Source organism: Paraburkholderia sediminicola, from assembly GCF_902859805.1.
Lineage (GTDB): Bacteria > Pseudomonadota > Gammaproteobacteria > Burkholderiales > Burkholderiaceae > Paraburkholderia > Paraburkholderia sediminicola.
The window spans coordinates 1,835,127-1,939,019 of record NZ_CADIKC010000001.1; the positions used below are offsets into that span (position 1 = coordinate 1,835,127).

Consider the following 103,893-nt stretch of genomic DNA (forward strand, 5'->3'; position numbering starts at 1 on the left):
GGCAGGCGACGCCGGCGCTGCGACTCGCCGCGGGTTACGACTACACGCAGGGCAGTTCTATCAAGGGCGAGTCGGCGCCGAAGTACAACCAGTTCAACCTCGCTTCGTATTACTTCCTGTCCAAGCGCACGGCACTTTACGGACTCGTCGGCTATCAGAAGGCTAGCGGCAAGACGCTCGACGCATTCGGCAATACGGTCAGCGCGACCGCTTCGGTTGGCGACGTGGGGAACGGAATTTCGTCGGCAAGCAACGTGCAAACACTCGTTCGAGTGGGTATCCGGCAAACGTTCTAAGTGTTCGGCGGCGCACGTCGCCGCCTCACTAACCGGCGTCACCTGAACCGGCTGCCCGGCACGCGTTTCACGCTGGGTCGCGGCGCTGCCGCGACTCGCTGTGCCGGCCGCAACCGGACCCCAGGATTAGCACTCCCTGTAATTTCCCCCGCCTCTCCGCTATAAATCATCGTAGGGGAGGGCTGCGTATTGTCGTACCGTCGCGGTCGATGCATTCATGTATCGACCGGCCTGTGATCGCGCGCCTATTCCTGGCATCACGACCGCCATGGAGGTGCATTGTGTTTGCCCCGACTCTCGCGCGCACGTTGCTCAACGCTGCTCTGATAGCGGCGTTTTTCTCCGGTTATCTGTGTCTGCCTCCGGCGGCGAATGCCGCGGCCGTCGCTCCACCGCCTGTGAAGGAGAAGCGGGTTTCGCCAGCCAGTGCGCCAGCATCGGTCGACTTCCCTACCATCGTGGAGCGATACGGGCCCGCCGTGGTGAATATCAGCGCGACGGCTTCTGAGCAGTCATCGTCGGTACCCGTTCCCGCAGTGATCGATGCTGACGATCCCATTCTTGCTCTCGTCAAGCATGTGGCGCCGAAATCGCAGGCGTCTCAGGACGGGGCGGCACGCGCCGTCACCGGCACGGGCTCCGGTTTTATCGTGAGTCCCGACGGCCTCATTCTGACCACCGCCCACGTGGTGGATCAGGCCGACGAAGTGACGGTCAAACTCACCGATCGACGCGAGTTCAAGGCGAAGGTTCTGGCGGTCGACGCCCAGAGCGATGTCGCATTGATTCAGATCGACGCCACGAAGCTGCCGACCGTCAAACTTGGCGACTCGTCGCGGGTGCGTATCGGTGAATCGGTCCTCGCGATCGGCTCGCCCGACAGCTTCGCCAATACCGTTGCCGCCGGCATTGTCAGTGCCACGTCTCGCACGCTCCAGGACGGGAGCAGTTTTCCCTTCTTTCAAACCGATATCGTGGCCAATCCGGACAATTCGGGCGGCCCGCTGTTCAACCGTGCGGGTGAGGTGGTCGGCATCGACGTGCAGATTTACGCGGACTCGGACAGGTCCCCCAGCCTGGCCTTTGCCATTCCGATCAACATGGCGGCCAAGGTGCGATCGCAGGTGCAAGCCGCGCAAGCAACCTCTCCTGGCGGTCTTGGCGTGGAGGTGCAGGACGTCGGCCCCGGTCTCGCCGTGGCCTTTGGCCTGCCGCGACCGGCAGGCGCACTGGTCAATTCCGTTGCACCCGGCACAACGGCCGCCGCGAGCGGCCTCAAACCAGGCGACGTGATCGTCCGGATCGGCGACAAGCCGATCGATCGCTCGACCGAACTTGGCGAGGATGCGGCCGCCTTGCCGCCTGGGACGAAGACCACCCTCAAGCTGATCCGCAATCGAAGGCCGATAACACTCACGGTCATGGTCGGCGTGTCCGCGGAAAGCGCTAAAGCTCGGCCGGCCGAAGGCGGTTCAGGGGATCGCCTGGGCTTGAGCATGCATCCGCTGAATGAGGACGAACGGCGCGCGAACGATCTGGCGGTGGGTCTGATGGTGGACGGCGTTGATGGGGCGGCGGCAAGCGCGGGCATCCAGCCCGGCGATATCGTCCTGTCGCTCAATGACACGCTGGTTGAAACGCAGGCGGACGTGAGCGCGCTGGAAGCAAAAGCTGGGAAACAGGTCGCCGTGTTGATCCAGCGAGGTCACGCGCGCAGTTTTGTTTCGGTCGCGGTTAGATGACCAGCATGCGTGCACCAGTACGCATTCCGACCAGGGTTAACCCATTCGAAACGAGGCGGCAAAGCACATACAGTTCTGACATACCAGCTGGCTTCAGACGCGGGTAGATCTCCGCCGGGTTGTGTCCGGCGGTGTTTCCTTGGTTCCACAAGATCAAAGGAGATGACAGATGGAAATCCGCGATCCTTCCCCCGGCCTCTACAACGAAGATCTCGCGCCCGCCAGACAGCGCAACTGGGGTGCTTTCAGCATCTTCAACGTCTGGACCTCGGACGTGCACAGCCTCTGGGGCTACTACCTCGCCGCCAGCCTGTTCCTGCTGTGCGGCAGCTTTATCAACTTCGTGCTGGCGATCGGGCTCGGCTCGCTGGTGATCTTCGCGCTCATGAACCTGATTGGCTACGCCGGCGAGAAGACTGGCGTGCCTTATCCGGTGCTGGCGCGCGCCTCTTTTGGCGTGTGGGGCGCCAATCTGGCGGCCATGGTGCGCGCCGTGGTGGCCTGCTTCTGGTACGGCGCGCAGACGGCCGCCGCGTCGGGCGCGATGGTCGCGTTGCTGATCCGCAGCGACAGCCTGATGGCGTTCCACAAGGGCACGCAGGTACTCGGCCATTCAGGGCTGGAGGTGATCTGCTACGTGGTCATCTGGGCGCTGCAGTTGCTCATCATCCAGAAGGGCATGGAAACGGTGCGCAAGTTCCAGGACTGGGCCGGCCCGGCGGTGTGGGTCGCGATGCTGATTCTGGCGATCGGCCTATGTGTGAAAGCCGGCGGCTTCTCGTTCACCCATGGCATTCCGATGAACGTGCTGCTTCAGAAAACCGGCGACGCCGGCGTCAGCGGTGAGCCGGGCTCGTTCTGGGCGCTGATGGCCGTGGGCGCGACCTGGATCACTTATTTCGCGGCGCTCTACCTGAATTTTTGCGACTTCTCGCGCTACGCGAAAAATCGCGACGCGGTGAAGAAAGGAAATTTGTGGGGCCTGCCGGTCAACCTGATCGCGTTCTCGCTGGTCGCGGGCGTGACCACCATCGCCGCCTTCAAGGTGTACGGCGAAGTGCTGCTTCACCCCGAACAGATTTCCGCCAAGTTCGACAGCTGGGTGCTAGCGCTCATCGCGGCCCTGACCTTCGCGGTCGCCACGCTGGGCATTAACGTGGTGGCCAATTTCGTCTCAGCCGCGTTCGACATCTCCAACACGTTCCCTAAGCAGATCAGTTTCAAGAAGGGCGGCTACATCGCCGCGGCCATCGCGCTGGTGCTCTATCCGTTCGCGCCGTGGGAAGGCAACGCCGCGCATTTCGTCAACGCCATCGGCGCCACGATGGGCCCGCTGCTGGGGATCATTCTGGTGGACTACTACCTGGTGGCCAAAGGCAATATCAATGTTGCAGCGCTCTATCAGGAGCACGGCGAGTACCGTTACGAAGGCGGCTGGAATGTCAACGCGCTGGTCTCCGCTGCGGTCGGCAGCGTGTTTTCAACTTTCCTGCCTAACTTCACCAATCTGCTGCCCGTCTGGTGGAATACCTATGGGTGGTTTTTCGGCGTGGTGATCGGCGGCGGCATGTACCTGATCATGGCTACGCTGCGGCCGCGTACGGCGATCGCGCCGACCCGTGCCTGAAGGTTTTCCTGACGCGCCGGCAGGGGCGGCTCCCGGCCTCCGGCGCGCGGAACAGGCACGGCAACAATGCTTATGGTTGGCCGCCGCCCGTCATGCTAGGATTTCCCAAACAACTCCGGAGACTGCTATGCCGTTCATCTGCGAAAACGTTGAATGTCGCGCCGTGCTGGCCCGCGGGCAGGTTAGATCCATTCACGAGGACGCGGGGTGGTGCTTCTACTGCCCAGACTGCAAAGCGAGGAACGCGTTAAAGGATATCGGTGAGCCGGGTGGTCACGTTGAGTTGGTTCAACCGGAGAGATCCAGTCTGCCGCACAAGGTGATTGCAACGGCTCGACCTCTGGAGGACGGCAAATACGCGGCGCAATTGCGCGTACAAAGGGCGCTCGGTATGAAAGGGACTTACGCGGTCGAAGAACACTGGGAACAGCTCGGTGTATTCCCGGACCCGAACCAGGCTGTCGCGCATGCGAAGTCTATTGCGGCAGACTTGCTGGACCGAAAGGCCTAGTCCCAAGCGCAACGTTGGATTCAGCCGCGCACGCCGTGCGCGGCTCCCGACGGCTGACCTATGACCGTAGATCGGCGCGGTGCGACAACCGGGTGCTGGTCAGCGTCAGCGTCGGTGCCGGCGCCGGCGCCGTTAAGGCCGATATCACTCTCACTCACGGCGCATCGGCGGGAGCGAGCTTGATAAATAGTTTCGCTGCTTCGTTACCGTGCGACAACGCGCGCAGTGCAAGGGCGAGCGCTAGCTGCGCGTCATGAGCGACCGCACTCCGGTCCTGATCGAAGAGCTTGACGGCGTGGCGCATATGCTGCGCCGCCTGATCGTGAAGGTCAGCCGCCATTGCGTGCTGTTTTGCTGCGTTTGCGTTGTCTGCGCCAGAGCCGGTCGATGCAGACGCGACCGGCGGCGCGTTCGCGCTGTGTGCGCCGGCGTCGTGTGCCTGATCGATCGCGTGCAAGGTGTGACCATGAGCCATCATTGCCTGATGCGCGGCGTGGGCATAGTCTTTACCCGCCTCGAAATGCCGTGACGCCCCGCGGTGAAATCGCGAGGCCTGCTCATGATGTGATGCCGCGGCTTCAAGATGTTCTTTTTTGTTGTGCTTCGTGCTCATACCGGCTCCTCCAAGGTCTATAAGACCAACGCCGATGGCGACCGATTCGAAGACCAGTAGCGGGTCGAAAACCACTGGATTCGAATTTACACGCACTTGCACGCCCGGTGACGTTTTCGTCGCGCGGAATACTTCGACAATCGACCGCGTTCAGCCGGATCTGGCCAGGTGAGGGTCGAATACGAATGACCACGGCCAACGTGGCAGTGGTCATTCGCTACCTTTCCCGGGCCCTCAGAACGAGAACGTTGTATTGAGCATCACCAGACGCGCCTCGCCGACCGCAATGATCAGATTGCTGTTGCTTGACGGGTAATACGTCTTGTCGAAGACGTTCTTCACGTTGAGTTGCACGCGCGTTGGAATCTTGCCGATCTTCGTTTCGTAGGCGGCGAATAGATCGGCGACGACATAGCCCGGCAGCGTAAAGCTGTTTGCCGTATCACCCGGGCGCTTTCCGACCAGTCGCGCACCGCCGCCGAAACGCCATTGCCCCGGCAGATAGGGCAGCATCGTGTCGTACACGGCAAACACGCTGCCGCTATGGCGCGGGGCATTCACGAGACGCGTGTTGTCTTCGCGGTCGACGGCGTCCGTGTAGGCATAACTCGCAATCACGCTGACATGCCGTGTCAGCTGACCGGCGACATCGAGTTCGATCCCGCGTGAACGTGCGCTGCCGATTGTCGACGTCGTATCGCCGACGGTGACCGCGACATTCTGCTTGTCGATCTGATAGACCGCGAGCGTGCCTGTAATGCCGGGCTTCGCTTCGAATTTCAAACCGGCTTCGTAGACCCGGCCGCGCTCGGGTGCGAGGGGCTCGCTGACCTCCGTGGCGACGTTCGGCACGAACGACTTGCTGAAGTTCGCATAGGCAGACAACGCGGGCGTGAGCTTGTACACCAACCCGAACTGCGGCAGCCACACTTGCCCGTGCGAGTGATCGGCGATGACGAATGGGCGCCCCACGCCGGAAAGTTGCTGCCAGTTTTCCCAGCGCACACCGCCGACGGCAATCAGACGGTCGGTCAGGTGGACCGTGTCCTGCGTAAGCAGCGAGTACGTATGGACCTTCGAGAGGCTGTCGCTTTGCGACGCGCTCGCTGTGCCGCCCGTCGAGAGCGTTCCATAGACCGGGTCGAAGAGGTCGAATCCGGACACTGCCTTGCCGCGGATGGTGTCGCCGCGGAAGGAGCGCTGGCGTTCGTATTCGCCGCCTACGTAGACTTCGTGACGCATGCCCGCGAAGTTCAGGTCGCCGACCGCGCCGATCGTGGCGATTTCATCGGAATCGTTGCGGCCAAGGTTCGCATCCGATGAGCGGCTCATGATGCCGGTCTTGCTGTTGAACGCGGTTGCACGGGTCAGGTACTGATCGTAGCGATCGCGGCTCCAACCGTAGGTGGCGCGCATGCGCCACTGATCGGAGAACCGGTGTTCGATCTTGGCCCGCAGCGTTTCCTGCTTGCCGGTACTTTGCGCCCATGCTTCTTCGTAACGGGTGTAGCGCAACGCGTCGTCCAGATGACCGTTCACGAGAACTGTCCCACGGTCGAAGGGCGTCGTGTAATCGACGTACTGGTAACTCAGATCGATCGAGGTGTTGGCATCGTGCCACGACAGTGACGGCGCGATTAGCGCGTCGCGCTGCCGTCCGAAGCTGCGCCAGTAACGCGCGGTGTTGTATTCACCGGTCAGCCGGAAGGCCAGTGTTCCTCCCGCCACCTGACCCGGTTGTCCGATCGGGCCGGTGAGGTCGAAGCTGGTTCCGCTGCCACGGTGGCTGGTGTACGTCGCCGATACCGAGCCGTGCAGTTCGTCCTCCGGTTTGCGCGTGATCATGTTGATCACACCGCCCGGTTGCTGAATGCCGTACAGCAGCGAAGCCGGCCCCTTCAATACTTCGACACGATCGATCGTGGCCAGATAGCTGTGCAGGATCGGCGATCGAATGCCGTCGACAAGGATCGAGCCGTCGTTGTTCGAGCCGAAGCCACGCTTGATGAACGCATCGCGTGTTCCGCCGAGCGTGTTGGTCTGGGTGACGCCGCTGACGTTGCCAAGCACATCGTCGAGACTCCGCGCCTGCTGATCCTGCATCACGCTCGAACTGACTACCGCGACAGACTGCGGAATCTCGCTGATTTTCCGTTCGCCACCGCCGGATATCTGGCTGGTGAGCGGGCGATAGCCGATCGTCGGTTCGAGGTCCGGTGCGGCGTGCACCGAAACCGCCGGCAACTCTTTCTCTGCGGGCGTTTGATCGCTGGTGACGTCGGCCGAGGCGCCGATGGCGGGATGCGTCGAAGCTGCGTACATCAGGAAAGCTATGTGCAGACCGAAGCCGAAACGGCGGTGACGCCCCGGGAGCCCGGAAATTCGCAGAAGACGCATGTGTCAGGAGACCGCCTGCCGACCCACGCGAGAACGCGGAAAGGTAGTTGTAGCGGTGGGTCAAGGGTTATGAAAGAGATCGGATGTTAATGCAAATGGGAATCGTTATCAATAACGACCAAAAAAATAAGGCGGTGAGCAGGCGTTGCCAGTCCGATCGGGTTGTCGATCGACGTCTTCGAGGAGGTTCAGTCGAGGTGTTCGTTACGTGATGGGTCTGGCTTTAGGGTGCACGTTTCGTCTGCACATGTAGAGCCGGTTCCTAGTCCGATCCATCTGGAAACGCTCATGCGATTGCGGGCGAACATGCGGTATAGAAGCCGGAAGGTGGGGCGCATGACCGGTACGCGCAACGGTGCAACCATCCATCCTCTGCCGGCCAGCGTATAGGCGGCGACTATGCTGTCTATCCCCACGAGGCACCGTCCCTCAGCCGTCCGGGCGTGCAACTGCCGATTGAGCGCAGCCAGGTCGACGCCGAGCGGCGCCGGATCGAAGCCCGGCTGCGCGATATCGATGAACGCAAGCTTGCTATGCCGATCCCACGCGCGCAGTCGCTTCATTTCGGCAACGCATAGCGGGCACTTTACGTCGATGTACAACGTCAGTGAAGCGATCTTCATGGCAAATTCTCCTTGCTGTTCGTTCAGTTGTTTCTGTCAAGAGAGAAATTAAGTCGACCTGAGCCCACCGTCAAGCGTTATTTCTCTCTTGACAGAAATAACTGAAAAAAATAAAGTCACTGACATGGAACTCACACCAATTACCGAACGATTCATTCTCCACTGGGGCGAAATGGGCTCGCGCTGGGGCGTCAACCGCACCGTCGCGCAGATTCATGCGTTGCTGTATCTGCTCGGCCGCCCTATCGCGGCGGACGAGATCGCGGACACGCTCGGTGTTGCCCGCTCCAATGTGAGCACGAGTCTGAAGGAGCTCCAATCGTGGCGCCTCGCGAAGGTGGTGCATGTGATGGGAGATCGTCGCGACCACTTTGAAACGTCCACGGATATCTGGGAACTGTTCAAGCTGATCGTGGAAGGGCGCCGGCAACGCGAGATCGATCCGACGCTGACCATGTTGCGGGATAGCCTGACCAGTCCGGAGATGGGGCAAGAGAGTCACGACACGGAACAACGCATTCGCGACACGTTGAAGTTTCTCGAAACGCTCACGACCTGGTCCGATGAGATGCTGCGTATGAAGCCCGAAACGCTGATGAAGACGCTTGGCGTAGGCGCGAAGATCAGTCGTACGGTACGGCGCACCAAGAGCTAGCAGAATGAGATGGACGACAGGATCGTCCATTTTTTTGACCTGTTATTTCTGTTTATACAGAAATAACAGTAACTAAGGGAATTGAAATGAGACTGTGTTCAGCGAGTGTGCCCTGTGCTGCATCTGTCGTGGAGTCCACGGTATGAACATCCTGGTCTGCGGTGCGGAAGGTTTCATCGGCCGGGCGCTGTGCGACGCACTCGCACGGGAAGGGCACCGGGTGTGCAGAGGCGTGAGACACGCCACGCGCGAAGATGAAGTCGGAATCGACTACACAAGCGATGTTGCGCCGACCGATTGGCTGTCGAGATTGCACGCTATCGATGTCGTGATCAACGCGGTCGGCATCCTGATCGAGCGGGGCGATCAGACGTTCGACCTGATCCACCGCCGTGCGCCGATCGCGCTGTTCGAGGCGGCGTCTCGTGCGGGCGTTCGGCGCATCGTTCAGGTATCTGCGCTCGGCGCGCAGACCGGCGATACGGACTACTTCGCCAGCAAGCGGGCCGCCGACGAATATCTGCAATCCTTGCCCGTCACCCACTACATCCTCCGGCCCGCTCTGGTCTATGGGACGACAGGTTCTTCGTCACGTTTCTTTCGTGCCATAGCGAGCCTGCCGGTTCATCCGTTGCCTGCCGGCGGTCATCAACTGGTGCGGCCGATTCACATCGATGAACTCGCCGAAATCGTCGCGCGACTCGTGAAGACCGACACCGCCGATCAGCCGGTTCTTGATCTGGTAGGCGGCACGCAACTCGAGTATGGGCAAATGCTGGCGGCCTATCGCGCATCTATGGCGCTGCCTCCTGCATGGCGCGTTGGCATTCCGGCTTTCCTGGTCGATGCAGGCGCAGCGCTATTCGACCGCGTCCCCAATTCAATGCTGACACGTGACACCTGGCGAATGCTCCAGATGGGAAGCACCGGGAACGTCGCGTCGACAACGAAGCTGTTGGGGCGTCCGCCAGCAGGTCTCGAATCGTTTGTCGCGCCAGTCGACGCGATTCCGTTACGTCATGCCGCGCTGGCAGTATGGCGACCCGCCTTGCTGCGTGCCGCACTGGCGATCATGTGGATCTGGACGGCGGTCTGCAGCGCCTTTATCTATCCGCAGGCGGCGAGTCTGGCACTGCTCGCGCGCGTGCATCTGCAGGGCGGCGCGGCGCTTGCCGTCCTCTATCTGGCGGCGGCTTTGGATTTCGCCTTTGGCATTGCCACACTCGTTCGTCCGGGACGGCGTCTCTGGGCGATGCAGATAGGGCTCGTCACTGCGTATTCGATCGTAATAGCTGTGGCGTTGCCCGAATTCCTGTGGCATCCGTTCGGTCCGATCCTGAAGAACGTGCCGATCCTGGCTTTGCTGCTCGTTCTCTTTAGTGAAGAAACACGGTCATGAATCTCTATCTCGCGATCAAGACTCTGCACATCATTTCGTCGATGCTGCTGGTGGGAACCGGATTTGGCACGGCGTTCTATCTCTACTTTGCAAACCGCACGCGTTGCGTACCCGCGATTGCAACCGTTTCGCAACTGGTGGTGCGGGCCGATCTCTGGTTCACTACGCCAGCCGTCATTTTTCAACCGCTGTCCGGTTTGTGGCTCGCGCACGCCGCAGGCTGGTCGTGGAGTACGCCGTGGATTGTCGCGGCGATCGGGCTCTATCTGGTTGCGGGCGCATGTTGGTTGCCGGTCGTCTGGCTCCAGTTGGGCATGGCGAGAATGGCCGCGACCGCGAATGCAAGTGGCATGGCTGCACTACCGCCGCAGTATTGGCGATATGCCATGCACTGGGAATGGTTGGGGTATCCGGCATTCGCGGCGATGCTGGCAGTGTATTACCTGATGGTGTTCAAGCCGGCTCTGTAGCTGATCTTAGATGCACTTCTGTTTGCGGCTGGTCTGTCTCTCCTCTTGCTGGACGGCCGCAAGTCGCATTACTTCGCGATACGACGCTGTTGTTTTTCCAGGTCCAACCTGACTATGCGTGCCGCTGACGCCAGGTAAAGCGGCGATGGATTGCGACGCTCTTCGCAAAGACACGTGTACGTCAGCTTGATCACGTGATCGTCGTTTGACGCCAAGGCCATCCGGCACACGTCGTCCCAGTCAACGACGGCGTCAGGCGAATCTGTTTCAACCTTCGCGGGACTGCGGACCGTTGCATACGCCGCGCACAGCGCAATCCACAAGCCGGGCAGCAATTGTTCCGCCAACGCGTCAGGCAACTCTGCCAGGAGGATCCGAGCCGCGTGCGTCGCCGTAACCGTGTGAAGCACCGTGAAGTCTGGCGAGCGCCAGTAGGCACTAATCGTCGCCCGCGCCAGATCGTCGAGTAAGGACACAGTGGCCGGAGGCGCAAGGACGGCCTGCCTGAATCGCACATCGCTTGCAACGGCGCGCAAGCGTGAGGTGATTGAGTTGCCCTGTACGACACTGTCGTCTATTGCACGCACGACCTTGTCAAACCCGGCTTCGACATTGTCTGCCGTGCGGGCCTTGTCGAAACGGGCTTCGATCGGCAGATGCGACGAGATTAACGCGGCCAGGCCGGAGGCGATCTCGCCGGCATGCGCCGCCTCGATGCCGTATGCCAAGCGGATAAGCGCGTGAAAGGCCTGCGTTGCTGGTGCGAACGGCACCTCTTTCAGCACTGCCGCGATGACCGGGACGGCGCCCGCTTCGGCGATCCAGTCCAGAAAACACAGGCGCAACGCGCCGAACGCGGCGGCATTGCCGAGTTGCCGCGACCATTCGTGACGGCTGACGATTGTGTCGACAGGCGGCGCGCTCAATGCATATTCGCGCTCCCACATATCGAAGAATTCCTGCAGTCGAGCGGGCGATGCTCCCATCCCGGCCAACGCGACAAGCGCCATCGGACAATGGTTGGTCGTGCCTCTGGCCATCAGGTCGAAGCGAGCGTTTGCATCCAGGAGCTCGTTCAATTTGAGCTTAACGGGGTCCTTGCGCATAGTGCCGTCTCTCGATCAAAGGAACGAATCCATTGTGAAAGTTCAAGTAGACTTGAAGTCAAGAGAGAATTCGTGGAAACGTGATGAACGAGACGACGATTACAATTGGTGAACTGGCCAGGCGCTCGGGCGTCGCGGCGAGTGCGATTCGTTTTTATGAGGAACAGGGGCTGATCAACAGTACCCGAACAGAAGGTGGTCATCGGCAGTATCGAAGGGAAGTCCTTCGCCGCGTCGGGTTTATCCGCGCCGCGCAGGCTGTCGGCCTGAACCTTTCGGAGATTCGTTCTGCCCTTGAGACGTTGCCCGGGCAACGCACGCCGACCAGGCAGGATTGGCAACGTCTCTCGCGCGCCTGGCAGCCTTTGCTGCAGGAGCGTATAGACGGTCTTATTGCATTGCGCGATCAGCTCGCGTCCTGTGTCGGCTGCGGATGCCTTTCGCTGAAGTCCTGTTCTCTCTACAATCCCGGCGATGTTGCCCGGCGACGGGGAAGCGGTGCGCGATATCTGCTGGGCGACACCTCGCGCGCGGTGTTGGCGGACGATATCGCGGATAAGCAGAAGACGTGATGCGGCGAAGTGATAACTCGCCAATGAAGCGCTTACGCTTGCCTCCTTTGTCGCAGACGTCGCTGAACCTGAAAGGAAGCATGAAACGACTATTCCTCGCTGCGCTCGCAGCCACCTCTTTCGCGACTTGTGTTCATGCGCAAAGCAACGAATCCGGACCGCTCGTCACGCCCGCGGGCAAGCTGCAGTTCGAACGCGGCGACCGCGATTTCGTGGGGACGCTCGACAACGAAGTTTTCGATCGTTTCGGTGCGAACACACTTGCGCACTTCGACGACATCGACAACGCAAATGACACCGTCACGCGCATGCTCGTGCAAACGGATTCCGGCCCGGTGCTGTACGACTTTCGCCACCGTCCGCCACTTGTGCAACGCCTGGGTGAGCGCATGACGGTCAAGCGCGTGTTCTGGCAAAGCGATGAAGTCGTGATGCAAAGCGCGCAAGGCTGGTTCCGGTTCAAACGCGGCGTGCTGACGAAGCTGCAGTCGTCTACGACGACGTACCATTGATTACGCGCGCACTTCGAACATTCGAACGGAAGCCCGCCAGCGACGATATACATCGCCTTGCTCGCGCCTGAACTACTGAACGACTTCCGAACGCGCCTCAGTACTACGTGAATTCGGAGGTCGATTTCGGCTGGTCATTACGTCGAGAACATCGAAATGCGATGGTACGATTAATCGCCTTCATCTCTGCGTCTCGTCCAGAATCCATGCGCAACCTCGCCTATCTGCTTCTCTCGATCACGCTCGCTTCGCCGCTCCCGGCCCAGGCGTTCGGCATGAACAATCCAGACTACGATCAATGCATCTTGCAATCGCTGAGGAACAGCCAGAGCAGCGTGGCGGCAGACGCGATCAGACGCTCGTGCGACGCGCTTTACAGAAACGGCGAGTTGCTCTTACCTCGCGAAAAATCGTATCACGTGTGTGTCCTGCAGAATTTGCAGAACGTGAGGGACGAATTCGCGGTTCAACAGATTCTGAGAGCATGCCAACGCCAGAATCAGATGTGAACTATTTCGGGTTGCTGATGCTGTTGCTACCCAACATTGTCCGCGACCGAGATCAGCGCAAGCGCCGCCGGCACGAGCGGTTGCGCGGCCTCCTTGTTCGCCAACTGCCCGTAGACGTAGGCACCGTCGATAAGAAGTGCGATCTGGTTAGCCAGATTGTCCGGCCGCGCAACGCCGATTTGCTTCGCTAGCGTACCGAGACGGCGGCGCAACTCGACCTTATGCCTGAGGGCCACCACCCGCGCGGGATGATCCGGCGCCGGAAACTCCGTTGCCACGTTGAGAAAAGGGCAGCCGCGGTATTTCGGTGCGGCGATGTCGCGAGCGATCCAGTTGAGGTGAGCCGTGAGTTCATCTTTCGGGGCGTTCCGGTGGCGCGTCGCGGTCTTGTCCCAGTCGGCCCAATAATTCGCATCGTCCCGTTCGAGCACCGCAGCGACAAGATCGTCCTTGGTCGTGAAGTGCCGATAGAGACTGGTCTTCGCAACCCCTGAGCGTTCGACGACGAGATCGACGCCGACGGCTCGGACACCCTCCTGGTAAAACAACTCCGCCGCCGTATCGAGTATGCGTTCCCGGACGCTGGTGGAACTGGCGGTTACGGCTTCTTTTGCTGTGGTAGCTGTGCCTCTGCTCATGGCAAGTCCTCTTGAGAGACGGAAACTTTATGCATGCCGGTTACTGTACAAGGATATCTCTTGACACGCTACAGATCTGTACTCTACTCTCTGTCAAACGCTACAGATCTGTAGCGTTACTGGTTCACCGATCTGCTATCCCGCCATTCGAAGAAACACCATAACAACTGGAGGTCTGCAATGACGTCGAATCAAACCGTGGCCGTCTTTGGCGCCTATGGCCATACCGGCCGCTTCGTGGTGTCTGAACTGGTCAGGCGTGGCTGGAGACCCATCATTTCCGGACGCGATGCCAGCAAGCTGAACGCCCTCGGCGCCGCTTACCCCGGGCTGGACATTCGGCCCGCGTCGGTAGACGACCCGGATTCTCTCGACCGGGCGCTTGCGGGTGCGGCCGCTGTGATCAATTGCGCCGGCCCCTTCGCCAGTACGTCCGCGCCGGTGATCGAAGCCGCGTTGCGCGCACGGATTCCGTATCTGGACGTCGCCGCGGAGTTAGAGGCCAATCTGGATACGTTCAAGCATTACGCTGAGCGGGCGCGCGAGGCGGGCGTCGTGATCGTGCCGGGGATGGCATTCTTCGGCGGCTTGGGCGATCTTCTTGCCACGGCGGCAATGGGCGATTGGACGGCAGCGGACGAAATCAGCATCGCCTATGGGCTCAGCAGCTGGAAGCCGACGCTCGGCACAAGGGCGGCGGGTCAGGTTTCGCGGCAGCGTAGAGAGGGGCGGCGCCTTGTCTTTACGAAAGGGCAGATGGTGTTCCGCACGGACGCAGCGCCGGTTGGCGAATGGCAGTTTCCTGCACCGCTCGGCACGCAACCGGTCATTGGAGAGTTCACGATGGCGGATACGGTGACGATCGCGCGCCATCTGAAGACACCCGAGATTCGCTCGTATATGACGGCGGTGGCGGTTAAAGATCTGCTGGAGCCGGATGCGTCGCCGCCTGTCGCGGTCGACGAAAACGGACGCTCCGCGCAAACCTTCCTGGTCGACGTTGTCGTGCGGTCGGGAGGCAATGAACGCCGCGTATCGGCAAGCGGTCAGGATATCTACGCAATCAGCGCGCCTCTGGTGGTAGAAGCGGTCAGTCGTGTCGTCAATGGGCTGGTCCACGGGACAGGCGTCTTCACCGCCGGCGAAGCTTTCGACGCGCGTGATTTTCTCGAGTCGCTGCGTCATCAGGAGCATCTGGCATTGGAGACGCCGTGAATAGTGGTCCTGTTTTCAGGCGCTCACTGCGACGCGGCCCGACTGTCCGGATGCCGCGGATCATGCAGCTGGTCTACCGACCAGCCGCCGCCCAGATCGCCAAATAGCGAGGCCGAGTCCAGCAGGCGCGTCTCCTGAACATTCAGCGCGGTCTGCTGAGTGCTCAGTTGTGTGGCCTGCGCGGTCGCCACGGTCGTGTAGTCCACCGTACCGGCCTGGTACTCGTTGAAAGCGATCTCGGCGCCACGCGTTGCATCCTGTACAGCGGTATCCAGAACGACCGATTGCTCGGCGAGGATTCGCAACCCGCTCAAGTCGTCTTCAACGTTCTGGAACGCCGTCAACACTGTGCCCCGGTAGTTGGCGACGGCCGAGTCGTAGGCCGCCTTCGCCGCGTCGACATCGGCGCTGCGCAGGCCGCCGTCAAAAAGCGTTTCGGTGGCGCTGCCGCCCAGCGACCAGACGTAGTTGGCCACGTTGAACAGACCGGACAACGGCGACTGCGTGAGACCGGCCAGCCCGGAAAGGGAAATATCCGGGTAGTAAGCCGACACAGCCACGCCGATTGCCGCGTTTTGCGCCGCCATCTTGCGTTCGGCGGCGGCGATATCGGGCCGGCGTTCGAGCAGCGTCGACGGCACGCCGACGGGCACACCCGGCAGCGTCGGCATCGTGGTGCTGTGCGTAATCGAGAGCTCTTCCGGATTCTTGCCCACCAGCACGGCGATTGCGTGTGCGTCTTGAGCGCGCGCCACGCCGAGCGCAATCAGGTTGGACTGCGCCGTCTCGAGCTGGGTGCGGGCGGAGATCAAGTCGGACGGCGGGATGGTGCCCGCGTGATCCTGGTCGGACACCACGTCCAGAAAGTGCTGGTAGGCCACGACCGTCTTCTGCAGAAGGTCGATATTGGCGTCGCTGGTGCGCAGCTGGATGATCGCCGTGGCCAGCGCCACCTGCTCGGAGAGCGTCGCATTGGCGAACGTCGCTTCGCTCGATTGCGCCGTCGCGGCGTTTTCTTCGATCGTGCGCCGCACCTGGCCCCACAGGTCAGGCGCCCAGCTGACATTGCCTTCCAGTGAGGCCGAGTTGACCACTCGGGCGGCATTGCCGACCGAGCTGCGCGCCTTGGTGCCCGAACCGGTTACGCCGATGGTCGGAAACAGGCCGGCACGCGCCACCCGCACCTCTGCCAGCGCTTCCTGATAGTTTGCGTAGTCCGCGCGCACGGTCTGGTTCGACACCGACACCAGCGGTTCGAGCTGGTCCATCAGCGGATCGTTGAAGGCCGTCCACCAGTCGCCCTTCGGCTTGTCCGCCGCGGGCTCGGCTTGCGTCCAGCCCGGCAACTCGGAGTAGGTGGCGGCCACGTTGACTTGCGGCCGGTGGTAGTCCGGGCCGACCATGCAGCCGCTGACCAGCAGGGCCAGCGTCGCGACGGCCAGCGGCCGAAGGTGGCCAAAGCGGCCAGGGCGGCCAAAGCGGTTACGGGAAATCTTCATCGTCATGCCCTCGTATCCGGTTGTCCGGGTTGCTGCGCGTCGCGATTCCATGGCAGGTTGGCGGACCATCTGACCAGCTTGAAACGCAAGCGGTCGAGATAGAGGTAGATCACCGGCGTCGTGTACAAGGTAAAGACCTGACTCAGGATCAGGCCACCCATCACCGTGATACCGAGCGGTTGCCGCAGCGACGCGCCCTGGCCAATGCCGATGGCGAGCGGCACCGCGCCGAGCACGGCCGCGAAGGTGGTCATCATGATCGGCCGCAGACGCACCACGGCGGCCGAGTGAATCGCGTCCCTTGCCGGCATGCCTTCGGTACGCTGCAAATGGATCGCGACGTCGACCATCATGATGCCGTTCTTCTTGACGATACCGATCAGCAGGATGATGCCGATCAACGCGATCACCGAGAACGGTGTGCCGAAAATCAGCAAGGCCAGCGTCGCACCAATACCCGCGGACGGCAGTGTCGACAGGATGGTCAGCGGGTGGATCGAGCTTTCGTACAGCACGCCGAGCACGATATACACCACGCCGAGCGCCGCCAGGATCAGCAGCGGCACCGTCCCCATAGACTGCGAGTAGGCCGCCGCCGCGCCGGCGAACGAGCCGTGGATGCTGGCGGGCATGCCGATCTCGCGGATCGTGTTGTTGATCGCCACGCCCGCCTTGCTCAACGAACCGCCCGCCGGCAGGTTGAACGAAATCGTCGCGGCCACGAGGCCGCTTTGGTGGTTCACCTGCGTTGACGTATGACTGTTCGAGAACGAAGCCAGCGCCGCCAGCGGCACCATGGTTTCCGCCGACGTGCTGTCCGCGCTGCCGGTCGAACTGCCGCCCTTGCTGTTGGCAATGCTGTTGGTGGTCGCGTTGGCTTGTGCGTTCGAGTTGAGTGCGTTCGTGGTCGTGGTCGTACCGGCTTCGGTTGCCACGGTCACGCCCGACACCGTGGCGCCCGGCATCTGCGTGGCCGCCGTGCCGGTGGCGTTGCCCGACGCCCTGCTCAGGTAAATCTGGTTGAGCGCTTGCGGGTATTGCCAGTAATCCGGCGCCACCTCCATCACCACGAAATACTGGTTGAGCGGGTTGTAGATGGTCGACACCGTGCGCTGGCCGAACGCGTCATACAGCACGTTGTCGACCTGGTTCGGCGCGAAGCCGTAACGCGCTGCCGTCGAACGATTGATGGTGACGTAGGTTTGCAGGCCGTTTTGCTGCAAGTCCGAATTCACGTCGAGCAACTGCGCGTGCTCCTTGGCGAGCGCGGCGACGAGCAGCGGTGTCCACTTGAATAGCGCGGCGGAATCGTCGCTGGTGAGCGTGTACTGATACTCGGCGGCGGATTGCCGTCCGCCGATTCGCAGATCCTGCTGCGCCTGGATAAAGAGCCGGGCGCCTGAGACCGCATTGAGCTTGGGCCGCAGGCGGTTCACGACCTCGGTGGCCGAGGCGTGGCGTTGCGCCAGCGGCTTGAGTTCGATGAACACGTTCGCGGTATTGAGCGCGCGGCCACCCGTAAAGCCCGCGACCGAGGCCACCGCCGGATCCTTCTGCACGATCTCCTGCAATTGCGTGAGCTTCTTTTGCATTGCCGGAAAGGAGATGCTCTGGTCGGCGATGATCTGTCCGATCAGGATGCCCGTGTCCTGTTCGGGAAAGAAGGTGGCCGGCACCAGTTTGAACAGGAACACGTTGCCCACGAGCAGACCAATCAACAGCAGGATGACCAGCAGTGCATGGTCCAGCACCGCCGTAAGCGAGCGCGCGTAGGCATTCTTGAAGCGATCGAACTGCTTTTCGACCCATATCGCCCAACGCGCTTTCGAATGCCCGGCGTTGTCGCGGCTCAGCACGTAGGCGCACATGGCCGGCGTGACCGTCAGCGAAATCACCAGCGAGATCAGGATGGCGATGGACAGCGTGACCGCGAACTCATGGAACAGCAGGCCGACCACGCCCGGCATCAGCATGATCGGGAGGAACACCGCGATCAGCGAGAGGCTCATCGAGATAACCGTGAAACCCACTTCGCCGCTGCCTTTCAAGGCCGCCTCTTTCGGACTGAGCCCCAACTCCATGTGACGCACGATGTTTTCCAGCACCACCACCGCATCGTCCACCACGAAGCCGGTACCGATGGTCAGCGCCATCAGCGAGAGATTGTCGATGCTATAGCCGAGCAGATACATCGGCCCGAAGGTGCCCACGATCGACAGCGGCAGCGCGACGGCGGGCACCAGCGTGGCGCGCGGCGACTGCAGGAAAATGAACACAACACCCACTACCAGCAGCACGGCGATGAACAACGTGCGCTCGGTGTCGCCCACCGACGCTCTGACCGATTCCGAGCGGTCGATCGCGATGCCCACGTGCACACTGCTCGGCAGCGTCGCTTCGATTGAAGGCAGGACTTTGCGAATCTGCGCGACGGTGCTCACGACATTGCTGCCCGGCATCGGATACACGATCACGAGGATGGCCGACTTGCCGTTGAAGAGCCCGGCGTTGCGGATATTTTCGTTCGAATCCCTGACCTGGGCCACGTCGCGCAACTGGACCGGCGCGCCGTTGCGGTAGGCGACCACCAGGTCGCGATACGGCGCGGCATGCGTGATCTGGTCGTTGGACGTGACCACGTAGCGCTGGTCGCCCTCATCGAGATGGCCCTTCGCGCTGTCGGCATTGGCGGCGCTGATCGCCGCGCGCACATCTTCCAGACCGATGCCGTAGCTGTTCAGTTTGCCCGGCTGCAATTCCACGCGTACCGAGGGCAACGCGCCGCCGCCAAGCGTGATCTGGCCCACCCCCTGGACTTGCGAGAGTTGTTGCTGGATCACCGAATCCGCGGAGTCGTAGAGCTGTGCCTTGGTGAGCGTGTCCGACGTCAGCGAGAGCACCATGATCGGCGCATCCGCCGGGTTGTACTGACGATAGCTCGGGTTGCTGCGCAGCGTGGTCGGCAGGTCGGCGCGCGCCGCCTGGATGGCTGCTTCGACGTCGCGCGCGGCGCCGTTGATGTCGCGCTTCAGGCCGAACTCGACCACGATCAGCGACGAGCCGACGGAGCTGATCGAAGTCAGTTCTTCAACGTCGGCAATCGTGGCGAGCCGCCGCTCGAGCGGCTCGGCCACCGTGGTCCCCATGATGTCCGGGCTCGCGCCCGCCATGTTCGCCTGCACCACGATGACCGGAAAGGCAATGTTCGGCAACGGCGCAACCGGCAGCCGGAAGTAGGCGAGCGCCCCGGAGATCAGGATCGCGACGGCCAGAAGCGTGGTCGCGACAGGCCGCCGGATAAATAACGCCGAGATGTTCACGGCGTTTCCTCCGCGCCGCCAGGCGGCGAACTCTCCGGCTTATTGCGGTTGCGCCAGCGCCGCGTACGCTCGGCCATTCTGTCGAAGAACAGATAGATCACAGGCGTGGTGAAGAGCGTCAGTACCTGGCTCAGCGTCAGACCGCCGATGATCGCGAGACCCAGCGGCCGGCGCAGCTCCGAACCCGTGCCGCTGCCGAGCAGCATCGGCAGCGCGCCGAGCATGGCGGCGAGCGTGGTCATCAGGATCGGGCGGAAACGCAGCAGCGAAGCCTCGAAGATCGCCTCGCGCGGCGGCTTGCCGTGATTGCGTTCAGCGTCCAGCGCGAAGTCCACCATCATGATGGCGTTCTTCTTGACGATACCAATGAGCAGCACGATGCCGATGATGCCGATCACATCCAGGTCGCTGCCGGCGATCATCAGTGCGAGCAGCGCGCCGATACCCGCCGAGGGCAGCGTGGACAGAATCGTGACCGGATGGATGAAGCTCTCATAGAGCACGCCGAGCACGATATACACCGCCACCAGCGCCGCGATCAGCAGATAGACTTCGCTCGATAGCGAATCCTCGAAGGCCTGCGCCGCGCCCTGCAGCGACGAGGTGATCGACGGCGGCAGATTCACCGACTGCTCGGCCTGATGGATAGCCTTGACGGCGGTGCTCAACGAGGCATCTTTCGCAAGGTTGAACGAGATGGTGACCGATGGGAACTGCGCCAGATGGCTGATCACGAGCGGCGACTTCGTGATCTGGATCTTCGCGATGCCCGACAGCGGCACCTGGCCCGTGCTGCTGGTCTGACTCGGCAGATACAGGTTGCCGATCGACTGCACGTTCGGCAACGACTCCGGTTTGGCGACAAGAATCACGCGGTACTGGTTCGACTGCTCGAAGATGGTCGAGACGATCCGCTGGCCGAGCGCGTCGTAGAGCGCGTTGTCGATCGTCGCGGGCGTAATGCCGAAGCGCGCCGCCAACTGCCGGTTGACTTCGACGTTCACGCTGAGGCCGTCGGTATTCATGTCGCTTTGCACGTCGGCAAGCGACGGGATCTGCTTCATGCGCGCGATGAGTTCCGGCACGTACTTCTGGAACGCCTGCTGGCTCGGTCCGCGCAGCACGAAGCTGTACTGGTTCGGCGAGACGGTGGTATCGAGCGTCAGATCCTGCTCGGGCTGCATGTAGAGCTTGACGCCCGGCACATTGGCGACTTCCTGCTGCAGGCGCCGGGCCACTTCCTGCGCCGTGTCGGAACGCTTGTCTCGCTCGCGAAGATTGATCAGGAAGCGGCCATTGTTCAGCGTGGAGTTCGTGCCGTCGATACCTACGTAGGAGGTCAGCGAGACGACATCCGGGTCTTTCAGGATCGCATCGGCGAGCGCGCCCTGGCGGTTCACCATCGCCGCGTACGACACCGAGTTGTCGGCCACGCTAATACCCTCGATCACGCCGACGTCCTGCACCGGAAAGAGACCCTTCGGAATCACCACGTACAGGATGCCGGTCAGCACGACCGTGCCGACGGCCACCACGAGCGTCAGCACCTGGTGATCCAGCACCCAGCGCAGCCCGCGCTCATAGGCGCCGAGCGTCTTGTCGAACAGGCCCTCGCTAACGCGCTCAAAGCGGCTCGGATGACGGTCGGCCTGCGCGCGCAACATGCGCGCGCAGAGCATCGGCACCACGGTCAGCGACACGATCGCGGAGATCACGATGGTGACGGCCAGCGTCACTGCGAATTCGCTGAACAGACGCCCGATCACGCCGCCCATGAAGAGCAGCGGAATCAGCACGGCAATCAGCGAGATGGTCAGCGACAGAATCGTGAAGCCGATCTGGCCCGCGCCTTCCAGCGCGGCCTCGAGCGGCGTCTTGCCTTCCTCCAGATAACGCACGATGTTCTCGATCATCACGATCGAGTCGTCGACCACGAAGCCGGTGGCGATAATGAGCGCCATCAGCGAGAGGTTGTCGATCGAGTAATTCAACTGGTACATCACAGCCAGCGTGCCGATCAGCGACACCGGCACCGATATGCTCGGAATGAGCGTGGCGGGCACGTTGCGCAGGAATACGAAGATCACCGCGACCACCAGCACGATGGCGAGAATCAGTTCGAACGCCGCGTCGGAGACCGACGAGCGGATCACGCCCGTGGTGTCCGACACCACGGTCACCTTCATGCCGGCCGGCAGCGTGGACTCGAGCTGCGGCAACTGCTTCATGATCTGGTTGACGGTCGCGATCACGTTCGCGCCCGGTTGCCGCTGCACGTTGAGCACGATGGCCGGCGAGCCGTTGTACCAGGCGCCGCGCTCGACGTCCTGAGCAGCCTGACTGACCCGCGCGACGTCGCGCATGAACACCGGGGCGCCGTTCTGGTAGGCGATTACCGTGTCCAGATAGTCCTTCGGATCGGTGATCTGATCGTTGCCGTTGATCGTGTAATCGAGTTCCGGGCCGTCGAAATTACCCTTCGGCTGGCTGACGTTGACATAGCTGAGCAGCGTGCGCAGATCGTCGATGTTCAGGCCGTAGGCGGCCAGCTTGTGCGGGTCCGCTTCCACGCGGATCGCGGGTACGTTGCCGCCGCTCGTTGTGACCACACCCACGCCGGACACTTCGGAAATCTTGGTGCCGAGACGGTTGTTGGCGACGTCTTCGAGCTGGGTCAGCGACATCGATTTCGACGTGACCGCGAGCGTCAGGATCGGCTGGTCGGCCGGATTGACCTTGGCATACGTCGGCGGCGCGGGCAGGCCGGAGGGCAGGTAGCTGTTGGAGGCGTTGATGGCCTGCTGGACGTTCTGCTCGGCGATGTCGAGGTTCAGCGACAGATCGAACTGCAGCGTGATGACCGACGCGCCGTCCGAACTATACGACGTCATCTGTTGCAGGCCGGGGATCTCGCCCAACTGCACTTCGAGCGGCGCCGTGACGGTGGTGGCCATCACGTCCGGGCTCGCGCCCGGATAGAACGTCTGCACCTGGATGGTCGGATAGTCGACGTTGGGCAGCGACGAAACCGGCAGCACGCGCATTGCGACGAGGCCCACCAGCACGAGGGCGATCATCAGCAGTAGCGTGGCTACCGGTCGAAGAATAAACAGGCGGGAGATGTTCATCGGCGCGTGAGCCTGCTACGACGAAGCAGCATTGGCCGACGCCGGTGCTGGCGCGGACCCGGCAGCGGGTTCGGAGGCGGCAGGTTCGGCGGCGCCACTTGCTGCGCCGCTGTCCGGCGCGCCGGCGGCGGTAGTGCCGGAGGTGCCCGCCGCGGGTTTCGGCTTGGCCGGCTGGATCTTGGCGCCGTCGTTCAGGCGGTCCGTGCCGTCCGTGACCACCTGGTTGCCCTGGGATAGGCCAGACAGGATGACCGTGTTCTTGCCGTCGCTCGGGCCGAGCTTGACCTTGTGTACGGAGACGGTGTTGTTCGCATTCACCAGATAGACGAAGTCGCCAGGTGCGCCGGTTTGCACGGCGGGCGTCGGCACCAGCACGGCATTCTGCATCGTATCGACCAGCAACTTGACGTTGACGAACTCGTTGGGGAACAGCGCTTCGTCCTCGTTGGCGAAAGTGGCGCGTAAGGTGACAGTGCCGGTCGACGTGGCCATCTGGTTGCTGACGGCGTAGAGCGCGCCCGTGGCAACCTCGCGCGCGTTGTCGCTGGAATAGGCGGTGACCGGCAACCTGGCGCCGCTATTCAGGCGCTGCACGACGGAGGCCAGCGCGTCTTGCGGCACCGTGAACTGCACGGTGGTCGGCTTGATGGTGGTGATGACGACAATCCCCGTCGACGATGACGCGGTCACATAGTTGCCCGGGTCGACGAGGCGCAGGCCGACCTTACCGGCGACCGGCGCGGTGATACGGCAATAGGTCAGGTCGAGGTCGAACTGGGCGATGTTGGCGAGATCGGCCTTGACTGCGGCCTCGTCCTGCTGCACGAGGAATTGCTGATCCTCGAAGGTCTGCTGGGCGATCGACTTGCGCTCGTTCAACTGCGTGAAACGGGCAAGATCGGCACGCGCCTGGGCCAGCGACGCGCGGTCTTTGGCGAGTGTCGCCTGAGCCTGCTGCTTGCTGATCTGATACTGGCGCGGATCGATCTGGGCAAGGAACTGGCCTTTCTGGACTTCCTGGCCTTCGTGATAACCGACTTCCGTGAGGTAGCCGCTTAACTGCGGCAGCACGGTCACGGTCGCGGTCGGCGTGACAGTGCCGAGTTCGCTCAACGTGACCGGCATCGAACCGAGTGTGGCGCTCGCCACGGTGACGACGATCGGTGCGACGTCGCGCGTGGGTTTCTTCTGGGTCAACAGATGGACAACGACAAGCGCGACTAGCGCCAGCACGACAACCGCAAACAGAATGAGCCCGCGTCGGGAGCGCTTGGGTTGCCTGGACACGGCTTCACTCATAGATATCTCCGAAAACAGATGCTGCCGTTGATAGTCGGACGGGGAGTCATTCTCTGCCGGGATGTTGGGAACATGCCATGGTTCTCGTGCGTTGTCACAACCCAACGACTGTTTGGACTACTGTTAGCTAATTGCAAGCAAGGCGGACTGCGCAAAAGGCATACGGTCGTGACCGGCGCAGGGCGATGTTATGGCCTGGTGACTGGATCCGTGACGATGAACGCGCTTCGTAACTGGCGGTAACGTTTTATCAAGTTGGCCTCGCGAAATAGCGCGTGCGGCGAAACGCCGACGGCCGCGAGGGCCTTGCTGACAGACCGTTTAGTGCTCATGTTCGCCTTGGTGGAAGCGGGTGGATAACCAGTGAGACCAAGCATGGCATCAATGTACCCGGGGCGCGCAAGGCTTGAGTTACCGCGGTGATACATGTTGGGGTCTGAAAGAGTCCGGCGCGTGTCTTTCGGCCCGCAGCTGGTGCTAACGGACGGTTGATCGTGGCGGTTTTCTTTGGGCGATGATCGCGGTGAGTGGGAATACGTGCTGAAAGCCTGGTGAAATTATTCGAGTCGCGATGAGGGAACCGTTTCGCGCATTGAAGAAGGAAGCGCGCCGCCGGCCGGTGCGACGGCAAGACGAAGTTCCCGGTAGGCGGTCACTAGCGCGTCGAGGCTGAATGTCCGGTTCAGTCCGCTAGGATTGGGCAACACCCATGCGCGGGCGCCGCCGAACGTTGCCGGTTGTAAGCCCCAGTGGATGTCGCGCGTGCCCGACATGGCGGAGAGCGCCATCTTCCCGAGGAAGGCAACACATTGCGGCGCATAGCGTTCAATCTTCTGCTCGAATTCCGTCGCCGCCGCTTTGAATTCCCCGGGAGATAGTTCGTCCGCTCGCGCGGTTGGACGCGAGACCACGGTTGTCAGGCCACAACCATGCTGCAGGAATGTGTGATCGTCGTCAGGAGAAATCTGTTCTGGAGTGAAGCCCGCCAGATGAACGACGCGCCAGAACCGATTGCCTCTGCCGGCAAAATGGCGGCCGGTCGATGCTGCAAGGACGCCTGGATTGATTCCGCAAAACACCACCGACAAACCGGGTTCAAGAATGTCAGGAAGACTTTGAAGTGGATCGGAGTGAGTCACGGACGGCGTCATCCTTCATTGCGTGGAAGCTTCCACGAGAGCAGCAGTTTGGGCCACACCGTGACGGCGGACAAGCTACAAGAGGGTCGATTTGAGGCCAAACGCGGGCCCCTGGGTTAGACGTCGGGTGCACGGACTTGAGCTGGGATGGGTAGCGCTATACTTTGCCGACGTCCGCCAGCACGTGCCATTCTGAATTTTTCTCCATCACCTGTCCGTTAGCATGCCGCCCGAGCGTCATTGTCATGGCGGCCCGATATGTTCACCCGCCTTAACCCCATGACGGAGGCTCATATGCAATACCTATTGATGATCTACTCGGAAGAAAACGGCTGGAACAAGATGACCGACAGCGAGCGGCAGCAAGGCGTCGCCGCGTATCACGCGTACACCGAGTCGCTGAAGAAAGCGGAGGTGCTGGTGGGCGCCAACCGGCTGCAGAACACGAACTCGGCCACCACGGTGCGGCTCGTCGACGGCAAGCCGCAGGTGCTCGACGGACCGTATTCCGATTCGAAAGAGCAGCTCGCCGGCTACTACCTGATCGACGTGCCCAACCTGGACGCGGCGATCGCGTGGGCGTCGCGTTGTCCCGGCGCGGCGCACGGCCTCATGGAAGTGCGGCCGGTCTGGACTGCCCCCTACGACGCACCATCTGCTGTATGAGTCCGCGCGGCGGCGGCCGTGAAGCTGACGGCGCCGCGCGTTCGATTGCCGAGGCCGTCGCCCGCCGTAGTTACGGCAAGCTCGTCGCGCTGCTGGCGATGCGCACGCGTGACGTCGCCGCCGCCGAGGACGCGCTCGCCGACGCGTTTGCGGCCGCGCTCGCGGACTGGCCCGAGCGCGGCTGCCCCGCGAATCCCGAAGCGTGGCTGATGACGGTTGCGCGCCGCCGGGCAATCGATGGCGCACGCCATCGGCATGTCGGCGACGAAGTGGTGAACCAGCTCACAATTCTCGCCGACGAAATCGACGAACATGAAGCAGGCGTGTTGCCCGACCGGCGGCTTGCGCTGCTGTTCGCGTGCACGCACCCTGCGCTCGAGGCCGCGATTCGCACGCCGCTAATGCTGCAGGTGGTGCTGGGGCTCGAAGCGAAGACGATTGCGTCTGCGTTCCTGATGTCGCCCGCCGCGATGAGCAAGCGCCTCGCGCGAGCGAAGAACAAGATTCGCGAAGCGGGCATTCCGTTCAGCGTGCCCGAGCGCGAGGAGTTGCCCGGCCGGCTTGCTGCCGTGCTGGAAGCGGTCTATGCGGCGTACGCGGAAGGGTGGACCGATCCGGTTGGCGGCGACACCGAGCGGCGCGATCTCGTCGGCGAGGCGCTGTTTCTTGCACAACTGCTCATTGAGCTGCTGCCCGAGGAGCCAGAGGCGCTGGGTCTGCTCGCGCTCATGCTGTATGCGCAGGCGCGGCGCGATGCGCGACGCGATGCAGCCGGCGACTACGTGCCGCTGTCGGCGCAGGATCCGGCGACATGGAACACGCCGATGATCGACGCAGCCAACGCACTGCTGCGACGCGCGAGTACCTTCAACGCAATCGGACGCTTTCAGCTCGAAGCCGCGCTGCAGTCGGCGCACATTTACCGCTGTCAGACGCATCGGCCGAACTGGGGCGAGATCGTGCAACTCTACGATGCGCTGCTCGCGATTGCGGGGTCGCCCGTAGTTGCGGTGAACCGTGCGCTCGCGCTGGCGGAACGGGACGGCCCGCAGGCGGCGCTCGACGCGCTCGCACCGTATGCGGACGATCCACGATTGGCTGACTATCAGCCGTACTGGGCCGCGCGCGCCGATCTGCTCGCGCGCGTTGGCGCGACGGCCGAAGCGCTCGGCGCGTACGATCTCGCGATCGGACTCGAGCGCGATCCGGCCGTGCGCCGGTTCCTGCAGCGCAGGCGTACCGAGCTGTCATCGACGAGAAGTGAGTGAACCATTCGGCAATGCGTCGTGCATCGGTAACAATCAAATGGTTAGTACACCGCCCAAAATCTACCAAGCCTGACTGACAGCGATCTGCAAGGCATCAGCTTGGGACGCAGTCGTCATGTTCAGTTGAAAAATCGCTTAACTCGCACCGCGCACCGCCGTTAACTCAGACGATATCCCTGACCGATTCGACGCATCACGTTGCACGCTTCGCGACGCACGTGCTGAAATCGTCAGGGTTCGGACTCCAAGTTTGCCAGGGTTGGCAACACCGGGTTATGGACGCCTGTACTGCACGGCGTGCGATCGAAGAAACTTCCCTCATGGTTTTCAAAGGACTCTGTACCGCGTTCGTCGCGGTAGTGCTGAGCGCAGCGGCTGCGTCCGTTTGCGAAGCACAATACTCAACTGGGTGGATAGCCAACACACATGGCACGGCCACGACTCGAGTGGGCAATGTGGCCCGCTCGATGTGGGTGGCGCCGGAAGGGGTGATCTATACCGCGTCGATGTGGGACGAAGGTGAAGGTGGCATCGCGATCTATCAGAACGGACAGAACATCGGTTCGATCGGGGCGCACGCCGAATTTCAGGGAGGCGCGATCACCGGCAACTCGACCTCGCTGTTCGCTGCGCTGCAGTTCAACGCTACGTATGGAAGCGGCAAGGTTGGCCGATACGACCGGACAAGCCGCGCGCGCGACCTGCTTATCACGGTCAGCGCGACGACCACCGAACGTCTCGCGGATGTCGTCACCGGACTCGCCACGTCCGGATCGCTGCTCTACGCGAGCGATTTTCCAGGCAACCGCGTGCGCGTGTTCACGACCTCCGGTGTCTGGCTGCGCGATATCAGCGTGGCCGGGCCGGGCGCACTCGCGGTGGACGCGGGCGGCAATATCTGGGTCGCGCAACACACCATGGGCGCTGTGATCCAGTTCAGCCCGACCGGCGAGCAGCGCAACGCCATCCAGTTGCCGGCCAAAGCGCAACCCTCTTCGCTGTATTTTGACTCGTCCACCGGGCAGTTATGGATCGGTGACGAGGGCCCGGATATGAACATCAAGATCTATGACGTGTCCGGCGCACCTTATGGTGTGGGCGCGTTCGGTGTTCAAGGCGGCTTCCTCAATACGGTCACCGGCATTAAGGGGCAGGTGGGCGACAGGCGCTTTACGCGCGTCACCGGCATCGGCAGGGATTCCGCGCGCAACCTTTATGTCCTGAACAACCCTTGGGGCGGCTCATGGGACTTGGGCCGCAACGGCGGCACCGACATCCACGCGTACGACGGAGCCGGGGTCCTGCGCTGGCAGCTCCAGTCGGTGAACTTTGAGGGCAACGCGGCACCGGACCCCGCCACCGACGGCGCGATCTTCTACGGCGGAATGAACATCTATTCGGGCACCGTGGGCGGCACCTTCATTGCCAACACAATCGATCCGATTACCTATCCGTCCGATCCGCGGATCAATCTCGCCGATCACGAACGCGGCGAACAGTTCGCTCAGGTCGCCAGCGTGGGCGGCCACCGGATACTCGTCGCTGCGAGCCAGAATCCCGATACCTTCTACTTTTTCCACTTCAGCCCGGGGAGCGGATACATTGCGATTCCGGATAGCACGTTGCCGGGAACGTCCTTCGGAACGATGGCGAAAGTTCGCAATGGTTTTTGCCTCGACAGCAAGGGCGGTATCTGGGCGGGTCTCGACAAAACCAACGTCATTTCTCACTATCCGCTAACCGGTTTCGATGCGAGCGGCAAACCGGTCTGGGGCGCCGCGGTGACGATGCCGATCCCTCGCACAATCACGCAACTGACGCGGATCATCTATCTGGCTGACAGCGACACGATGATTCTCACGCAAGGGCCAAGCGGCAGTACGGACTGGACCGCGGTCGGATCGCGCGCCGAGGTCTATCACGGCTGGCTGGCCGGCAACAGGAGCACGCCGAACCCCGTGATCAATATCACTGGCGCGAATGCGAAATCCATTGCGGCCACCGGCAATTATCTGTTTGTGGGCTACGTGCATACCGTGCCGAATATCGATGCCTTCAACCTCACGACGGGACAGCTCGACATCACGTTCACCAATAGCAACCCAAACAAAGTCGACGTCGGCAACGATGTGGACTCGATGTACGGACTTCGGGCCTATCGGCGTTCGACCGGCGAATATGAGGTGACGAAAGACAACTACAACGACTCGAGCATTGTGGTGTATCGCTGGACACCGCCTGCATCGACCGCGACCGGCGTGAGTGCGGCGAAGACGACGGTGGTGTCGCCGTTCAGTGTGAATTGACGATGCGCCTGAGCCGCCGCAATTGGGGCGGTGGCTCAGGGTATCCGTTCACGACTGCGCAGAGTTCGGGCAAGCGCGACTCACCCAACGCTGCCCGCAAACCTCTCAGCCAACCGCTCCCGCTCGAACGCCTCAACAACAAAATCGACAAACACCCGCGTTTTTGCCGGCAGCAGCGCTCGCGTCGCGTAATAGATCGAGATCGCCCCGGCGTCCGCGTACCAGCGTGGTAGCAATCGCACGAGTTTCCCCTGTTCAATCGACGACAGCACGTCCGACACGGCCAGCAGCGTCACGCCCAATCCGAGAATCGCTGCTTCGCGCATTGCTCCCGGGTCGTTGACCATGATTGTCTCGGCAAGCTGTGCGGGCATCTCATCGCCCACCGCGTTACGCATGGTCCGATGACGCACGCGGCCCGTGCGGCTCGAGCGCATCACGATGCCGTCGAGGCGCGCAAGATCGCCCGGATCGGTGGGTGTTAAGCGGCCTGCCATGTAAGCCGGAGACGCGACCGCTACGAGATGCGCAGGCGCCAATGCGCGCGACACGACGCCCGGCGCGAGATCGAAGCCACCACCCAGCGCAGCATCGTATCCCTCTTCAATCAGGTCGACCGGCCGGTTCTCGAAGTGCCAATCCGGACGAATCTTTGGATAGCGCGCGAGGAACGCCGGCAGCAGCGGCATGACGTGCGTGATGCCGAACGTCGGCGCCATGCTGACCTTCAGCACGCCGGCCGGCTCGCTGCGATCGTTCGAGACGGACGCGATTGCCGTCTGCAGCGCATCCAGATTGCCGCCGATTTCCACGAGAAAGTGCTCGCCTGCTTCGGTCAGCGTGAGCTTGCGTGTCGAGCGTTGGAAGAGCCGCACGCCGAGATTGCGTTCGAGCAGCGCAACGTTCCGGCTGACCGCGGCGGGCGTCAGCGCAAGACGCCGCGCGGCCGCGGAGAAGCTCCCCGTTTCGGCGCTGCGGACAAACGACTCGAGGTTGGCGAGGGTTTCCATACGGCGATCTTAAAGCATTACTTGAAAATAATTCAAGCGATTACCAGCTAATCGTCGAGCAATAAAGGCGGCAAGATTCAGTCACCTAGCCCCGGGAGCGAATCTCAGAAGTCCTTCTCCTTGCCGGCTTACCACTTGATTTATCACTTTTCACCAGGAGCATCGTTATGAGCACCATCGGTATCATCGGAGCAGGCGCCATCGGATCCGCGTTCGCGAGAGCGCTGGCGGGTAAAGGCCTCAAGGCCGTCATTGCGAACAGCCGGGGCCCGGCCTCACTCGCCGAGCTCGCGCGCGAGCTTGGCCCCTCGATCACGCCGGGAACGCGCGAACAGGCGGCCGCGCAGGACATCGTTCTTGTCGCGGTCAACTGGACGAACCTGCCGACCGCCCTGGCCGGGCTGCCGGACTTCGGCGGACGCATCGTGATCGACGCGAACAATCCGATCGAGCCGCCACTGTTCAAACCGGCCGAATTGCATGGCCGGACGTCGAGCGGAATCTTCGCGGAACTCGTGCCGGGCGCACGCGTTGTGAAGGCGTTCAACCATCTTCCGGCACATCTCCTCTCGAAGGATCCGCAGGCTGAAGGCGGACGCCGCGTGTTGTTCCTCGCGGGAGACGATGCGCAGGCGAAGGCGGCAGTGAGCGGGTTGATCGAGCAGCTCGGTTTCTTCGGCATCGACCTGGGTTCGCTCGAAGCCGGGGGGCAGCTCGTTCAAATCCCGGGGGGCCCGCTGCCGGTGCACAATTTCGCCAAGTTTGGATAACCAGACAAAGGCGCGGAATGCCGCGCCTTTCATCTGACTTTAGGCGAATTCCTTTCGCTAGAATCGTGCTGCCGGCGCGGCACAAAAAGATGGCGCCGGCTTTTTCGAAGGCCTCCCAAAGGGTTGAGGCGAATATCTTGTTGCAGTCGTCAAGGTGTATCGTGGCAACGATGCTGTCAGTTGTAAGCATTGCTGAGCGCACAGATGTCGCCGTGTCCCGTGCATGTCATGCGTACCGGCGCAGATGAGCCAAAGGAACAGGGCGCGCGCCCTCTTGAGCCATGACGGGCGAAGCTCGAACACCAGCCACAACAGATGGACGCCACACACGGATTCGACCCAGGTAGCAGCGTCCAGATTCTTTGGGAGGATGGCGAGCGCGTCTTCTGTCGGTGGCAACCACGAGACAGTAGCGATAGCGTGCTTGTCGCGCGCATCGCCGCCGAACATCCCTCGCCCGCCAGTCTCGCGCGCCTCGCCCATGAGTTCGCGCTGAGGGATCAACTCGGCAGCGCGTGGGCGGTGCGTCCCAAGGAACTGCTGCGGGCAGACGGCCGTACGATGCTAATGCTCGAAGATCCTGGCGGCGAGCCGCTCGAGCGGTTGGTCGGTGCGCCGATGGAGGCGGGCAGTGTTCTACGCCTTGCCGGGGGAATCGCGGTAGCGTTGGGCAAGCTCCATCAGCACGGCCTCGTCCACAAGGACCTCAAGCCGGCTCATATCCTGGTGAACTGCGCGGACGGTCAGGTGCGGCTGACCGGCTTCGGCATTGCCTCGCGGCTCCCACGCGAGCGGCAACCGCCCGAGCCGCCCGAAACCATCGCCGGGACGCTCGCCTACATGGCACCCGAGCAGACCGGACGGATGAATCGCTCGATCGATTCGCGCAGCGACCTCTACGCGTTCGGCGTCGCGCTCTACCAGATGCTCACCGGCACGCTGCCGTTCAGCGCTGCCGACCCGATGGAATGGGTGCACTGCCACGTTGCCCGCACGCCGATGTCACCCAGCGCGCGGGTCACGATGGTTCCGTCCGGCGTCTCCGCCGTGGTCATGAAGCTGCTCGCGAAGACACCCGAGGAGCGCTACCAGACCGCGGCCGGCGTCGAGTGGGATTTGCGGCATTGCCTTGCCGAATGGGAGCAGCGGCATTGCGTCGACGCCTTCTGGCTGGGCGCGCACGACACGCCCGACCGGCTGCTCATCCCCGAGAAGCTCTATGGACGGGAGCGCGAAGTTGGAGCGCTGGTGGCCGCTTTCCAGCGCGTCGTCAGCAGCGGCGCGCCGGAGCTGGTGCTGGTTTCCGGCTATTCCGGCATCGGTAAATCCGCGGTCGTCAATGAACTACACAAGGTGCTGGTCCCGTCGAGGGGGCTCTTTGCCTCTGGCAAGTTCGACCAGTACAAGCGCGACATACCTTATTCGACGCTGGTGCAAGCTTTCAGGGGGCTCGTGCGGCCCCTGCTAGGCAAACGCGAAGTAGAACTGGCGATCTGGCGCGACGACTTGACGGAGGCACTCGGGTCTAACGCACGGCTCATGACGGATCTCATCCCCGAACTTAAGCTCATCATCGGAGATCCGCCGCCTGTTCCGGAACTCGAGCCGCATCATGCGCAACGTCGTTTTCAGCTTGTTTTCCGGCGCTTCATAGGCGTCTTTGCCCGGCCCGAGCATCCGCTGGCTCTGTTTCTCGACGATCTGCAATGGCTCGACGCCGCGACGCTCGATCTGTTGGAGGACCTGCTTACGCGGTCGGACCTGCGCCATTTGATGTTGATCGGCGCCTATCGCAGCAACGAGGTCGACGCCACACATCCGCTGATGCGTACGCTTCAGGCCGTCAGAAACGCGGGCGCGAAGTTCGATGAAGTCGCCCTGGCGCCGCTGGCCAGCGAGCACGTCGAGCAATTGATCGCTGAGGCGCTGCACGACGCACCGGAACACGCCGTACCGCTCGCGCAGCTCGTCCACGAGAGGACCGCCGGCAACCCGTTTTTCGTCATTCAGTTTCTACACGCGCTCGTCGACGAAGGCTTACTCGGCTTCGATCACGACGCGGCCCGCTGGCTCTGGGATCTGCCGAACATTCATGGCAAGGGCTATACGGACAACGTAGCGGATCTAATGGTTGCGAAGCTGGCCCGCTTGCCCGCCGAAACGCAGCAGGCGTTGCAGCAGTTTGCCTGCCTTGGCAACACTGCCACGATTGCGATGCTGTCGAACGTTCTTGAAAATTCGCGGCAGGAGATCCGGGCGTTGTTGCGACCGGCAGTGGAACAGGAGCTGATCGAGCAACTTGAGGAATCTTTCCGGTTTGCGCATGACCGGGTGCAGGAGGGCGCCTACTCGATGATCCCGGAGGCCGCGCTCGAGGAGGCCCATCTGCGCATAGGGCGGCTGCTTGCGGCGCAGACGCTGCCCGAGAATCGGAAAGAAGCCATCTTCGAGATTGTCAATCAACTCAACCGTGGCGTAGCCCTTGTTGCGCTAAAGGACGAGCGGGAGCAACTGGCTGAGTTCAATCTGACTGCCGGACAGCGCGCGAAGGCCTCGTCAGCCTATGAATCGGCGCGCGCCTATCTGACCACAGGCGCTGAACTCCTCACGGACGACTGCTGGGCGCGCAGGCATGAACTGATCTTCGCGCTGGAGTTGAACCGGGCCGAATGCGAATTTTTGACCGGGTGGTTACCGGTCGCGGAAAAACGGTTGAACGTGCTCTCACGCCGTGCCGCGACTGTGCCTGAGCGCGCCAATGTGGCGTGTTTGCGCATCGACCTGTACATGACGCTCGATCAGGCCAGCCGCGCCGTCGCGGTCGCACTCGACTATCTGAAACATCTGGGGATCGACTGGTCGCCGCATACCAGAGAAGAGAAAGCGCGCAAGGAATACGAGCGAGTCTGGTCCCAGCTTGGAAACCTTCCGATCGAAAGACTCATCGATCTGCCGCTGATGACCGACCCGGAATCGCTGGCGACAATGGACGTCCTGGTCAAAGTCATGCCCGCGGCGTTGTTTACCGACGCTCATCTGTGGTCGCTGGTCGTCTCCACGGCAGTTAATCTGAGCCTCGAACGCGGCAATCGCGACGGATCTTCCTCCGCCTATGTCCGGCTCGGCATGATTGCCGGTGCGCGTTTTGGCCACTACAAGGTCGGATTTCAATTCGGGCAGCTTGGTTACGACCTCGTCGAACGGCGCGGGTTGATGCGCTTTCGCGCAAGAACCTACATGCACTTTGGCAATGTCATTTTGCCTATGGCCAGACATCTGCGAGGTGGCCGGGAACTGATGCGCCGCGGGGTCGAGGCGGCAAAGAATACGGGCGATCTGGTTTGTGAGGCCTACTGCTACACCCATATGACAACCAATCTGCTCTTCGCGGGAGATTCGCTCGCGGACGTGCAGCGCGAAGCCGAAGCCAGTCTGACGTTCGCGCAAAAATCACATTTCGGATTCGCCATCGATGTCAGCTCCAGTCAGCTCGGCCTGATACGAACGCTGCGAGGCCTGACGCCCGCCTTCGGCTGTTTTGACGACGGACAGTTTGACGAAATGCAGATCGAGCGTCACTTCGCGGAAAATCCAGACCTCGTGATTGCCCATTGCTGGTATTGGACCCGCAAGTTGCAGGCGCGCTTCTTTGCAGGCGATTACGCAGCGGCTGCAGAGGCCTCATTGAGGGCACAACGTCTCTTGTGGACATCGGCCTCTTATCTGGAAGAAGCCGAATATCATTTTTACAGCGCTCTATCCATGGCCGCCTGCCGCGGTCCTATATCCGACCGCAAGCGGCGCGAGTCCCTCGAAGCCATAACGGCTCACAACAGACAGTTGCAATTGCGGGCGGAGACTTGCCCCGAAAACTTCGAGAACCGCGCGGTGTTGGTCAGTGCCGAGTTAGCCCGCCTGGAGGATCGCGACGTCGACGCGATGCGTTTCTATGAAGAGGCTATCCGGTCGTCACGCGCAAACGGTTTTGTGCACAACGAAGCGCTTGCAGGCGAACTCGCGTCCCGCTTCTACGCGGCGCGCGGGTTCGAGAAGATCGCGCGCATGTATCTGCAGGACGCCCGGCAAGCTTATCAACGCTGGGGCGCAGACGGCAAGGTACGGCAACTCGACGAGATGCACCGCTATCTCAGGGAGGCCGAGCCGGCACCGCGACCAACCAGCACAATCGGAACGCCGGTCGAACACCTCGACCTCGCGACCGTGATCAAGGTGTCGCAAGCGGTCTCAGGAGAGATTGTTCTCGACAAGCTGATCGACACGGTTATGCGCACCGCGATCGAACAGGCTGGCGCCGAGCGAGGCCTCCTGATTCTCCCCGAGGGCGATGAGCAACGGATCGCGGCGGAGGTCACGACCGACGGCGACACGCCGCGCGTACAACTACGCGATGTCCCGGTGAGCTCGGCGATGCTGCCCGAGTCCGTGCTCTACCATGTGCTGCGCACGCAGGAGAGCGTGATTCTCGACGATGCCGCGGGCGAGCCCACGTTCGCCACGGATCCGTACATCCGCCAGCACCAGACCCGTTCGATGCTCTGCCTGCCCCTGATGAATCGGGCCAAGCTCATCGGCGCGCTGTACCTCGAGAACAATCTGATCACCCGCGTGTTCGCGCCGGCACGGATTGCCGGACTTAGGCTTCTCGCCTCCCAGGCCGCGACATCGCTCGAAAATACCCGCCTTTACCGTGATCTTGCAGAGCGCGAATCCAGAATCCGGCGGCTGGTCGACGCCAACATCATCGGCATCATCGTATGGCGAGTGGATGGCGACATTCTCGAGGCCAATGACGCATTTTTGCGCATGGTGGGATATGAGCGCGAGGATCTCGTCTCGGGTCGCGTGCGCTGGACGGATCTGACGCCGCCGGAATGGCGGGAAAGCACCGAACATGCTTTGGTAGAGCTCAGCAGGGTTGGGCGCTTGCAGCCGGAGGAAAAGGAGTACCTCAGGAAAGACGGCAGCCGCGTGCCCGTCATGATCGGCCGGGTCGCTTTCGAGGCAGGCGGAAAGGAGGGCGTCGCCTTCGTGATCGATCTGACCGACCGCAAGGAGGCAGAACACCGCCTGAGGGAGTCATACGATATGTTGCGGGAACTCACATCGCGCCGCGAGACGGCACGCGAGGAGGAGCGCAAACATATCGCACGGGAAATGCACGACGAGCTAGGGCAGTATCTCACCGCGCTTCGCATGCGTGCGTCGGCATTGCGCATGCAATTCGGCAACGATCGCCCGGGGTTGTTCGACGGGACCCGGGCGCTGATTGCCCTGGTGGACGAGACCATGCAGGTTGTGCGCGGCGTCATCACGTCGCTGCGTCCGCCGGCACTGGACGCCGGCATCGTGGCAGCGCTCGAGTGGCTCGTTGCCGAGTTCGACCGCAATGGTCGTACGGTGTGCCGCCTCTGCGTGCAGGACGAGACCATCGTGATGAGCGAGGACCGCGCTATCGTGCTGTTTCGCCTCGTCCAGGAGGCATTGACGAACGTCGCTCGTCATGCGGCGGCCAACGAAGTGATCATCACGCTCGAACGAACATCCGACGCCTGTGTGCTCGAGATCCGTGACGACGGCCAGGGGTTCGACGCGCAGGCAATCAGAAAGACATCGTTCGGCCTTGCGGGAATGGAGGAGCGGGTCTTGATGCTGGGCGGCCGGATCGAGGTGGTCAGTGCGCCGGGAGCCGGCACCGCGATCAAGGTCAGTCTTCCGGATCATCCGGCGGAGCCGGCCTAGTTTGGGGCGAGTTTGGCGAATCGCCGGACGCTAGCTCAGGTTCCGCCGTGCCTATTCATGGTTAGGCGATCTGTCCGAGACCGAGACCTTCCATCAACTGGGCCTGGACCGACACAGCTTGAGCGTTGATGACGTCAGCGCCGAATGACTGCCCAACTACCAGACGCGCAGGACGCGTGCCGTTTGCCTGCTCAACGACCGTCGCAATTGCTTCGGCTACGTCGTGCGGGTTCGGCGCGTTCTCGCTCGCGAACAGGTCCATCAAGGTTCCAACCATCTTGTCCGGAATCGCGCTGATTTCACCGTAACCAGGGCCGCGTGAGGCGTCGGCAGGCCGCTGGGCGCTGGCGAAAATATTCGTCGGATAGTTGCTCGGTTGGACGAGCACCACGTCGATGCCCAACTTCGACAACTCATAGCGGTAGCTGTCACTCAATGCCTCGATCGCGAACTTCGACGCCCCATAGAGACCGAAAAAAGGAAAGGTCACCCGGCCGAGGATCGAGCCGATATTCACCACCAGGCCTTCACCCTGTTTCCTGAAGATCGGCAACACGGCTCTCAGCGTTCGTTGGACACCGAATACGTTCACGTCGAAGAGCGCGCGCATCTGTTCAGTCGTAAACGCTTCGGAAATGCCCGCTGAGCCGATACCCGCGTTGTTGATGAGGACGTCGAGGCGTCCGGACTGATCGAGCACGGAAGCCACGCCGCGCTCGACGGACGCATCGTCCGTCACGTCGAGCTCGATAACATGGATGCCCCGGGCTTGCAGGGCATTGGCATGCGGCCGGTTACGGTCGGCGGTGTTGCGCATGGACGCGAACACCTGGTGCCCGGCGCGTGCGAGCGTCTCGGCAGTGTCGCGGCCGAAGCCACTGCTGGCCCCGGTTATCAGGATATTTTTAGACATAGTGAGTTTGTTTTCGCCAGATGGGTTTAAAGAACCGCAGTCGAATCCGGATCAGCATGTCCGATGCGGTTGAGATGAAACGTGCGACGCAATTGGAAGCCCAGACGTTCATACAACTGAATCGCGGAAAGGTTGTCGCTGAACACGTGCAGAAACGGCGTCTCCCCCCGTTGTTCAATGTCTTTACGCAAGAGTTTCATGAGCCGCCCGGCAAGGCCCTTTCCGCGATGGTCTTCATCCACGCAAACGGCGCTAATCTCAACGTATCCGTCGAGGCGCATCCGTTCACCGGCCATCGCAATGAGACGCCCCCGGTCGCGAATCCCGATGTAATGGCCCATCTCGCCAGTCCGCTTGCCGAAAGGTCCGGGCTTGGTCTTCTGGACCAGATCGAGCATATCGCTCGCATCCGCGTGGCCCAGCCGCATTACGTCCTGGTCGTCCGTACTGCCTGTTTCGCGGTGCGGGGCGACCATTTGATGGATCACGCCCAGGTACGTCGCTTGTAGTCCGTCGACCGGACCAATCCGCTCCGCGGATAGCAAAGCGACCTGCTCGTGAGGCCGCAAAAGCTGATGGAGCGCCTGGTATGCAGCGGGCGTTTCGGAGGCTAGCGCGGCAAACGGCGCCACGTCGGGATGGTATCGACGGGCAAGGCCGTCGCCTTGCCCAAGGTGCGCCTGCTTCGTTGTGAGGGCCGTCCAGATCGGACGGTCGAGGTCAGCCTGGTTCGAACTGCTCATGCTCTCTCCTTTTTGCCAGACAGCGCATATCTTCGCCGCATTGCTACGCAGTCTAGGCCTTCGGGGGGAACTGGGCTATAGTCGCAAATGACATTAATCGAGGTATTTACGACATGAGATTGGTCATCTTCGCGCTTGACGGTCTGTTCGACACCGGGCTTACAGTGCTGCTGGATACCTTCGCGACGGCGAACGAACTGGCCATTGCTCAGGGGTTTGCCGCGCCGCCCTTCGACGTAAGGGTGGTTGGCGTGCGCAGACGCATTCGTACCGCGCATGGATTGTCGATGCTGGTAGAACCGGCAAGCACCGTTCGTCGCCCGGATTGGGTGGTGGTGCCGGCGCCGAATGTCAGACAGCCGGAGCGCCTTATCGAGGCGTTCGAGCGCCGGGACGTGCGCGACGCGATGGCGTACCTTCGTACCTGGCACGCTGACGGCGTCGGCGTCGCGGCCGCTTGTATCGGTACTTTTCTGCTGGCCGAAGCCGGCCTTCTGGATAATCGCGAGGCAACCACCACCTGGTCCCTGGCGCCGTTCTTTCGTCAACGGTATCCGGCTGTCGATCTGGACGATTCACGCATGGTCGTCGCCTCGGATCGCGTAGTCACAGCGGGTTCGGCAATGGGCCACCTCGACCTTGCGCTATGGTTGCTGCGTCAGGCAAGTCCCGAACTTGCGACGCTCGTTGCCCGCTTCATGCTCATTGACAAGCGTTCATCGCAGGCCGAGTACATCATCCCCGATCATCTCGCCCACGCCGATCCCCTGGTCGCGCGATTCGAGCGCTGGGCTCGCGAGAATCTTTCCTTGGGGTTTTCGCTTCAGGCGGCGGCAGGTGCGTTGTCCGTTGGACCACGCACCTTGCAGCGCCGTACCGAGGCAGTGCTTGGCAAGTCGCCTTTAGCGTTCTTCCAGGACTTGCGAATCGAACGCGCGCAGAACCTCGTCTCGATCGGCTACGACCTCGACACCATCGCAAGCGAGGTTGGCTACGCCGACACGGCGACATTGCGGACCTTACTGCGCCGGAGGCTCGGCCGTGGGGTGCGCGAACTTCGCGCCGAAATGCGGTAGCGTGCTGACGACGAATTTAAGTTTCTTCGCGGAATGCCTCTGAGCTTGCTGCGGTCAATCCGTCTGTACGTGGCCAGCAGGCGAGCGCCGCTGGTAGACCTGCGAGATCGCGAGCAACGCAATAATCAAGAAAATCGGCAAGCAGCTAAACAACACGATTCGCTGTGGCGAAAACCCCAGCGTGAGCAGAATGCCGCCGATTGCCGGCCCGACTACTGCGCCGACGCGGCCCGCTGCGGCAGCGCAACCAACCCCGGTGGGGCGTAGCGCCGGCGGATACGCCATGACAGCGAGTGTGGCTTGCCCGACGCAGGCACTGGTTGTGCCAGCACCCGCCCCGGCAATGAGCAACAGCACGGTACTTTGGTCCACGCTCAGGACTCCGAGGCACACAATGCATCCTATCGCGAGGCATGCAGTGAGGATAAGCGAGCGCTGCACACCGTATCGCCCAACAAATAGCAACAAGACCATATTCCCTGCAATACCGCCGATTGCGCCAGCCGTGGAGCCCAGCGCTGCGCTCGCTGGCGAAAATCCGTACGACACGAGCAAGGTCGGTATCCAGAACATGAATTGATAGGTCACCAGAAAGGCGAGGAACGCGATGGACCAGATGAGGACCGTTCCCAGCGCTAGCCGGTGCCGAAACAAAGCGGCGATGCCCGATGACTGCGGCGCATTGGGCGTGTCCTTGCATATTGCCGAGATGTCCGCCTTCTGATTGTCTGTCCCGCCGAGTGCGATCCAGACGAAGGGCAGCAACATAAGCGGCAGGGCGCCACCTGCAATGAAAACCGACTGCCAGCCATGATGCGCAATCAACAGCGATGCCAGCACGCCGCCCAACGCGGCACCGGCTGATAAGCCCGTTGTGGCCGCAATGGTTGCGGCGGCGCGGGATTGCTCGCCGGCATGGTCGGCGGTACAGGAGATCGCAGCGGGCACAACCCAGCCGAGGCACACCGCAGTGACCAATCGCATGACCGATATGCTGATGATGGAGCCGGCAAGCGCGGTGCCGAGCGACAGCAGCGCGAACGCCACCGTGGCGAGCACCATGAGACGGCGCCGCCCCATGCGCGCCACGAGCGCTCCACTCGATACATAGCCGATGACCGCACCGATACTGGTGGCGAGAAAGGCAGGCGTCAGCGCCGCGTGTGATATGTGCCATTCGCGAGCGAGTGTCGGCGCAACGTAGGCAATCGACGCGGTGTCGAAGCCATCCACCGCCATCACGCAGAAGCAGACAAGGCCGATGATCCACAACTTCGCGTCGACCGCCGATGGCGGCGAGGCGATTTGCGCAGGTGACGCAGGTTTCATGATGTCGCTCTTTTTGTATGGTGTGGAAGGTAATGCACGCTGCGGCTACGCGGCTTCTTAGTCGAACGACATCAGGAATGGCGCCGTGTCGGAAAACGCATGCCACTCGCCGAGACCCGGTTTGCCGGTGCGAACGAAATTCGTGACGCTGGCGCTAAAGCGTGACGCGAGCGGCTGCAACTCATCGCGGCTGAAACCTTCGAGCATCGGCGCATCGAACCAGTCGGCGAGATTACCGAAGAAGAACGGCAGTTCGAGACAGTGCGGCGCATACAGATTAGGCTGCCGGGTCTGCAAATCGAAGCGATAGGCGAATGCCTGCCCATGCCCCGCGTAGCTGCTCGCTATCTCCATCGCGGGCAACCCGAATATCTCTTCCGATAAAGCGTCGACCCACTGGGTATAAGGCGTCGCGCCCGTCCTGTGCAAAGCCGCTTGGCGGTATCGCAGCGTGGCGTCGGCGCCATGTGTATTCCGATACCAGGCGAGGACGGAGTCGGGTGCGTGATTGATTGACTCCGCCTGTTGCCAGAGGAACGAAGTGAATTCTTCGCGCGTGAAACCAACCATGATTTCATTGCAGTGCGCGTGCCCGGCAGCTGTATCCAGATCGTCCATCCAATCGTGCAGCAGCACACCGTCCGCGTAGGGGCGAAAGATCGGCGCCACTGAGCCCGGCACGGTGCGCTCACGGGTCGCCGTCGTGACGGCTTCGAGGATGCGGGCAGAGGGTTCCCGTGCCAGCGCGGCGACATCGGACACACCGAGAATCTGCATGACGTGGCGTGTTGCGTCGCCGATGTCGTCCGACGCCGCACCCAGACGCCCTGGGCAACTCAGCATGATCGCGCGCTTGAACAGGCCCTTCGCCTCGGTGCACAAGGTGAGCAAACGGGTCAGCAAGGCCCCGGCAGACTGGCCCGACAGCGTAACGTTGGCCGCGTCGCCGCCAAATGCACTGATGTTCGAGGCGACCCAGCGCAACGCGGCCAGCACGTCGCGCACAGTATTGTTCGAGGGCGCGTCTGGTGCGTACAGGTTGCCCCAGATGCCGAGCCGGTAGTTGACGGTCACGACGACGATGTTGCCGTCGCGCGCCAACGTACTACCGTCGTACCAGCGCGTGCCGCCGCCTGAACTGAAGCCGCCGCCGTGCACGAACACCAGCACCGGGAGTCCTTGCGCATTGGGCGGAACGAAAACGTTGACGGTGAAGGCCTGATCGGATTGCGGATATGCATCGATGGCCGGGCCCATGACGGCCGCGAGTCGGCTTTGCGGTTGCGTGAACACGGCCGGCAAGCTGCCGCAGTCGAGCGTGCCGTCCCACGCGGGCGCCGTGCCGACCTCGGCGAACGGACCGAGTTCACCGGTGGCCGCGCCGTAAGGCACGCCAAGCCAGATTTCGACGCCGTCGCTTACCTGGCCGCGGACCTTGCCCGAGCGGGTTTCAACAACGGGTGCGGCCTGACTGGAGAGATGTTCCATGGTTATTGATCTGTTTGATTGTCAGAGAAAGTGGGAAAGAAGCAGAAGCGATCGGTCGCCTAAAATACTGTCTGGATACCTAATGAGGTAATGACCTGGTTACCGGAGCTCGATGCACCCGGTGTGCCGTTGATCTGTGCTCTGGCACCGGGACCCGTAGCGCGTTGCGCGATGACTTCCACATAAACCGTGGTGCGCCGGGAGAAGTTGTAATTGAGAGTGCCCGCGAGGCTCTGCGCATGTTTGTTCTGCAGTACCTCGTTGCCGTCCATGTAGGTGTAAGTCAGGCTCGCGCCGACCGCGGGGGTGAAGTCGAAGCCGACCGTTGCGTCGTAGGCGGCGATCTGCCCACCTGTTGCCGTATTTTTGGTCCAGGTTGCGAGCGCTGCCAGCTTCCACGGCGCGGGGCGGATATTGGCGCCGATGCCGATATTGCGGATACCGTCGTTGCCATTGTTCAGTTGCGTGTATTTGGCCATCGTGTAGGCGGCGCCCACCCCGAATAACGCATTGGAGTAATTCGCGCCAAAACTGCTCGACGAGTCCGCACCGAACCGGCCTGCCAGACCGCCGAAACCGTACATCGCGCCAAACGTCAGGCCGTTGAAGTTGGCCGAGGTGAACTTCACGCTGTTATTGAGCGCTTCACCATTGATGCGGTCGAAGTCCATGTCGCCACCGCCGCCGTACGGCACGCCGAAGCCGGCAAACGGTCCCTGATGGGCGCCGACGATACCCGCGTAATAAGCGCCGCTGTAGCCGTCAACGGACAGGTCGAACATGAAGTCGCGGTGTGAACCCGCCGTGAGCGTGCCCCACTGGTCCGACAAACCGACGTAGGACTCGCGAGAAAACAGCGAACCGCTACCGCCGACGTTGGTGCCGTTCGCAATGTTGAACATTGTCGAGAGCAAAAAAACCGACTTCAGGTCGCCGCCGAGGTCCTCGGTGCCGCGCAGAAAGAACACGTTCGGCCGCAACACGCCGGCGGGGCTCATATAGGTCGATGCACTGCCTCCGACATTGGTCGCGTAGTTCAGACCGGCGCCAACCAGACCGCCAAGTTGCACGCTGCTTTGCGCGCCGGCGTGGGTTGCGCCCAAGGCGAATGCGACGGCCATTGCCGTGGAGCATTTGCCGAATGTCCGTTGTTTTTCCACTGATTCCCCGCTCGAAAAAGGTTGATTCGGCCACCGCACGCTTGCCGATATAATCGGTTCGATGTTCTGCTCCCGGCGGAACTGGGCGCGGCTTGAACTCAAGTCTGCTGGCACTTGGCACGCCAAAAAAACGAATTAACCGGCAAGGGACATGAAGAAACGTCATGCCCGGGAAAACACCGAATGGAAGACACCAGAAAACGTGTGGGGCGTCTGAAAATGCGGCACCTTTCGGTGATCTACGAGATCGGGCGCACCGGGAGTCTGCAAAAAGCGAGTGAGCAACTGGCGCTTAGCCAGTCCGCGATTTCAAAGGCGCTGACCGAGGCGGAAACGCTGATGGGCACGCAATTGTTCGAACGCACACCGTTTGGCTCGCGCGCCACTTTGCAGGGTGAAGTGTTGATGCGCTACAGCGCCAAGGTGATGGCCGACCTGGATCGTGCGGAAGACGAGTGCGACGCCTTGGCCAGAGGCGAGTCGGGCAAGCTGACGATCGGCGTGTTTACGCCGGTGGGCTGGTGGGAAGCGCTGTCCCGCTGTGTCGACGTGTTCGGGAAAGTGGCGCCGCGCGTGGGGCTGACGCTGCGGCAGGCGTCGATGGAGCAATTGCTGTCTGAACTCGACGCGGGTGACGTGGACCTGGTGATCGGTCGATGGAACGACCTCAACCGCCCCGGTCTCCGAACCGAACCGTTGGTCCACGATGGCGGTCCCGCATTCGTTGGACGTGTGCATCATCCGCTCGCCGGCAAGACCGTCACGCTCGAGGAAATGGCTGCATTCCCGTGGTTTCTGCCGGAAGGACCGAGCGTGCTACTGAACAATTTGCGTGGCGCGCTGGACGCCGCACGAGTACCGTTGCCGCATCGCGTGATTTACTCGCATGTCTACACGATCAATCTCGCGATCTGCGCGCAAACGGATGCGATTGCGGTATTACCGGGATTTGCGGTCGACGAAGTCGGCGCCATGTATGGATTGCGTAAGATCGGTTACGCCCCCCCGTTTGGAACGCTCCCGCTCTCAGCCATCTGGCGGGAGGATCGCCCGGGGCGGGAGGTAGCCGAAAAGTTCGTCACCCAGCTCAAGGTGATTTGCGAGGAAGGCGCAAGCTAGGTGCTGACGGCAGCGAAACCTGAAAGCAGCACCAGCGCGACCTACGCTTTAAACTCCACCGAAACAAAAATCTTCTTACACGGCTCAACCACTTCCCACGTCCCCTTAAACCCCGCCGGAATCAAAAACCGGTCCCCGGCCCGCACAGTCTTGCTGGTCCCATCCGCATCCCGAATCACGGACACGCCCTCGAGAATCTCGCAATACTCACTCTCGGTGAAATTCACCGTCCATTGTCCGCAAGCTCCTTCCCAAACGCCCGCCGCGAGCTGCCCGCATGGGCTGGCAAAATGTGTGTGAACAAGCTGCGAAGGATTGCCGGCAAGCACCGCTTCCGCCTTCGGCATGTACTCAACGCTTTCTTTGGCAGGCTGCGCAAAATCTACAATATTCAGAATGCTCATAGTGGCTCGATGCAAACAGAGTTAAAAATCAAAGCTTCAAAAAGGGCGTAGCGCACACACCCACTGCATGCGCCACGCTCAAAAGGTGACACCTACCGTCAGCAGACTACACGAGCTAAACCGAACTCAACTCCCCGACTTCAACTGCGCCCACAGACGGTTTTCAAGCCGCATGATCGGCGCAGGCTGCGGCCGCATCAACGTCATCTTGTTCAGCACAGCTTCAGGCGGATACACATTCGCATCCTGCTCGATCGCCGGCGTCACGAACTGTCTCGCAGCGCGATTCGCAGTCGGGTAGAACACTTCGTTCGTAATTGCCGCGCTCACCTTTGGATCTTCGATGTAGTTCATCCACTTCATCGCCGCTTCCGGATGCGGGGCGTCTTTCGGAATCACCATCACGTCCATCCAGAGCAGGCCGGCATCCTTGATGTTCGAGAAGCGCACGTCATACGAACGCTTCGCTTCCGACGCACGTCGCCGCGCAATTCCCACATCGCCCGAATAGCCCAACGCCACGCAGATATCGTTGTTCGCCAGATCGTTGATGTAGCCGGACGAATTGAACTGCGTGATATACGGCCGCACTTTCTTCAGCACTTCGTATGCGGCTTGGTAGTCACCGGGATTCGTGCTGTTCGGGTCCTTATGCATGTACTGCAGCACGGCCGGGAACACATCCGCCGCCGCGTCGAGGAAAGACACACCACAGCTCTTCAGCTTCGAAAGATTCTGCGGGTCGAACAACAGCGACCAGCTATCAACCGGCGCATCGGCGCCGAGCGCCTTTTTCACGGCCTGAACGTTATAGCCGACGCCGTCCGTGCCCCACGCCCAGGGCACGCCGTACTGATTGCCAGGGTCCGCATCGGCAATCAGTTTCATCAAACCCGGATCGAGATTCGCGAGGTTCGGCATCTTCGATTTGTCGATCTTCTGATACACGCCGGCTTCGATCTGGCGCGCCATATAACTCGATGTGGGCACAACGATGTCATACCCGGAGCTGCCTGCCAGCAGTTTCGCCTGTAGCGTGTCGTCGCTATCGTAGCTGTCGTATTTCACCGTGATGCCGGATTGCTTTTCGAAGCCGGCAATCGTGTCTTTGGCGATGTAGTCCGACCAGTTGTAGACGTTGATCGTTGTATCCGCTGCGTGCGCAGCGTTCATCGGAGTTAAAGCGGTCAACGAGCACAGCATCGTGCCGGTGAGCGAGAGAAGCTTGGCATGACGGATCTTCATTCGACTATCTCCTTGGTTTCGATCTTCAGTTTTCGCCGTAGCGCAGGCGCCGATGCACGAGCGTGACGACCCACACGTCCCTGCGTTCTGCACGAATGCGGACGCATAAAGGACGCATAAAGGACGCGACGCCGCCTGCCGCAGCGCAAGCGCACAGCAGAGCTAAATGGGACGCAGAGAGGCGAGCGATATAAGCCGGCCAACGCCAGCAAGACAGCTTGCAAAGCGCGGACAGCCAAACGCATTGCTCACGTTCAGCCGCTAGTTAAAGCGGCGTGATCGCATGCAACACTTGCTCGCGAAAAGAGAAGGGGGACTAAGGCAGAAGCGACGCGATTTCGTCGGTACGCACCCCGATAGCGGCGGGTGCTGCAATGACGTTGTGTCGACGGACGGAGCGACGCGACAACACGGTATCGATGGACAGGGGGCGGGATGGCGAAGCGCAGTTGCTCCCCTGATGAGCGATCGAACAGCCGGACAGGAAAGTTCTTTCCCGACCAGGCTGATATCTCACCAATGGACCACGGACTTTCACGATGGAACCCGAAGCGATGTTGAGTAGAAGTCCTCGCTGATGCGGATCGACCGCGCGGCGAGAACCACCAAACTGCCGCCCTAGGATATATGAGCCATTATTTTCGTCAAAGGATTTTCTGACACTGCGCTGTCATGGTCATGCGCAATGGAACGCGTTCATGCGAGCGCATGCTTCAACAAGCATGCGCTCGCATCGAACTATGCAGCGATAGACAGCATTGGCGTTTTATTGACCTGCGGGCGCAGCGGGCATCGGTGTGCCGGTTTGCGATGAGCCGTTTGCCGAAGAGCCATAACCCGTGGCGTCATGCTGTGCGGCTACGCGTGCTTCGGCTGCCTGAATGTCAGCGGGGTAGGTTGAGTCGGTCGCAGTGGCGGGGTTGTACCCAGCCTGTTCAATCTGGATCAGTTGCGCCTTGACCTCCGCGCGGGTCAGCGGCTGCTCGGACTGTGCGAACGAAGCGACCGGGGCTGCGAGAACAACGACCACTGCGACTGCTTTGATCAGCGATTTCATGATGCGTCCCTCCGAGGATGTTTTATTCGGCGCCGCAACATGTGTTCGGCAGCCTATGGAGGGATTCTAGGAAGTGGGTGATCTAGGGCAAACCCCTAAACCCGTAATTCAGTCTTGCAGCAAATGATAAGTCGGCGTTATGTAATGCTCTTCCTAACATATGAGGAATTGTTTCAGACTCCAGAACGTACACCTACGCGGTACGCCGTCACCTGCCGATAGGTGCTGCCGGGCCGCACAATGACCTGCTCCTGCTCAGCCATATTGACTTCGTTCGGAAAGCCGCCCGCTTCGAGGCACAGTCCCGAGTATGCCTGGTAGGCGATGCCGCCGCGTCCCGTGGCGCCCTTCAGGAAATTGCCGGTGTAGAACTGTAAGCCGCGCTGGTCGGTCGAGACGGTGAGTTCGCGTCCGCTGGCGGGGTCATAGGCGCATGCAACCGGGCGTACTTGCGATTCGCGTCCGGCAACCGTGGCATCCGCCGCGTCATGCAGCACATAGCAGTGATCGAAGCCACCGGCCCTCGCAAGCTGAGCATGCGGCCAATCGAGCCGGGCGCCGATCGGGGCGCTCTGCCTGAAGTCGAACGCATTGCCTGCCACTTCGGCAAGCTCGCAAGGAATCATCGACGCATTGACTTCGAAGAACCGGTCGGCATCGATCGACAACACATGTCCACGAATGTCAGCTTCCCGCCGGCCCGTCAGGTTGAAGTAGGGATGGCTCGTCAGGTTGAGCGGCGTTGGGGCGTCTGTGATCGCTTCGTATGCGATCGTCAACGTGCCGTCGTCGTCGAGCGTATAACGCACTTGCACCGTGACGTTGCCCGGAAAGCCGGCGTCGCCCTCGGGCGATTCCAGACGCATAACCAGCGCACCGTTGTCTTCGCTTACGTCCCACAGCGCGCGATGAAAACCCTGCGTGCCGCCATGCAGCAGATTCGCGCCTTCGTTGCGGTCGAGCGTGTACTCGATGCCGTCGAGTGTGAAACGCGCATCGGCAATACGGTTCGCCCAACGGCCGATCAATCCGCCCATGTAGGTTGTGGCCGCAACGTATTCGGCGGGCGTGTCGTGTCCGAGCAGAATGTCGCCGAGACGACCCGCGCGGTCCGGCGCATGCCACGAGACCAGCGTCGCGCCCAGGTCGCTGATGGCGACTTTCATGCCGTGCGCATTGCGCAGCGTGAAGAGCCGTACAGGATCGCCGCCGGGCAGCGTGCCCCACGGCTCAGAAGAAAGTGGCGCGATGCTGATCATGTCGTCGGTGGAAAGAGAAGGTGAAGGGCATGCTCAGCCTGGCGTCGCGGTCGAATTCACGCGGTCCTGGTATTCGCGCGGCGTACAGCCGAGTTCGCGGCGAAACACCGCGTACATGTATTGCAGCGACGTGAAGCCGCAACGGATCGCCACCTCGGCACTCGACGCATCGCGCTTTGCCAGCAGGGCTTTCGCGACATCGAGTTTATGACGCAGGATTTCCTGATGCACGGTGCACTGCCGTTCGCGCCGGAAGTACTCTTCGAGCGACGATCTCGACACGCCCACGTAATCGGCAACCTGTTCCGTGCGAATGCCCTGGCACGCGTACTGGCGGATGAAGTGCCGTGCGCGCATCACATACGGACTTGCGAGCGGCTGGTGCTTCGTCGATTCGAGCACATTGATGCCGACCGGTGGCACGAGAATGCGCCGCCCCGGAAAACGCGCTCCGTGCAGCATTTGATGCAACAGGTGAGCGGCGGTGCGGCCCATTTCCTCGGTGCCTTGAATCACGGAGGAAAGCGGAATGCGGGTCAGCGTACGCGTAAGCGGATCGTTGTCGATGCCAATGATCGCCACCTCTTCGGGCACAGGAATACCCGCGATCAAACAGGCCTGTAGCAGATGCCGCGCGCGGGCGTCGGTGACGGCGATGATGCCGACCGGCTTCGGCAACTGGGCGAGCCAGGCGGTGAGCTGCTCGGTTGCCTGATTCCACGACGGCGCGCTGGTCGACAGGCCACGATAGATCTCGGTGCCGATCTGCTCGGCGCTATGGCCGTCGGTGCTGCGCAGGTGAGCGAATGCCAACTCACGTTGCTGCGCCCAGCGATTCTCCTGCGCTTGCGGCAGGCTATACAAAGCGAAGTGTTCGAGTCCCGCGCCGATCAGATGCGTATAGGCAAGCGAAACGAGCTTGGCGTTATCCGTTGCGATATAGGGTAAATCCGGGGGGTAGTGCGCCGGATCTTCGAACGATGAACCGACCGCCACCACCGGCAACGGACAATCTCGCAGCGCCTCACCCACAGCGGGATCGTCGAAATCCGCGATGATGCCGTCGCCGTCGAAACGCTCGATACCCGTCAACCGGCAGCGGAAATCTTCTTCAAGGAAGAGATCCCACGCTACACGCGTCGACAGCAGGTAATTGCCGATGCCGGTGATGATCTCGCGGTCATACACCTTGTTCGCGTTGAACAGCAGCGCGATCCGATGGGTCGTCTGTGGCGTTTGCGGACGGGTCATAGCAGTCGGCGGCGTGCGGATCGTCAAGATTCGCAGCGCCATTCGTCTCCTGTCGGTTGGGTGTGCTCTGAAGGCCGCACCGTTTTTAAGCGTCTGGTTATTCTAGGCCGCGAACATCGCGCCGGTGTGAAACAAACGCATGGGCGGTAAGAAACATCAAGCACGCTGCGCAATTTCGCAATTGCCGATGCAACTTGCAAGCGGCAGCATGGCGTCACCTTGTCGACCGGCGCGGCGATGCCGCACGGGTTGCAGTGCAGCATAAAACAGGAGACGCTGATGTCCTACTTCGAACACATTCCCGAGATCCGCTACGAGGGCCCGCAATCGGATAACCCGCTTGCGTATCGCCATTACGACAAGAGTAAGCGGGTGCTCGGCAAGACACTCGAAGAACATCTCCGCATCGCTGTGTGCTACTGGCATACGTTTGTCTGGCCGGGCGTCGATATCTTCGGGCAAGGGACGTTTCGGCGTCCATGGCAGCAAGCCGGCGACGCAATGGAGCGGGCGCAGCAAAAGGCGGATTCCGCGTTTGAATTCTTCTCGAAGCTCGGCACGCCGTATTACACCTTTCACGATACCGACGTTGCACCGGAAGGCGACAGCCTGAAGACCTATAGCGAGAACTTCACTCGCATCGCCGACTATCTGGCGCGCAAGCAGCAGGATACCGGCGTCAAACTGCTGTGGGGCACGGCCAATCTGTTCTCGCATCCGCGTTACGCAGCAGGTGCGGCGACCAGTCCTGATCCCGAGATTTTCGCGTTTGCTGCGACGCAGGTTCGCCACGCGCTCGACGCGACCCAAATGCTGGGTGGCGAAAATTATGTGCTGTGGGGCGGCCGCGAAGGCTACGACACATTGCTCAACACCGATCTCGTACGCGAACGTGATCAGCTTGCCCGTTTCCTGCATATGGTGGTCGAGCACAAGCACAAGATCGGCTTCAAAGGCGCATTGCTGATCGAGCCGAAACCGCAGGAGCCGACCAAGCATCAATTCGACTATGACGTGGCGACCGTACACGGTTTCCTGCTGCAATACGGGTTGGAGAAAGAGATTCGCGTGAACATCGAAGCCAATCACGCGACGCTTGCCGGTCACTCGTTCCATCACGAGATCGCCACCGCCTACGCGCTAGGTATTTTCGGCAGCGTCGATGCGAATCGCGGCGATCAACAGAACGGCTGGGACACGGACCAGTTTCCGAACAGCGTCGAAGAACTGACGCTGGCTTTCTACGAAATCCTCAAGCACGGCGGCTTCACCACCGGCGGCATGAACTTCGACGCAAAGGTGCGGCGGCAGAGCGTCGATGCGGAAGATCTGTTCTTTGGCCACATCGGTGCAATCGATAACCTGGCGCTCGCCGTTGAACGTGCAGCGACACTGATCGAAAACGACCGGCTCGAAGCGTTCAGGCGTCAGCGTTACGCGGGCTGGGAATCAGAGTTCGGCCGCAAGATTCTGAAAGGCGACTATTCGCTTTCGACACTGGCAACGGATGCATTGACGCGCGGCCTGAATCCGCAGCACGCGAGCGGCAGACAGGAGCAACTGGAAAACGTTGTGAATCAGGCGATTTACAGCCGGCGCTAAAAAGGCAGTCATGAAGTAACCGCTCGAAAAAGGGCATGCAGTAAGACATAAAAACCGCGCGGCCACGTTGACCGCGCGAATAAAAGAAGCTTTGGGTTGTCGCTTGTCCGGTTCTGCGGCTCGCAGCGCAGACCGTCCAATCCGGTATTCCGGCTATCAGAACAAGGAGTGAGACATGAAATTCGCAACGCGTCGTACCGTACTGAGTTCGCTCGTGTGTGGAGCGATGCTCGCCAGCCTGTCGCTTGTCGCGCCGCTCGCGCACGCAAGCAAGGACCACCCGGAAATTGGCTTCTGTATCGACGATCTGCGTGTCGAACGCTGGTCGCGCGATCGTGACTATTTCGTTGCAGCGGCAGAAAAACTCGGCGCCAAAGTATCGGTGCAATCCGCCGATGCAAGCGAAGAGCGACAGATCTCGCAGATTGAAAACCTGATCTCGCGTGGCGTCGACGTGATCGTGATCGTGCCGTTCAATTCGAAGACACTCGGCAATGTGGTCGCCGAAGCCAAGAAGGCAGGCATCAAGGTCGTCTCGTATGACCGCCTGATTCTCGACGCCGATGTGGATGCCTATATCTCGTTCGACAACGAGAAGGTTGGCGAGCTGCAAGCGCAAGGTGTCTTCAACGCGCAGCCGAAGGGCAACTACTTCATGCTCGGCGGCGCGCCGACCGACAACAATGCCAAGATGCTGCGTGAAGGCCAGCTCAAAGTGTTGAAACCCGCAATCGACAAGGGCGACATCAAGATCGTCGGTCAGCAATGGGTGCCGGAATGGAGCGCGTCGACGGCGCTGCGTATCGTTGAAGATGCGCTTACGGCGAACAACAATAAGATCGACGCAATCGTCGCTTCGAACGACGGCACGGCAGGCGGTGCGATCCAGGCGCTCGCCGCACAGCACATGGCGGGCAAGGTGCCGGTGTCGGGACAGGACGCTGATCTGGCTGCTGTGAAGCGCGTGATCGCCGGCACGCAGACCATGACCGTGTACAAACCGCTGAAACTGATCGCAGGCGAAGCGGCGAAACTCTCCGTCGCGCTTGCGAAGGGTGAGAAGCCGGCCTTTAATGCACAGTACGACAACGGCAAGAAAAAGGTCGACACGGTGCTTCTGCAACCTACGTTGCTCACCAAGAGCAATGTTGACGTGGTCGTCAAGGACGGCTTCTACACCCAGGCCCAGCTCGCGAGCCAATGAGCGTAACGTGTGCGTAGTTCAAGCCGATGTGCCTGACATGCGTCAGGCACATCGGCGCGAGCGCGCGCCCTGTAGCGAGGCATAGCGAATGAGTGAACCATTATTGACGATGCGTGGCATCGTCAAAGCGTTTTCCGGCGTGAAGGCGCTCGACGGCATCGACCTGACGGTGGCGCCCGGCGAGTGCGTGGGCTTGTGCGGCGAGAACGGCGCGGGCAAATCGACGCTGATGAAAGTGCTGTCCGGCGTCTATCCCCACGGTACGTGGGACGGTGAAATCATCTGGGAAGGCGAGCCGCTGAAGGCCGCGAGCATAAGGGACACGGAACGCGCGGGCATCATCATCATCCACCAGGAGTTGATGCTGGTGCCGGAGCTCTCGGTCGCGGAGAACATCTTTCTCGGCAATGAAATCACGCTGCCCGGCGGCAGAATGAATTACGCCGCGATGTATCAGCGTGCCGATGAATTGCTACGCGAACTCGGCATAAGCGGAATCAACTCGGCGCAACCGGTGATGAATTACGGTGGCGGCCACCAGCAGTTGATCGAAATCGCGAAGGCGCTGAACAAGCGCGCGAAACTGTTGATTCTCGATGAACCGTCGTCGTCGCTGACCGCTACGGAGATACACATCCTGCTGGATATCGTGCGCGATCTGAAGCGGCGCGGGGTTGCCTGCGTCTACATCTCGCACAAGCTCGACGAAGTAGCGGCCGTGTGCGACACGATCAGCGTGATTCGCGATGGCCGTCATGTCGCAACCGAGCCCATGCGCGCGTTGACCACCGACCGCATCATCTCCCTGATGGTGGGCCGCGAAATCAAGAACCTGTTTCCGCGTGAACCGCATCCTATCGGCGACGTAATCTTCGAGGCGCGTCACGTGAGCTGTTTCGATGTCAACAATCCGCGCCGAAAGCGCGTGAACGATGTGTCGTTTACGCTGCGGCGCGGCGAGATTCTCGGCGTTGCCGGTTTGGTCGGCGCGGGACGTACGGAACTGATGCAGGCGATCTTCGGCGCGTATCCCGGTGTGAGCGAGGCGACGGTGGTGATGGACGGCAAGCCGTTAAAAATTCGCGCCCCTGTCGATGCGATTCGCGCCGGTATCGGTATGGTGCCGGAAGACCGAAAGCGCCACGGCATCGTGCCGGGTCTGAGTGTCGGCCACAACATTACGCTCGCGGTGTTGCAACGTTTCGCGAAAGGCGGCCGCATTGATTCCGCCGCCGAACTCGACACGATTCACACGGAGATGAAGCGGCTTTCGGTGCGCGCGGCGCATCCAATGCTCTCGATTGCGAGTCTGTCGGGCGGCAATCAGCAAAAGGCCGTGCTGACGCGCATGCTGCTGACCGACCCGAAAGTGCTGATCCTCGACGAACCGACGCGAGGTGTCGACGTCGGTGCGAAGTTCGAAATCTACAAACTGATTTTTCAACTGGCACAGCGCGGTATGTCGATCGTGATGGTGTCGTCCGAATTGCCTGAAGTGCTCGGTATCAGCGATCGCGTGCTGGTTATCGGCGAAGGCGAATTGCGCGGCGATTTCGTCAACGACGGCCTCACGCAAGAGGACATTCTCAGCGCCGCAATCCGTCCTGTGCAGCGATCCCTCAACCCGACCGCATCAACCGAAGCGAGTGCCGCATGACTCCCGACGTCACTTCCCAACCCGCCGACGGTGCTGCGTCGCGAGGCACATTCGGTGGCTCGCAGCGCATTCAGCAACTGTTCGCGCGTTACAAGATTCTCGCGTTGCTGATCGCCGTGGCCGTGATCTGGCTTTTCTTCTCCTTCCTGACGCATGGCGCGTTCGTGACGCCGCGCAATCTGTCGAATCTGCTGCGGCAGATGTCGATTACCGGCATGCTTGCGTGCGGCATGGTGTTCGTGATCATCGCGGGCGAGATTGATCTGTCGGTCGGGTCGTTGCTGGGTTTGCTCGGCGGTGTCGCGGCGATTCTCGACGTGAACCGGCACTGGCCGATCGGCGTCACGGTGCCTGTGGTGATGCTGCTTGGCGTGCTCGTCGGCATGTTCAACGGATGGTGGTCGACCTACCGGCGTGTGCCTTCGTTTATTGTCGGCCTGGGTGGCATGCTGGCGTATCGCGGCATTCTGCTCGGCGTCACCGGCGGTTCGACGATTGCGCCGGTATCGGACAGTTTCGTGTTCGTTGGCCAAGGTTATCTGCCGCGCCTCGTGGGCGATACGCTGGCGGTCGTGCTGTTCGTGGTGCTGGCGTTTCTGACGATAAGGCAGCGAAGCAACCGTGAGCGTTATAAGTTGCGCGTGGTGCCGATCTGGCAGGACGTGATGAAGGTGGTCGGCGCGGGTGCGATTCTGGCCGCGTTTGTCGCGACGCTCGATCGTTACGGCGGGATTCCGGTGCCGGTTCTGCTGCTGCTCGCGCTGCTGGGGATTTTCACGTGGATAGCGACACAAACCGTTTTCGGTCGGCGCATCTATGCAGTGGGCTCCAACCTGGAAGCGACGCGGCTTTCCGGTGTGAATACCAACCGTGTGAAGCTGGCCATCTTCGCGCTGATGGGGCTGATGTGCGCGTTCGCGGGGATCGTCAATACGGCGCGGCTCGCGGCAGGCTCACCGTCGGCGGGATCGATGGGCGAACTCGATGCGATTGCCGCGTGCTTTATCGGCGGGACGTCGATGCGAGGCGGCTCCGGAACGGTCTACGGTGCGTTGATCGGCGCACTGGTGATGGCGAGTCTGGACAACGGCATGTCGATGCTCGACGTCGACGCGTACTGGCAGATGATCGTGAAGGGCAGCATTCTTGTGCTGGCTGTGTGGATCGATGTCGTGTCGGGATCGAACCGGCGGTGAAACAGCGGGCGGTGCGTCATGTAAATGCTGACGCACCGCCTTGCTGAGCGATCAGACGCTTTAGTTCACGCCGAGCAACGATTTCGGCTCCATAAACGCTTCCAGGCCGAACGTGCCATATTCCCGCCCGATGCCCGATTGCTTGAAGCCGCCGAACGGTGCGGCCGGTTCATGTGCCAACGTGTTGATCATGACGCGTCCGGCGTCGATGCGATTGGCGACTGCGCGAGCTCGCGCCGCATCGGCTGAGACTACGTAGGCTTGCAGCCCGTAGCTCGTGTCGTTGGCGATCGCGATCGCTTCCTCGGTATCGCGATATGCAATGATCGACAGCACCGGCCCAAAGATCTCCTCGCGGGCAATCGTCATGTCGTTGCTGACGCCGCTAAATACGGTCGGACGCACGAACCAGCCGCGCTCCACGCCTTCCGGCCGGCCCTCGCCACCGGCAATCAATCGCGCGCCTTCGCCGATGCCGATACCGATGTAGCGCTGCACGCGCTCCCACTGCTTGCGGCTGACCATCGGACCGATCTGCGTAGCCGGATCGCGCGGATCACCGGCTTGCGTGCCGGCGACTGCAACGCGCATCTTCTCTTCGAATTCCGCAAGGCGACTCTGCGGCACGAGAATCCGCGTGCCGGCGATACACGCCTGACCGCTGTTCATGAACCCTGCCTGGAGCGCCAAGGGCACCGCTTCCGCGAAATCGGCGTCGTCGAGTATGACCATCGGCGATTTGCCGCCCAACTCCAACGTGACGCGTTTCAATGTCTCCGCGCCGGTGCGCAGGATCGTCTTGCCGACAGCCGTCGATCCGGTGAAGGAAATCTTCGCCACGTCCGGATGCGCGCTGATTTCCGCCCCCACGGTGTCGCCCCGTCCCGTGACGATATTGAACACGCCCGCGGGCAAGCCGGCTTCGTGCAGCGCCTCGGTAATGATGCGTGTCTGGATCGCGCTCATTTCACTCGGCTTGATGACGGCCGTGCAACCCGCTGCAATCGCCGCAGCCAGTTTCCCGCAGATAAAGCCGCCGTTGCTATTCCACGGCGTAATCAGACCGGCGACGCCGAGCGGTTGCATGACGACGTCGGCCGTGCCGGCGCGGCGCGTGAATTCATAGGTCCGCAAGACCTTGACGACTTCCGCCAGCACGTCCGCCGGGTATTTCGCCATCCAGCGCGCGCGTGATATTGGCGCACCATATTCCTCGACGATTGCGTCGAACAGCTCGTCTTCTCTCGCCTGAACCGCGGCGTGCATGCGCTCGAGCAGCACGATCCGCTCTTCCTTGCTGGTGCGGGAGAACGCCGGGAAGGCGCGTTTCGCGGCTGCGATCGCGCGGCGGGCGTCTTCTGCGTCGGCCAGACGCACCTTGCCGATCACCGTTTCCTTAGCCGGGTCGTGGAGATCGAACCACTCTTCGCCGTGCGGCGTGACGAACGCGCCGTCGATATAAACCTTGTCGATTTGCTGCATGGAAGCTCCCACTCAGAAAGTTGTTGCCTCAAAGATAGGCTCAATGGATTAAGCCGACTAGCCATATAATCAAGGATGATTCGTTGAGCAGGATGGGATAATGAAGACGCCCGGTTTGAGCGAACTGGAAGGCGTGCTTGCGGTGGCGCGCCATCGCAGCTTCCGCGCGGCGGCCACGGAGCTTGGCGTGTCGACATCGGCGCTGAGTCATGCGATTGCGGCGTTGGAGGCGCGCATCGGTGTGCGGCTCTTTAATCGGACCACGCGCAGCGTTTCGTTATCTGAAGCGGGTGCGCAATTCGTCGACAGTGTGGCGCCGGCCTTGTCGACCATCCGCGTGGCTATCGAGCAGGCCGGCAGTTTTCGCGACACGCCCGCTGGCACACTGCGCATCAACACATCGACGGGCGCCGCGCGCCAGGTGATGCCCTTGCTGCTGGAATACCTGCGGCGTTATCCGGAGATGAAGCTGGATCTCGTCACCGAGGGGCGCATGATCGACATCGTGGTGGAGGGTTTTGATGCCGGCATTCGCCTGGCTGAGATTGTGCCGCAGGAGATGATCGCCGTGCCGTTCAACCGGCCGCAGCGTTTTGCGGTCGTTGGGAGTCCAGCCTATTTCGCCGAAAATCCGAAGCCGCGCAAGCCGGACGATCTGCGTGCACACCACTGTATTCGCATGCGTATGCCGAGCGGGCGTATTTATCACTGGGAGTTCGAGCGACGCGGTGAGGCAATCAGCGTGGATGTGCAGGGCATGCTGACGCTCGATGAGCCGTTGCTCATCATGGAGGCGGCCCGCGAGGGCTTCGGGCTGGCGTATATGACCGAATGGAATGTGGCGGCGGATCTGGAAGCGGGCGCGCTGCAGCGTGTGCTGGAAGATTGGACGCCGGCGTTTGACGGGCTATGTCTTTATTATCCTGGGCGACGTCATGTGCCGGCGGGGTTGCGGGCGCTGATTGAGATGATTCGGGAGGGCGGGTGAAAGTAGAAATCCGCCACTTCTCGCATTTTTCCGCCGTTCAAGCCAGTTGCGCTGCAGCGTGTTACCACGCGATGAATAACATTTAATAAACTGACACACGGCTTGCATGCGCCCGTTCCTCGAGGGGCATCCGCCAGCACTGTACAGCTCGGCTGAAACGCTTTGGCTTTCAGTCCCCCATCCACTCTTCCGTCTTACTACTGTTCCGACGAAACAAATTCCCGCGCCAGCCCGCGCTTTCACAGCGTCCCCGCCACCGTGCAAGCTGATCGAGCCATACGATGTTAAAGCGCAGAACCTTCCTGCTAGGCGGCGCCGGCGCGCTCGGCGTGCTGCTGGTCGGCTGGTCGGTGCTGCCGCCGGGCCAACGCCTGACACCCTCCACACCGTTGCCGGCTGAAGGCAACCAGGTCGCGCTCAACGGCTGGGTCAAAATCGCCGCGGACAATACCGTGACGATCGTGGTGTGCAAAGCGGAAATGGGGCAAGGCATCCACACCGGCCTTGCGATGCTGCTGGCCGAAGAACTCGACGCCGACTGGTCGCAGGTTCGAGTGGAGAATTCGCCGATCGACAAGATCTACAACAGCGTGCAGAACATCGTCGACGATCTGCCGTTTCGCCCGGACGACGACAGCATCGTCAAGCGCGCCACGGTCTGGATGACCCGCAAGCTGGTGCGCGACGCCGGCACGATGATGACGGGCGGTTCCTCGAGCATGAACGATCTATGGACGCCGATGCGTGAAGCCGGTGCTTCGGCGCGCGCGATGCTGATCGGCGCGGCGGCCGCGCAATGGAAAGTGGCGCCCGGCGAATGTTGGACGGAAAACGGCTACGTACTGCACGCGGCAGGCCACAAGGCGAGCTTCGGCGAACTGTCCGCCATGGCCGCGCAGCAACCGCTGCCACGCAAGGTCGCGCTGAAAGATCCCGCCGAGTTCAAACTGATCGGCAAACCGATGCGCCGTATCGAAGCCGCGTCGAAAATCAACGGCACGGCGCGCTTCGGCATTGACGCGCTACCCGATGGTCTTATCTACGCAAGCGTGGTGATGTGTCCCACTTTAGGCGGCACGGTGGCGCATTTCGACGCCTCGCCAGCCAGGACCATGCCTGGCTTCATCAAGGCGTTTTCGCTGAGGCCCTACGCGGGTGGCAGCGGCGGCGTCGCGGTCATCGCCGATAACCCGTTCCGGGCAATGAACGCGGTCAGCGCCATCAACGTGGTATGGAACGACGGCGCTGCGGCCAATCTGTCGAGCGCAAACGTGGACACTCAACTCGCGCAAGCGCTGGACGACAGCGACGGTCACGCCTACTTCCACCGCGGTGACGTCGACGCTGCATTGAGCGGCGCGGCGCGCACGATCAGCGCCGAGTACCACGCACCGTATCTCGCACATGGTGCGGTCGAACCGGTGAATTGCACGGTGCAGGTTGCCGACGGCGCGGCAACCGTTTGGGTCTCGACGCAAATGCCGGCGCTCGCGCGGCAGCACGTCGCGAAAGTGCTGGACATCGACGCCGACAAGGTCGACGTGCAAACGCAACTGCTCGGCGGCGCTTTCGGGCGCCGTCTCGAACTCGATTTCATCGCGCAAGCCGCGGCGATTGCGCGCGAAGGCGGCGGTCGTCCGGTGCAAACAATCTGGTCGCGGGCGCAGGATTTCACTCACGATTTCTATCGTCCGGCGTGCGTGTCGCGCCTAAAGGCCGGTCTCGACAAAGATGGCAAGCTCGTCGCGTGGCATGCCACTTCGGCGAGTCAGGCGATCGTGCCCGAGTCGCTCGCACGTTATTACGGCGTGCCGCGCATTCCACTCGACAAGACCACGTGTGAGGGCGCATTTGATCAGCCCTACGAATGGCCCACTGCGCGCGTGGCGCACAAGATCGTCGAATTGCCCATTCCGATTGGATTCTGGCGCTCGGTCGGTCATTCGCATCAGGCGTTCTTCACTGAGGGCTTTACCGACGAACTCGCCGTCGCCGCCGGTCAGGATCCGATTGCGTTTCGCGCGGCGCTGCTCGCGCAGCATCCGCGCCATCTGGCGGTGTTAAAGCGCGTTGCAGTCTTATCGGACTGGGGACATCCCATGACACGTGCCGCCGACGGCACAAAGCGGGCACGTGGCGTCGCGCTGCATGAAGCGTTCGGCAGCGTCGTCGCGCAGGTGGCGGAGGTGTCGGTCGGCGCGAACAAGCAGATTCGCGTGCATCGGGTGGTCTGCGTGATCGACTGTGGACTGCCGGTGAACCCAAACCTGATTCGTCAGCAGATGGAGGGTGGCATCGTATTCGGCCTCTCGACTGCGTTGCAGGACGAAATCACCATCGTCGGCGGTCAGGTGGCGCAGAAGAACTTCGTCGATTTCCCGGTGGTGCGGATGAACGACTGTCCGGTGATCGAAGTGGATATCATGCCCAGCCAGATGCACCCGCAGGGCGTCGGCGAACCGGGCGTGCCGCCGGTTGCGCCGGCGGTGGCCAACGCGGTATTCGCGCTGACCGGTCAGCGCTTACGCGCGTTGCCGTTGAGGGTTGCGTGAAACGCTTCAGATTGACGGAGAAAACATGGGATCGCTAAACATCAACGGCCGCGCGGTTGCTGTGCAAGCTGAACCGGACATGCCGCTTCTGTGGGTGCTGCGCTGCGACCTGGGCATGACCGGCACCAAGTTCGGCTGCGGCGTGGGCATTTGCGGTGCGTGCACGATTCACCTGGACGGCAAGGCGGGCCTTGCCTGCCAGACGCCGATGTCGAGCTTGCACTCGCAGAAGATCGTGACGATAGAAGGCGTGCAGGGCGCCGAAGCGCAGGCGCTAAAAGCGGCGTGGATCGATCTGGACGTGGTGCAGTGCGGTTATTGCCAGAGCGCGCAGCTGATGGCGGCCTGTGCGCTGCTCAAGCAGAAGCCCAATCCCACTGACGCGGACATCGACGCGGCGATGTCCAACATCGTGTGCCGTTGCGGCACGTATCCACGGGTAAGGGCGGCGATTCACCAGGCGGCTGCAAAACGGCGGCCCGTTTGATGCCGACATCACCGCAGACAGAGACGCCTGGGTGAGCCGATCAAGATCAAGAGCCCGGCGAGCTCAGTTCGCCAGCATCTCCACGACCGCCACGACTACCGTGAAAACGCCGATACAACCGCCCAGTGTGGCTGCGCCTTGCATGAATTGCGACATACGTGACCCCGTAACGTGTGGTGTTGAGGCTCGTATTTAACCCGAATTGAAAGGTAAAAGAAAGCTTGTCAATAATAGTGATTTACCCGGATGAGGGGAGGTGGGAGGGTTAGGGCGCCTTGGTAGCCGCCGTCGGCATGGCGACCTTAGCCGATGCCGCAGCAGCAGGAGTCGCAGCGTTAGAAACCGCAGCCCCCGGCGCCGCCTGCGCATCAGTCTCCCACCCGCCACCCAGCGCGAGGAACAGATTGACCTGATCAATCGCCACCTGTCCCTCCGCGGCCGCCACCTGAGACTTTGTGGAAGTCAGCGTGCGTGTTGCATCCAGATCCGAAATGAACGACTCGCGTCCGGCACGATACAGGCGATGCGTTTCATCCGCCGACGCGGTGGCCGACTTCAAAGCAGCGCGCAAGGCGTCGGCGCGAGCATAGTCGGACGCGTAGGTCGCGAGGCTGGTTTCAGTTTCGCGCAACGCGGTCAGCACCACGCCGTCGAACTTCGCCAAGGCAACATTGCTTGACGCTTGCGCTTCACGCACGCGGCCCCGTGCGCCATTCGTGGGGAAGGTCCAGCTGATCAGCGGACCGAAGGCCCAGCGTGCCGTCGGCGAGGTGCCGAGGTCCTCGAGAACCCCTGTCAAACCCGCCGACGCACCGATGCTCACCGTCGGATACAACGCGCCCGTCGCGACGCCAATGCGCGCTGTCGACGCTGCCAGTTGACGCTCGGCTTCGCGCACATCCGGGCGGCGCTTGAGCAGCGCGGCGCCGTCACCGACCGGAATCGGCTGACGGATCTGCGGCAACGTGCTGCAGGCCAGCACGGCCGGCGGCAAATCGGACGGTGCGCGTGCGAGCAGTGCCGCGAGCCGGTATTGCGCAATCTGGCGGCGCGCCGTATAGCGCGGAATATCCGCGGCCAACGTATCGACCTGGGTTTGCCCGCGCGTCACATCGGGCTGATTGCCGCGACCCGCGTCACGCAGCCGGCGCGACACGTCCACACGCTCCTTCTGCAAGGCCAGCGATTGCTGCGCGATCCTGAGTTCCTCGGCGGCCGAGCATTGATCGACATACGAGCGCACCACATCCGCGACCACCGTGATTCGCGCGAGATCGCCAGCCGCCTGCACGGATTCCGTATCCGCCGCCGCCGCTTCGACGCCACGCCGCAGCTTGCCGAACAGATCGATTTCGTACGAGATGCTGATACCGATGTCGCCTTCGTTGACGACCGGCAGCTTCTCGGTAAGCAGGTATTGCTCGGCCGATTCCTGCGCGCGTTCGAGCAGCACCGAACTCTTGCCGGAGAAGCCACCTTGGGCTTGCGCGACACCCAGCGCTTCGCGTGAACGCGCGAGGTTGGCCGCCGCGACGCGCAAGTCGGTATTCGACTGCAGCGCTTCGTCGACGAGGTTGTTCAGCACCGGATCGTCATAGAGCTTCCACCAGATCACAGGCACGTTCTGCCGTGTGGTCAGTTTGGTATCGGCACCTTCGATCGGCGCATTGGCGAGTGGCGCGTTGACCAGCGCCTGCTTCGGCAGCGCGTAATCGGGGCCGACATTCACACAGCCGTTGAGCGCGACGCTCAGCGGCAATAGTGGCAGCAGTGGCAATAAGGGAAAGGCGCGCGCGAGCTTCATTGCGATGCGCCCGACACGACAGCAGCAGATGCCGGTTGCGCACCAGAAGCAGCGGAGGCAGCCGAAACAGCAGACGTAGCCGAAGCCGAAGCCGCCGATGCATCCACCGTACCCGAAGCGCCCGTAGCCGGGCGCTGCTTGCCGGTCGGCGACAGATCGCGCACCGACACCGTCGCGGTGCGTCCAGCGATCATGCGGAAGTCGGCAGGCACCTCGTCGAGCGCAACGCGCACCGGAATCCGTTGCGCGAGCCGCACCCAGCTAAATGCCGGATTCACGTTAGGCAGGAGATTCGACCCTTGCGTGCGGTCGCGGTCTTCAATCCCCGCGACAATGCTTTGCACGTGGCCGCGCAGCACGTTCGGCTCGCCCATCACCTGGATATCGACGCGCTGGCCGATGTCGATACCGCGCAGCTTGGTCTCTTCAAAGTAACCGTCGACGCGGAACGAATGCATATCCACCACCGCCAGCACGGCGCGGCCCGCCGAGACGAATTCGCCGGTACGTGGCGCGCGATCGTTCAGATAACCGTCGACCGGACTCACGATCGTGGTGCGTTGCAGATTGAGCTTGGCGGTATCGATCGCGACGTTCGCATCGGCGAGTGCGGCTTCCGCCGTTTCGACTCGCGAGCGGCTTTCTTCAGCGACTTCTGCCGCAACCAGGTTGCCGAGCTGGCGATTACGCACGTCTTCGCGGCGCGCCTGATCGAGGGTGGCGCGGCGTTGCTGCGCGGTGGCCTGCGCCTGACGCAAGGCGAGCGCATAGCGGGCCTGATCGATCACGAACAGCACCTGGCCTTGTTTGACCTGCTGGTTGTCCACCACCTCGACCGATGAAATCAGCCCCGAGATATCCGGCGCAACCTGGATCACGTCGGCGCGCACATGGCCGTCGCGAGTCCACGGCGCGAACATGTAGTAGGCGACCAGTTTCCACAGCACGAAGGCTGCAACCACGACGACGATCAGGGTCAGCAGAATTTGACCGACGGAGAACCAGGTTTTTTTCACGTTATTAGTCTGTGCGAAACGACGACGACAAGGCCCAGCACCAGCACATAGATGCCGAGATCGAAGATGGAGCGATGCCAGACGAAGCGGTAAAAGCCGACGCGTTCGAACACCGTGCGAATGGCCAGGTTGATCAGATAGGCGACCAACATCAGCACCAGCACGGCCGGCACGAACACGCCGAAGATATCGATTTCACCGATCATCGCGGGAGCGGGCAAAGGAGAGGATGGGGTTGCGGAACGGGCGCATCAGGCAGCGGCCTCCGGTTCGGGCGGCGTGGGTGTGATTAGCGTGGCCGGAAACAGCGAAAGACGCAAGCCGACCAGCGCGTGCAGCGCCTCGCGCAATCTGCGCGCCGAGGTTTGCGCGGTCGGGCCCGGCGCACCGGCATTGGCGAGGCCTTGTGCGGTGACGCGCGCCACGGCTGCATCGATTGACGACATCAGACGCTCGGGCACCGGCTGGCGCACGCGCTGGTCGATGCACCATTCGAAGTATTCGCGCACGTCTTCGAGGACCTGATCGATCGCAGCCGGCGCTTCGCCGCCGAGCCTGCCGGTCAGGCGGCGCAGATCGAGCGCGTTGAAGGCGATGCGCAGATCGCGGAAACTTTCGATCGACGGATGACGATGGTCGTCCGTGGCGGCGAGACGCGGAATCAGCTGCATCAGGCGGTCGAGCATGCGCGCGGCGAGATTGCGCGGGTCTTCGATCGTCCGGGTGGACGCAGTCAGCACCACGTCGGCCCAGCTCGAGCGCAACAGCCGCGAGGCCGCGAGTTCGGCGCCGAACGGCCGCGTCGCGCGGGTCCACAGATACGCATACAGCAAGCCGGCGAGGCCCGCGAGATTGCTGTTCAGGAAGATCAGGAAGTCGGCCGAGTAGGCATCCTGAATGCTGATGAAGGTGGCGGTATTGACGGCCACGAGCACCGTCACCATGTTGAACTGCGGACGCGGGATCAGCGTGCCGACAAGGATGAACGGCCCGGCGAACAGGATGACCAGCATCGGGAAATCGTGCACGTGAGGCAGTACGGCGAACAGGTAGATACCGGCGGCCACCACGGCGATCGCCGTGGCGACGAAGAACTTGAACACCATGGGCGCGGGTTCGTCGAGCGCGGCGAAGAAGCAGCACGCAATGGCGGCCAGCGTTACCGCGCTGGCGCCGTCCGCCCAACCTGAGCCGATCCACAGGCTGCACGCAATGATCACCGCGGCGCCTGCTGAAACCGTCGAAAACAGCATGATGCCGCGGTCGAAGAACCGCTCGGTGCCGCCCAGCCGCCAGTGACGAAAACGTGGCCGCCACGAACCTTCTTCGCGCGTGATGATGATGCGCAGCGAGCGGCAGTCCTGCCAGAGATCGATCACCTGTTTCATGCGCCACAGCGCGTTCGAAAGCAGTGCGTTGTCCCAGGTCGCCAGCGCGGCCGGCAGCGGCTGCATCGCGGCGATGCGCTCGCGCAACGCGTTGGCTTCCGGGTCTGGGTGATAGCCCCCGCTGGCTGCGGGAAGCGGCGCATTGAACCACTTGATGACGTCGTTGAGCAATGCTTCGAGGCCTTCCGGCCACGTCTGGCGGCCGCTGTTGTAGAGCGCGATCAGCGGATCGGCCAGCGCCGACATCATCGGCAGCAGCAACTGCATGCGTCCGCGCAACTCGTGGGCGCGTGTCAGGATGTCCGGCCGGGTGTGGTCGTAGGCCAGCTGGCTCAGCAGCAGTTCCAGCCCGTTGATCGTGCTCGCAATGCGCTGGCGGGCTCCCGAGATCGCCGAGCCCGCAATGCGTCCGGACAACGTTTCGGTCGCATAGAACGCGGCGTCGCGAAACCACGCGTCGGTGCGCTCGATGATGGTGGGTGCGAGCCGGCTAGGAAACAGCGAGCTGCCGACAATGCTCGCGCACACAATGCCGAGCAGGATCTCCTCGGTGCGGCTGATTGCCAGATCGAACACGCCGCCTGGACTGGTCACCGAAGGCAGCGCGATGATCGGCATGGTGTAGGCCGCCAGCATGAAGACATAGCTGCGCGCGGTGCGATCGGACACCGCCAGATACAGCAGCGTGCCGGTCCACAACGCGACGATCACGCTGAACAGATACGGCGATTCGACGAACGGCGGCACCAGCAGCACGGCAGCCGACGCGCCCAGCATGGTGCCGAGCGCACGATAAAGCGCCTTGGAGCGGGTCGCGCCGACAAACGGATTCGACACGATGTAGACGGTGGCCATCGCCCAGTACGGCCGCGGCAATTCAAGCGCGAGACCGATGTAAAGCGCGATCATCGCCGCGGCAAACGTCTTGACGGAGAAGAGCCAGTCGCGGATGGAGGGATAGACCATGGCCCGTTACCCGGCGTCCCGGGGATTGGGAGGCGCAGGTGCGTCGGCCGTGAACGCAGCCAGCACCCGTAAGGTCGCTTCGAGATCGCTACGCGAGATACCTTTCAAAGCTTGCGCCCGCAGCGTATTCAGCTCTTCTTCCATTTTTGCGGTGACGGCGCGGCCCTCGTCGGTGAGCGCCACGGTCTTGGCGCGCCGGTCTTCAGGATCTTCGTCGCGGCGCATCAGGCCGGCCGCGCACAGTTGATCGAGCAGCCGTACGAGCGAGGGCCCTTCAATGCCGATGTGATCGGCGAGCGTGACTTGCCTCACCGCCTCGCCGAGCCGGCTGGCGGTCAGGAGCGGCGTGGCGCACGCTTCGGAGACGTTAAAGGCCGCGAGCACGCCATGGCTCGTACGCCGCCATTTTCTGGCAGCGACGACCAGGGTGCTGCTAACGGTGCGGCGCAAGCTATCGAGATTCGACATGGCCGCTATTGTATTTCCTAAAAATTCGTTAGCAAACTATTGAATTGGATTTTTGTGGAGAAATACTCTGCAGGAGTCTGCAGTCGTAATGTGACAATCAATTGTGGCTTCTTCTCAGGCCGCGAGGCCGAGCCGGACGGTACGCGCCAGATCGTCGAGCTGGAATGGTTTGCGCAAGATCGTGCAGCGCTTGACGGCGAGGCCCGAAATATCCACGTCCGCATAACCGGTCGCGAGGATCACCGGCAGGTCCTCGCGCATCTTGCGCGCCGCAGCGATGACGTCGATGCCGTTCATGCCCGGCATCGCGAAGTCGACCACGAGCAGGTCGGGCTTGTCGTCCTGCAAACGGTTCAGCCCGGCCTGGCCGTCCGCGGCTTCGGTCACGGTATAGCCGAGCATTCTTAAACACTCGACCAGCATCGCCCGCACCTCGCCGTCGTCTTCAACGACCAGTACGCGTTTCACGCTCACCGCATTCTGTTCGACGTCGGAGACCACCTCGGTCTGCGACGCCACGCGTTCGCGCAACGGCAGCCAGATCTCCACCGTGGTGCCCGCACCTTCTTCGCTGAAGAGGCGCGCAGTGCCGCCGGCTTGCCGCGCGATGCCGTAGACCTGGCTCAGGCCGAGGCCCGTGCCTTTGCCGATCGGCTTGGTCGTGAAAAATGGATCGAACACACGCGAGACCACATCGGGTGGAACCCCCGAGCCGGTGTCGACGACTTCGAGCACCACATAGTGGCCGTCGCCGAGCGTTTCATCGGGCGCTGCTCGCTCCTTCACGTGAATGGCCAACTGGCCGCCATTCGGCATTGCATCGCGCGCATTGATCGCCAGATTGAGGATGGCCAGCTCGAGCTGATTGGCGTCCGCCCGGGTCCACATCTCTTCGCCATCGAATTCGTTGGTGTAGCGGATGCTCGATCCGAGCGAAACAGTGATGATGTCGCGCATGCCTTGCAACAAGCTCACCACGTCCACCGCCTTCAGATCGAGATTGCTGTTGCGGGAGAAGGTCAGTAACTGGCCCGTCAGTTTCGCGCCGCGCTCGGTTGCGCGTTTGACGGTGGCGGCCATTGCGCGAATGCGATCGTCGTTGCCGACCCGCGCGATCAACTCCGAGTTCACCATGATGACGTTCAGCAGATTGTTGAAGTCGTGCGCGATGCCGCCGGTGAGCTGTCCGAGTGCCTCCATCTTCTGCGATTGCACTAATACGGCCTGCACTTTGGCGCGCTCGTGAATCTCCATCATCAATCGGTTGTTGGCGGACGCGAGCTCCTGCGTGCGTCCGGCAATGCGGCTCTCCAGCGAATCGTTGAGTTGCACCAGGGCTTCCTGCGCCTCGATCAGTTCGGCCAGATGGCGGCGCGATTCGTACTGCCGCGAGCGCGCCCTTAGCGACGAACCCACCGCACGCCGCAGCGTTTCCGAGTTCAGCGGACGCTCGAGCACCACCACGTTGCCGAGCCGCTCGAGCACTTCGAGGCTGCGTGTCGAACGGCGCCCGACGCGATTGGCGGCAAGCAGAATGAAGGGGAAATCGGACCACGCCGGTTGCTGCTCGAGCCAGGCGAACAGGCGCGATGCATGGCCGTCCGCGAGGGCTTCTTCGGCGATCAGCGCACTGCCCGCGCCGGCACCCAGTGCTTCGGTGAGTGCATCGGCATCGCGGCAAGCAACGGATATACGGGCGTCCTTCTGCAGGACTTCGGCAATCACATCGGCGTCGCGGCCAAACGGCGCCAGGATAAGGACGCGTTGCTCCATGGCGTTATCGCTGGGACGTGTCGATGAGCCGGTCCTGCTCGCCGAGCAGGGCTGTGCCGCCGCGGTATGAGGGCAGGCCGGAGAGCACGCCTTCGAAGTCGCGCAACGCCTCGCCGACCTCCACGCCGTTACGGCCGAGCCGGAACTGCCGGATCGAGCGCTCGTGAGCGTTGGCGCGGCTCTTCACGGCGGTGACGGCCGTCAGCACTTCGCCATGGTGTTCGAAGTAGCGGAACAGCACGACGACATCGCTCAAATAGCTGATGTCGAGATCGTTCTGCACCTCGCCGATGATGCCGTGCTGGCCGAGCACCAGCATCGTGATGACGCCTTGCTGGTTCAGATAGCCGAGCAATTCATGCATCTGCAGCAGCAGATAGCGCTCGCCGGGCATGGCCTGGAGGTAGGCGTTCAGGCTGTCGATGGCGATGTATTTGGCGCCTTTGTTTTCCACCGAGTTGCGCACGTCGCTCGCGAATTCTCCGGGCGAGATTTCTGCCGGATCGATCTGGCGCAGCGTCAGCAGGCCGCTCTCGACGTGCGGCGCGAGATACATGCCGAGCGTCGCGCAACGGATCATCAACGTGGTGAGGGTTTCGTCGAACACGTAGTAGACGCAGCGCTCGCCACGTTCGAGCGCCGCGATCAGGCACGACACGACGGTCGTGGTTTTGCCGACGCCGGACGGTCCGATCATCAGCGCGTTAGTCCCGGGGATCAGGCCGCCGCCGAGCAGCGCGTCGAGGCCCGACGTGCCGGTGCTGAGCACATTGGTATCGAACGGCGTGTGATGTTCGGCCGCCACAAGGCGCGGATACACGTTGATGCCGCCGGTGTCGAGCGTGAAGTCGTGATAGCCCTCGCGGAACTTCATGCCACGCATCTTGGCGATGCGCATGCGCCGCCGGTTGCCGCCATAGTCGTGCACGAGGTTGTCGAGGCTGATCACGCCGTGCGCGATGCTGTGCAACTGGACGTCGCCGGGGTCCGACGAATTGTCGTCGAGCAGCAGCACCGTGCACTCGCGCGTGGCGAAATAGCGCTTGAGCGCGAGGATTTGCCGACGATAGCGCAACGGGTTCTGCGATAACAGTCGCAACTCTGAGAGGCTGTCGAGCACGATGCGCACGGGTTTGAGTTTGTCGACCTGATCGATGACATTGCGCACGGTCTCGCCCAGCTCGACTTCCGCCGGGTGCAACACGGTCTGCTCGTATCGCGGATCGAGGCCCTCGTCGGACAGCAACTCGAGAATCGTGAACCGGCTGATGTCCCAGCCGTGGCTGCCCGCAACGGAGATCAACTCAGCGCGAGTCTCGGATAGTGTGATGTACAGCCCCGCCTGGCCTTGCTCAATGCCCCTGAGTAAGAATTGCAATGCAAGGGTAGTTTTGCCGGTGCCGGGTGCGCCTTCGACAAGGTACATGCGGTGGGGGGTGAGGCCGCCTCCGAGGATGTCGTCGATTCCTTCGATTCCCGAGGAAAGGCGGGCCGTTGAGACGGCGGCAGATAGATTGGGCATAGCGTGGCGATCGCGTCGTTGGTGGCCTTGTTTTTTCAGCCGGTACGGACGGAGCGCAATTTGTATGCCTATGGGCGTCGGCTTGGCCGTCCGTGCGTGAGGACGCTTTCCGGCATCCCGGCCTTCACGGTTTTGTCGCAAGCATCGGATCGCTTAGCCGCGAACACGCTCCTTGACCAGTTCGATAAAGCGGGTCGCCGCGCTGTTGCGCAGTCCCGCAGGGTAAGCAAGATGCAGCGGCGCACTCAACCTGGCGGGGTTCGTCAATGTGCAATAGACGGTGCCCACCTGGTCGTAACGTTGCATCGACGCCGGCACCAGCGTCACACCCAACCCTGCTGCGACCAGATTGATCCCTGACACCATGCGCGGCACCTCGCGCGCAATTCGCGGGACGAACCCGGCTTGTCTGCATGCCGCCAGGATATCCGCATACATGCCGGGTGCCCCAGGCCGGCGGACCAGAATGAAGTCCTCGTGAGCCAGCGCCTTCAACGACACCTGGGGCCGCTTCTTGCCGGCTCCTTTCAGCAGTGGATGTCCAACTGGCAACACCACCACCATCGGCTCGTCGAGCAATAGCTCGAATGCCACGCCCTCGCGCGCATCGACCGGCTTGCGCAGGAACGCGGCCTGAATCTGCCCCGCGGCCAAACGCTCGATAATCTCCGCCGCGTTGAGTTCGGCAAGTTCCACGGCGACCTCGGGGCACACGGCGCGAAAGGCCCGGATCGTCTCGGTGGTGAAAGGGTGGAACGCAGCTGAACTGGTGAGACCGATCGAGATCGTGCCGAGCTCGCCGCGCGCAATCCGGTGCGCCCTGTCTACCGAGTGTTGCAGCTCCTGCAGCAGGCGTTGCGCGTCTTCTGCGAAAGCCTGTCCGGCGGGCGTCAAGCTTACGCCGCGCGGCATGCGCACAAACAGTTCGAAGCCGATCTCTTCCTCCAGCGTCCGAATCTGCTGCGAGAGCGGCGGCTGTTGCATGGCCAGCCGCTCGGCGGCACGCGTGAATTGGCCTTCCTCAGCAACCGCCAGAAAGTAGCGCAGGTGGCGAAGCTCCATCGTGTTCTGTCTCCTCGGTCGTGCTTTGCGTTCGACTCGTTGCCATATCGTATAAATATGGATAGTGCGTGAAACAGGTATTTTACATTTGCCACGCCCAATCCTACGATCTCGTCTATCGCGTGGTGTTACGCTCGGCATCCGCCACCGGTTCTGAGTTTTTGAGCTTTTCAACGACAGATTTGACGATGCACCGCGTTCAAGACAGTGCACGGTAATCAGGAGCAAGCTGCATGACATTCAATCTTTCACGACGTCTGGCGATGGGGTGCGCGGCCGCGGGTGCCGTCATGCTGGCATTGCTCGCGCAACCGGCATTCGCGGTGCATGCCTACGCGTCGCATCTGAAGCCGGTGGCGGTGATCTCGGACACACGGTTTGTGATCGACACGCCGCAAGGGCAAGCTGAATTTCCGCTGTACCTGTCGAAGGATTGGACCGTCGCGCAGCCGCAGGTGACACGCGCGGTGATCGTGATTCACGGCAAACTGCGCAACGCGGACGTGTATTTCCGCACCGCGCAGAATGCGCGCGATGCCGCTCATGCGGATCCTGACAGCACGCTCCTGATCGCGCCGCAATTTCTGGCCACGCTCGACACGCGCGTGCATAACGAGCCGGCCGATCTGCTGCGCTGGACCGGCGACGCGTGGATGGGCGGCGAAGCGGCGCGGGCGCCGCAGCCCATCAGTTCGTATGCGGTGCTGGACGCGATCGTCACGCGCCTCGCAGATCGCAAGCTGTTTCCAAATCTTCGGCACGTCGTGTTCGCGGGACACTCAGGTGGCGGCCAGGTCGTGCAGCGTTACGCGGTGGCGGCGCATAACATCGGCGTGCTGACGAATGAAGGCATCGATGTGCGCTACGTGGTGGCGAGCCCGTCGACGTATGCGTATTTCGATGCACAACGGCCGAATGCACAGGGTGTCGCCGCGCCGTTCGATGCCGCGCAATGCGCCGATTTCAATCAATGGAAATACGGCATGGACAATCGGCCGCCATACCTCGACGACCGCTCGCCCGCACAACTCGAAGCGACTTATGCGTCGCGCCGCATTGACTACCTGGTCGGCGGCGCGGACGACGATCCGCAGCAAAGCGCGCTCGATAGAAGCTGTGCCGCCGAAGCGCAAGGTCCGCAGCGTGTTGCGCGTGCAGAAGCGTACTACCGCTATATCCAGTCGCGTCATCCGGAAGGGCTGAAGCAGAGTTTTCATATCGTACCGGGCGTCGGCCACGACGGCGCGCGTATGCTGACGTCGGTCTGCGCATTGTCGGCGATGTTCGATACTCAAGGATGCGATCAATGAGCGGGGCGAGCTTGAATCAGCGTAACGATGTGGCGTCCGCTACTGAGGCGTCGAACGGACTGAGCCCGTCGATGGTGCGGCGCGCGATCTTTGCCTCGGTGCTCGGCAACGGGCTCGAGTGGTTCGATTTTCTGATCTACGGCTACTTTGCAAAGATCATCGCGCTGGTGTTCTTTCCTGGCGGCAGTGGTTTCGTGTCGATCATGCTGACGCTCGCCACGTTCGCCGTCGGTTTTATCGTGCGACCGATCGGCGGCATTCTGTTCGGTATCTATGCTGACCGAGCGGGGCGGCGCAAAGCGCTTTCGCTGCTGATCATTTCGATGGCGTTGAGCACGCTGTTGATGGGCCTCACGCCGGGCTACGCCAGCATCGGCATCGCGGCGCCGTTGCTCGTGGTGCTCGCGCGGCTGTTGCAAGGGCTCTCGGTGGGCGGGCAGTTCGCGACGGCCTCGGCGATGCTGGTCGAGTACGCGCCGCCGCACAAGAAGATGTTCTACGGCAGCTTCAATATGTCGGCGCAGGCGTTCGCGCTGCTGCTTTCGTCAGGTGTCGGTTATCTGCTGACCACGCAGCTTACGCATGAGCAACTGGTGGCGTGGGGCTGGCGCCTGCCGTTTCTGTTCGGTGCGTTGGCAGGGCCGTTCGGTTTCTACATCCGGCATCGTGTGGCGGAATCGCCGGAGTTCGAGCGCTTGCTCGATCAGAAGGACAAGCCGCCGCGTGTGACGGTGCGCCAGTTCTTCCACGACAACGGCGACGCGGCGATCTGCGCGATGGGCGTGATCATCATCGGCGCGGCGACCAATTATGTGTGGCACTCGTATCTGTCGGTGTATGTCGAGCGGCAATTGCATCTGCCGCTGTCCACCGCGCTGCTCGGCGCGTTCGTCTCGGGCGTGCTGAATCTGTTTCTGTTTCCGCTGTCCGGCAAGCTTGCCGATCGTTATGGCGCCTACCGGCTGTTCTATCCGATCGTGATCACGTGGATGGTGTGCGTGTATCCGCTTTATCACTTCGTCGTGACGAATCCCACGCCGGGGCATCTGTTCATCGCGCAGATGGTCGCAACGGTGTTCCTTGCGGCCATGTCCGGTTCGCACCCCGGCATGCTCGCGACGCTGTTTCCGGTGCGCAGCCGTTCGGCGGGCGTGGCGCTGTCATACAACATTGCGGTGACGCTGTTCGGCGGCATGGCGCCGCTCACTATCACCGCCTTGACGCATCTGACCGGCAGCAGTCTGACGCCGGCGTTCTACCTGATTTTTGCCGGTTTCGTGTCGCTCGCGATGGTGTATTTCACGCGCTCGGGACGTGAGCCGGATGGCGCAACCGCGAAGTACGTCACGCGTTAAGCGCCACTAGCCAGACTGATTAGATGACCCACGAGCTTATTGCATGACCCAGCCTTTGATTACCGATGACGAACGCGCGCCGAATGAACGTCCGGTCGCCGTCGTCGCCAGCCGGCATCTGAGTGTCGCGACACCTGCGGGCAGCGGCACCGTGCCGGTGTTTACGAACGGCGACTGGCTTGCGCCGACGCATGACGTCAAGCGTGCCGTGATTCTGATTCACGGACGCCTGCGCAACGCGGACACGTACTTCAATCTCGCGGAGCGTGCGCGCGCACTGGCTGGTAGCGATGCGGCCGATACGCTGCTGATCGTGCCGCAGTTCCTCGCGAGTGCCGACGTTGGCGCGCATGCGTTACCGCCTTCCACATTGCATTGGGACTGGACTGGCTGGATGGGCGGCGACAACGCCCAAGGTCCGGCACCGCTCAGTTCGTTCGATGTGCTCGACGCCATTCTGCAGACACTGGCGTCACGCGAGCAGTTTGCGTCGCTGACCGAGGTGGTGATCGCGGGGCATTCGGGCGGTGGTCAGGTGGTGCAGCGCTATGCCGTGGTGGCGCGCGGTGAGGCGCCGCTCGTCGCGCGCGGAATCGCAGTGCGCTATGTGGTGGCGAATCCTTCGTCGTATGTGTACTTCGACACGATGCGGCCGACCGCATCCGGTGAATTCGCGGCGTTCGATGTGGCGGCGTGTCCGTCGTTCAACCGCTGGAAGTACGGGCTCGAAGATTTGCCGGCCTATGCGTCGAGTGGCGGGGAGGCGGGCTCTGCCGATGCGCTCGAATCGCGCTATGCGCGTCGTGACGTCACTGTGCTGCTCGGCGGCGCGGATTGCGATCCGCAGCATCCGGCTCTCGACCGTTCATGCGCTGCTCAGACGCAAGGCGAGCATCGGCTGGGGCGCGGATTGGCTTACGCGCGCTATATGGCGTCGCGGCACCCGGAAGCGGCGGCGAAGCATCGTACGTTTGTGATCGACGGCGTCGGGCACGACGCGAAGGGGATTTTTGCATCGACGCAGGGGCTGGCGGCGTTGTTCGGCAAGGCATGAACCGTGCTACGGAGATAAGGCCAGCTTTCAAAGGACTGTGCCGACATGAACAGGACCCGAATTCTCGCGATTACGATCGCCGCTGCATCGCTTGGCGCCTTGCTGCCGTGCAGCGCGAATGCCGACGATGCGCCTAGCCCATGCGCATCGCTCAAACGGATCGTCGCGGCGGCGCCGGATGGCCTCGCTTCGCTGACACCGGAAGACGGCAAGGGCGTCGCGCAACCCTACGGCGATGACGCCCTCTGTTCGGCGAGCCGTGGGAGTTACCAATGCAGGTGGACGCCGCATCACGACGCCGGTTCGAGTGCGGACGCGCTGCAAGGCGTCGCGGCGGACATCGCCTCGTGTCTGCCGGACGCGACGCATGACCAGAATTCACCGGGACGTCAGCATTTTTATCTTGGCACGCGTGCCAAACGGACCGATATCACGCTGACGCGGGCAGATTCGAGCAAGTTGAGGCTGGTTGTATCGGGCAAGTGAGTGGGCACATGCGCGTTTCGAGTTGTCCGCGCGTCGCCCTTATTGCGACGCCGGCCACCAGGTCCAGCCGCGTCGCGTGCGTCGTAACTCGACCATCGAGAGCGGCGCGATCTCGATGCGCGGAAAGACGGCCGGCGACGCGCCGAGCGCATGAACGATGGCGGCCCGGATCACCGGCGCGTGCGTGACGGCGACCACGTTATCCGTGTTGCCCGGTATGACGCCTTTGCTCAACGCATTGCTCAGCGCACGGTTTAGCGCATCGAGCCACTGTCCCACCCGCCTCACGAGTTGACTGAACGACTCGCCGCCGTGCGCGGCTGCGTCGGGATCATCTGTCCATGCGGCGAGGTCGTGCGGTGCTTCAACCGCGAGATCGGCAAGGCGGCGGCCATGCCACAGACCATAGTTCATATCTGCTAGCCCCTCGTCGACCAATGCCGCGGCACCAAGCCCCAAGGCCGACGCCGTGTCGCGCGCGCAAACGGCAGGGCTGACGAAAACCGCCGCGTCATCCGGAATCGACAGGCTCGCTCGTGCAGCGGCTGCTTCGGCGAGGCCGCGTGCGTCGAGCGGGTCGTCGGCGGGAAAGCGGCCCGCGCGCATCGCCGCGGTCGATGCGTGGCTGATCAGTAACAGCCGTGTGTCCATTCGGTTGATTTCCATAAAGACCGGACTAAAGCGGGACGCCGCGTGCATGCTTTGCATTGCCGGGAGGCAAAGTTTAGCGCGTAGAATAGCGTCACTGCGAAGCACGGAAGCCGGTGAGAGCCCGGCGCGGTCGCGCCACTGTAATCGGCATTCATGAGCCGAAAGCCAGACCTGAGCTTCGCACCATCCCTCTTCAATCGACTATCGGGGCGCGTTACCCCCAGGAGATATCCATTATGTCCAACGCTGTTTTCGATTCCACGACACAGCCCGTCGCCCAGCCCACGCCGATTCCGCTGCGTGAACTGCTGCCTTGGGTGGTGTTCGGCGGCTTGCTGCTGTTGCTTGCAATTTATTTCGTTGGTGCAGAAGAAGGCGCCACGTCGCTGGTGCCTGGCATGTATGTGCATGAATTCGTGCACGACGGCCGCCATCTGCTCGGCTTTCCCTGCCACTAACGGAGTCGAACATGGTCGGTAAATTGTTGGTACGCGGCATGCTTGCAGGCATCGCCGCGGGATTGCTCACGTTCGGCTTCGCGAGATTAGTGGGCGAGCCGCAGGTCGATCAGGCGATTTCCTTCGAGGAAAAAGCTGACGCCGCCAAAGGCGAAGCGCCCGAACCCGAACTGGTGAGCCGCGGCACCCAGGCGGGCCTCGGATTGTTGACGGGCGTAGTGACGTACGGCGCCGCGTTCGGCGGCCTGTTCTCGCTGGTGTTCGCGTATGCGTACGGCCGCGTCGGCGCGCTGAGTGCGCGCGCGTTGTCCGCATGGCTCGCGCTTGGCGCGTTTATCACGCTGGTGATTGTTCCGAACATCAAGTACCCGGCGAATCCACCCTCGGTGGGCGACCCCGAGACGATCGGGATGCGGACCGGCTTGTTCTTCCTGATGATTGCGATCTCGCTGGCCGCAATGGTGTTTTCGCTGAAGGTTCGACGCCGCGCGGCGCTGAAGCTGGGCGCGTGGAATGGCTCGATTGTGGCGGGCGTGGTGTTTGTCGTGATCATTGCTGCCGTGCAACTGTCGATGCCGACGATCAACGAAGTGCCGGCGGCTTTCCCGGCGGTGTTGTTGTGGAAGTTCCGCGTCGCGGCCATCGGCATGCAGGTGATTATGTGGACCACCGTTGGGCTGCTGTTCGGCGCCCTCGTTGAGCGAAGCAAACTGCTGGCTCCCGCGAGCCGCAGCGCCGCGAAGTCTGCTTACCTTTGATGTGAACGGCGTGACCGCGCGAGCCGCGGTCACGCCGACGTGCAGCGCGAGAGAAGCCAAATACATCAAGTACTTGGCGCGTTTGCCGGAATGTTATCCACAGGCTTGTGAACGTTTTCTGTGGATAAACCACCCCATCTGCAATGCGCCGCTCCGCGCCAACCGGGTAGGCGATCATCGCTGCGTCCCCCCGCACCGCAAGCAACAAACCGATCTGCGTCAAGCACTTAGGTGCGATGCCCCGTTGTTATCAACAACCCTATGAACATTTTCTGTGGACAAGTTCCATAGCCGCATAACGTTATGCGAATCGCTTGGTTGCCCGAAGCCGGGGCAAATCCGACACTCACTCCAATCTCAAGCAAACCGAGCCTGGAACCATGTCGAACCAATCAAGCCTGCGCCCATCGTGGGCCATTCGTATCACGGCACTTCTGCTGCTGGCCGCATCGGCATTCACGACGACGACAACGGCCGTCGCCGCGCCACCTTCGGGCGATCCGATCCTGATAGGCGTCAGCGGCCCGCTGACCGGCCAGAACGCGCAGTACGGCGCGCAATGGAAAGCGGGTTTCGATCTTGCATTGGATGAGATCAACAGTCACAACGGCATCAACGGTCGTCCGCTGAATTACGTCTTTGAGGACAGCCAGAGCGACCCGCGCCAATCCATCACGATCGCGCAGAAGTTCGTCAACGACCCGCGCATCCTGATCGAACTCGGCGACTTCTCGAGTCCCGCTTCAATGGCGGCGTCACCGATTTATCAGCATGCCGGCCTCGTGCAACTCGGCTTCACCAACTCGCATCCTGACTTCACCAAAGGCGGCGACTACATCTGGAGCCCGTCGGTCAGCCAGGCCGACGTCCAGCCGTTGCTTGCCGACCTCGCCGTGAAAACGCTCGGCCTCAAGCGCATTGCCGTGCTCTATCTGAACACCGACTGGGGACGCACCAGCAAAGACGTTTTCGTCAAAGCCGCCAATGAACGCGGCGCGCAAGTCGTTGCGGCCGAGGGCTATCAGTCGGCCGAGAAGGATTTCCGCGCGACGCTGGTGCGCGTGAGCGCCGCGAACCCGGACGGCATCGTGTTGATCTCGTACTACTCCGACGGCGCGCAGATTGCCCGCCAGGCGAGGACGAGCGGCATCAACTTGCCGATCGCCGCGGCCAGCTCCGTGTATTCACCGAAATTCCTCGAACTCGGCGGGGAGGCCGTCAACGGCGTGGCGACGAACACCAGCTTCTTCCCCGGTGAATCCGGGCCTGAAGTGCAAAGTTTCGTCAAACGCTTCGAGGCGAAATATCATCGCGAGCCGGACGCGTTCAACGCTTATGCGTATGACGCCGTCATCATCGCCGCCTATGCGCTGCGTGCCGGCGGTCCCGACCGCAAGGCCGTGCGCGATGCGCTGCCGAAGCTGCACGACATTCCGAGCGTCGTGTTCGGCAAGGCCACTTTCGATCCGGCGACGCGTCGTGTGATTGGCGTGAAAAACATCAATGTGGTGGTGAAGAACGATAAGTGGGCGTTGCTTGAGAGTAAGGCGACGGTTGCGCAGAAGTAGACATTCCGCTGTCCGTCTTGCTCTCCGAACATTCACAATATTCACGACTTTTTCGCCATGAGCCTTTTACTCGACCACATTGTGATTCGCGTCCACGACCTGACGCAGACCATTGAAAATTTCACGGCGCTGGGTTTCACCGTGCAGCAAGGCGGTACCCATGCCGACGGCGTGACGCATAACGCGCTGATCGGTTTCGCCGATGGCAGTTACATTGAGTTGATCGCCTTTTTGCAGGCCGCGCCGCAGCGTCGCTGGTGGGATGTGGGGCAGCGTCACGGCGATGGATTTGTCGACTACGCGTTGTTGCCATCGAGCGTGGGTGCCGTGATCGACGCCGCGCATGGACGAGGTCTGCTATACGACGGTCCGCAGGCAGGTGGGCGTGTGCGTCCGGATGGCGCGCGACTCGAGTGGCAGACCGGCCGGCCGCAGACCAGTGACTTGCCATTCCTGTGCGGGGATATCACGCCGCGTCATCTGCGTGTGGCTGAGGGGGCGGTCCGCGAACATGCGAATGGCGTGCGAGGGGTGGCGAGTTTGACGGTCGCTGTGCACGATCTGGCTGCGAGTTTGCAGCGGTATCGGGCGTTGCTCGGTATCGGTGAAGGGGAGACGCGGACGGTGGCTTTGCCGGGGCTGGGGGCGGCGTCAGCGACGGTGTGGATTGGTGATACGTCCGTTGTGTTGCTGAGCCCTGTGCATCTCGATGCCGCGAGCGTTACCGCCGAAGGCGCGGCGTTGCGCCGGCAACTCGCCACGCGTGGGGAAGGGGTGTTCGGTGTTGCTTTGCGCGCTGATGGTAAAGCGCAGCCGCGGGTGCTCGACCGTGATCGCACGCATGGTGCATGGTTCGAGATCACCGCGGAGTGAGGGGAATCGCCTTTCGGCGCGCAGCGCTTAGGAAGGTAAGTGGATCAAGCAGTTGGCGCTGTTGTGGGGCTGTTATCCACAGGCTTGCGAACATTTTCTGTGGACAAGTTCACAACAGCCGCCGTCCCTTAACGCTGTGGGCAAACAAAATCCAAATCCCATCGCCACTTACGCGTTCCTACTCCTAAGCGCTCAATTGAACACGGGGCCGGTCCGTGGCTTGGCGGTGCGTCCCGCCAGGACGGATGGTTATCGAGTGGAACGGCAATCACGTCGCGTCGTGGAAAATCACCCCGAGCGTGTGCCGGTGGCCCGAGCGCAGGCGGCTCACGCCGTGCCGCAGATTCACCCGATACACGCCGCGCGTGCCCTGCACCGGCCGGTGGTGAACCGCAAACACCACCGCGTCGCCCTTGCCGAGCGGCACGACTTCCGTGCGCGACTGCATCCGCGGACGCTGCTCCGTCATGACGAACTCGCCGCCCGTGAAATCCTGGCCAGGCTCCGAGAGCAGAATCGCGACCTGAAGCGGGAACACGTGCTCGCCGTATAAATCCTGATGCAGGCAGTTGTAGTCGTCCTTGGCGTATTGAAGAATCAGGGGCGTTGGACGCAGCTGGCCGGCGGCGTGACAGCGCTCGATAAATTCGCCGTGCGCGGCTGGATAGCGGACGTCGATATTCATCGCCTCGTTCCAGCGATTCGCGACCGGCGTGAGGCGCGGATAAAGCGCAGTGCGTAACTCCGCCACCACCTGCGGCAGCGGGTACGCAAAGTACTTGTACTCGCCACGGCCGAAACCGTGTCGCGCCATCACGACGCGGCTTCGATACAGATCGTCGCGCGAATAGTTTGCGCTCAGTGCGTCGCATTCCTGCGCACTGAGCAGATTGCGCAGCATCGCGCAGCCATATCCGTTCAGTTCTTCTTCGACATCGAACCAGTCGATCGCGTCGACGCGCTGCGTAAGCGGGCCGGCTATGGTGCCTGGCTTCAGTGTTGCCGTGTGTTTCAGTTTGGGCTCGAACCCCAGCTCCAGTTCCAACCCCGGCGACTGCATAGCCTTCGCGACCGTATTCATGAGCATTCTCCGTAAAGCGATTCATCGAACGATGACTGAGTGTAAGCACGCGCTCATGGTCACGCACTCCGACTCTTGCTGTTCAATTCCCGTATCGTTATGGTCGCGCCGCTCGAACCGTGCCCCGTAGGTTCGAAGGCATCGAAAAATGCAATCCTCGCGAAACCTGACGCGAGGTTCGTAGTAAAACCTTATCTGGCACACCAATCAGCGTATTCGGAGACTTTGCCCATGTCCGCCGCCCCGGAGAACCTCGATAACTGGCTCGACAAAGAGGTCGTGATCGAAGACGACATCACAGCCTTTCCGCTGACTGCAATGGCGGCGACCCTGGACCGCGAAGAAAGTGGCGATACAGTTCCACCGCTCTGGCACTGGCTGTACTTTCTGCATGTCACGCCATTGTCGGACGCCGGTTTGGACGGCCATCCGAAGCGCGGCGACTTTCTGCCGCCGGTGCCGTTGCCGCGCCGCATGTGGGCCGGTGGGCGCTTGACTTTCCACGCGCCGCTCAAAGTTGGCGAGCATGCGAAACGTACGTCGACCATCGCCAATATCGAAGACAAGACCGGCCGCTCCGGCCGTCTTGTGTTTGTGACGGTGCAGCACGCGATTGACGTCGACGGTGAACTGAAGCTCGAAGAAGAGCACGACATTGTCTTTCGCGATGCGCCGCAAGAGGGCGCCCGACCACCGCAAGCGGCGCTCGCACCCGAGGGTGAAACGTGGAGCCGTACGATCGATGCGGACGCCGTGATGCTGTTCCGTTACTCGGCGCTAACCTTCAATAGCCATCGCATTCACTACGACTATCCGTATGTGACCGAGGTGGAAGGGTACCCGGGGCTGATCGTGCACGGTCCGCTGATCGCGACGCTGCTGGTCGATCTGGTGCGCCGTGAGCAGCCGGACGCGGTAGTGCAAAGCTTCGCGTACAAGGCGCTGCGGCCTACCTTTGCTGGTCAGGCTTTCACGGTATGCGGAAAACTTTCTGCCGACGGTAAGACTGTCGATCTGTGGGCTAAAGACCATGAAGGTTATCTGACGATGCGCGGTACGGCCGCGCTTGAGTAAGAAACGGCGATCAAAGCCAAAGCAAACGGGGGTTGCTTCAGTGCGGCAAGGATATTTCCAATAAGAAACGAACCGACACCTGCCGATGCGCCGCTAACTTGCCGCAAATCACCCGCGAATCAATCCGCGCAGGCTGCGCAGCCCCCTTGAATCAGCCCCAGAAAGCCCGCTCGCATGCCTAGGCACACCGCAGCTGGGGGCAAATACCCTTGCCGCCACAAAATCCCGCGTGTATAGTTTCCGAACTTACTCTTGTTTCGCATCGGAAATTAAAGGGATTCTCATGGACGCTTCCACCATCCTCGCCGACCTCGGCATCGCCCACGCGGCGCAAGCCGGCGACATCGCGGTTCATTCGCCGATCACCGGCGAACTCATTGGCCGTGTGGCCAGCAACACGGTGGCGGAAGTCGACGCGGCCCTCGCCAATGCGAAAGAGGCGTACACCGCCTGGCGCAACGTCCCGGCGCCGCGCCGCGGCGAACTGGTGCGCCTGCTCGGCAACCGTCTGCGTGAAAAGAAGCACGCACTCGGCAGCATCATCACGCTCGAAACGGGCAAGATCCTGCAGGAAGGCTTGGGCGAGGTGCAGGAAATGATCGACATCTGCGACTTCGCGGTCGGTCTGTCGCGCCAGCTGTACGGTCTGACGATCGCGTCGGAACGCCCGGGCCATCGCATGGCTGAAACATGGCATCCCATGGGTACATGCGTCGTCATCTCCGCGTTCAACTTCCCGGCGGCGGTGTGGTCGTGGAACGCGGCGCTGGCGCTGGTGTGCGGCAATGCGGTGATCTGGAAGCCGTCCGAAAAGACGCCGTTGACCGCGCTTGCCGTCAACCAGATTCTCAGCGAAGCGCTGAAGGAATTCGGCGACGCGCCGGCAGGCCTGACCGCACTGATCAACGGTGGCCGCGATGTCGGCGCGAAGCTGGTGGCGGACCCGCGTGCGTCGATCGTCAGCGCGACGGGCAGCACGGAAATGGGCCGCACGGTCGGCGTAGAAGTGGCGAAGCGTTTCGGCCGCTCGCTGCTCGAACTCGGCGGCAACAACGCGGGCATCGTCGCGCAAACGGCGGATCATGAACTCGCGATGCGCGGCATCCTGTTCTCGGCAGTCGGTACGGCGGGGCAGCGTTGCACGTCGCTGCGGCGTCTGTTCGTGCATGAGAGCGTGTACGACAAAACCATCGAACGTCTGAAGCAGTTGTACAGCAAGGTGCCGATCGGCAATCCGCTCGAAAAGGGCACGCTGATGGGGCCGCTGATCGACAAACAATCGTACGCTCGCATGCAGGAAGCGCTGCAGCAGGCTACGGCCGAAGGCGGCAAGGTGTTCGGCGGCGAGCGCGTTGAGGTAAAGGGCCATGAAGGCGGTTACTACGTGCGTCCGGCTATCGTCGAAATGCCGTCGCAAACGGCCGTGGTGCTGAAGGAAACCTTCGCTCCGATTCTCTACGTGCTGCGCTATTCGGATTTCGTGGATGCGGTCGAGGCGAACAATGCGGCGGTGCACGGTTTGTCGTCGTGCGTGTTTACGACCGATCTGCGCGAAGCTGAACGCTTCCTGTCCGACTCCGGTAGCGACTGCGGTATCGCCAATGTGAACATCGGACCGAGCGGCGCGGAAATCGGCGGTGCGTTCGGTGGCGAGAAGGAAACCGGCGGTGGCCGCGAGTCGGGTTCGGACGCGTGGAAGGCCTACATGCGCCGCGCCACCAACACGGTCAACTACTCGTCGGCGTTGCCGCTCGCGCAGGGCATCGACTTCAATATCGACTGATCCAGTCTGTAGCAATACAGCGGTAAAACATTCGGTCAGTAGAGCATTCAGCAGCAAGCAGCGGCGCATTCACGCGCCGCTGTTCACAACTTCTTTCAGCAATTCGTTTGCGCCGCCCGCCGTTTCAGAGCGGCCACGTTACTCGTGGAGTAAGACGTGAGTTCCAAAGTCGTGATCGTCGGCGGTGGGGTGATCGGCAGCTCGATTGCGTATTTTCTGCGGCTTAGTGATCCATCGGTCAGCGTTACGGTGATCGAACGCGATCCGACGTATGCGCGTTCGTCGTCGGCGTTATCGGCGGCATCCATTCGCCAGCAATTCTCGACACCACTTTCCGTTCAGATGTCGCTATTCGGCATCGAATTTCTGCGCTCGATTGGCGAGCGGCTCGAAATCGACGGCACGAAGCCCTCGATCGATCTGCACGAAGGCGGCTATCTGTTTCTCGCCACGCCCGCCGGTCACGCGACGCTGCGTGAGAATCACGCGCTGCAAAAGCGTCTTGGCGCCGATATCAGTTTGCTCGACAAAGACGCGTTGCAGGCGCGCTTTCCCTGGCTCAATACCGAAGACCTCGTTGCCGGCGCTTACGGCGAAAGCGGTGAGGGCTGGTTCGACGGTTACGGCCTCGTGCAGGCGCTGCGCAAGAAAGCGCAGGCGCTCGGCGCGCGCTTTATTGCCGCGGACGTGACCGCGCTGCGTCGCGACGGCAAACACGTGACGCAAGTGCAAACCGCGGATGGCGAGGTCTACGCCTGCGATTTCGTAGTGAATGCAGCGGGCGCCTGGTCGCGCAAAATCGCACAGATGGCCGGCATCGATCTTCCGGTGTTTGCACGGCGCCGCAGTATTTTCAATGTCACGTCGCCCGCGCGTCTCGAACAGTGCCCTTTGTTGATCGATCCGAGCGGCGTGTATTTCCGGCCTGAGGGCAATTCGTTCATCTGCGGTACGTCGCCGTCAGCGGATAACGATCCCGACGATTTGCCGCTCGACGAAGTCGATCACGCGCTATTCGACGACGTGATCTGGCCGACGCTCGCGCATCGTGTGCCGCAATTCGAGGCGCTGCGTGTGCAGAACTGCTGGTCAGGCTACTACGAATATAACGTGCTCGATCAGAATGCAATCATCGGTTACCACCCGGACGTCGATAACTGCATTTTTGCCAATGGCTTCAGCGGGCATGGTTTGCAACAGGGCCCGGCAACCGGCCGCGGCGTCAGCGAACTGATTCTGCATGGCGGTTATACGACGCTCGATCTCGATTCGCTGAGTTTCGCGCGTGTGCTCGAAAACCGGCCGATCGTAGAGAAGAACGTGGTTTAGCCCGTGCGTTCGAGGTGATGCGGAAAACGCAATACGTAGTGCGTAGATATCGTTTGCCGCTCACCCGGACGATGGCCACAATCGATGCGGATCTTCCCTCGATAAGATAAACGGCCCGTCACCATGTTCACGTTCAATCCTGCATTCGAAGCGCCGACCGGTTCGCCGATTCGCGAGCTGTTCAAGTATCTGGCGCAACCCGGCATGATTTCGTTTGCCGGCGGCTATCCGGCGAGCGATCTGTTCGATCGCGAGAATCTGGACGCGGCCGCGGCGCGTGCGTCTCAGCAGCCTACGCTCTGTCTGCAATATGGCCCGACGGATGGCCTCGCCGTCCTCAAGGACCAACTCGCGTATTTGATGACGCGGCGCGGTACACCTTGCACGCCGCAGGAATTGCTCGTCACGACGGGTTCGCAGCAAGGCTTCGATTTGTTGCTGCGTGTGATGGTTGCGCCGGGCGACGTGGTGCTGGTGGAACAGCCCGCCTATCCGGCGACCTTGCAGGCGCTGAAGCTGCAAGAGGCGGACGTGGTGACGGTGCCGGTCGATCAGGACGGACTCGATGTCGCCGCGCTCGCCGCGTTGCTCGAGGCGGGCACTGAGGCGGGCACTGAGGCGGGCACATTAGCGCGGCCGCCGAAGCTGCTGTACACCGTCCCGACCTTTGCCAATCCAACCGGCGCGACCTTGTCGCTCGAACGCCGCATGGCGTTGTTGAAGCTGGCGGCGCGTCACCATTTTCTGATCGTCGAAGACGATCCTTATGGCGACCTGCGTTTCAGCGGCGCAGCGTTGCCGTCGCTGCTCGCGTTGAGCGATCAGGTGCCCGGTTCACGCGACTGGGTCGTGCATTTTTCGAGTCTGTCGAAGATCGTCGCGCCGGGTTTGCGGGTCGGGTGGATGGTCGCGCATGCGGAAATTTTGCGCCGCTGCGTGGTCGCCAAGCAGACCGTCGACCTATGCAGTTCGCCGTGGACTCAGGCGATCGCCGCCGAATACCTTGCGAGTGGAGCGCTGGAGCGTCATTTGCCGAAGATCGTCGACGCCTACGCCGTGAAGTGCCGCACGCTATGCGATGCGCTCGATGAGCATCTGGGTGACGCCATCGCGTTTCATCGTCCTGCCGGCGGCATGTTCGTGTGGGCCCGATTGAAGGGCGGTCAGAATGCGTCCGACACGCTGCGTGCCTGTATCGAGCGCAATGTCATGTTCGTGCCGGGCGTCGCGTTCTATAAAGACAATATCGATTTGACGGCACTGCGTCTGTCATTTGCGGCGCCCGGCGTCGCCGAAATCGAAACCGGCGTGCAGAGAATGAAGCAGGCGCTGGCACTGTTTTGAAGGCGACTAACGCTACTAACGCGGCTAACATAATATTGACGGTAAAGCAGTAAGGGCGATACCTGAAATAACCCGTTGAGCACATAGTGCGTAGCCGGGTTTTTTTATGCAGACGCTAAATCGCTGGGATTTAGCATAACCATCCCGATCCGGGTAAAGCAGCATAAGGCCGCGCCTGGCCGGACTATGCTCGCAGGCTCCCCTTTGTGCTGTTCAAGCCGGCAGCGGGCGCAAGCATCCTCTTCTTTGTATGCCATCGCCTTCTGCCGCCGTTTAACCCAGGCCGAAGCTTCAAACGAGCCTGCTTTCTAAAGATTTAATTTCGCCCGTTCAATATTTCCGTCAAACTCCTGAAACATGGCTGAATGTTAAATGGAGAGTGGTGCTGGTTTTGGACTAAAAATATCGGTTATCATCGCTGCCTTCGGCGAATGATTTCGATGAGTTAATTCATCGACCATCCACGTTAATACCGTCGCATCGAACCAGAAAAAATCAGATGAAGATGTCGCGAAAAAAGATTGCAATCCTGGTAGTCGGTCTTCTGGTCGTGGCCGGCGTCGTCATTCAGGCGGTGTGGCGTCCATTTGGGCATCGCAAAGCCGCCGGGACCAGCGAAATCGTGCTCGATATTCGTCACCCGGATGCTGTGATCGACAGCGAAGCGCTTTCGCGCTTGCCGCGCGACATTTTGCGTGTGCCGCTGTTGCACGACGTGCTGACTCAAGACTTCGTCGACTATTACGAATCGAACGACACGCGGCTGTCCACAGAGGGCGCGCTGCGTCGTCTCGCGTTCGAACATCAACTCGACTGGCGCGATGAACTGATCCGCCGCGTATTCGACGAACCCGCGCATGTGCTGCTGTGGCGCTCGCCGGACGGCCGCCTCGGTTACTGGGTGATGTCGATGCACCGCAACGGCCTGGCGAAGCTGCTGCAAGGCTTCGGCAACGTCGCCGCGAGCGATTCGCAGTTGAGCCAGGTCGCCAAACTCTCCGGCGACGTGCCGGTGTACGCGTTGAAGCTGGCGGTTGGCCGCACGATTCTGTTCGCCACGAAGGACGACCGCCTCGTCGTGATGTCCGCCCCGGGCGTGTTACTCGACGCGAAAGGCAGCTTGCTGGGCGAGCGGGCCGACGCCGTGTCCGAGATGCTTTCTTCCGGCCGCGACGATGCGGCGCGCGCCTATCAGCTGGACGCGCCGGGCGATGCGCCGAAGGGCCACCGGCTGGTGGTGTCGGCCAATTATCTGTCGTTCGGTTACCAGGCGTTTTTCTCCGGCATCGACGCACTGCGATTCGATTTTTCGCCGAACGGCAGCGCTGCGGCGAACTGGCAGACCTCTGCGTTGATCGAGCCGGGCAAGTTGCCGCAAGCGTGGAATAGCGCCGACCTGTGGCGTGCATTGCCGGCCAATCCGGCTGCGTGCACGAGCTTGCCGGCGGACTGGAAAGAAGCGTCGGGTTTGTTGGGCAAGGTGGCCGATGTGGGCGCGGATGGCGCTGCTGCGATCGGCGATCAGCTCACCGGCCCCGCGGCCGTCTGCTGGTATGCAAAGTCCACGCTGGTTGCGCCGGTGTTCGTTGCTCGCGTGAAGACGCAGGACGCGGCGAGCATCGCAGCGCTGCAGACCGCGCTCGGCAAGACCTTTGGCGACGTGATCGGCGCCTATGAAGCGAAGGCCGCCAAATCCGGCGATGCCGATTCGGGTTATCGCCGCTTGCCGGTCACGAAGCAAGATCAAGGCGCGGGCGTTACGGTGTGGCAACGGCCGGTCAGCGCGCTCTCCGGTACGGCGTTGTCCAGCAAGGCGTCGTTCGCATCGCAACTGTCGGCGGAGCGCTATTTCCCGGTGACGCTCGCACTGGCGCACGGCTACCTGATTTTCTCTCCTGATTCACGTCTGGTCGACGACACGCTCGCCGTGCTCAACAAGCGTTATCCGGCGTTGGCCGATACGCTCGCGCCGCAGCGTCTGCCGCGCACGATTCTCACGCTGACACCTTCGTCCGCGGCTGCGTTGATCGAACGCGAAGCGGGCGCGGCCTTGCCGGCGGATCAGGAAGCGGTGTTCCGCAATGCGTCGCGCACACACCTCGTGCCGAAGTTGCATGCGCTGGCACACTACCCGCCGGTTTCATTGACGCTGCCGCAGAACTTGCCGGGGTCGACGGGTTGGGTCCCGGTGGAGTGGTGGTTCGATCGCGCGAAGGCGGGTGCGGATGCCGGCGCCGGCGCGGGAGTAGCAGATTCACCTGCAGATCAGCCTGGCACCGAGGGCGACTAAGTGCGCCGCCTTCACGTCCCCGACGTGGCGTTCGCGACGAATGCGTGCGCGTCACGCCGCATCTGGCTCGCGCGCGCTGCGTCGGCGCTCGTCATGGCCAGCCTCGCGCCGTACGCGAACGCGCTCACCAGCACAACCGCATCGCCCGACCCTGACGCGCTTTCGCCGCAGCAATCCGCCGCATTTCGCGCGTGGTTCGTACGCATCGTCGATCAGCAAATGCGCCGCGGCCCGACGCCGCGCTGGACGCAACGCGATTGTGCAGGCCTCGTGCGCTTTGCCGTCGGCGAGACGCTCAAGCCGCACGACACCAAATGGTTGCGCGCGAACGGCATGACCAGTCTCGCGGACACGAGCAGCATGCCGCCCGAGCTGCAACTGTCCACGTCGCAACGCGGAATCGCCAATCGCTGGACGCGGCTCGACGGTTCCACCGGCGCGTACGCCTCGGCGATCGCACTGATTCAACGCAATAGCCGTTTTGTTTCGAAGGACGTGAACCAGGCGCTGCCTGGCGATCTGCTGTTTTTCGACCAGGGCGACGACCAGCATCTGATGATCTGGCTGGATCGCTACATCGCTTATCACACAGGCACCGTTACGCCGACCGATACCGGTCTGCGCGCCGTGGCCGTCTCCGACCTGATGCAATGGAAAGATTCCCGCTGGCAGCCGCTCGACGGCAATCCGAATTTCGTTGGCGTGTTTCGTTTGGACTTTCTGACACCATGACCCGAATGAACTCCGTCACCGCGTCGCGCGTCTGGCTCGGCAACCTGAAACGTCGTGCAGGCTTCACCGTGGTCGCGCTCTTCGCGACCTTGATGCTCGCCATCGCACCAACGGCCTATGCGGACGACGCCGCCTCGAGCAGCGCGGCCGACACCAACATCGCCGCGAACCCGACGCTGCAAACAGCGCCGTCGAGTAACTTCGCGTCGCAGAAGGTCGACGGTCAGCCGTTCTTCCTGCTCTCGGATGCAAGCTTCGGCAGCGATCAGTTGGCGCAGGTGCGGCTCGAAGCACCCGGCCGCGAATTCAAGGATGCGCTGCAAGCATACGGCGGTGCGGACATCGTCGTATATCGCGTGCCGAAGCCGTTGGACTTTCTGAAGGCGCAGAAGAATCTGCATCGACTGAACGTCGCGCCGAATTATCAGGGCGAAGGCCTCGCGAATACGCTGGCTTATCTGTGGGACCGCTGGTTCACCGAAGCGCGCCGCGCCTGGCAACGTGTGCTGTCGTTCGCGACGCGCAGCAAGGCGACCGAAGCCGAGCCGCAATTCAAGCTCGGCGAACAGACCGGCAAGCAGACGCAATTCCAGCAGAACTCGCAGTTCGCGCCGCTGAAAGGCTACGACATGGTCGCGCGCTTTCGCTATCCGATCTGGGACGCGAAGGTGATCGCACCGCCGAAGGGTGTAAATCTCGAAGGCAGCAGCAGTAACTTCATCGAAGCGAGTTCGGGCAACGTGATGATTCCGGTCGGCAAGCTGCCGCCGGGGCTGTATATCGTCGAGGCGGTGATCGGCAACTATCGCGCGCATACCTTGCTGTTCGTATCGGACACGGTTGCGGTTGTGAAAGCGGCGTCGAGTGGCATGCTGGTGTGGACGGCGCGGCGCGATAACGGCAAGCCGGTGCCGAATACCGACGTGAACTGGACCGATGGCGTAGGCGTGCTGCAAAGCGGCGCCACGGGCAGCGACGGCGCACTGGTGCTGCAACACGTGAGTCCTGAGCGCAGCTACGTGCTTGGCACCGATCCGCAAGGCGGCGTGTTCGTTTCGGAGAATTTCTACTACGACAGCGAGATTTACAACACGAAGATCTACGCGGTGACCGATCGCCCGATGTACCGTCCGGGCGACGCAGTGCATGTGAAGTTCATCGGCCGCACGTTCCAGAACGCGACGCAATCCACCGCGCCTGCAGAAGCCGACATCAAGCTCGACGTACTCGATCCGAACGGCGCGCCGGTGGCGACCAGCAAGGTGCATTTCGCTTCCGATACGGGCGCGGATGCGTCCTTCACGTTGCCCGCGGATGCCACCGCCGGTGGCTATACGCTGCGCTTCGATTACAACGGCGATGTATACGGCAGCGCATTTCGCGTCGCCGAATATGTGAAGCCGCATTTCGACGTCAACCTGTCGATGGATAAGGCCGATTACGCAACCGGCGAGCAACTGAAAGGCAAGATCCAGTTGCGCTATCCGGACGGCAAGCCGGTGCGCGACAGTAAGATTTCGGTCACGCTGCGCGCGCAGAAAGTGACGATCGTCGATGGTGAACTGCGCTATGCAGGGCTGTTTCCGGTTAAGCTGGAACAGCAGGAACTCACAACCGACAGCGACGGCAATGCAAGCCTCACGCTGCCCGCTGCTAAAGAACCGAGCCGTTATGCGTTGACCCTGTTCGCGCAGGACGGCGCGGCCTACAAGGTGCGTGTGACACGTGAGGTGCTGATCGCGCGCGGCGCGACGCCGTATCGCTTGTCGACCGCCAAGTCGTTTTCGCAGCCGAAGGAAGCGGTCAGTTTCGATCTGCAAGCGCTCGGTACGATCGATCCGTCGTCACATGCGCCGGCTAAGTGGGAATGGACGCGCCTTGAATCGCAGACTCACGGAGAAGGCGCAATCAAGGGCGCAACGGCGGGCGGCAAGCTGTCGTTCCCGGTGCAATTCGACGAACCGGGTTCGTACATGCTGTCGGTCAAGGACGACTCCGGCAACCTGCTCGCGGCTACGAGTCATTGGGTGGCGGGCGATGGTCTGAAGGCGATCCCGGGCAGCGTCGAGATCGTGTTCGATCGCGACAGGTACAAGATCGGCGATACCGCCGAAGCGCTGATTACTTTCCCGATGCCGGTCGACGATGCCCTCCTGACGCTGGAGCGCGACAACGTCGAACATCGCGCGTTGCTGACAGCCGGCGGCGACTGGTTGCAACTGCAACGCGTGGCGCCGTCGCAATGGAAAGCGCGCATCAAGGTCGGCGAAGCATTCGCGCCGAACATGACGTTCTCGGTGCTGTACGTGCATGCCGGCGAATACGTGTTCCAGAACGCGGGCATCGTGGTCGCGCAGCCGCAGATCGAACTGAACGTGAAGAGCGACAAGCCGGTGTACGGTCCGGGCGATACGGTCACGCTCAACTTCGACAGCACGCTGAACGGCAAGCCGGAAGCGGCGAATCTGACGGTCAGCGTGGTCGATGAAATGGTCTACGTACTGCAGCCGGAGATCGCACCGAATATCGTCGACTTTTTCTATCATCCGCGCCGCAACAACGTGCGGACGTCGTCGAGTCTGTCGTTCATTACGTACGATCTTGCGCGCTCGCCGTTGAAGGGCGCGCCGGGCGGCCCGCAACGCGCCAACTACAACGAGCGCGGCGTGAAGGTGCTCGAACGGCCGCGTCGCGACGATCAGGACACGGCCGCGTGGGAAGGCACGCTGAAAACCGACGCGAACGGTCACGCCACCATGACCTTCAAGATGCCGGACTCGCTGGCCCGCTGGCGCGTCACCGTGCGCGCGGCGGCGCCCGACGGCATGGTTGGTCAACGTACCGCGTATGTGCGTTCGGACAAGGCGTTGTATCTCAAGTGGAGCGGGCCTTCGCATTTCCGCGTCAACGATCAGCCGGCTATCGACATGATCGCCTTCAATCAGACCGACGCGGATATGGACGCCGAGTGGGTGGTCGACGGCGGTGGTCTTTCGTTGAACCAGAAGGTCACGCTCAAGCGCGGTGCGAATTACCTGCGTCTGCCGACCGGCGCGTTGAAGGCGGGTGTGATCAACTCGAGCCTGCGGCGAGCGGGTAAGGACGTGGATCGCTTGCAGACCACCATCCAGCTCGATGCGAGCGGCTGGCTCGATCTGCATCAGAACACGGTGGCGCTCGACGGCTCGAACAAGCCGCTCAATCTGCCGCAGGATGCGCAGGACGTCAGCGTGCGTTTCATCGGCAGTGCCGCGAGCCAATTTGCGCGCGTCGCCGACGATCTGATCAATTATCCGTACGGTTGCGCTGAGCAGACGTCGAGCCGCCTGATTCCTTTGGCACTCGCACACGATGCGATCGGTCGCGGTGACAACGTGAGTTCGACGCAGGGGCTCGAAGCGCTATTGCGCAATCAGCGGCAGCGTCTGGCGATGCTGGCCGGTGTCGGTGGCACGTTCGGCTGGTGGGGCGATACGACAGGTGGCAGTTCGCTGATCACGGCCTACGCGTACTACGCCGACTGGCTCGCGAGCCGCAGCCTCGGCATTACGCTGCCCGCCGACAACTGGCAGCATGCAATGGACGTCTATCGCGATGCCGGTGCGAAAGAGCCGCTGCTGCATCGCGCGTTGGCGCTGTGGTTCATGCAGCAGATGGGCCTGCCGGTCGCGACGCCGGTGTCGGGTGTTGCGGCGGACTTGCAGAGCGATGCAGCGGCTTCGGCCAATGCTTCGACCCCGGCACGCAGCGGCACGTATGGCGCGTCGGACAGCATCGTGTTCGCGCAAGCCGATTCGCCGCGTGGCAAGCAGATGGCGACGTTGCTGGTCGCCAACATGGCGCGTAGCACGAGTGCTCAACTGCCGGACGGCTTCGATGCTGCGGCGAGTGCTGCACGCACGGCATTGGCCAACGATTCCGCGCCGCTCGTGCAGAGTCTGCTTTATATGACGGGCGGCGATGGTGGCGCGGCGATCGATGCTTCGGCGTTGCTCGCGAAGAGCAGCGCCGACTACCCGACGCTCGATCGTGCGTTGACCTTGCTGTGGGTGCGTAAAGCGCTCGGTGGCGACACGGCGCCGGCTTCGCTGCCGTCGCTGCAAGGTGCGGGCTGGACGCGCGCTGCGACGCCGACTGGCACGCCGCTGTGGAAATGGACCGGCGCTGCGTTGCCGGCCACGCTCGATGCAGGCGGCGCGCGCACCGACGTGAACGCGCTGGTTTCGTTCCGCAGTCACACGAGCGAGGACAGCCGGCTGAACATCACCGTTGAACGTCGTTTCTACAAGCTGGAGCCGCTTGAAGTGAAGGTCGATCCGAAGAAAGCGGGTGACGCCGAGAGCCGGCTGGGACGCTCGGCCTTTACCGCGCGCCTGGTAAAGTCGGGCGATGCGATCGACAGCAATGCGCTGTATGTCGACGAAGTCACGCTCACGCCGCGCTCCGGCAACGCATACCACTACGGTCTGCTCGACGTTCCGCTGCCGCCGGGCGGCGATGTGGAGGCGACCAGCTGGGGCGTATCGATCGACGGTTTGCCGGGCGAGAAGGAAGGGGTAAGCGGTCCGCAGCCGTTTGCGCGTGCTGCTTCGTATGAGATGGGCGAGCTGGCCTATCACCAGCCGGTGCCTTTGCTCGATCGCCCCGTGACGCTGCGGCAACTGGTGCGCTTTGCGTTGCCGGGCACATTCGCGTTGCCGCCCGCGCGCTATTTCCGCATGTATCAGCCGGACGCCAAGGCGTTCGAAGGCGGCAAGAGCGATCGCATGACCACTCTGCGTATTCAGTAAGCGAGACCGCTATGTTCTCCGCTCTTCGGCACTCGCGCGACCGTCTGGCAGCTACGCTGCGGATTGCGCTCGCCGTGGGAGTCGGGTGTGTTTTTAGTGGCGCGGCTGCAGCGTCGACTGCGTCACTGGCTGCGGGGGCGAGCTCGACGCCAGCCGCATCGCCAACCTTGCCGTCCGCTGCGTCTTCGGCGCAAATGCTGCGCTTCGCCTGGTCGCGCGACGGTCAATCGCAGCTTTGGCAGTTCAATGCCGGCGCTGCCTCGGGCGGCCTCGCGCCGCAGTCGGCGAGTCCGTTGCCGGCGACGCTAGAGACGCCGCTCGGCAGCGTGTGGAAGCTGTTCGTCTACGGTTATCTGGTCGATCGAAATATCGCTACGCCGGATTACACCTGCAGCGGCGGCGATCCTGAAGAAGTGTATTGCTGCATGACGGGCGGTCACATCGACCGCGAACATGCGCTGGTGCAATCGTGCGGACGCTTTTTCGAGCCCGCGCGCCTCCAACTCGATCCCGCCGACTGGCGCAGGTATTGGACGGCGGCGCATGCACCCGCCTGGCTGCGCGACCTCCACGCGATGACGCCCACGCACCGCGTGCCCGTGACCGACCTGCTCGCGGCCTTGCAGGCGATGCCGGCCAGGCCGCGCGAAGCGGCGGCGAGCACGCTGGTGTCGGTGCTGACCAGCGGACGCGGCGAGGGCACCGTGTCGCTATACGGCAGCCTGCTGCGCGCCAAAACCTGGACGATGCCGGATCCCGCACGGCCTGGCGCCTCGATCGGCGGCGCCGCAGGCTGGCTTGCCGATGGCACGCCGGTGTGGCTCGGCGGCGCCGGCGGCAGCGCGCGCGTGCTGGCGGCCGCTGCGCCGCGCATCGCGCCGTTGCTCACGCAAGTCACGGTACCGGACGACAACGCGTGCGTGCTGGTCGACTTCTTCAGCCGCTATCCGATTCGCCAGGTGCTCGGCGACAAAGGACCGGCCGCGATACCGGACGGTCCGCTGCGTGGCGAGTTCCGGATCGGCTTCGTCAACGGCAACTGGGCCCGTGTGGAAAGCCGCGGCGAACTGCGGCTCGATCGTGACGCTGCAGGCGCACCACAAGTGGTCGGCCGCTTCGGCATGAACGACTACGTCGCGCGAGTGGTCGAGCGGGAGGGCGACACGAGCCAACCGGAAGCGGCCAAGGCGTTGGCGGTGGCGGCGCGGTCCTACGTCGTGCAGCACGGCAATCACGATCACGGCTGTTTCCGTATTGACGACAGCAGCAGCACGCAGCGCGTCCTGCCGCGCGTGCCGACCGCCGCCGCGCGTCGTGCCGCGGATCTGACCGACGCGCTGGTGCTCACCGGCGTGCCGGTTCAGTATCACCACGACAAGGCCGCGCCTGGTCAGATGAGCTGGCTCGCCGCGAAGGCGTCCGCGCAAACCGGCCTTACGTTTGACACGATTCTCTCGCGCACCTGGCCGCAAGCGACCTTGACGTCGTTCGAGAGCCCGTTGTCCGGCGATTGCATCGAGGTGGCCGGCGCTCAACAGTGGTTGCAGCGCAATGCGCCGTTGTGGGCGCGGCGTATGGACGGCGCGGCCGGCTACGAGACGCCCGATCTGCCGGCCGTGTGCGCGGTACGCGAAGGTCGGCCGTATGCCGATGCGCAGCGCAATCGCGTGTACGTGTATCGCCTGCAGACCGAAGAAGACCGTATCGCGCTGACGCATGAATATATTCACCTCGCGTTCCAGCATCATCCGCGTGGACTCGATGAAGAATTCGTCGAACGTACCGCGCGCACGCTGATTCGTACCGATAATCCGATCCAATGAATACCGTCTCGCGCTCGCTTTCCGCCGTGTTCCGTGCGCTTCCTGCGATGCGCCGCGTTCGCATTCCTGCGGCCGTTGCCTTGGCGCCGCTTGTGCAGGGCGTTCGAGTTCGCATGGCAGTTACGTTGTCACCTTATACGCGTGGTGTGCGAGTTTCCATGGCAATCGCCATGGTCGCGGTTGCGTTGGTGGCGAGTTTGGCGACGACTGTGCAAGCCGCCGGCGCGGATGACGGCGGCAGTGGCGGCGCGCTCGCCGACCTCACCGGCGCATTCGGTGGCTGGCGCCACAGCGGGCTGACAAACGAAGGCGAGCACTTCGTCGCGGCGTATCCCCGGCCGCCGGTCGACCGTGGCGCGCAACGCTATCGCACGCTGATCGAGGGACGCCTGAAACACATCGACAAGCACGCGCGCAAGCCGCCCACGCTGGTCGTCAACGGCAACCCGACGCCGCTCTATACCGACGACGAGGGCGCATTCGCGCGCCCGTGGGCATTCGGCGCGGGTTCGAACAGCATCGAACTGATTTCCGCCGACGGTAAGCAGCGCCAGCGCATGCAGTTCTACGAAGCCGACCACAGCAAGCCGCAGGCGAAGCTGCGCGCGATCGTCACGTGGGACGATCCGAAAGCGCAGGTGGATCTGCACGTGATCACGCCGGACGGTCTGCACGCGTTCTTCGCCAATCCCACGCTCGAAGACGGCAGCGGCTTCGATGTCGATTCGGTGGATGGCGCGGGGCCGGGGATATTTTCATCGGCGGCGCCGGAGCACGGGACGTGGCTGTTCTTTCTGAACTACTGGGGCAACTTCGATTCGACCGGCTACAACTTCGACGCCGCCGCGCACGAGCGCGATGTGATTACCGCGACGTTGACGCTGGTGTTCAACGAAAATACGCCGAACGAGCGGCGTGAAACGATGGTCGTGCCGCTGCGTAAGATCGGCGACCTGCAGCTCGTGAAAAGCGAGCGACTCTGACAGCGGGATGGGAGCAGTGACGATGAAGGTCAAGACGACGGGGTGGGTGAAGGCTGGCTGGATGATGCTCGTCGTCGCCTGTTTGCAGGCTGCGACGGTGGCGCACGCGAGCGATATCGACTTCGGCGCGCCGTTGAACGGCTGGCGCAACACCAGCGGTGACAGCGAGCGCTATACGCAGGACGTGCATTACCCGGCGGTGTCGGTTACGACGCCGGAAGGGCAGTCGAAGTTCGCGCTGATCGAAGGGCAGATCCGTAACACGCCGAAGAAGAAAGGCACTACGGTGGGCACGCTGGTGGTCGACGGCACGCCGTTGCCGCAGCGGGTTGAGGAAGACGGCAAGTTTTCGCGGCCTTACGCGTTTCCGTCCGGCAGCAACAGCGTGGAACTGCGGGCGCCGGATGGCTCGCGCAAGCGCGTGCAGTTTTACGACGCTTACAGCGGCAAGACGCAACCCAAGTTGCGCATCGTGCTTGCATGGGACACCGACGGGACCGATCTGGATTTGCACGTGGTCTCGCCGGACGGCGTGCATACCTGGTATGGGGATCGTGTGGCGCCAAGCGGCGGTGCGCTCGACGTGGACGTGACGACCGGCTATGGACCGGAGATTTACTCGTCGGCGGCGCCGTTGAAGGGTACCTATCTGGTGTACGTGAATTATTACGGCAACGGAAACAGCGGCAGCGATATCACCGTCGCGCAGGTGACGATCATCACGAACGAGAACACGCCAAACGAGAAGAGCGAAACCATTCGGGTGCCGATGCGCAAGCCGGGCGAGCTGACGCTCGTGAAAACATTCGTGATGCCGTAAAACAGTTGGCGAAGTCACGGCATTTAATGTCTTTAAAGCAATGCAAAATGAATTGATTTGCCGGTTGGCTATTGGCTCAATGAATGGGGCGCCTGATTAAATCGGAAGCCTGTTTAAAAATGCAGGAAAGCGTGTAATCATCGTGCTAATCGGCTTGCGCGCTCTTGCCGGCCGGATTGCAAATTTCACACTGTCGTAGTCAGTTTTGCAAGGGAAGACCACCCGCCCGCCATGCATACGCGCTTATGCGTAAGCGGGTCACAAAAACGTATATTTGCCAGCTGGGGGAAGAAAAAATGAACTCACTCGACCAGAAGCAGCCGCTGTTGAGCTATGACGGCAAGCTTGGAGAGTTGTACGGGATATTCATCAAAAATCTGTTGCTGCAGATCATCACGCTTGGCATTTATCGGTTTTGGGCCACCACTAATACCCGGCGGTATATCTGGTCGCGCATGCGTTTTCAGGGTGAGCGATTTGAGTACACGGGAACAGGCGGCGAACTGTTCAAAGGTTTTCTACTGGCGTTTGCGATTATCTTTGGCGCGATTGTCGGCGCAGGCATTCTTGGCGCAATTCTGCGCGCTATCACTGGCAGCGCTGCACTGGCTCTCGTGCCGATTATTGTGCTCTACATCGTGATCGCGGTGATCGCAGCAGGGGCGTATTTCAGCGCGCAGCGTTACCGCTTGAGCCGCACCCAATGGTGTGGGATTCGCGGCGGCATGACGGGCTCGTCATGGGTCTATGGCGCGTACGCATTGCTGTATGGCCTGCTGTGCATCGTCACGCTTGGACAGATGCTGCCGTGGGTGTCCATGCGCCTTGCGGAGCGCCGCATCAACGCGAGCAGTTTCGGCAGTCTGCCGTTTCACTTTGAAGGCCGCGCACGTGCCTTGTATGGCGCGTTCGTCGGCACGTTTTTGGGCATCATCGCGCTGTTCGCCGTGCTCGGGGCGGTTTTCCTCAAGAGCATCATGGCGCTGCTGCCGATCGGGCACGCGCCGCTGAAAGCCCATGATCCTGCCGCGTTCGCAGCATTCGGCTCGGTGTTCCTGTTCTACGTGCTGTTCATTGTCGGTGCGTTGCTGATCCAGTGCTTCTATCTGGCGCTGGTGACGCGCCATGTCATGGGCAATACGACGCTTGGCACGCAATTGCGCTTCGGCAGCAGCATTACTGCGGGGCGTTTGCTCGGCATGATGCTGGGCAATCTGGCGATCATCGTCTTCACGCTGGGTCTGGGTTTCCCGATCGTGCTGCATCGCGTGATGCGCTTCGCAGCCGATACGCTGCAGGTGTCCGGTCAACTCGACCCGCAGACGCTCGGTCAAAGCGATCAGCCGCCGCCGCGCACCGGCGAAGGCATGCTGAACCTGCTCGATCATGGCGGCGCGTTCTGACGCGGTTGTGGAGCCTTCAGTGCCGACCGGCACACGCTATTACGACGGCCGTACCGCAGCGCTTCACGTGGCAACGCTGCGCTGGAGCGAGGCGTTTCTGTCGATCGACGGTGTTGAGGGTGAGCTGGCGGTTTGGCCGCGTGCGCGGCTGATTGTCGGCGAGCCCGACCCGGAGGGCAGGGTCGTCTTGTCGTGCAAAGGCGAACCGGGTCGCGTGTCGACCGATGCCTTTGCACTACCTGTGCAGATGACTGCGCCACGCGGGCACCGTTGGCATTACCTGGGCTGGATCGCGATCGGCGCAGTGGCGCTGGCGCTTGCGTTCGTACTTGTTGTGCGACTGCCTGCGGCTGGCGCGGCGCTTGTGCCGCGCAGCGCGGAAAATCGGCTTGGCGAGATGGTGGAGTCGGTCGTGGTCGGTAAGCATCGGGTGTGCCGCGGCGACGACGGACAACGCGCGCTCGAACAACTCGAAGCGCGCCTCGCCCATGCGGCGGGGATCGCGCAGCCGGTGCGCGTGGTGGTCATTGACAGCAAGACGGTCAATGCACTCACGTTACCTGGTGCACGCATGGTCATCATGCGCGGCCTGTTCCAGCGCGTCGACAATCCCGATCAACTGGCCGGCGTGATGGCGCACGAGACGGGACATATCGCGCGGCGCGATCCGTTGACCGCTTTGTTTCGCAGCGCCGGCATCACTCTGATCAGCACAACCCTCGGCATCCATCTCGGTTTCGCAGACGTCTCTTCGCTGGCGGGGCGATTAGTGGGCTTGTCGTATAGCCGTGACATGGAGCGTCTCGCTGATGCAAACGGCGTTGCTTATCTGCAAGCGAGTGGATTGCGCAGTGATGGGCTCGCGGCATTCTTTGCGTTGACCGAAAAGCGTAGTGGCAGCGCCAGCGGTGCGATCGAGTTTCTGTCCGATCATCCGCGTACCCTCGACCGGGAAAAACGGAGTCAGGGATCGCCGGTCGGCGAAAGTGCGTTGACGGCGCAGCAATGGGCAGCGGTTCGGGCAATGTGCGAGAAGTCGTGAGCCGTGCGACCTGTCGTGTCGGAAGCGTCGATGTGAAAATCAATGCGCTCAACGAGTTGTGCGACTCTTACTCAGGATATCCACAGGCTTCTGAACAGTTTCTGTGGACAAATCGATCTATGGAATCCGTTCTGTAGAACTGCGTGTTGCGCAGCTGTATTCGTTTCTGGCAGGCGCAACGCATCCGATGGAGCTTACCGTTTCTTTCCGGCGCTCAAGTTTTGGCTTGCTGCCGTCGATAGGTCCTGTAAGCGGTTGTGCGTCGAACCGCCGTGTGCGAGCGCGATGGGTCTGTTTGCATTGCCACGGCGAATTGGGGGCGGCGCATGCGTTGGGCGAAATAAACGGAGGTGGCCATGCAAATCGACAGTGCGATGTCGTCGACACTGCCGGAATCGGATCGTGCGATGACGAAGAGCCGGTCCGCAACGAACGACCCGGACGACACGGCCACGCAGACTGTTGCGTCTAATACATCTGAACAGGACGACGCCGTCCACATTTCCGCCGAAGGCGCAGCGACGGCGGCGCAAGAGGGCAATGCGATTCAGGACGGTGCGGTAAGCGATTCAGCTGGAGAGGGCGCGTCGACGACTGACGTCTCGGCGGTCAAATCATTTGCGTACGGTACGTTGGGTCTCGAACGCCCGGATCAGCCTCATGAAGAGCGTAATGCGTTCTACACGGCTGGGCGTTGGCTGGCAGCGGGAATCACCATTGGCGGGATCATCTCGTTGCTTGTTTGAAATGAGGGAGGGGAGAGGCGCTTGTCGTGCGTGATGCACGACAAGCGCAACGACCGGCTTGACTTAGCGGTCGAGGAACGACTTCAGACGATCTGCGCGGCTCGGATGCATCAGCTTACGCATGGCCTTGCTTTCGATCTGACGGATCCGCTCGCGCGTGACGTCGAACTGCTTGCCGACTTCTTCGAGCGTGTGGTCCGACTTCGTGTTGATGCCGTAGCGCATACGCAGCACCTTCGCTTCGCGCGGCGACAGTGAGTCGAGCGCGTCGTCGATGGCGGCGCGCAAGTCGGCCTGCATCGCTGCGTCAGCCGGCGAGGAAGCTGCCGAATCTTCGATCATGTCGCCCAGCGTGGCGTCGCCGTCGTCGCCGACCGGCGTTTCCATCGACACCGGCTGCTTGGCGATCTTCAGAATGCCGCGCACCTTCTCTTCCGACAGTTCCATGCGTTCTGCCAGCACCGACGGATGAGCTTCCTGACCGGTTTGCTGCAGGATCTCGCGCGAAATGCGGTTGAGCTTGTTGATCGTTTCGATCATGTGCACCGGCACGCGAATCGTGCGCGCCTGGTCGGCGAGCGAGCGCGTCACAGCCTGACGAACCCACCACGTTGCATACGTCGAAAACTTCCAGCCGCGGCGGTATTCGAACTTGTCCACCGCCTTCATCAGACCGATGTTGCCTTCCTGGATCAGATCGAGGAACAGCATGCCGCGGTTGACGTACTTCTTTGCGATCGAGATCACGAGACGCAGATTCGCCTCGATCATCTCGCTCTTGGCCTTGCGCATCTTCGACTCGGCCGCGACCATCTGACGATTGATCTCTTTCAGATGCTTGAGCGGCAGCGAAACGGTTGCTTCGATGTCGATCAGCTTCTGCTGTTCCGACTGGATTGCCGGCAGATGGCGCTCCAGCGCCGCGCCGAACGTCGACGCGCCGCGCGCGGCGCGCTCGGTCCAGCCCAGATCGGCTTCATGACCCGAAAACGACTCGATGAACTGCTCGCGCGGCATGCCGCTCTTCGTCACGACGATTTGCAGAATGCGGCGCTCGATCGCACGAACTTGCGCGACCTGGTGTTGCACGTCGCCGCACAGGCGGTCGATGGTGCGTGCCGTGAAGCGGATCTTGGCGAGGTGCTGCTGAATCTCTTCGCGGGCGCGCAGGTAAGCCTTCGAGCTGACGTCGCCACGTGTGTGCGAGGCGTTCTGCTGGTCGGACAGAATGCCGACTTGCGCGAAGATTTCCAGGCAATCGCTGGTGAGTTGCTTCAGGCGTGCTTCGTCTGCTGCCGAGGAGTCGGCCGGGCCGGCATCGTCGTCGTCTTCGCTATCGCTGTCATCGTCGTCGGTCGCGTCGGCGTCGACGTCTGCTGCGGCGTCCGCGCTTGCGCTGGCGTCTTCCGCTGCAACCGTGTCTTCATTCAGACCGTCGACCAGTTCGTCGATGCGCAGTTCGCCGTCCGCGACCTGTTGGGCGCTGGCCAGAATGGCGGAGATTGCGAGCGGGCAAGCGGCAATCGCCTGCACCATTTCGTGAAGACCGTCTTCGATGCGCTTCGCAATCGCGATTTCGCCGGCGCGGGTCAGCAGCTCGGTTGCGCCCATTTCGCGCATGTACATGCGCACGGGGTCGGTCGTACGGCCGAACTCGGAATCGACGGTCGACAACGCGACTTCGGTTTCCTCATCTGCCTGATCGTCCGACACCACGGCGGGGGCGTTCGAGTTGAGCAGCAGGGTTTCCGCATCCGGAGCCTGCTCGTAGACCTGCACGCCCATGTCGTTAAAGGCGCTGACGATGCTGTCGATTGCCGCCGTCTGCGCGAAGTTGTCGGGCAGGTGGTCGTTGATCTGCGCGTGGGTCAGGTAGCCTTGCTCCTTGCCCAGCTGGATCAGCGCGCGCATCTGGCGCTGGCGTTCTTCAGCTTGTTGCGGCGGCAGTTCAGCCGCTACGGGGATCGCTTTGCCTGCGCCTTTGCCCTTGGCTGTACGGCCAGCGGGCGCCTTGGCGGTGTATCCGGCAGTTTCGTGTTGCGAATCTTCGCGATCAAAAGGGTTCACGTATTCTCCTCTAGAGGCTTCGCTATGAGACGCAAGACGCTACCGTCAGGCGTTTCGAGCATGGCTCAACATCACCTGAGTGACTCAACGCGGTTGTTTGGCTGTGCTCTGGGGAGCAAAAAAGATGAGCCCGCGCGAAGCGGGCCGATAGAAATGTGCGAAATTCGCGCGGCTCGCATTATATACGAGCTTGCGCCTTCGCGCGCATTATGAGCACACCAATTTGTCATGCGCTCTTGTCGCAGGGTCCCTTCATCGCCTGTCATCCGTAAGTTCAGGTGGGGGCAGAAGGCAGTACTTCAACTGCTCGTCGTGCGCGTATGCAGGCTCTTCACTATAGGCTATGTCGGCCACTCCCGCACGATCGGATGAGTGTCCGCCGATCTTGCTACATATAGTGGGGTGCATGTTTCGGCGCCAAATCGCGCTTGGTCAAAAGAAAATTCTCAAAAGGGGGTTGACGACCTGTCGGACGTTCTCCATAATCTCGTTTCTCTGCTGCTGATGCAGCGACGCAGAACGAAGCGGTGCCGGGTGTTGAAGTGGGCGCGGGTTCGGTAGTGAATGCGTAATCGATCTTTAAAAATTAACAGCCGATAAGTGTGGGCGCTTGATGCGCGACGCGGCGGTGGACTCTTCGGGGTCTGCCGGAAGCGAAAGTATCAAGTCTCACACTAGTATTAAAGGAAGGTTTTCCTGTTGGGGTGGATTCACGCCGGCAGGATGATCATTCGTCAGTACGTTGAGTGAGCGACCGGGTTCGAAAGAGCCCGAAAAACAGTAACAGGTTTGAACTGAAGAGTTTGATCCTG

General features: G+C 61.9%; 79 protein-coding genes and 1 riboswitch (1 of these 80 cut by a window edge). Of the genes, 46 read left to right on the top strand and 33 right to left on the bottom strand.

Annotated elements, in window-relative coordinates:
* From R8871_RS08165 to R8871_RS08180, 4 genes are all read left to right on the top strand, one after another.
* Positions 1-296, top strand: the final stretch of a protein-coding gene (locus R8871_RS08165; protein WP_175049842.1) for a porin. Its footprint begins 874 nt before the window's first position; 296 of the gene's 1,170 nt are visible here — the last part of the coding sequence; its start codon lies off the left edge, out of view; its stop codon occupies positions 294-296.
* A gap of 281 nt (positions 297-577) precedes the next feature.
* Positions 578-2,038: a trypsin-like peptidase domain-containing protein gene (locus tag R8871_RS08170; protein ID WP_407673127.1), complete on the top strand. Its 1,461-nt coding sequence runs from the start codon at positions 578-580 to the stop codon at positions 2,036-2,038.
* Positions 2,039-2,207: 169 nt separating this feature from the next.
* Positions 2,208-3,665 (top strand): NCS1 family nucleobase:cation symporter-1, encoded by a 1,458-nt coding sequence (locus R8871_RS08175; protein WP_175049844.1) that lies wholly within the window; start codon positions 2,208-2,210, stop codon positions 3,663-3,665.
* A gap of 127 nt (positions 3,666-3,792) precedes the next feature.
* On the top strand, positions 3,793-4,176 hold the full coding sequence (locus R8871_RS08180; protein WP_175049845.1) for a hypothetical protein: 384 nt from the start codon (positions 3,793-3,795) through the stop codon (positions 4,174-4,176).
* Between the two features lie 154 nt (positions 4,177-4,330).
* On the opposite strand, the gene R8871_RS08185 is transcribed toward R8871_RS08180, so the two are convergent.
* The 3 genes from R8871_RS08185 to R8871_RS08195 form a co-directional block, all read right to left on the bottom strand.
* A complete protein-coding gene (locus R8871_RS08185; RefSeq protein WP_175049846.1) occupies positions 4,331-4,789 on the bottom strand; it encodes a hypothetical protein in 459 nt (152 codons plus the stop codon).
* 234 nt (positions 4,790-5,023) lie between these two features.
* On the bottom strand, positions 5,024-7,111 hold the full coding sequence (locus R8871_RS08190) for a TonB-dependent siderophore receptor (RefSeq protein ID WP_246287493.1): 2,088 nt from the start codon (positions 7,109-7,111) through the stop codon (positions 5,024-5,026).
* 263 nt (positions 7,112-7,374) lie between these two features.
* Complete coding sequence (locus R8871_RS08195) at positions 7,375-7,809, bottom strand: thiol-disulfide oxidoreductase DCC family protein (protein ID WP_175049848.1); 435 nt, start codon at positions 7,807-7,809, stop codon at positions 7,375-7,377.
* Between the two features lie 124 nt (positions 7,810-7,933).
* On the opposite strand from R8871_RS08195, the gene R8871_RS08200 reads away from it, so the two are divergent.
* The 3 genes from R8871_RS08200 to R8871_RS08210 all read left to right on the top strand — a co-directional run bounded on the left by R8871_RS08200 (position 7,934) and on the right by R8871_RS08210 (position 10,333).
* On the top strand, positions 7,934-8,464 hold the full coding sequence (locus tag R8871_RS08200) for a GbsR/MarR family transcriptional regulator (protein ID WP_175049849.1): 531 nt from the start codon (positions 7,934-7,936) through the stop codon (positions 8,462-8,464).
* A 142-nt stretch (positions 8,465-8,606) separates the two neighbouring features.
* The gene (locus tag R8871_RS08205) at positions 8,607-9,863 is read left to right on the top strand and encodes an SDR family oxidoreductase (protein WP_175049850.1); all 1,257 of its coding nucleotides are present in this window, start codon (positions 8,607-8,609) and stop codon (positions 9,861-9,863) included.
* Positions 9,860-10,333 carry a DUF2269 family protein gene (locus R8871_RS08210; protein WP_175049851.1) on the top strand — a complete coding sequence of 158 codons (474 nt, stop codon included), beginning with the start codon at positions 9,860-9,862 and terminating at the stop codon, positions 10,331-10,333. Before R8871_RS08205 ends, R8871_RS08210 begins: the two co-directional genes overlap by 4 nt.
* 68 nt (positions 10,334-10,401) lie before the next feature.
* On the opposite strand, the gene R8871_RS08215 is transcribed toward R8871_RS08210, so the two are convergent.
* Positions 10,402-11,439 (bottom strand): questin oxidase family protein, encoded by a 1,038-nt coding sequence (locus R8871_RS08215; RefSeq protein WP_175049852.1) that lies wholly within the window; start codon positions 11,437-11,439, stop codon positions 10,402-10,404.
* 83 nt (positions 11,440-11,522) lie between these two features.
* Here R8871_RS08215 and soxR point away from each other — a divergent pair, with 83 nt between their 5' ends.
* The 3 genes from soxR (at position 11,523) to R8871_RS08230 (ending at position 13,032) form a co-directional block, all read left to right on the top strand.
* On the top strand, positions 11,523-12,011 hold the full coding sequence (gene soxR, locus R8871_RS08220; protein WP_175049853.1) for a redox-sensitive transcriptional activator SoxR: 489 nt from the start codon (positions 11,523-11,525) through the stop codon (positions 12,009-12,011).
* Between the two features lie 80 nt (positions 12,012-12,091).
* Entirely contained in the window at positions 12,092-12,523 is a 432-nt protein-coding gene (locus R8871_RS08225) for a hypothetical protein (protein WP_175049854.1), read from the top strand.
* A 206-nt stretch (positions 12,524-12,729) separates the two neighbouring features.
* Entirely contained in the window at positions 12,730-13,032 is a 303-nt protein-coding gene (locus tag R8871_RS08230; RefSeq protein WP_175050039.1) for a VF_A0006 family four-cysteine protein, read from the top strand.
* Positions 13,033-13,058: 26 nt separating this feature from the next.
* On the opposite strand, the gene R8871_RS08235 is transcribed toward R8871_RS08230, so the two are convergent.
* Complete coding sequence (locus tag R8871_RS08235; protein ID WP_175049855.1) at positions 13,059-13,670, bottom strand: TetR/AcrR family transcriptional regulator; 612 nt, start codon at positions 13,668-13,670, stop codon at positions 13,059-13,061.
* Between the two features lie 180 nt (positions 13,671-13,850).
* Between R8871_RS08235 and R8871_RS08240 the strand changes: the two genes are divergently transcribed.
* Positions 13,851-14,885, top strand: coding sequence for a saccharopine dehydrogenase family protein (locus tag R8871_RS08240; RefSeq protein WP_175049856.1), 1,035 nt, complete (start codon positions 13,851-13,853; stop codon positions 14,883-14,885).
* Between the two features lie 23 nt (positions 14,886-14,908).
* Here R8871_RS08240 and R8871_RS08245 read toward each other — a convergent pair whose 3' ends face one another.
* The 5 genes from R8871_RS08245 to mug form a co-directional block, all read right to left on the bottom strand.
* The gene (locus R8871_RS08245) at positions 14,909-16,390 is read right to left on the bottom strand and encodes an efflux transporter outer membrane subunit (protein ID WP_175049857.1); all 1,482 of its coding nucleotides are present in this window, start codon (positions 16,388-16,390) and stop codon (positions 14,909-14,911) included.
* Positions 16,387-19,704, bottom strand: coding sequence for an efflux RND transporter permease subunit (locus R8871_RS08250; protein ID WP_175049858.1), 3,318 nt, complete (start codon positions 19,702-19,704; stop codon positions 16,387-16,389). The genes R8871_RS08245 and R8871_RS08250 overlap by 4 nt, the downstream gene beginning before the upstream one ends.
* A complete protein-coding gene (locus R8871_RS08255; protein WP_175049859.1) occupies positions 19,701-22,832 on the bottom strand; it encodes an efflux RND transporter permease subunit in 3,132 nt (1,043 codons plus the stop codon). The genes R8871_RS08250 and R8871_RS08255 overlap by 4 nt, the downstream gene beginning before the upstream one ends.
* Positions 22,833-22,847: 15 nt before the next feature.
* Complete coding sequence (locus R8871_RS08260; RefSeq protein ID WP_175049860.1) at positions 22,848-24,131, bottom strand: efflux RND transporter periplasmic adaptor subunit; 1,284 nt, start codon at positions 24,129-24,131, stop codon at positions 22,848-22,850.
* Between the two features lie 557 nt (positions 24,132-24,688).
* On the bottom strand, positions 24,689-25,282 hold the full coding sequence (gene mug, locus R8871_RS08265) for a G/U mismatch-specific DNA glycosylase (protein WP_175049861.1): 594 nt from the start codon (positions 25,280-25,282) through the stop codon (positions 24,689-24,691).
* Between the two features lie 282 nt (positions 25,283-25,564).
* On the opposite strand from mug, the gene R8871_RS08270 reads away from it, so the two are divergent.
* From R8871_RS08270 to R8871_RS08280, 3 genes are all read left to right on the top strand, one after another.
* Entirely contained in the window at positions 25,565-25,936 is a 372-nt protein-coding gene (locus R8871_RS08270) for a YciI family protein (protein WP_054040106.1), read from the top strand.
* Positions 25,933-27,204 (top strand): RNA polymerase sigma factor, encoded by a 1,272-nt coding sequence (locus tag R8871_RS08275; protein ID WP_175049862.1) that lies wholly within the window; start codon positions 25,933-25,935, stop codon positions 27,202-27,204. Before R8871_RS08270 ends, R8871_RS08275 begins: the two co-directional genes overlap by 4 nt.
* Positions 27,205-27,524: 320 nt before the next feature.
* Positions 27,525-29,510 carry an SMP-30/gluconolactonase/LRE family protein gene (locus tag R8871_RS08280; protein ID WP_175049863.1) on the top strand — a complete coding sequence of 662 codons (1,986 nt, stop codon included), beginning with the start codon at positions 27,525-27,527 and terminating at the stop codon, positions 29,508-29,510.
* Positions 29,511-29,590: 80 nt separating this feature from the next.
* Here the strand turns inward: R8871_RS08280 and R8871_RS08285 are convergent, their stop codons facing one another.
* On the bottom strand, positions 29,591-30,520 hold the full coding sequence (locus tag R8871_RS08285; RefSeq protein WP_175049864.1) for a LysR family transcriptional regulator: 930 nt from the start codon (positions 30,518-30,520) through the stop codon (positions 29,591-29,593).
* A 167-nt stretch (positions 30,521-30,687) separates the two neighbouring features.
* Between R8871_RS08285 and R8871_RS08290 the strand changes: the two genes are divergently transcribed.
* Together R8871_RS08290 and R8871_RS08295 are read left to right on the top strand one after the other, a co-directional pair.
* Complete coding sequence (locus R8871_RS08290) at positions 30,688-31,290, top strand: NADPH-dependent F420 reductase (RefSeq protein ID WP_175049865.1); 603 nt, start codon at positions 30,688-30,690, stop codon at positions 31,288-31,290.
* 315 nt (positions 31,291-31,605) lie between these two features.
* The gene (locus R8871_RS08295) at positions 31,606-37,050 is read left to right on the top strand and encodes an AAA family ATPase (RefSeq protein ID WP_175049866.1); all 5,445 of its coding nucleotides are present in this window, start codon (positions 31,606-31,608) and stop codon (positions 37,048-37,050) included.
* Positions 37,051-37,111: 61 nt separating this feature from the next.
* Here the strand turns inward: R8871_RS08295 and R8871_RS08300 are convergent, their stop codons facing one another.
* Positions 37,112-37,963 carry an SDR family oxidoreductase gene (locus tag R8871_RS08300; protein WP_175049867.1) on the bottom strand — a complete coding sequence of 284 codons (852 nt, stop codon included), beginning with the start codon at positions 37,961-37,963 and terminating at the stop codon, positions 37,112-37,114.
* A gap of 26 nt (positions 37,964-37,989) precedes the next feature.
* Positions 37,990-38,706 (bottom strand): GNAT family N-acetyltransferase, encoded by a 717-nt coding sequence (locus tag R8871_RS08305; protein ID WP_175049868.1) that lies wholly within the window; start codon positions 38,704-38,706, stop codon positions 37,990-37,992.
* Positions 38,707-38,819: 113 nt separating this feature from the next.
* Between R8871_RS08305 and R8871_RS08310 the strand changes: the two genes are divergently transcribed.
* Entirely contained in the window at positions 38,820-39,782 is a 963-nt protein-coding gene (locus R8871_RS08310) for a GlxA family transcriptional regulator (protein WP_175049869.1), read from the top strand.
* A 54-nt stretch (positions 39,783-39,836) separates the two neighbouring features.
* On the opposite strand, the gene R8871_RS08315 is transcribed toward R8871_RS08310, so the two are convergent.
* The 3 genes from R8871_RS08315 to R8871_RS08325 are packed head-to-tail and all read right to left on the bottom strand — an operon-like array spanning position 39,837 to position 43,759.
* The gene (locus R8871_RS08315) at positions 39,837-41,111 is read right to left on the bottom strand and encodes an MFS transporter (protein WP_175049870.1); all 1,275 of its coding nucleotides are present in this window, start codon (positions 41,109-41,111) and stop codon (positions 39,837-39,839) included.
* 57 nt (positions 41,112-41,168) lie between these two features.
* Complete coding sequence (locus R8871_RS08320; RefSeq protein ID WP_175049871.1) at positions 41,169-42,599, bottom strand: carboxylesterase family protein; 1,431 nt, start codon at positions 42,597-42,599, stop codon at positions 41,169-41,171.
* Between the two features lie 59 nt (positions 42,600-42,658).
* On the bottom strand, positions 42,659-43,759 hold the full coding sequence (locus R8871_RS08325; protein ID WP_175049872.1) for a porin: 1,101 nt from the start codon (positions 43,757-43,759) through the stop codon (positions 42,659-42,661).
* A gap of 183 nt (positions 43,760-43,942) precedes the next feature.
* Between R8871_RS08325 and R8871_RS08330 the strand changes: the two genes are divergently transcribed.
* Positions 43,943-44,878, top strand: coding sequence for a LysR family transcriptional regulator (locus R8871_RS08330; protein ID WP_175049873.1), 936 nt, complete (start codon positions 43,943-43,945; stop codon positions 44,876-44,878).
* 41 nt (positions 44,879-44,919) lie between these two features.
* Here R8871_RS08330 and R8871_RS08335 read toward each other — a convergent pair whose 3' ends face one another.
* The 5 genes from R8871_RS08335 to R8871_RS08355 form a co-directional block, all read right to left on the bottom strand.
* Entirely contained in the window at positions 44,920-45,282 is a 363-nt protein-coding gene (locus R8871_RS08335; protein WP_054040125.1) for a cupin domain-containing protein, read from the bottom strand.
* A gap of 126 nt (positions 45,283-45,408) precedes the next feature.
* The gene (locus tag R8871_RS08340; RefSeq protein ID WP_246287494.1) at positions 45,409-46,485 is read right to left on the bottom strand and encodes a polyamine ABC transporter substrate-binding protein; all 1,077 of its coding nucleotides are present in this window, start codon (positions 46,483-46,485) and stop codon (positions 45,409-45,411) included.
* Between the two features lie 808 nt (positions 46,486-47,293).
* Positions 47,294-47,584 (bottom strand): DUF4148 domain-containing protein, encoded by a 291-nt coding sequence (locus R8871_RS08345; RefSeq protein ID WP_175049875.1) that lies wholly within the window; start codon positions 47,582-47,584, stop codon positions 47,294-47,296.
* Positions 47,585-47,757: 173 nt separating this feature from the next.
* The gene (locus tag R8871_RS08350; RefSeq protein ID WP_175049876.1) at positions 47,758-48,843 is read right to left on the bottom strand and encodes an aldose epimerase family protein; all 1,086 of its coding nucleotides are present in this window, start codon (positions 48,841-48,843) and stop codon (positions 47,758-47,760) included.
* A 33-nt stretch (positions 48,844-48,876) separates the two neighbouring features.
* Entirely contained in the window at positions 48,877-50,094 is a 1,218-nt protein-coding gene (locus R8871_RS08355; RefSeq protein ID WP_154558009.1) for a XylR family transcriptional regulator, read from the bottom strand.
* Positions 50,095-50,373: 279 nt separating this feature from the next.
* Here R8871_RS08355 and xylA point away from each other — a divergent pair, with 279 nt between their 5' ends.
* The 4 genes from xylA (at position 50,374) to R8871_RS08375 (ending at position 55,753) form a co-directional block, all read left to right on the top strand.
* The gene (gene xylA, locus R8871_RS08360) at positions 50,374-51,696 is read left to right on the top strand and encodes a xylose isomerase (RefSeq protein ID WP_175049877.1); all 1,323 of its coding nucleotides are present in this window, start codon (positions 50,374-50,376) and stop codon (positions 51,694-51,696) included.
* A 175-nt stretch (positions 51,697-51,871) separates the two neighbouring features.
* The gene (gene xylF, locus R8871_RS08365) at positions 51,872-52,900 is read left to right on the top strand and encodes a D-xylose ABC transporter substrate-binding protein (protein ID WP_054040132.1); all 1,029 of its coding nucleotides are present in this window, start codon (positions 51,872-51,874) and stop codon (positions 52,898-52,900) included.
* Between the two features lie 88 nt (positions 52,901-52,988).
* A complete protein-coding gene (gene xylG / locus R8871_RS08370) occupies positions 52,989-54,557 on the top strand; it encodes a D-xylose ABC transporter ATP-binding protein (protein WP_175049878.1) in 1,569 nt (522 codons plus the stop codon).
* Complete coding sequence (locus R8871_RS08375) at positions 54,554-55,753, top strand: sugar ABC transporter permease (RefSeq protein WP_175049879.1); 1,200 nt, start codon at positions 54,554-54,556, stop codon at positions 55,751-55,753. The genes xylG and R8871_RS08375 overlap by 4 nt, the downstream gene beginning before the upstream one ends.
* Before the next feature lie 60 nt (positions 55,754-55,813).
* On the opposite strand, the gene R8871_RS08380 is transcribed toward R8871_RS08375, so the two are convergent.
* The gene (locus R8871_RS08380) at positions 55,814-57,235 is read right to left on the bottom strand and encodes an aldehyde dehydrogenase family protein (protein ID WP_175049880.1); all 1,422 of its coding nucleotides are present in this window, start codon (positions 57,233-57,235) and stop codon (positions 55,814-55,816) included.
* Between the two features lie 100 nt (positions 57,236-57,335).
* On the opposite strand from R8871_RS08380, the gene R8871_RS08385 reads away from it, so the two are divergent.
* The 3 genes from R8871_RS08385 (at position 57,336) to R8871_RS08395 (ending at position 61,262) form a co-directional block, all read left to right on the top strand.
* Complete coding sequence (locus R8871_RS08385; protein ID WP_175049881.1) at positions 57,336-58,223, top strand: LysR family transcriptional regulator; 888 nt, start codon at positions 57,336-57,338, stop codon at positions 58,221-58,223.
* A 281-nt stretch (positions 58,224-58,504) separates the two neighbouring features.
* Positions 58,505-60,775, top strand: coding sequence for a xanthine dehydrogenase family protein molybdopterin-binding subunit (locus tag R8871_RS08390; RefSeq protein ID WP_175049882.1), 2,271 nt, complete (start codon positions 58,505-58,507; stop codon positions 60,773-60,775).
* A gap of 25 nt (positions 60,776-60,800) precedes the next feature.
* Positions 60,801-61,262, top strand: coding sequence for a (2Fe-2S)-binding protein (locus tag R8871_RS08395; protein ID WP_175049883.1), 462 nt, complete (start codon positions 60,801-60,803; stop codon positions 61,260-61,262).
* Between the two features lie 265 nt (positions 61,263-61,527).
* Here the strand turns inward: R8871_RS08395 and R8871_RS08400 are convergent, their stop codons facing one another.
* The 8 genes from R8871_RS08400 to R8871_RS08435 form a co-directional block, all read right to left on the bottom strand.
* Positions 61,528-63,066 carry an efflux transporter outer membrane subunit gene (locus tag R8871_RS08400; protein ID WP_175049884.1) on the bottom strand — a complete coding sequence of 513 codons (1,539 nt, stop codon included), beginning with the start codon at positions 63,064-63,066 and terminating at the stop codon, positions 61,528-61,530.
* Positions 63,063-64,082 carry an efflux RND transporter periplasmic adaptor subunit gene (locus R8871_RS08405; protein ID WP_175049885.1) on the bottom strand — a complete coding sequence of 340 codons (1,020 nt, stop codon included), beginning with the start codon at positions 64,080-64,082 and terminating at the stop codon, positions 63,063-63,065. The genes R8871_RS08400 and R8871_RS08405 overlap by 4 nt, the downstream gene beginning before the upstream one ends.
* Entirely contained in the window at positions 64,079-64,288 is a 210-nt protein-coding gene (locus R8871_RS08410) for a DUF1656 domain-containing protein (protein WP_175049886.1), read from the bottom strand. The genes R8871_RS08405 and R8871_RS08410 overlap by 4 nt, the downstream gene beginning before the upstream one ends.
* Positions 64,289-64,333: 45 nt before the next feature.
* Positions 64,334-66,436 carry an FUSC family protein gene (locus R8871_RS08415; RefSeq protein ID WP_175049887.1) on the bottom strand — a complete coding sequence of 701 codons (2,103 nt, stop codon included), beginning with the start codon at positions 66,434-66,436 and terminating at the stop codon, positions 64,334-64,336.
* 6 nt (positions 66,437-66,442) lie between these two features.
* Complete coding sequence (locus R8871_RS08420) at positions 66,443-66,904, bottom strand: MarR family winged helix-turn-helix transcriptional regulator (protein WP_175049888.1); 462 nt, start codon at positions 66,902-66,904, stop codon at positions 66,443-66,445.
* Positions 66,905-67,018: 114 nt separating this feature from the next.
* A complete protein-coding gene (locus R8871_RS08425; protein ID WP_175049889.1) occupies positions 67,019-68,677 on the bottom strand; it encodes an ATP-binding protein in 1,659 nt (552 codons plus the stop codon).
* 4 nt (positions 68,678-68,681) lie between these two features.
* Positions 68,682-70,199, bottom strand: coding sequence for an ATPase domain-containing protein (locus R8871_RS08430; RefSeq protein ID WP_175049890.1), 1,518 nt, complete (start codon positions 70,197-70,199; stop codon positions 68,682-68,684).
* Positions 70,200-70,352: 153 nt separating this feature from the next.
* Complete coding sequence (locus R8871_RS08435; RefSeq protein ID WP_175049891.1) at positions 70,353-71,261, bottom strand: LysR family transcriptional regulator; 909 nt, start codon at positions 71,259-71,261, stop codon at positions 70,353-70,355.
* Positions 71,262-71,494: 233 nt separating this feature from the next.
* On the opposite strand from R8871_RS08435, the gene R8871_RS08440 reads away from it, so the two are divergent.
* Genes R8871_RS08440 through R8871_RS08455 form a run of 4 tightly spaced genes read left to right on the top strand, consistent with a single transcriptional unit; the run spans position 71,495 to position 75,466 of the window.
* On the top strand, positions 71,495-72,571 hold the full coding sequence (locus R8871_RS08440; RefSeq protein WP_175049892.1) for an alpha/beta hydrolase: 1,077 nt from the start codon (positions 71,495-71,497) through the stop codon (positions 72,569-72,571).
* Positions 72,568-73,926, top strand: coding sequence for an MFS transporter (locus R8871_RS08445; RefSeq protein WP_175049893.1), 1,359 nt, complete (start codon positions 72,568-72,570; stop codon positions 73,924-73,926). Before R8871_RS08440 ends, R8871_RS08445 begins: the two co-directional genes overlap by 4 nt.
* Positions 73,927-73,969: 43 nt before the next feature.
* A complete protein-coding gene (locus R8871_RS08450) occupies positions 73,970-74,980 on the top strand; it encodes an alpha/beta fold hydrolase (protein WP_175049894.1) in 1,011 nt (336 codons plus the stop codon).
* A 45-nt stretch (positions 74,981-75,025) separates the two neighbouring features.
* Positions 75,026-75,466, top strand: coding sequence for a hypothetical protein (locus R8871_RS08455; RefSeq protein WP_175049895.1), 441 nt, complete (start codon positions 75,026-75,028; stop codon positions 75,464-75,466).
* 39 nt (positions 75,467-75,505) lie between these two features.
* Here R8871_RS08455 and R8871_RS08460 read toward each other — a convergent pair whose 3' ends face one another.
* A complete protein-coding gene (locus tag R8871_RS08460; protein ID WP_175049896.1) occupies positions 75,506-76,117 on the bottom strand; it encodes a histidine phosphatase family protein in 612 nt (203 codons plus the stop codon).
* Between the two features lie 95 nt (positions 76,118-76,212).
* A riboswitch (adenosylcobalamin (AdoCbl) riboswitch) is annotated at positions 76,213-76,300 on the top strand.
* A gap of 53 nt (positions 76,301-76,353) precedes the next feature.
* Between R8871_RS08460 and R8871_RS08465 the strand changes: the two genes are divergently transcribed.
* The 4 genes from R8871_RS08465 (at position 76,354) to R8871_RS08480 (ending at position 79,774) form a co-directional block, all read left to right on the top strand.
* Positions 76,354-76,575 carry a CbtB domain-containing protein gene (locus tag R8871_RS08465; protein ID WP_175049897.1) on the top strand — a complete coding sequence of 74 codons (222 nt, stop codon included), beginning with the start codon at positions 76,354-76,356 and terminating at the stop codon, positions 76,573-76,575.
* 11 nt (positions 76,576-76,586) lie between these two features.
* The gene (locus R8871_RS08470) at positions 76,587-77,333 is read left to right on the top strand and encodes a CbtA family protein (protein ID WP_175049898.1); all 747 of its coding nucleotides are present in this window, start codon (positions 76,587-76,589) and stop codon (positions 77,331-77,333) included.
* Positions 77,334-77,713: 380 nt separating this feature from the next.
* The gene (locus tag R8871_RS08475) at positions 77,714-78,901 is read left to right on the top strand and encodes an ABC transporter substrate-binding protein (protein ID WP_175049899.1); all 1,188 of its coding nucleotides are present in this window, start codon (positions 77,714-77,716) and stop codon (positions 78,899-78,901) included.
* 57 nt (positions 78,902-78,958) lie between these two features.
* Positions 78,959-79,774 (top strand): VOC family protein, encoded by an 816-nt coding sequence (locus R8871_RS08480; protein ID WP_175049900.1) that lies wholly within the window; start codon positions 78,959-78,961, stop codon positions 79,772-79,774.
* Between the two features lie 268 nt (positions 79,775-80,042).
* On the opposite strand, the gene R8871_RS08485 is transcribed toward R8871_RS08480, so the two are convergent.
* The gene (locus tag R8871_RS08485) at positions 80,043-80,855 is read right to left on the bottom strand and encodes a 2OG-Fe(II) oxygenase (RefSeq protein WP_175049901.1); all 813 of its coding nucleotides are present in this window, start codon (positions 80,853-80,855) and stop codon (positions 80,043-80,045) included.
* A 231-nt stretch (positions 80,856-81,086) separates the two neighbouring features.
* Between R8871_RS08485 and R8871_RS08490 the strand changes: the two genes are divergently transcribed.
* The 13 genes from R8871_RS08490 to R8871_RS08550 all read left to right on the top strand — a co-directional run bounded on the left by R8871_RS08490 (position 81,087) and on the right by R8871_RS08550 (position 101,014).
* The gene (locus R8871_RS08490; RefSeq protein ID WP_175049902.1) at positions 81,087-81,929 is read left to right on the top strand and encodes an FAS1-like dehydratase domain-containing protein; all 843 of its coding nucleotides are present in this window, start codon (positions 81,087-81,089) and stop codon (positions 81,927-81,929) included.
* Positions 81,930-82,212: 283 nt separating this feature from the next.
* The gene (amaB, locus tag R8871_RS08495; protein WP_175049903.1) at positions 82,213-83,712 is read left to right on the top strand and encodes an L-piperidine-6-carboxylate dehydrogenase; all 1,500 of its coding nucleotides are present in this window, start codon (positions 82,213-82,215) and stop codon (positions 83,710-83,712) included.
* Positions 83,713-83,868: 156 nt separating this feature from the next.
* The gene (locus R8871_RS08500) at positions 83,869-85,041 is read left to right on the top strand and encodes an NAD(P)/FAD-dependent oxidoreductase (RefSeq protein ID WP_175049904.1); all 1,173 of its coding nucleotides are present in this window, start codon (positions 83,869-83,871) and stop codon (positions 85,039-85,041) included.
* Positions 85,042-85,164: 123 nt separating this feature from the next.
* Positions 85,165-86,385, top strand: coding sequence for an aminotransferase-like domain-containing protein (locus R8871_RS08505; protein ID WP_175049905.1), 1,221 nt, complete (start codon positions 85,165-85,167; stop codon positions 86,383-86,385).
* A gap of 499 nt (positions 86,386-86,884) precedes the next feature.
* The gene (locus tag R8871_RS08510) at positions 86,885-88,675 is read left to right on the top strand and encodes a DUF2138 domain-containing protein (protein ID WP_175049906.1); all 1,791 of its coding nucleotides are present in this window, start codon (positions 86,885-86,887) and stop codon (positions 88,673-88,675) included.
* On the top strand, positions 88,676-89,407 hold the full coding sequence (locus R8871_RS08515) for a DUF1175 domain-containing protein (protein WP_407673115.1): 732 nt from the start codon (positions 88,676-88,678) through the stop codon (positions 89,405-89,407).
* On the top strand, positions 89,404-94,197 hold the full coding sequence (locus R8871_RS08520; RefSeq protein WP_175049907.1) for an alpha-2-macroglobulin family protein: 4,794 nt from the start codon (positions 89,404-89,406) through the stop codon (positions 94,195-94,197). Before R8871_RS08515 ends, R8871_RS08520 begins: the two co-directional genes overlap by 4 nt.
* An 11-nt stretch (positions 94,198-94,208) precedes the next feature.
* Positions 94,209-96,020, top strand: coding sequence for a DUF2300 domain-containing protein (locus R8871_RS08525; RefSeq protein WP_175049908.1), 1,812 nt, complete (start codon positions 94,209-94,211; stop codon positions 96,018-96,020).
* Positions 96,021-96,178: 158 nt separating this feature from the next.
* Positions 96,179-97,003, top strand: a complete 825-nt coding sequence (locus tag R8871_RS08530; RefSeq protein ID WP_246287451.1) for a YfaP family protein — start codon at positions 96,179-96,181, stop codon at positions 97,001-97,003.
* 22 nt (positions 97,004-97,025) lie between these two features.
* Positions 97,026-97,823 carry a YfaP family protein gene (locus R8871_RS08535; protein ID WP_175049910.1) on the top strand — a complete coding sequence of 266 codons (798 nt, stop codon included), beginning with the start codon at positions 97,026-97,028 and terminating at the stop codon, positions 97,821-97,823.
* A 296-nt stretch (positions 97,824-98,119) separates the two neighbouring features.
* Positions 98,120-99,226, top strand: coding sequence for a YjgN family protein (locus tag R8871_RS08540; protein WP_175049911.1), 1,107 nt, complete (start codon positions 98,120-98,122; stop codon positions 99,224-99,226).
* 19 nt (positions 99,227-99,245) lie between these two features.
* Positions 99,246-100,268 carry a M48 family metallopeptidase gene (locus R8871_RS08545; RefSeq protein ID WP_175049912.1) on the top strand — a complete coding sequence of 341 codons (1,023 nt, stop codon included), beginning with the start codon at positions 99,246-99,248 and terminating at the stop codon, positions 100,266-100,268.
* Positions 100,269-100,624: 356 nt separating this feature from the next.
* A complete protein-coding gene (locus tag R8871_RS08550; protein ID WP_175049913.1) occupies positions 100,625-101,014 on the top strand; it encodes a hypothetical protein in 390 nt (129 codons plus the stop codon).
* A gap of 63 nt (positions 101,015-101,077) precedes the next feature.
* Here the strand turns inward: R8871_RS08550 and rpoD are convergent, their stop codons facing one another.
* On the bottom strand, positions 101,078-103,081 hold the full coding sequence (gene rpoD / locus R8871_RS08555) for an RNA polymerase sigma factor RpoD (protein WP_175049914.1): 2,004 nt from the start codon (positions 103,079-103,081) through the stop codon (positions 101,078-101,080).
* Between the last annotated feature and the right edge of the window lie 812 nt (positions 103,082-103,893).

Excerpts from the sequence above, each read along its gene's own strand:
- R8871_RS08175 (WP_175049844.1), top strand. The coding sequence starts at position 2,208 with ATGGAAATCCGCGATCCTTCCCCCGGCCTCTACAACGAAGATCTCGCG.
- R8871_RS08180 (WP_175049845.1), top strand. The coding sequence starts at position 3,793 with ATGCCGTTCATCTGCGAAAACGTTGAATGTCGCGCCGTGCTGGCCCGC.
- R8871_RS08185 (WP_175049846.1), bottom strand. The coding sequence starts at position 4,789 with ATGAGCACGAAGCACAACAAAAAAGAACATCTTGAAGCCGCGGCATCA.
- R8871_RS08190 (WP_246287493.1), bottom strand. The coding sequence starts at position 7,111 with ATGTACGCAGCTTCGACGCATCCCGCCATCGGCGCCTCGGCCGACGTC.
- R8871_RS08195 (WP_175049848.1), bottom strand. The coding sequence starts at position 7,809 with ATGAAGATCGCTTCACTGACGTTGTACATCGACGTAAAGTGCCCGCTA.
- R8871_RS08200 (WP_175049849.1), top strand. The coding sequence starts at position 7,934 with ATGGAACTCACACCAATTACCGAACGATTCATTCTCCACTGGGGCGAA.
- R8871_RS08205 (WP_175049850.1), top strand. The coding sequence starts at position 8,607 with ATGAACATCCTGGTCTGCGGTGCGGAAGGTTTCATCGGCCGGGCGCTG.
- R8871_RS08210 (WP_175049851.1), top strand. The coding sequence starts at position 9,860 with ATGAATCTCTATCTCGCGATCAAGACTCTGCACATCATTTCGTCGATG.
- R8871_RS08215 (WP_175049852.1), bottom strand. The coding sequence starts at position 11,439 with ATGCGCAAGGACCCCGTTAAGCTCAAATTGAACGAGCTCCTGGATGCA.
- soxR (WP_175049853.1), top strand. The coding sequence starts at position 11,523 with ATGAACGAGACGACGATTACAATTGGTGAACTGGCCAGGCGCTCGGGC.
- R8871_RS08225 (WP_175049854.1), top strand. The coding sequence starts at position 12,092 with ATGAAACGACTATTCCTCGCTGCGCTCGCAGCCACCTCTTTCGCGACT.
- R8871_RS08230 (WP_175050039.1), top strand. The coding sequence starts at position 12,730 with ATGCGCAACCTCGCCTATCTGCTTCTCTCGATCACGCTCGCTTCGCCG.
- R8871_RS08235 (WP_175049855.1), bottom strand. The coding sequence starts at position 13,670 with ATGAGCAGAGGCACAGCTACCACAGCAAAAGAAGCCGTAACCGCCAGT.
- R8871_RS08240 (WP_175049856.1), top strand. The coding sequence starts at position 13,851 with ATGACGTCGAATCAAACCGTGGCCGTCTTTGGCGCCTATGGCCATACC.
- R8871_RS08245 (WP_175049857.1), bottom strand. The coding sequence starts at position 16,390 with ATGACGATGAAGATTTCCCGTAACCGCTTTGGCCGCCCTGGCCGCTTT.
- R8871_RS08255 (WP_175049859.1), bottom strand. The coding sequence starts at position 22,832 with ATGAACATCTCCCGCCTGTTTATTCTTCGACCGGTAGCCACGCTACTG.
- R8871_RS08260 (WP_175049860.1), bottom strand. The coding sequence starts at position 24,131 with ATGAGTGAAGCCGTGTCCAGGCAACCCAAGCGCTCCCGACGCGGGCTC.
- mug (WP_175049861.1), bottom strand. The coding sequence starts at position 25,282 with ATGACGCCGTCCGTGACTCACTCCGATCCACTTCAAAGTCTTCCTGAC.
- R8871_RS08270 (WP_054040106.1), top strand. The coding sequence starts at position 25,565 with ATGCAATACCTATTGATGATCTACTCGGAAGAAAACGGCTGGAACAAG.
- R8871_RS08275 (WP_175049862.1), top strand. The coding sequence starts at position 25,933 with ATGAGTCCGCGCGGCGGCGGCCGTGAAGCTGACGGCGCCGCGCGTTCG.
- R8871_RS08280 (WP_175049863.1), top strand. The coding sequence starts at position 27,525 with ATGGTTTTCAAAGGACTCTGTACCGCGTTCGTCGCGGTAGTGCTGAGC.
- R8871_RS08285 (WP_175049864.1), bottom strand. The coding sequence starts at position 30,520 with ATGGAAACCCTCGCCAACCTCGAGTCGTTTGTCCGCAGCGCCGAAACG.
- R8871_RS08290 (WP_175049865.1), top strand. The coding sequence starts at position 30,688 with ATGAGCACCATCGGTATCATCGGAGCAGGCGCCATCGGATCCGCGTTC.
- R8871_RS08295 (WP_175049866.1), top strand. The coding sequence starts at position 31,606 with ATGGACGCCACACACGGATTCGACCCAGGTAGCAGCGTCCAGATTCTT.
- R8871_RS08300 (WP_175049867.1), bottom strand. The coding sequence starts at position 37,963 with ATGTCTAAAAATATCCTGATAACCGGGGCCAGCAGTGGCTTCGGCCGC.
- R8871_RS08305 (WP_175049868.1), bottom strand. The coding sequence starts at position 38,706 with ATGAGCAGTTCGAACCAGGCTGACCTCGACCGTCCGATCTGGACGGCC.
- R8871_RS08310 (WP_175049869.1), top strand. The coding sequence starts at position 38,820 with ATGAGATTGGTCATCTTCGCGCTTGACGGTCTGTTCGACACCGGGCTT.
- R8871_RS08315 (WP_175049870.1), bottom strand. The coding sequence starts at position 41,111 with ATGAAACCTGCGTCACCTGCGCAAATCGCCTCGCCGCCATCGGCGGTC.
- R8871_RS08320 (WP_175049871.1), bottom strand. The coding sequence starts at position 42,599 with ATGGAACATCTCTCCAGTCAGGCCGCACCCGTTGTTGAAACCCGCTCG.
- R8871_RS08330 (WP_175049873.1), top strand. The coding sequence starts at position 43,943 with ATGGAAGACACCAGAAAACGTGTGGGGCGTCTGAAAATGCGGCACCTT.
- R8871_RS08335 (WP_054040125.1), bottom strand. The coding sequence starts at position 45,282 with ATGAGCATTCTGAATATTGTAGATTTTGCGCAGCCTGCCAAAGAAAGC.
- R8871_RS08340 (WP_246287494.1), bottom strand. The coding sequence starts at position 46,485 with ATGCTGTGCTCGTTGACCGCTTTAACTCCGATGAACGCTGCGCACGCA.
- R8871_RS08345 (WP_175049875.1), bottom strand. The coding sequence starts at position 47,584 with ATGAAATCGCTGATCAAAGCAGTCGCAGTGGTCGTTGTTCTCGCAGCC.
- R8871_RS08350 (WP_175049876.1), bottom strand. The coding sequence starts at position 48,843 with ATGATCAGCATCGCGCCACTTTCTTCTGAGCCGTGGGGCACGCTGCCC.
- R8871_RS08355 (WP_154558009.1), bottom strand. The coding sequence starts at position 50,094 with ATGACCCGTCCGCAAACGCCACAGACGACCCATCGGATCGCGCTGCTG.
- xylA (WP_175049877.1), top strand. The coding sequence starts at position 50,374 with ATGTCCTACTTCGAACACATTCCCGAGATCCGCTACGAGGGCCCGCAA.
- xylF (WP_054040132.1), top strand. The coding sequence starts at position 51,872 with ATGAAATTCGCAACGCGTCGTACCGTACTGAGTTCGCTCGTGTGTGGA.
- xylG (WP_175049878.1), top strand. The coding sequence starts at position 52,989 with ATGAGTGAACCATTATTGACGATGCGTGGCATCGTCAAAGCGTTTTCC.
- R8871_RS08375 (WP_175049879.1), top strand. The coding sequence starts at position 54,554 with ATGACTCCCGACGTCACTTCCCAACCCGCCGACGGTGCTGCGTCGCGA.
- R8871_RS08380 (WP_175049880.1), bottom strand. The coding sequence starts at position 57,235 with ATGCAGCAAATCGACAAGGTTTATATCGACGGCGCGTTCGTCACGCCG.
- R8871_RS08385 (WP_175049881.1), top strand. The coding sequence starts at position 57,336 with ATGAAGACGCCCGGTTTGAGCGAACTGGAAGGCGTGCTTGCGGTGGCG.
- R8871_RS08390 (WP_175049882.1), top strand. The coding sequence starts at position 58,505 with ATGTTAAAGCGCAGAACCTTCCTGCTAGGCGGCGCCGGCGCGCTCGGC.
- R8871_RS08395 (WP_175049883.1), top strand. The coding sequence starts at position 60,801 with ATGGGATCGCTAAACATCAACGGCCGCGCGGTTGCTGTGCAAGCTGAA.
- R8871_RS08400 (WP_175049884.1), bottom strand. The coding sequence starts at position 63,066 with ATGAAGCTCGCGCGCGCCTTTCCCTTATTGCCACTGCTGCCACTATTG.
- R8871_RS08410 (WP_175049886.1), bottom strand. The coding sequence starts at position 64,288 with ATGATCGGTGAAATCGATATCTTCGGCGTGTTCGTGCCGGCCGTGCTG.
- R8871_RS08415 (WP_175049887.1), bottom strand. The coding sequence starts at position 66,436 with ATGGTCTATCCCTCCATCCGCGACTGGCTCTTCTCCGTCAAGACGTTT.
- R8871_RS08420 (WP_175049888.1), bottom strand. The coding sequence starts at position 66,904 with ATGTCGAATCTCGATAGCTTGCGCCGCACCGTTAGCAGCACCCTGGTC.
- R8871_RS08425 (WP_175049889.1), bottom strand. The coding sequence starts at position 68,677 with ATGGAGCAACGCGTCCTTATCCTGGCGCCGTTTGGCCGCGACGCCGAT.
- R8871_RS08430 (WP_175049890.1), bottom strand. The coding sequence starts at position 70,199 with ATGCCCAATCTATCTGCCGCCGTCTCAACGGCCCGCCTTTCCTCGGGA.
- R8871_RS08435 (WP_175049891.1), bottom strand. The coding sequence starts at position 71,261 with ATGGAGCTTCGCCACCTGCGCTACTTTCTGGCGGTTGCTGAGGAAGGC.
- R8871_RS08440 (WP_175049892.1), top strand. The coding sequence starts at position 71,495 with ATGACATTCAATCTTTCACGACGTCTGGCGATGGGGTGCGCGGCCGCG.
- R8871_RS08445 (WP_175049893.1), top strand. The coding sequence starts at position 72,568 with ATGAGCGGGGCGAGCTTGAATCAGCGTAACGATGTGGCGTCCGCTACT.
- R8871_RS08450 (WP_175049894.1), top strand. The coding sequence starts at position 73,970 with ATGACCCAGCCTTTGATTACCGATGACGAACGCGCGCCGAATGAACGT.
- R8871_RS08455 (WP_175049895.1), top strand. The coding sequence starts at position 75,026 with ATGAACAGGACCCGAATTCTCGCGATTACGATCGCCGCTGCATCGCTT.
- R8871_RS08460 (WP_175049896.1), bottom strand. The coding sequence starts at position 76,117 with ATGGACACACGGCTGTTACTGATCAGCCACGCATCGACCGCGGCGATG.
- R8871_RS08465 (WP_175049897.1), top strand. The coding sequence starts at position 76,354 with ATGTCCAACGCTGTTTTCGATTCCACGACACAGCCCGTCGCCCAGCCC.
- R8871_RS08470 (WP_175049898.1), top strand. The coding sequence starts at position 76,587 with ATGGTCGGTAAATTGTTGGTACGCGGCATGCTTGCAGGCATCGCCGCG.
- R8871_RS08475 (WP_175049899.1), top strand. The coding sequence starts at position 77,714 with ATGTCGAACCAATCAAGCCTGCGCCCATCGTGGGCCATTCGTATCACG.
- R8871_RS08480 (WP_175049900.1), top strand. The coding sequence starts at position 78,959 with ATGAGCCTTTTACTCGACCACATTGTGATTCGCGTCCACGACCTGACG.
- R8871_RS08485 (WP_175049901.1), bottom strand. The coding sequence starts at position 80,855 with ATGAATACGGTCGCGAAGGCTATGCAGTCGCCGGGGTTGGAACTGGAG.
- R8871_RS08490 (WP_175049902.1), top strand. The coding sequence starts at position 81,087 with ATGTCCGCCGCCCCGGAGAACCTCGATAACTGGCTCGACAAAGAGGTC.
- amaB (WP_175049903.1), top strand. The coding sequence starts at position 82,213 with ATGGACGCTTCCACCATCCTCGCCGACCTCGGCATCGCCCACGCGGCG.
- R8871_RS08505 (WP_175049905.1), top strand. The coding sequence starts at position 85,165 with ATGTTCACGTTCAATCCTGCATTCGAAGCGCCGACCGGTTCGCCGATT.
- R8871_RS08510 (WP_175049906.1), top strand. The coding sequence starts at position 86,885 with ATGAAGATGTCGCGAAAAAAGATTGCAATCCTGGTAGTCGGTCTTCTG.
- R8871_RS08520 (WP_175049907.1), top strand. The coding sequence starts at position 89,404 with ATGACCCGAATGAACTCCGTCACCGCGTCGCGCGTCTGGCTCGGCAAC.
- R8871_RS08525 (WP_175049908.1), top strand. The coding sequence starts at position 94,209 with ATGTTCTCCGCTCTTCGGCACTCGCGCGACCGTCTGGCAGCTACGCTG.
- R8871_RS08530 (WP_246287451.1), top strand. The coding sequence starts at position 96,179 with ATGGCAATCGCCATGGTCGCGGTTGCGTTGGTGGCGAGTTTGGCGACG.
- R8871_RS08535 (WP_175049910.1), top strand. The coding sequence starts at position 97,026 with ATGAAGGTCAAGACGACGGGGTGGGTGAAGGCTGGCTGGATGATGCTC.
- R8871_RS08540 (WP_175049911.1), top strand. The coding sequence starts at position 98,120 with ATGAACTCACTCGACCAGAAGCAGCCGCTGTTGAGCTATGACGGCAAG.
- R8871_RS08550 (WP_175049913.1), top strand. The coding sequence starts at position 100,625 with ATGCAAATCGACAGTGCGATGTCGTCGACACTGCCGGAATCGGATCGT.